Origin of the sequence: Carnobacterium sp. FSL E2-0243 (genome assembly GCF_038003605.1) — a bacterium.
GTDB classification, from domain to species: Bacteria; Bacillota; Bacilli; order Lactobacillales; family Carnobacteriaceae; genus Carnobacterium; species Carnobacterium maltaromaticum.
This window is the reverse complement of sequence record NZ_JBBOPM010000001.1, coordinates 2,249,188-2,364,530: the sequence shown is the minus strand read 5'-3', so window position 1 is coordinate 2,364,530 and position 115,343 is coordinate 2,249,188. Positions and strand designations below refer to the sequence as shown.

Genomic DNA, 115,343 nt, shown 5'->3' with positions numbered 1-115,343 from the left:
TCTCTAATTTCCAAATTCATCATTTAGAAGATTTAATGGCTCATACTAAAATTAAACCAATGATTAATCAAATTGAAACACACCCAGAGTTTCCACAAAACGAACTTCATGAATTTATGGAAAAACATGGTATCCTTCATGAAGCTTGGGGTCCATTAGGTCAAGGGAAACATGATTTATTAAGTCATCCAGTTTTAGTTAAAATTGGTGAAAAATACAATAAAACAGCTGCACAAATCGTATTACGGTGGCATGTAGAACGCGGAATTGTGGTTATTCCAAAATCAGTTACTCCACATCGAATTAAAGAAAATAGCCAAATTTTTGATTTTAGTTTATCAAAAGAAGATATGGCAGAGATTGCTACCTTAAATACAGGTACTCGTTATGCCAAAGATCCTGACGATGAAGAATTTTTAAAAACGAGTGCTATTAGACCTAAATAAGAGTAAAGCCAACAGCTTGAGGAAAAACCTCAAGCTGTTTTCATATTCTTAGATGGAAAATTTAGGAGAAGAGTAGTTAGTAAAAATAACTATTTAGAATGATTGAAAACTGAGGGATTTCCTTCAGTTTTTTTATTTTAACAAGGTGGGGAAAAAAGCTGATTTGCTTTGTAGTCAAATTAAAAAGTAATAGTTTGCTTAAAATTTAGGGAATTTTAGAGTTAATTTATTTTCATTTTAATAAGATTGTGTAATAATATATTTTGGAAAGAGGTGAGAGCGATTAGAAAAAAAAGGAATACCCCTGGATTTAAAAATTTTTTAACCAATACTGTTTTTGGAAACATTGAAGGCAATCAAGCGGAAAAACAAAAAGATGAAAAAAAGAATAGTTCTTCACCAATTTATATTCCTAAAAATAGTAATACGGATAAACATAAAAAAAAATAAGCTTTATAAAAAACAGATTAACTAGACGTTTCGAAGAATAAAAAAATAAGGCTAGGAAAAAATCCCGGCCTTATCTTTCTATTCTTCGTCTTTATTTTTTTCATTTACTTCGTGTGTTTCAGCTTTATTGTCTGAAAGAGTAATCTCTATCCATTCAATTGTACTTTTTCCTGCTTTTTTAACCGTAAATGTATAATTCTTGAAAACAATATGATCCCCTTCAACAAGATCATACTTTTCATTCATCATCCATCCACCAATTGTATCAACATTTTCTTCATCAATGTCTAGTCCGAATAGCTCGTTGATGTCGTCAATTAACATGCGTGCGCTAACTAAATAATGATGATCGTCTATTTTTGTCATTTCCGGCGCTTCAGTTGTGGCATAATCATCATTAATATCCCCAACGATTTCTTCAACGATATCTTCGATTGAAATCATACCGCTTGTACCACCATATTCATCAACTAAAATCGCCACTTGATTGCGTTCTTTTTGCATGCGAACTAAAATCTCTTTAATGGGTATCGTTTCAATAACAGAAATGACTGGTCGAACATACTTGGTGATCATAAATTCATCAGATAAGCCAGACTCGACATATGTTACATAAGCTGCAAAAATTTCTTTTGTATTAATGACTCCAACGATAGAATCTTTATCGCCATCTTGAATAACTGGGTAACGAGTATATCGTTCCGTTTGAACCAACTGGCTAATTTCTTTCAGGCTCATATCAGTTGAGACAGTCACCATTTCAGTACGAGGAACCATGATTTCGCGGCTCATACGATTATCAAAAGCGAAAACATTCTCGACAAATTGATACTCATCATGGTTAATTTCCCCACTTTTTAAACTTTCACTCATAATGATCCGCAGTTCTTCTTCTGAAACACTCTCATCAGATTCACCAACACTTTTCAATCCAAAAGAGCGGGAAATTCCATTTGCAATGCCATTGAGTAAATAGACGATTGGGAACATTAAAAGATACCAAATTTGTAAAGGTCGAGCAATTAATAAGCCGATTTTTTCTGTCTTATTAATGGCAAAGTTTTTAGGCACCAACTCCCCCACAATGACTTGGATAAAGGTAAGGACTGAAAATGAGATTACGATAGATAAAAGACTTGAAACTGAGCTTGGTAGGCTGAAATTTTCAAATAAATTATCAAACAAACGTTTAAAAGTCGGGTCACCCAACCAACCTAAAGCAAGAGAAGTAATAGTGACTCCTAGTTGTGTCGCAGATAGATAGGTATCTAAATGCTGTGTCATTTTTTTTAACAAAATAGCTTTCTTATTGCCATTTTCAATAAGAAAATCTAATCTTGAAGGGCGAATACGGACTAAGACAAATTCTGACATAACAAATAAGGCCGCAATACCTAAAATAATAAAAAATATAATCATACCGGTTCCGATTGACAAATGCACGCCTACGCCATAAGCGTAAGCCTCACCTCCATTTTAGTGAAACTTAGTTTAAATTTAAAAAACTCTTTACCTTTATTTTACTCTGTTCTTGTAGAATTATAAAGGAAAATGGATAAGACTACCAGTACTCTGAGTGGATTTAATCATATTTTAGAAGAAACAAGGGGAATAAGGGGCGGAATCACTAATGTGACGGAGTCAAAAGACTTTTATTTCAACATCCACCTTGAGATGTATTTCATATCGAGGAATTGTTTGGTAGAATTAAAGAAGCACTTATTTTATAAGAGAGTAAAATATATATATTGAAGGATTGAGCTATCAATGGAAGAAAAAACTTTTTTTGCAAAATTTAAAGCCCAAATGATTATTTTTTGGCAATGGCTACGTCCTTATCTAGGTAAAGTTCATCGTTGGCGCAAACGTATTTGGAAAAAATATCATATAAATAAAATTATTTTATTGGCTACTTTGCTAGTTGTATTAGTAACGAGTATTTATTTGCTTTATCTAGCTAAAACAGCAGATGTCGCTTCGCTAAAAGCTGGCCTCGAGCAGACGACAACAATTTATGATGAAAATGGGGCAGAAGCGGGAACGCTATATGATCAAAAAGGGACTTTTGTTAGTATTGATCAAATCGCTCCAGCATTACAGGATGCAGTTGTTTCAACTGAAGATAAACGTTTTTATGAACATGGAGGATTTGATGTTAAAGGCATCTTACGAGCAGCAGTTGGGTATGTAGTTAATCGCGGAAACATTGTTGGCGGCGGAAGTACCTTGACGCAACAATTAGCTAAAAATGCCTTTTTATCACAAAATCAAACACTTTCGAGAAAAGCTGAAGAATTATTTTTAGCTATTGAAATTGAAAAAAAATATAGTAAAGCTGACATATTGGAAATGTATTTAAATAATGCCTACTTCGGAAACGGAGTGTGGGGTGTTGAAGATGCAACACAAAAATACTACGGAAAACATGCTTCAGAACTAACCGTGACAGAGGCAGCTTCAATTGCTGCAATTTTAAAATCACCAAGTTATTATAATCCAATTGACCATATGGACAATTCGATTGAACGTCGTAATTTAATCTTGGATTTAATGGTAGACAATCAGAAATTAACTCCAGAAGAGGCCAATGTAGCCAAGTCTGAACCCTTATTATTAGAAGATACCTATCACGCAACTAGTGGTTATCAATACCCTTATTATTTTGATGCACTAATTGATGAAGCCATTAATGATTACGGTTTGAAAGAGGAAGATATCTTAAACAAAGGCTATAAGATTTATACGGCTTTAAATCAGGATTATCAAAAACAAATGCAAGAAACCATTAACAATGATGCTTTATTCCAGTATTCAGAAGATGGAACCCTGGTTCAAACCGGGTCTGTAGCAATGAATCCTAAAACTGGTGGAGTTTATGCCTTAGTTGGTGGTCGCGGAGAGCATGTTTTTAGAGGCTTTAACCGTGCAACACAAATTAGAGTCCAACCAGGTTCAATTATGAAACCATTAGCTGTTTATACGCCAGCACTAGAATCAGGTTATAAAATCGATTCATTATTGAAAGATGAACAAAAGGCCTATGGATCAGATAATTATACACCAGAAAATTATAATGGCATTTATTTAGGTGAAGTACCGATGTATCAAGCTGTAGAAGATAGTATCAATGCTCCCGCAGTTTGGTTACTAGATCAAATTGGTGTGGATAAAGGTTTTGAAAAAGTCAAAAAATTTGGTATTCCTTTAAAAGAAGATGATCGCTATTTAGGTTTGGCTTTAGGAGGACTAACAAAGGGGGTTTCGCCCTTACAGATGGCTAGTGCTTATACAGCCTTTGCAAACGAAGGGAAACGCTCAGAAGGTCATTTAATTACAAAGATAGTAGATGCTACTGGAGCAGTTATTGTCGATAATACTGAAACAAAAACGAAAAAAGTGACAACACCAGAAGTCGCAAAAGATATGACGAGTATGCTAATGGGGGTATTCGATAACGGTACAGGACAGAGTGCATTACCAGAAGGCTATAAAATAGCAGGTAAAACAGGAAGTACAGAATTAACATTTGGTGAAAAAAATGGAACAAAAGACCAATGGATTGTCGGGTATACACCGGATGTTGTTTTATCTACTTGGATTGGATATGATCAAACGGATGAAAATCATTACCTAAATGGTTTAAGTTCAGAAGGAGTTGCTCCTGTCTTTAGATCTCAAATGGCAAATATATTACCTGTTACTCCAATGACGCCTTTTACAACAGAAAGTGCTTCAGAAATTGTGACTGAAGAAAATAAGGGAACAATGGATAAATGGAAGGATAGTTTTGATGAAGGAGCTAAATATTGGGGAGATAAGTTTAAGGAAGGATCTTCCTATTTAAAAGATAAAACGGGTGAATTTTTCAATGGCTTGAAAGAAAAAATAAAATAAGTGTTTTTGTTTCTCACTATATGCAATGAAATTTACTTTTTTCATTAAAGGTATTGGATTAAATTAAGTAGAAATGTTATAGTTAATGAGTAAAACAACCAATTTAAATTAGAGGAGTGTTTCATTTTTATGAGTACAAATATTTATGATACAGCAAACCAACTTGAGAGAGATTTAAGAGAAACTGAAGCTTATGTTGCCTTGAAAGCAGCTTATGAAGCAGTTAAAGCAAATCCAGAATCAAATGATATGTTTAAAGAATTCCAAGGCATCCAAATTAAATTACAACAAAAACAAATGTCTGGTGAAGAGATTTTAGAAGAAGAAATTAAAGAAGCACAAGAAATGGCAATGAAAACTGGCGAAAATGAAACAATCAAAGTCTTGATGGAAGCTGAACAAAAATTAAGCCAACTGATTGATGATGTAAACCGTATCATTATGTCTCCAATTCAAGAGTTATACCAAGGTTAATTAAAAAATAATAAATGAGTTCACTATTGTAAAATAGGTAGTGAGCTCTTTTTTTTACTAGACAACGAACATATGTTTATTTTGATTGAATGAAGTGGGAGGAAAGTAAAATGGTTCAATTTATTCATGCGGCAGATTTACATTTAGATAGTCCTTTTATTGGATTAAAGAGTTTGCCACCTTTTTTATGGGAACAAATTTATCAATCAACCTTTAAGTCACTGGAAAAAATTGTTAATTTAGCAATTGATAAGCAAGTTGACTTTGTTTGCCTGGCGGGGGATATTTATGATAGTGATGATCGAAGTGTGAAAGCACAAGCTTACCTTCGTAATGAACTCATTCGATTAGAATCAGCTGAAATACCAGTGTTTATTTGTCATGGCAATCATGATTACATAGAGAACACAGGATTGCATTTAACGATGCCTAAAAATGTGACGATATTTAATGAGGAAGTGGAAACCCATTGGTTAACAACTAAAAAGAATGAACGCATTGCAATTACTAGTTTTAGTTACCCTAAGCGTTGGGTTCGTGAACGAATGATAGAAAGTTATCCTAAAAGGGAAGAAACAGCCGATTATCACATTGGCATGCTTCATGGTTCGGTTGATGGTGTGGAATCAGAGCACGGAACCTATGCTCCTTTTACACTAACAGAGCTTAAAAATAAAAATTATGATTACTGGGCATTGGGACATATTCATAAACGTCAAATTTTGTCTGAGAATCCATTGGTTATTTATTCTGGTAACACGCAAGGGCGCAGCAGTAAGGAATTAAATTCAAAGGGCTGTGAGTGGATCCAGCTAACGGCAGAAGCTAAAACGCACCAGTTTTATTCAACAGCAACTATTCAATGGGAAAAAGTTCAGTTGTCACTTAAAGGTATAGAGCGTTTAGGAGATGTGTATCAAACCATCCAAGAATTTATCCAAACTAAAAAAAATAATAAACAATCATTATTTATTGAGTTGCGTTTGACAGATAGCGAAAGTTTGGCATTAAATGTTCGCAAAAAAATTAATTCAGGTGAGTTATTAGAAGCGGTTCAGCAAGTTTCAGAAACAGATGATGTGATTATTTGGGTACATCGGATTGTTTTAGAAAAAGAGACGGTAGGAAATAACCAATTTAGTTTTATGACGAAAGAGTGGCAAGAAGCAATAAATCTTGTAGCAGAAGAAAGTTGGTTTAACGAAGCCACAAATTTTTTATTTGAAGAAGGTCAAATTGAAGACTATGTTGATTCTAGAGATCAGCGCTATCGAGAATTGATTATTACAGAGGCTAAAGAAAGAATTATTCAGCAACTAGGAATTGAAGGAAGTGAGAAGAATGAAAATTGAATCCATTGAAATTTATGGTTATGGAAAATGGGTAGATAAAAGTTTTACTGATATTCAAGATTTACAAGTTTTTTATGGAAAAAATGAAGCAGGTAAATCGACAGTTATGTCTTTTATTCATAGCATTCTTTTTGGATTTCCAACAAAACAAGGATCAGGCACGCGTTATGAACCTCGCAATAGTAGTCAGTATGGTGGTCGTTTGCGTATTTCAGAGACGGTTTATGGGAATGTTTTAATTGAACGTGTAAAGGGGAAAACTAGTGGGAACGTAACCGTTACTCTAGCAAACGGAGAAACAGGTTCAGAAGATTTATTAGAAAAAATTATTTTTGGTATTGATAAAAATACGTACCAAGCTTTGTTTTCATTTGATTTAGTTGGTTTACAAAAGGTTCAACAAATGAATCAAACAAAATTAAATCGTTATTTTCTTAGTGTTGGAACTTTAGGTAATGAGCGTTTATTGAGGATTGTCGATAAATTTCAACAAGAAGCAAATAAACTATACAAAGCCAGTGGGCGTGTTCCTGAAATTAATCAAAAAATAAGCCAATTAAAACAAAAAGAGCAACAATTAAAAAGTGTTAAAGCTCGAAACAATGAATACAATCAATTGCAAAATGAAAAATTAAAACTTTCAGAGCATTTAAAACAATTTGAAAGGCAACAAGAAGATTTAGAGCGAGAATTGGCGGGATTAAAACGACTGAGTTCCAATTGGGCTCATTTTAAAGAGGCTCAAGAAATCCAAAATCAAATTCAGAAAAAAGCCTTAATAAATTTACCTGAAGATGGGCTGTACCAGCTGAAACAATTGAACGACGAACTGGCAAGAATTGTGACAACCCAAATTAAAGAAAAAGAACAAATCTTACAATTAAGTCGTAAGGCAGGTCAAGATGAACGGTTTAGTTTTTATTTAGAACACAAAGATCGTTTTAAAGAGGCTAATTTAAAAATAGAACAGATAAAAGAGTTGATGAAGAAAAAAGAAATAGTTGAAGCTAAACAGCTTCAAGATCAACGCTATTTAGAACAGTTATTGCACCAAAATGGTTTACCTATTTATGGTGAAATTCCCCAAGTTTTATCTACTGAATTAAAAGCCGAAGTGAAGAATTTAATTGATTTACAGGCTAGTATTCAAGAGAAAGAAGCTAACTTACAGCAAGATAAACAACGATTGAATTTTCAAATAGAGGTTCTAAATCAACAAATCGATCAATTAGAAAATCAATTGTGGGAAGCAAAAGATTTTCAAGAGTATCAAAAACCTGAAGTTGTCCCGCAAAGACAAAAAAGAGCACGAAAAAAACAATCCAAAAGTTTCTATGCTGTTGCCTTTAGCAGTCTACTTAGTTTGGTTGCTGGTTATTTGATAGGAGCTACTTTAGGAGTAATACTGTTGATTGTCGGTGGACTAGGTTTATTAATTACAGGTTATCAAGCATTCGGAACCAAAAGAGAAAAAGCTACTACTAAAACGAATGAAAAATATTCTTATGAAGAGTATATTAAACAAGTAGAAATTCGGAAACAGTGGCGAGAGAAATTAGCAGAAGCAGATGATGTCACTGATGCGTTAAATTATTTTACGGATCAAGAAAACCAATTCAATCTAGAAAAACAACAATTTAATCGTCAACATCAACAGTTTAGTCAAAAAACAATGATCCCGAATGAGGTTTCTTTAGAAAAACTAGTAGTGGATGATCCTTTTTTTGAAATACGACAACAAATAAGTGTGACGGAAAGACAAGAATTAGAGATAGATGCTTTAACAAAACAAATAAGTGAATGGTTTAGTGGCGTTGAATTTAGCCAGCAGATTATTGGAATTGGCATGGAGAACTTAGCAACATTTCTTTTTTCATTCCAACAATTCTATTTACAACAGGTAGAAATTGAAAATGCTCAGCAACATATCAGTCAACGAGTAGCTGAAATTAGACAAGAACTGCTTTCAGGAGAAGAAAATCAGAAAGTCATTGAAAAAAATAAAGAAAGCTTATTTGCTAGCGTAGATGTTTCTAGCGAAGAAGAGTTCCGAAAAAAATATGTGCTTTATCAAGAATTGCAACAGAAAAAAGCACGATTAGATTTATTAGAGGATCAAATTGCGGAAGATTTAATTTTATTTACAAATTACCGTGATAAAGAAGAATTAATTGAAGCCTTACAAACTCAAGATGAAACATTGCAACTGTTAAAAAAGAAAATAAGCTCGCAGTTAAAACAAAAAGCTGAATGTGAAGTTGCCTTGAAAAACTTAGAAGAAGGTGGACAATATTCCGTCTTACTACAAGAATTTGCTAATTTAAAATCAGAGTTGCAAGAGCTAGTTCAATCATGGAGTAGTTTGCGAATTGCGGCAGAAATTATTGAAAAGATGTTAACTTTATCCCGTAAAGATCGTTTGCCAGAAATGATTGAAGATGCTTCTCATTATTTTAATCTTCTTACAAAAAAGAACTATCAGCGATTATTATTTAAAGATGAACGAATTCAAGTTCAGAGGCAAGATGGGTCTATATATGAAGTTAATGAGTTATCTCAGGGGACTGGCGAACAACTTTATGTGGCTTTACGATTTGCTTTCATAAAAAATGCAACGGATTTATTAAAATTACCTTTGTTGATTGATGATGGTTTTGTCAATTTTGATGCTGAACGAAGAAGTGAAATATTTCAGTTGTTAAATGAAATTAGCCAAACAAGTCAGATCATTTATTTTACTTGTAGTAGCGAAAGTCAAAAGGAATTTTCCAAAGAGCAAGTGAAAGTGTTACAATAGGAAAGAGTAAATAAAAATATATAAACGAGAGTGGGAGTTTGATGGATAAAAAGATTTTTGATTACAATGTAGATGATACATTTGATTTATTTCTATTGGTAAAAAATGCAGATGTACGGGTAGCCAAAAATGGGAAAAAATTTATCGCCTTTACTTTTCAAGATGTCAGTGGTCAAATAGACGGAAAGTACTGGGATGCATCTGATTCTGATATTGAGGCATTTTTAGCTGGAAAAGTGGTACGTGTATCAGGTAAACGTGAACTTTATCAAGGAAATCCTCAAGTTAAATTATTTAAAATTAGACTGGCAAATGATAATGAACCCAATTCACCAGAGTTATTTATGGAACGCGCGCCAATCAAAAAAGAAGAAATTGTTGAAGAAATTAATCAAACTATTTTTGAAATTACAAATGCGAATATGAATCGTGTTGTTCGTCATTTAATGACTAAATATCAAAAAGAATTTTTCCAATTTCCGGCAGCTAAAAAGCACCATCATGCATATATGGGTGGCTTGTCATACCATACTATTTCAATGTTGCGCTTAGCTAAATTTATTGCAGAGCAATATCCAGAAATCAATAAGCCTTTGTTGTACTCAGGTGTGATTCTGCATGACTTAGGAAAAGTAATGGAACTTTCAGGTGCAATGTCAACTGAATACACATTAGAAGGTAATTTAATTGGCCATATTGTAATTGTAGATGAAGAAATTACAAAAGCTTGTTTAGCGTTGAAAATAGATGATAAATCAGAAGATATTATTTTATTGAAGCATATGATTTTAGCTCATCATGGTCAGTTGGAATATGGTTCACCTGTTCGTCCACGTTTGCGTGAAGCAGAAGTATTGCACCAAATTGATAATATTGATGCGTCAATTAACATGCTAAATGTTGCGCTTAATCGCACAGAACCAGGAACCTTCACTGAACGAATATTTGGAATGGACAATCGTGCATTTTATAAACCAAATATGACTAAAGTAACGAGTGAAGAACAACTTGAATTACTAGAATAAAAAAATTCCTTCTTAGCTAATTTTGCTAAGAAGGAAATTTTTTTGGTTAGATTTAGCTAGATATTATTTTTTTGAAGAATCTGTTGCTTTTGAACTTTCTTTTGAAGAATCATCTTGTTTTAAGAAAGTATCCATAGCACCTTTCAAATCTTTATCTTTGATTTCAATTTTTGCATCTTGCATAATTTTAGAAAGAATAGATTGAACATAAGCATCATCCGTTAAGCGTGCTTTAATCATTGTCGTTTCTAAATCTTTTTTATGATCTTCCATTTTACCTTTACCAGGGTTTTTAATCATTTTGATAATATGGTAGCCGTTCGATCCGTTAACCGGTTCTTGTGTCACTTCACCATCTTTTAGTTTAGCAGCTGCTTCAATAAACAAAGGATCGTATGGAGTGTTGTGGTCAAACTCAGGTAACTTTCCACCATCTTCTTTTGATCCAGTATCTAAAGAGTTTTCTTTAGCAAGAGTACTAAAATCTTCCCCTGCATTAATTTTTGCAATTAAATCTTTAGCAGTTGCTTCATCAGCTACTAGAATATGTTGAACAGTTAGTTTAGGAACGAAACTTTCCCAAGCTGTTTTGTAGTCTTCATCTGTAAATTTAGTATTTGCTTTAACCGCTGCTTCAATGAGTAAATTCATACGGATAACTTCTTTGTAACTTTCTTCTGTATAGTTTGAATTTTTAAGCAACTCAGCAAATTGATCACCATACTGTTCTTTTTGGGCGTTAAAATCTTTATCTACTTGTTTATCTGTTACTTTATCGCCAAACTTTTCTGTTAAAACATCAGAAATAATTAGCTGTTGTAGGGAAGAAGGGCCAGCAGTGGTTTTCATTGCTTCATATAAATCCTCTTTAGTAATATTTCCAGCTTTTGTTGTAGCCACATCATTGTTAGTGGAACAACTTGCCAAAGTTAACGATGTTAAAATAATCGCACCAGCAGTTATTAATTTTTTCATTAAAACACATCCATTTCTTTTTTTATCGAACTTATAAGTATTAATATATCATATCTAGAGAAAGATTAAAATCTCTCTTTTTTTTTAGTCATAATAAAAGGAGGCTGAGGACTTTTGTCCCAGCCTCCTTAAGTGTGTTCTTATTTTTTAGATTCGCTAGAGCTAGAAGTTGCTGCTGGTTGTGTAAATGGTGCCATAGCATCTTTCAAGTCTTCATCTTTAATTTGAACGTTTGCTTTTTTGATTACTTTAGCTAAAATAGGTGTCAATTTAGCTTGATCATTTCTAATTTCAGTAACTAGAATTGTTTTCAACTCTTTTTTATGATCTTCCCATTTGCCTTTGCCAGGGTTTTTAACCATTTTAATGATGTGGTAACCACTTTGGCTTTGAACTGGTTCTTTGCTTACTTCGCCATCTTTCAATTTAGAAGCGGCTGTTGCAAATTCAGTTCCTAGAGAACTTGTATAGTCAAACTCAGGTAATTTTCCGCCATCTTCTTTAGTAGCAGTATCTGTTGAGTTTTCTTTTGCTAATTTATCAAAATCTTCACCAGCATTGATTTTAGCAATCAAATCTTTAGCAGTTGCTTCGTCAGCAACTAAGATATGTTGAGCTGTCATTTTTGGAGTCCAAGTTTCAAATGCACGTTTGTAGTCAGCATCTGTAAATTTAGAATTGTCAGCAATTGCAGCATCCATTAATAATTGTGAACGGATATTTTCTTTCAGTGCTTTAGAAGTTGTATTACTTTGTTTCAATACGTCTTCAAAGCTATCGCCATATTGTTCTTTAAGTGTATTGTACTCAGCTTCAACAGCTTTTTTATCAACTTTACTACCATATTGATCTTCTAATACATTTGATAAAAGCATTGTTTGTAAAACTGTTGTTCCGTATTGATCTTTCATCTTATCATATAATTGCTCTTGGGTAATTTTCCCAGAAGTAGTAGAGGCTACTGTTTTACCGCTGTTAGAACAACCAGCCATTGTTAACAATGCCGCTGCTACTGTAAATGATACTAAAAACTTTTTCATCATAACACGTCCATTTCTATTTTATTAAAACATTTTATCCACGTAAACAATATATCACAAAACAGATGTAAATAACTACTAAAATAGAATTTTTCATTATAAAGTCATAAAAAAATCATATTTTAGCAATAAGATAAACAGGTATATATTGAGTATTAAGAAGGAGTATTTTGTACTTGGATATTTTGATTCGATTCTTCAGCCATTTCAGGAAATATCTCTGCAATTTCTTCCAAATCTGTCGTTAGTTTTTGAGCTTTTTCTTCAATTCTGCGGAGACGAGGCTGATTTTGCATGGTAAATTCTTCCACAGTATCAGTCATGTCTTCGGAAAATTCATTAACTAATTCTAAACCTTCAGTGGTTAGTGTTTGGATTGCATCTTTTAAGGCGTTAACACTAGTTGACACATCATCAACTAGAACGGTGGTATCATCGACATAACTTAATAGAATATCCCGATTTTCTTTTCCAGAGCGAGGTGTTGTTAATAAAGCTGTTATTCCACCTACAATTGAGCCTATAAATAATCCTTTTAAAAATGAGTGTCCCATAATTAATCCTCCAATTCGTTTTTAATTGATTGTGCCACAGTACTGAGTTGATCAGGTGTATAATCGGCCATATGATTTCCAAAACGCATAGAAAAGTCATCTTTTGTATCATAACGCGGAATTAAGTGTACATGAGAATGGAAAACAGTTTGGTAGGCAACTTCACGATTATTATTAACAATGTTTAAGCCTTTAATTGCTGGATCCGATTTTTCAATCGCTCGAGCAACTTTTGGCAAACGAGAAAAAATAGTTGCTGCTAATTCTTGATTGTATTCAAAAATATCTGAGACATGAAGTTTTGGAATCAGAAGTGTATGACCTTTGGTGACTTGTGTGATGTCAAGGAAGGCTAGAACATCCTCATCTTCATAAACTACATGGCTAGGAATTTCTCGGTTAATAATTTTACAAAATATGCATTCTTCCATTTTTAAATTTACCTACTTTCGTTTATATTAATGAAATGACTAGGTTAAATGTATCATAAAAAGACCTGAAAGTGAAACGCTAACTAATGAAAAAAAGCATTCATTAAAAATTGTCTTTTTAATCAAAATGGCTTTCGTTTATTTCATTTCCAATATGTGCATAAAAGCAAGTTCGTCATTCTCACTTCATATGTTATACTATTAAAATAAAATGTATTTAAGGAGGCATAAAACACCATGAGTTTAAAAGTAACGAATTTAACAGGAGGCTATAGTCAAGTACCTGTTTTAAAAGATATCTCCTTTGAAGTTGAAAAAGGAAAATTAATTGGGTTAATTGGATTGAATGGTGCTGGTAAAAGTACAGCAATTAAACATATTATAGGGTTGATGAACCCGCAAAAAGGCTCAATTACAATTGATGAGTTAACATTGACAGCAGATACAGAAGGGTACCGCAAAAAATTTGCTTTTATCCCGGAAACTCCAGTTTTATATGAAGAATTAACGTTAAAAGAACATATTGAACTAACGGCAATGGCCTACGATGTGCCGCAAGATATTGCTTTTCAACGTGCTGAAAAATTATTAACCTCTTTTCGTCTAAGCAATAAACTAGACTGGTTTCCAGCTAACTTTTCAAAAGGAATGAAACAAAAAGTCATGATTTTATGTGCATTTTTAGTGGAGCCTAGTTTGTATATTATTGATGAACCTTTTTTAGGATTAGATCCATTGGGAATTAATGCGTTATTAGAATTGATGAATGAGATGAAAGAACAAGGGGCTTCAATTTTGATGTCTACTCATATTTTAGCGACGGCTGAGCGTCAGTGTGATGGATTTGTACTACTGCATAATGGCGAAATTAAAGCGCAAGGTACTTTGGAAGATTTACGGGCAAGCTTCCAAATGCCAGAAGCAACGTTAGATGAAATTTATATTCATTTAACTAAAGAAGAGGATCAATTAAATGATGATGCTTGAAATTTGGAAAAAAAGACTTAAGCTTCACGAGAAGAAAATGGCCCGCTATTTAAAATATGTTTTAAATGATCATTTTGTCATTGTTTGTTTCTTTATTTTTGGTGCATTAAGTTTAGGGTATTCAAATTTATTAAAAACATTAGATTCCAGTTTTATTTGGGGACGTTGGATTGCGCTACTTATTTTTGTTGCTTCTATTTTTATTGGCAAATTAGCGACCTTAATTGAGGCGCCCGATGCAGTTTTTTTACTACCTAAAGAAAAAGAGTTGCCTCGCTATTTAAAAGCAGCAAAAGCTTACAGTTTATTATTGCCAACTTTTTTAATTGTTTTATTAACGGCATTTGTTATGCCACTTTTAGTTGCAACAACAGAATTTGATTTTTTTGATATGACTTATTTTGCTTTAATTTTACTTTTATTAAAAAATTGGGATCTAGATATTCAACTTCTATCTTTAAAGCTAAGTGGAAAAGAAGAACGATTAAAATGGCAATTAATTAAATTAGGAATAGCTATTTTTATTGTGGCTTTAGCAGTCTTCTTTTCACCAATTCTCGCGACATGTTTAGCGATTATTTTACAATTTGTTAGCGGACCAATTTTCAAAAAAATAGAAAATGAGACGATTTATCAATGGGAAATGATGGTACAAGATGAAGAACAAAGGATGCATCGTATCTATCAGTTTATTAATTTATTTACTGATATTCCTTCATTAAAGGGGAAAGTAAAACGTCGCCGTTATTTAGATGTGTTATTGCAACGAATTCAACCCGTTCACCAAAATACATTTAGTTTTTTATATGCGCGAACATTTTTAAGAGGAACGGAATACAGTGGATTATATCTGCGTTTATCGGTTATTGTGGTTCTTTTAATCATTTTCAGTCATAGTTTTATAATGGCGATTTTGTTAAGTATTTTATTTATTTATTTAACAGGCTTCCAGTTATTACCTCTATATTTCCATTATGATAATATGGCTCTAACTAGATTGTATCCGGTTAATGAGTTAGCTAAAGGTAAAGCACTTAAAAAATTATTTTCAGTTGCGTTAGGTGGACAGGCTATTGCTATCTTTATAACGAGCTTATTCACGCTGACACTTGCAGAAAGTTTGTTAATTTTTATTGGCTGTTTGGCTTTTGTATTTATTTTCACTCAGGTGTATGTGCCAATTCGTCTTAAAAAAATGAAAAAATCACGAGCTTATTAATTCATATGAAGTTAGGTTCTCTACACTAAAGTAGAAAACCTAACTTTTTTAATGATTAAGATTTATTATAGATTTAGAATTTTCAGATAAATATAGTGCACCACTTAAAAAATTTTGATATGATAGCAACAGAAAAATAAAAAATTTAGAGGTTAAGAAATGAGGGGCTTAGAATGAAAGTAATTTGGAATGATAAAATCGTAGAACGATCAGACGTGGAAATTGATATGGAAGATCGTGGATACCAATTTGGGGATGGTTTATACGAAGTAATCCGTGCTTACAATGGAGTGTTTTTCACTGCAGATGAACATATTGACCGTTTATTTAAGGGAGCAGAAAAAATTGAACTCGTTCTACCTTTTACTAAAAATAAGTTAAAAGAATTATTAAATGAGCTGTTAGTTGCAAATGATATTGAAACAGGCAATGTTTATTTCCAAGTTACAAGAGGAATCGCTATTCCTAGAGACCATACTTACCCAGATCCAACTAAGGTGCCAGCGGTATTTACTGCTTCTGCAACTAAAGTGCCAAGAAACCAAGTTAAAATGGACACAGGTATTCCTGTGATTACGATACCAGACTGTCGTTGGTTACATTGTGATATTAAATCAATCAGTTTATTAGGAAATATTATGGCGAAACATGAAGCGCATAAAAAAGGTGCTGAAGAAGCAATCCAACATCGTGATGGAATCGTAACAGAGGGTTCTTCAACAAATATGTGGATAGTTAAAGATGGTACCATTTATACACATCCTGATGGGAATTTAATTCTAGCAGGGATTACAAAAATTGTTCTTTTAAAGGTCGCTAGAGAAGCGGGTATCCCAGTAAAAGAAGAAGCATTTACTTTAGAGCAGCTAAAAGCGGCAGATGAAGTGTTCTCATCAAGTACGACAATTGAGGCAATGCCTGTTGTAGAAATAGATGGAGTGAAGGTTGGGGACGGTAAACGTGGACCAATCGTCAAGCAGTTACAGGATTTGTATGTAGCAGCAGTGGAAGAAGTTTGTGGAATAATTCGCTAAAAAAACAAAATAATTGCTGAATGAATTAATTTATGATACGATTATTTAGTTGTGAAGACGCTGTCCCATTATGGGGGCCAGCGTCTTTTCACGTGAGTTACAAAAGATATAGGGGGAAAATTTATGGAAACAAAATATCAAAATTCCCACATAGTAACGATACTCGGTGTTATTATTATGGGAACCTTCGTTACAATTTTGAATCAAACGTTATTAAGCACGGCCTTACCTAGCATTATGAATGATTTTTCAATCACGGCAACAAGTGGTCAATGGTTGACGACTTCTTATATGTTAATAAACGGTATTATGATCCCTATTACAGCATACTTAGTTGAGCGTTTTACAACAAGGCAATTGTATCTATTTGCCATGATTACCTTTTTTATTGGAACAGCTATAGCAGCAACTGCAGATGTTTACTGGGTTTTAATCATAGGACGTATGGTTCAAGCTGTAGGGGCTGGAGTTGTTTTACCGCTCCAAACAATTGTCATTTTGTACATGTTTCCAATTGAAAAAAGAGGCGCAGCAATGGGATTAATTGGTTTAGGAATGAATTTCGCCCCAGCGATTGGCCCCACATTTTCTGGTTGGGTTGTCCAAAATTACCATTGGAGCATGTTGTTTTATTTTATTTTACCATTTGCTTTAATTGATATTATCATTGCCTTTTTTGTATTGAAAAATGTCAGTGAGGTTGGAAAACCTAAGCTAGATTGGTTAAGTGTTATCTATTCAACACTTGGATTTGGCGGTTTGTTATTTGGATTTAGCAATGCATCTTCTCATGATTTCCTTAGTATCAATGTTTTAGGTGCTATTTTAGTTGGGATTGTTTCCATGATTCTATTAGTTCTTCGTTGCAATCGTTCAGAACATCCATTACTGAATTTTAAGGTTTTTAAGATTCGCGGTTTCCGTTTAAATATGATTATTTCATTTATTATACTAGCTGGAATGTACGGAGGAATTATTTTATTTCCAATTTATTTTCAATCTATCCGCGGTTGGTCACCGATGAAATCCGGGATGATTTTATTACCAGGTTCGATTGTGATTGCTGTAATGAGTCCAATAACTGGGCGATTATTTGATAAATACGGTGGAAAAAAACTAGCTATTACTGGATTATTTTTAATTACAATTATGACTTTTTGTATTGGCTTTTTAGATTTGAATTCTAGTGTAACATTAATTGTTAGTATCCAGCTAATTCGTTCTTTAGGGATATCTTTAACTTTAATGCCACTTCAAACTGGAGCATTTAACGCAGTCCCTCTAGATATGGCCGCTCATGCTTCTGCCATGTTTAACACACAAAGACAATTATCTGGATCAATGGGGACAGCGCTTTTTGTTGTTATTATGACGATGGTTTCTAATAGCCAAAGCGCAGTTGCCTTAGGAAGTCCAATTCTAGCTTCTCTAAAAGGTTTTCAGTTTGTCTTTATGGTTGTTGGTTTATTTTCATTGGCAGGTTTTCTTTTGACCTTTTTAATCCGTGAAAAACGCAAAAATATTGAAGTTGATGTGTTAAGAAACTGAAAATTGCCTTGTTAGAATTAAATTGCAAACTATCAAGATAAGTTCTTTAGTTAAAATAAAATGAAAAACTGAATGAAAGTTTAAAACTTTTTGCAAAAAAAGACACTAAATAAAGCATTTTAAAAAAAAAATTACAAATCGAACGTATATACGCTTGACGTATTCAGTGAAGCAACCTAAAATAGGGAGTGAATAGATGATAGACATCTTATCGGTGTCTATCATTTTTGACTCTACAAGTTTTGTTTTTCGTCACACTAAAACGAAAAATCTTATTTAAAAAGTTAATCAGCAGAGAATAAAAATAAACATTTAGTTTTTCTAACTATATAACAGGGAATGATTGCAATGGATTTTGAGATTGATACAGGATGGAAATTACTTCCTGTAGGCGGAGACACAGGTCAAGCTTACATGGGGATCAAGGCTGAAGAAAAGCTTTTTTTGAAGCGGAATTCTTCTCCTTTTTTAGCTGCACTTTCAGTTGAAGGCATTACCCCTCGTCTTGTATGGACAAAGCGCATTGGGAACGGGGATGTTTTGACTGCTCAAGAATGGTTAAATGGTCGGACATTAAAAAGCTCAGAAATGACACTACCCAGTGTAGCTAAATTACTCTATAAAATACATCACTCAGATACATTGCGAAAAATGCTATCTAGAGTTGGTGGTGAAGAAGTTTCACCAGAAAAGTTAATTCAATCGTACCAAATGGAGCTGCCGCATGATTTGAAAATTCATCCGATGCTAAATGAAATTTTAGCTAAATTAAAAGCTGAAATTAAATCAATGGAGTCTGTTCAACCACGAGTTTGCCATGGCGACATTTATCGTAAAAATTGGTTGCTTTCTGATGAAAATCGCTTGTATTTAGTTGATTGGGATATGGCAGTATTAGCTGATCCAGCATTAGATTTAAGTATGTTGTTGTGCCAATATGTTGAGAAAAAACAATGGCGTGCGTGGTTAGAAAATTATGGTGTAGTTGTGACAGATGAATTAATCAAACGAATTGAATGGTATGCATTAATTAATTTCTTACAACAAACAAAACGTCATCACTATCAATCTCGTTTTCATGAAATGAATCAAGATATACTCACTTTACAAAGTATCTACAAAAATACAAATGAAACTTATAATTAGAATCCTCTTGGTGGTTTCATAAAGAGGATTCTTTTTTTCAAGTAGTAAAAAGAGAAAAAGGAGAATGTAATTCATGCGTTTACGAAATAAACCGGGAGCACCCGCTAAAATTGCCAGCTATCCACAGTACATTGTTGATACACCCGAAACTTGGAAAGGGAAGTGGCACGAACGCTTTGGGAACAAAAATCCAATTCATATTGAAGTTGGAACAGGGAAAGGGCGTTTTGTAACTGAAATGGCCAAACTGCATCCAGAAATCAACTATATCGGGATTGAATTACAAATGAGCGTTGTTGTTGTTGCTTTAGACAAATTAATTGCCGAAGATTTACCAAATTTACAACTTTTACATGTAAATGGTGGAGCTTTGTCACAATATTTTGAAAAAGGTGAAGTCAACCAAGTTTATTTGAATTTCTCAGATCCATGGCCTAAAACAAGACATGAAAAACGCCGTCTAACGTCTGCTGATTTTATTGCTAACTATGAATCCATTTTGATTCCAGAAGGCGAAATACACTTTAAGACAGATAATCAAGGGCTATTTGAATATTCACTTCATAGTTTTTCCAAATACGGCATGATTTTAGAACAAGTTTGGTTAAGTTTACATGAAAGTGATTTTGAAGGCAATGTAATGACTGAGTATGAAGAGAAATTTTCTAACCGTGGTCAACGAATTTATCGAGTGGTAGCGAAGTTCCGTAAAAAATAAAAAAACAGAGTGCGACTACGTATCTTAGGTACGCAGTCTCACTCTGTTTTTATGTTCAGTTAAATTCGATATAAATCCAAAATAGATCCAGTATGTGCATCTGCAATAAATTCATATTGCATTAGTTGGTCCTCTTCGATTCGGGAAACGCCACCATAATAAACTTCTGTTTTAAAAGCAAACTTACGTAAAGGGACACGTTTTAGTTCAATCCAAGAGCCTTCAATGGGTCCTTCTTCTAAGAATAAGTTTTTTACAGTGTCTAAAATTTCATCTCCATGGATAACTTTCTTTTTTTGTGCTAGTTTTGCAATTTGGTAACCACAAGTTAGGCCGGCGCCAAAAATAAAACCACCTACAAGTGCATAAGTGCTATAATTCGAATCTCTATCAGTCATGATTCTATTCCTCCAGTCAATTTCATTACTAGAAATAGTATAACAAATTTCTAATAAAAAAGACAATTGAAGCGTTGCCTGTTAAAATAAAAGTGAAAGTGCGATATACTAGAGAAGTTAAATGAATTTAAAGGAGGATAGATCACAGAATAGTTCTATTTTGATAAACTATTTGTGAGTATAAAATGAATGAAGAGACTTTTTCGTTAGTAAAAAAAATGACAGAGCTACAAGGTACTAGTGGTTTTGAACACCCGATTCGTGAGGTAATGCGTAAAGAAATCACACCACTTGTAGACGAAGTTGTCCAAGATGGATTAGGTGGTATATTTGGAATTCGCCGTAGCAAAGCTGAAAATGCTCCACGGATTATGTTAGCAGCTCATATGGATGAAGTTGGTTTTATGCTAGCAAGCATCACTGAACAAGGCTTATTTAGAGTTGTTCCCTTAGGTGGTTGGAATCCTTACGTTGTTTCAGCGCAACGATTTACACTTCAAACAGCCAAAGGCAATTATCCTTGTGTTTCTTCTTCCGTTCCACCTCATTTATTAAGAGGAACTAATGGTAAAGCAGGAGCTCCAGATATTGGTGATATCTTATTTGATGCTGGCTTTGATTCGAAAGAAGAAGCGATGGCATTTGGTGTTCGTCCTGGAGATTCGATCGTTCCAGATGTTGAAACGATTAAAACGGCTAATGGCAAAAAAATAATTAGTAAAGCTTGGGATAATCGTTATGGTTGTACAGTTGTCATTGAGGCTTTGAAAGAGCTTCAAGGAGAGGCTTTGCCTAATACTTTAATTGCTGGAGCAAATGTTCAAGAAGAAGTTGGTTTGCGCGGTACAAAAGGTGCTGTTCATCAATTTAAACCAGATTTATTTTTTGCCGTTGATTGTTCAGCAGCAGATGATTTGACTGGCGATAAATCAAAATATGGTCATTTAGGTGAAGGTTTCTTACTAAGAATATTTGACCCAGGCATGATTACCTTAAAAGGGATGCGTGAATTTTTATTAGATACAGCGGAAACAAATAACATACCTTATCAATATTTTGTGTCTAAGGGTGGTACAGACGCAGGTGCAGCTCATATTTCAAATAATGGTGTACCAAGTGCTGTGATCGGTGTTTGTGCTCGTTATATCCATACACATCAAACAATGTTCCATATGGATGATTATGCAGCAGCTAAAGAAATGGTTCTGCAAGTGGCTAGAACTATGGATCGTAGCACATATGAAACGATTATGAAAAATAATTAAGTCAATGCAGAAAAGAGGAGTTTCGAATGAGAGAATTAAAATCAATTGAAGAGTTTCAAGTAGAGAAAAATAAAGGAAAAACCATTTTTTTCTTTACAGCAGACTGGTGTGGAGATTGTGTTTATATTAAACCAGTTATGCCAGAAATTGAAGCAGCGCATCCCGACTTTACCTTTATTCAAGTTGATCGCGATGAATTTATTGACTTATGTAGTGAACTTTCAATTATGGGAATTCCGAGTTTTGTCGCTTTTGAAAATGGCAAAGAAACCGGTCGTTTTGTAAATAAAGATCGTAAAACACAAGCAGAGATAGAGTCGTTTATTAAAAATCTTGCGTAATTGACTAAATTTTTGAAGAAAGAGGAGCTGAAGGTCATGACTGTAGGAACACAACAATATAAACACGTAATGGTAGCAGTTGATGGTAGTGACGAATCGATTAGTGCGCTAAATAAAGCGATAGAAACAGCTAAAAGAAATGATGCAGATTTATTAATTGTTCATGTTGTTGATAACCGGGCGTATACAATGGGGGTTGCTAGTTTCGATATTGAGGCTAGTGAAGAAGAAACGAACGTCATGAATATTGCCTTAGAAACATATCAAAAACAAGCTGTTGATCAAGGTGTTAAAAAAGTGATGACGGAATTGGTCAGTGGTTCACCTAAAGAATTATTAGCTAAAACTTTGCCAGCAGACTATCAAATCGATTTGATTTTATGTGGTCAAAGTGGTATGAATAGAATGGAACGATTAATGATGGGAAGCGTGAGCCAATATATTATTCGCTTTGCCCCTTGCGATGTATTAATCATTCGCAGTCAAGAATCAGATATAAAAAATGACTAAATGAAGAAATGGAGAAATTAAATTGATGATTAGTTGCTACAATAAAGAAGGTATTGGTGATACATTAATTATTATGACTGGTAACAGTACATTTGCTGACCAAAAATTTGAAAGTAAAGGATCTGTTACGCGCATTTTTAAAAGTGAAACCAATGAAACAGTAGGCTTTAATTTTTTTAATGTATCAGACATTTTAAGTGTTACAGGGAACGGTCAAGTAAATCTAACGTCTAAAGAAGTTAGTCTTTTAAATGAAAAATTGAAAGAAGTTGGATTTGCAGATGTATTAGAAGCAAATGAAACGCCTAAATTTGTAGTTGGGCTGGTTAAAGAATGCGTGCCACATCCAGATTCAGATCATTTATCTATTACGCAAACTGAAATTGATAATGGCGAAATTGTTCAAATCGTATGTGGAGCACCTAACATTGATAAAGGGCAAAAGGTAGTCGTGGCAAAAGTTGGTGCTATGATGCCAAATGGATTGTTGATTTGGGATGGAGAATTACGTGGCGAACCTAGTCATGGTATGATTTGTTCTGGAAAAGAATTAAACTTACCGGACGCGCCGCTTGAAAAAGGCATTTTAGTTTTACCAACATCAGCTGTTGTTGGTGAAGCTTTTCCAGTTGGAGCCTAACCAATTTAGATGAATTAAAATAGAAACCCGTATGAAAATACCATTTAAAAAAATGGATTTCATACGGGTTTTATAGGCTTAAGAGCGAGGTGCACGGAATGGAAGCTCGGATACCTTAGTTATCTGTATAAAAGCTGTTAGCTATAACTACTGACTTTTCTGGATAATTTAAATACGAGTGTCGGTTTTTTCATTCTATTTCCATCTATAAAATAAGGTAGAACTGTGGTAAACTAGAGAAGAATTTAAGAGGAGAAAAGGAGGGTTATCATGTCAAATTATGATGGACCAAGCTATCAAAATGGACGCAATACTCCAAAAAAATTTAAGTTTCCTTTCTACTCTGATACGGATAAAGTTTCCCAGAAAGAAAAAAATGAGACCTTAAATGAAACCAAAAAAATAAAAGATAAACCAGTAAAACGTTCAAGAGAAGGTCATTATTCAGCACCAGAAGCCGTTTTTTCAGAGTTTCTAACTAGAAATGATGCCTACAGTAGAATGGAAACAAAAGCTGCTGAGAAAAAAGAACAAAGAGAATTTGAAGAACGAAAAAAAAGAATTGAACAGCGTATTCTTGATAAAGAAAATATCCGGAAATCAATTGAAAAGACACCGACTGCTTTAACTGATAGTCGCAGTTCAACACCTTTTAAAGTTCAAAAAGTACCTTCACCGGTTTATGGCTTTAAGCAAGAAAAAAAAGTTGATTCTTCAGGCATTGATTATCAAAAGATGGAAAAAGCGTTAAAAAAAGAATTTGATACCTTTATTTTATTGGCAACTGAAGCAGAAATTCAGGAGAATGAATTTGAAAAACAAGACAATACAGCATTATTAACCTTTGATACAGAAGGGGATTTAGTCGAAGAAGAAAGCATCGAACTAATAGAGACTGATTCGAAAGAGTTGGATGAAGTACTTATCAATGAAGCTATCTTAGAGGAAATTGTTGATGAAGAGATCAAACTACCAGAGGAAGAGCTTGTTGAAGTAAGTTCAGAGGAAAAAGAGGATAAACACAGCAAACGATTGCAACGTTCTTTACAAGGCATGATTGAGGAAGAACAAGATATCCACTTAAACAGAGGAACCAACGTTGCGCGTTACTTTGGCGAGGCTGCAGAAAATTTACCAGAGGAAACTAATGATGAAATAGAAGAGACTGTTGTTGAGCCGATTGAAGTAGACGAATCAGACTCTGATTTAGAAATTCAAGCAGCGTTAAGTCGTTTTAATTATTTAAGCCAACAGCTACAAGAAGTTTCAACACCAATGCATGATGAAGGTTCAGAGACTTTAGTTGAAGAAGAGCCTCCTCATGATGAAGAGTATTTGAAGAGTTTAGAAATAAGCGAAGAGGCATCAGATTCTGGTTGGGATGATGAGGAACTTGAAGAAGAGTTTATAATAGAGCCTCAACTGAATGAAGTAGAACTCAGTGAAGAAGAGTCTCTACCAAATAGTGAAGAAGAGCCTATTTCAGAAGAACAAGCTAGTGAGGTATCTGAAATACCCCAAGCTATTAACCCAACAAAAATAGAATTACCAAGTATGAACTCTATTTCTGAAAAAGAAGAGCAAGACTTAAGACAATACCATTTACCACCTTTAAATCTATTGAATCCACCTGTTGAGTTTGAAAATAGCAGTGTTGATGACTGGGTTTTAGAGCAAGCTGAATTGTTAAATGAAACATTAGATGCCTTTGGTGTTGATGCACAAGTTATTGGGTGGACAATTGGACCAGCTGTTACTCAATTTGAGTTACAGTTAGGCAGAGGAGTAAAGGTTAATAAAATCACAAACTTATCAGATGATTTGAAGTTGGCTTTAGCGGCGAAAGATATTCGTATTGAAGCGCCTATCCCTGGTAAAAGTTCAGTTGGAGTTGAAATTCCTAATTGTAATTCAAGACCTGTAATGCTTTCAGAAGTGATGAATAGTCAAGCTTTTAAAGAAAGTAAATCCCCATTAACAGTTGCTTTAGGTGTTAATTTGGCGGGAGAAGCGATGGTCACGACGATTGAGAAAATGCCTCATGGATTAATAGCAGGTGCAACAGGTTCTGGGAAAAGTGTCTTTATTAATTCACTCCTAATTAGTATTCTTTATAAAGCCAAACCTAGCGAAGTAAAATTAATTTTAATTGATCCAAAAGCAGTTGAATTGGCTCCATATAATGATATTCCGCATTTGCTATCCCCTGTTATATCAGAACCGAAAGCTGCGGCTGAAGCGTTGAAGTGGGCAGTAGATGAAATGGAAGAGCGGTATCAGAAATTAGCGGCAGCAGGTGTCCGTAATATTGAGCGATTTAATGAAAAAGCCGAAGAAACAGGCGAATTTGGTTTGAAAATTCCTTATATTGTGATTATTATTGACGAGTTAGCTGATTTAATGATGGTAGCCAGTAGTGAAGTTCAAGATTATATTGCAAGAATTACTCAAAAAGCGCGAGCCGCTGGAATTCACTTGTTAGTAGCAACACAACGTCCAAGTGTCGATGTTATTACAGGAACAATAAAAAATAATATTCCAACGCGAGTTGCCTTTATGGTTTCAAGTCAAATTGACTCCCGTACAATTTTAGATATTGGTGGTGCTGAAAAGTTACTTGGAAGAGGCGATATGCTCTTTATGGAAAACGGCTCTGGCAGACCTATCCGTATCCAGGGAACCTATGTAGAAAATGAAATCGACACAATAGTGAAACATGTAAAAGAGCAACGTGGCCCTAATTATTTATTCGAGCCAGAAACACTACTAGCGAAATTAGAGCTAGTTGAGGGACAAGATGAACTATTCGAAACAATTTTAGCTTTTATTGCGAACGAAGAAACTGTTTCAGTCTCATTATTGCAACGTAAATTTAAGATTGGCTTTAATCGAGCTTCAAACTTAATAGAAGCTTTAGAATCACAAAATTTAATTTCAGGAAATAAAGGTTCTAAGCCTAGAGATGTTTTTCTAACTCAAGCAGAGTATGAAAAAAATTATTTATAAAACAGGAACAAATGGAATGGTAGGTGAGACTATCGTTCCTTTTTCCGTTCATTTAGAAGCGAAAGGTCTGTTATTGAATGAAAGCAGTAGGCTAAAAAATAAAATCGTGGTATACTATATTCATTGCTTTTTATTAGGCTAGTTCTTATGAGCCAACTCTTTGGAAAAAAGATAAAATTTCGAGGTGTCAAAAAACGCCACATCAAATTTTCCTATTTTTCTGCCAGAGTTAACCAGCTCAACGAACTTTTTATTCAGGCTAGTTCTTATGAGCCAACTCTTCGGAAAAAAGATAAAATTTCGAGGTGGCAAAAAAACGCCACATCAAATTTCCTTATTTTTCTGCCAGAGTTAACCAGCTCAACGAACTTTTTATTCAGGCTAGTTCTTATGAGCCAACTCTTTGGAAAAAAGATAAAATTTTGAGGTGTCAAAAAACGCCACATCAAATTTCCCTATTTTTCTGTCAGAGTTAATCAGCTCAACGAACTTTTTATTCAGGCTAGAATGGGAACAATTTATTTGTTCTTAAATTAAACTTAAAAAAATGGTTTTTACTTTTAATTGTAAAAGAGCCATACTAACTAATTACTTAAACTAGATAAATTTTAAACAGTAGTCCTATTTAAGAAAAAACTTGGAGGCATTAAAATGAATAAACAAACAACGTATCATTTTGTCGGAATTAAAGGATCAGGTATGAGCGCACTAGCATTAGTTTTACATGACAAAGGATTTAAAGTCCAAGGGTCAGATGTAGACAATTACTATTTCACTCAAAAAGGAATAGAAGACGCGAAGATTACTATTTTACCTTTTTCAAAAGAAAACATTCACGATGGCTTAACAATCATAGCTGGAAATGCCTTTCCAGATACTCATGAAGAAATTAAAGCAGCACTAGATATGGGAATACCAGTTATTCGTTACCATAAGTTTATTGGAGATTTTTTAAATGACTATACAAGCGTTGCAATTACAGGTTCTCATGGTAAAACAAGTACAACAGGATTGCTTGCTCATGTTTTAAGTTCTATCGAGCCGACAAGTTACATCATTGGAGATGGTACAGGGCATGGAGTTCCTGATGCTGAATTTTTTGTTTTAGAAGCTTGCGAATACCGTCGTCATTTCTTAGCCTATTCACCAGACTATGCTATTATGACAAATATTGACTTTGATCATCCTGACTATTTCACTGGTATAGAAGATGTTTTTTCTGCGTTCCAAACAATGGCAAATCAAGTTAAAAAAGCTATTATTGCCTGTGGTGAAGATGAGGAATTAAAAAAATTAAAAGCAGATGTACCCGTTCTTTACTACGGTTTTTCTGATGATCATAATTACCAAGCAAAAAATATCGTTCGAACCACTAAAGGTTCTGGTTTTGATGTCTATGTAGAAAAAGAATTCTTTGGGCATTTCGAAATTCCAACATATGGCGCGCATAATGTTTTAAACGCCTTAGCTGTTATTGCTGTATGTCAATTAGAAGGTATTTCAGCTGAATTAATCGCCGAGAACCTAACTACTTTCCAAGGGGTAAAACGTCGTTTTAGTGAAAAATCAATGGCAGATATGATTATTATTGATGATTATGCACATCATCCTCAAGAAATTCGTGCTACTTTAGATGCTGCACGTCAAAAATATCCAGATAAAGAGTTGATTGCTGTTTTTCAACCCCATACATTTACACGGACAATTGCTTTACTAAGTGATTTTGCAGCAGCATTAAATTTAGCTGATCGTGTTTATTTATGTGATATTTTCGGTTCTGCTAGAGAAGAGCAAGGAAATGTAACGATTCAAGATTTAGCAGATAAAATTACCAATGGTGCATTAGTTTTACAAGAAGAAAATATGTCGCCATTATTAGATCATCATGATGCAGTTGTGATTTTCATGGGGGCAGGCGATGTTCAAAAATTTGAATATGCTTATGAAACTATTTTAAGTCGTACAATTTTACAAAATAATTAAACGGAAATAGACGAAACGACATTTTTTCTGTCGTTTTTTTTATAGGCTAGCTTTTATGAGCCAACTCCTCGAGAAAAAGATAAAAATTCGAGGTGGCAAAAAGCGCCACATCAATTTTTTCTATTTTCTTATCGGAGCTGAGCGGGCTCAACAAGCTTTTGATTAGGCTAGCTTTTATGAGCCAACTCCTCGAGAAAAAGATAAAAGTTCGAGGTGGAAAAAAGCGTCACATCAAATTTCACTATTCTTCAGTCGAGCCTGAACGAACTCAACGAGCTTTTTTATAGATTAGATAATAGGTATTATGGTAAAATGAAAGTGCGAATAAAATGAGAGTAGGTGCGGAAGTTTATGATTGGAAAACCAAGAAAAATTGGAAAATTAATTAGTGAAATTTCTGAAGGTGACAATTTGAGTGTTACTGAAAATATTGAAGATAAAGATATCTTGCTTTATTTAGGCTTAACAAATGATGCCAATCCACTATTTATTCAACATGACTATGCAAGTCAAACAGCTTATGAAAAGCCATTAGTACCAACGGTTATGCTGATAGGAATTATGACAAGTGCGATTTCGAAGCATTTACCAGGTCCAGGTTCTTTAATCGTTAATGTCTCTGTCAATTTATTAAATCCCGTTTTTCATTATGAAACAATTACGTTTGATTTTGAAGTCATTCGTGTTGATTTGATGAAAGAAGTTATTACAATCACAGTGGATGGGAAAAATATGAAGGATGAACGCGTAATAGATGCTGTCTTTATGGTTGAACCACCACGTTTGCTTGGTTTACCAGAAGAAATTGAGGAACAAAATGAAGTTGAAGAGACTACTAAATAAAGTTACTCTAAAAACCAGATGTTTGTCTGGTTTTTTTAGTGCCCTTTTTTATAAGAACTTTAAAATTTATTTTTCGCTATCTGTCTCTTTTTTTGGTAAACTGAATGAGGATACATTTATTAAAAAGGAGATACCAATGGAAACGTATCGTTTAAAAATTAGACCCTATCAAATGACTGACTTGGAAGCCGCCGTTACAATTTTTTCTGATACTGAAATGATGACGTATTACCCAGCCCCTTTTTCGAAACAAAAAACAATGGAATGGCTTGAGTGGTCAATAGAGCACTATCAGAGAAATGGAATGGGGCTTTGGGCGGTCTGTTTAAAAGAAACAGGTCAATTGATTGGCGATTGTGGAATAGTTCAGCAAGTGATTGATGGAGAGCAAAAGTATGAGCTAGGCTATCACATTGCGAGAGAATATTGGCGCAAAGGATATGGCAGCGAAGCGACGGAGTTTATGCTAGACTATGGAAAATCGACGTTAGGTTTACAGGAGTTAGTCAGCATTATTGATCCAATGAATACCGCTTCTCTTAAATTAGCTGAAAAAAATCACTTTCATAAATTGAAAAATACAGTTATTTTTGATAAAGAGCATGTGATTTATCAAAAGTTTTTATAAAATAAAGTAAGATTATAAAGGAGTTTTATTATGACAAAAAAAAATAAATTACTATTAATTGATGGTAGTAGTATTGCGTTTCGAGCGTTTTATGCAATTCCAGGTTCATTAGATCGTTTTATGAATAAAAATGGTTTACACACAAATGCGCTGTTTAGTTTTCATCGTATGTTAGACAATGAAATGAAAAAAGAGCAACCTACTCATGTTCTAGTTGCTTTTGATGCTGGGAAAACAACTTTTCGTAATGCTTTTTACGATGCCTATAAAGATGGTCGCCAAAAAACGCCAGGTGAATTTAAAGAACAAATGCCTTATTTGCGTGACTTGTTAGAAGGTTTTGGGATTCCTCATTATGAGTTAGATAATTATGAAGCGGATGATATTATTGGGACATTAGCTACTGTTGTTGATCCAAATGAATTTGATGTTGTTGTAGTTTCAGGTGACCGAGATTTAACTCAGTTAGCGAAAGAAAATGTGCGAGTGGATATTACAATTAAAGGTGTTAGTGAAATTGAAGAGAATACACCTGCCTATCTAATGGAAAAATATGGCATTGAACCTCATCAAATTATTGACATGAAAGGTTTAGCTGGAGATTCTTCTGATAATATTCCAGGTGTAACAAATATTGGAGAAAAAACAGCTTTAAAACTGTTACATGAATTTGGTTCTGTTGAAGGTGTTTATGAAAATATAGATGGCATGAAGCCAAGTAAACGTAAAGAAAATCTGATTAACGATAAAGAACAAGCTTTGTTAAGTAAAAAATTAGCAACGATTGAGGTCGATGCTCCACTTGAAATAAAAGTAGATGAATTGCTTTACACTGGCAAAGATGTTGGTAAGCTAATAGAGTTTTATAAAGAAATGGATTTCAAGTCATTCCTAAAAGATTTAGATACAACAGAGTATGATGAAGAAAATAAAATTGAAAAAGCCGAAATTATTTTTGAATTTGTTACAGAATTAAAAGCGGATATGTTTGGGCCAATGGGCGGATTATATGTCGAAATGCTAACGGATAATTATCACACTGCGGAGATTGTTGGTTTAAGTTGGAGTAATGGCGAGAAGATTTATGTTGCAGAACCTGACGTAGCTTTGGCATCTCCTATTTTTCAAGAGTGGGCCAAAGATCCAGCAAATAAAAAACAAGTTTTTGATGCAAAACGTACAGTTGTGGCTTTACAACGTTATGATACAACCTTAGAAGGGGTTGATTTTGACGTCCTACTAGCATCTTACATTCTAAATACAAATGATAATAGTAAAGATTTAGCCGAAGTAGCTATGGAACATGATTATTATGAAGTTGCTGCAGATGAAAGCATTTATGGAAAAGGGGCTAAGCTTGCCATACCAGAAGATGCATCTGTTTTGAATGAACATCTTGCTCGAAAAATTAAAGCAATAGAAGTCTTAAGTATCAAATTAAAGCAAGAGTTGATTGATAGCGAACAAACAGCTTTATTTTATGAGATGGAATTGCCTTTATCCATGGTGTTAGCTAAAATGGAAATGACTGGAATCAAAGTCAATGCGAATCGTTTACTAGAAATGAAAGCTGAGTTTGCCATTCGTTTAACAGATATTGAAAATCGCATTTACGAAGAAGCTGGAGAAACATTTAATATTAATTCTCCTAAGCAATTAGGTGTGATTTTATTTGAAAAAATGCAGTTACCAGTTATTAAGAAAACAAAAACGGGTTATTCAACGGCGGTTGATGTTTTAGAACAACTGCGCCCACAAGCACCGATTGTAGATGATATTTTACATTATCGTCAAATTGCTAAAATCCAATCAACCTATGTTGAAGGATTATTAAAAGTTATTAACGGGAATACAGGAAAAGTTCATACTAGATATGTTCAAACGTTAACTCAAACGGGCCGTCTAAGCTCTGTTGATCCTAATTTACAAAATATCCCGATTCGCTTAGAAGAAGGTCGCAAAATTCGTCAAGCTTTTGTACCAAGTCATGAGGGCTGGAAGATCTTTGCTAGTGATTATTCACAAATTGAATTGCGTGTTTTAGCGGATATTTCAAATGATCAGCATTTGAAAGAAGCCTTTTTAGAAGGTCAGGATATTCACTCAAGTACAGCAATGCGTGTTTTTGGCATTGAAAAAGCTGAAGATGTAACTGGGAATATGCGCCGTCAAGCAAAAGCCGTGAACTTTGGAATTGTCTATGGTATCAGTGATTATGGTTTATCGCAAAATCTTGGAATAACCAGAAAAGAAGCACAAACCTTCATAGATACTTATTTTGAAAAGTATCCTGGAGTAAAACAATATATGAGTGATATCGTTCGAGAAGCTAAGGATAAAGGCTATGTAGAAACTTTATTCCATCGACGTCGTTTCTTAAAAGATATTAATTCACGCAACTTTAATCTACGCTCATTTGCTGAAAGAACAGCGATGAATACACCGATTCAAGGTAGTGCTGCCGATATTATTAAAGTTGCCATGATTCAAATGGATCGTCGCTTAAAAGCCGAGAATTTAAAAACAAAGATGTTGCTACAAGTACATGATGAATTGATTTTTGAGGCACCTGAGGAAGAAATTGCTATTTTAGAAAAATTAGTTCCTGAGGTTATGGAATCAGCAGTTAAATTAAATGTACCTTTAAAAGTCGATAGCAGCTATGGTGATAGTTGGTACGATGCAAAATAATATCTAAGTAGATAATGATTTAAGCTATGGCTACTAAATGACCATAGCTTAAATTTAGTAGAAAGAGGTTGAAGAAATGCCAGAATTACCAGAAGTTGAAACTGTTCGAAAAGGTTTGACTAATCTAGTTGAAGGAGCAACAATACAAGACGTTGATGTTTATTGGGATCGTATTATTACTGCACCTTTTTCAAGTGAAGCTTTTCGAAATGATTTATTAGGACAAACTATTCATAAAATTGAACGTCGTGGCAAATATTTAATTTTTTTAATGGACGATTGGGCAATGATTTCACATTTAAGAATGGAAGGAAAGTATGAAGTTGAAAAAACGGGAACTCCATTAAAAAAACATACTCATGTTGTCTTTCATTTGACTGACGGGAGGGATTTACGTTATTTAGATGTGAGGAAATTTGGTCGAATGACATTAGTTCCAATTGGAACAGAGCATGAAGCACCAGGAATCAAAGGCTTAGGTCCAGAACCAATTCCAGAGTTATTCAAATTAGAGCCATTTAGTGTAGCGCTAGGAAGTAAATCAAGAGCGATAAAACCATTATTACTAGAACAAAAAATAGTTGTAGGATTAGGCAATATTTATGTTGATGAAGCTTTATTTGAAGCGAAAATTCATCCCTTAAGACCGGCTAATTCGTTAACGTCCATAGAGATTAAGAATTTGCATCACTCAATTATTGGTGTTCTTGGTAGAGCTGTTGAAGCTGGTGGAACGACGATTCGAACGTATCAAAATGCTTTAGGTGAGGCTGGAAGTTTCCAAGTGGATTTGTTGGTTTATGGAAAGACTGGGGAACCTTGTGTGAATTGTGGTCAACCAATTCAAAAAATAAAAGTGGCGCAACGAGGCACGCATTTCTGTAGTCATTGCCAAACTTTGACGGAAAGAAATAGTCGTCCACAGCACTAAATGGAATGAGGAATGAGTCATGACTTATATTCTAGGATTAACAGGCAGCATTGCGACAGGGAAATCAACAGTCAGTAATATATTTAAAGCTTTGGGATTCCCAGTGGTTGATGCAGATATTGGAGCACGTGAAGTTGTTGAGGTAGGTGCGCCAGGTTTACAAGCATTAGTGGATTATTTTGGTCAAGAGCTTTTAACACATGATGGACAATTAAACCGTGAAGCTTTAGGTGCGATTGTTTTTGCGAATGAAACCAAGCGGAAAAAGTTAAATGAGTTATTAAAGCCTTATATTCGTTCCTGGATTGACAGGGAAAAAAATAAAGTGATTGCTAGTGGTGCGCCATTGGTTATCATGGATATTCCTTTACTGTATGAAGCTGGAGGTTATCAGGAAATGATGGATTCAATTATGGTCGTCGCAATTCCTGATGATCTTCAGATTACACGCTTAATGGCACGAAACCAGTTAAGTAGATCAGAAGCATTACAAAGAATCAAGGCGCAGATTCCAATTGCTAAAAAAGTAGAGTGGGCAGATAGCGTCATTGATAATAGTGGGAGTTTAGTCGATACTCGCCAGCAAGTAGAAAAGTGGCTCCAAGAAAAAAACTTGTTTTCGGATCAATCATAATCCGAAAACAAGTTTTTTTCTTGGAGTAATCCTTAAAATGCAGGTGGGAAATTATAGATATTCGAATAAAGACATTTGCCATAAGCCTTTTCAGGGGGTAGACGGCTATGTTATAATGATGTGAAACTAGAAATTTAAGATAGAAGTAGTCTGTCTTTTTATGAATAAATAGAGTAAAACATACGAGTGAATTAAACCGATAAATAAATAGACCTATGAATGAAATGATAAAAAAAGGGTGATGAATATGCAATGTCCACGTTGTCAAAATAATGGTTCAAGAGTTGTAGATAGTCGTCCAGCAGATGACGGACGTGCTATTAGAAGAAGAAGAGAGTGTGAAGCCTGTAGCTTCCGCTTTACTACGTTTGAAAGAACAGAACAAACGCCATTGTTAGTTGTGAAAAAAAATGGTACAAGAGAAGAGTTCAACCGTGAAAAAATTCTTCGAGGGCTGATACGTTCTTGTGAGAAGCGTCCTGTTGCAATGGATCAAGTTGAACGAATGGTGGATGAAGTTGAAAATAAAATTCGTAGCCTAGGTGAAAATGAAGTTTCAACTACGCTAATTGGTGAATACATTATGGAACGTCTAGCAGAAGTGGATGAAGTTGCTTATATTCGATTTGCTAGTGTATACCGCGAATTTAAAGATATGGATTTCTTCCTAAAAGAATTACAAAAATTAAAAAATAAAGATAAATAAAAATGAGAAAGGTGTGAATCATTTTGAATTATCCTTTAAAGAATCTAAGTCCTAAAGATGGCTTTGAAGTGAGGCAAAATGCTTTGCTTTCAGATATGGATCAAAAAATTCTCACCTTTTTATACCAACCTTTAACGGGAGCGACAGCATACAGCTTGTATATGACCCTATGGTCTGAAATTGGTGAAGAAAGTTATTGGAGTGAGGGAATCTTACATTCTGAATTATTGACCATTTTAAATTGTGGTATTCCAGAATTGTATCGAGCGAGAGTTAAGTTAGAAGCTTTGGGGCTACTAAAAACCTATTTGAAGCAAGAGCCCGAAAAACAATTTATTTATGAATTGCAATCTCCCTTAACCGCAGCAGAATTTTTTAAAGATGATTTGTTGAGTTTGTTATTACTAGAAACGGTTGGAAAGCGCAAATACAAAAATTTACGCCAACGTTATAGCATTAACAAAATTGACACAGAAAAATATGTTGAAGTCACAAAAGGTTTTTTAGATGTATTTAGTTTTGATAAAAATAAATTCTCAGAAAATCAAGAATTATTTAAAGATTCAACAGCTTTAATTGGCAATGAACGTCCAGTAGAAACGACTCAACTAGATAATAAAACCTTTGAATTTAAATTTTTCTATGAAGGTTTAGCAACGCAATATATTAACCGCTCCTCAATTACTAAAGAAATTGAGAACAGTATTTTAGTTTTGCATACAATGTATGGCATTGACGAATTGGAAATGCAAAAATTTGTTTTACAAGCCTGTGATATTGACTCAGGTAAAGTGGATGAAAAAAAACTTAAACAAGTTGTTTACTCAAATTACCACCAAACCAATCAACAGCCTGTTGAACTAAAAGAACGAATTGTTGAAGATCCAACTAGCAATCAAAATAAACAAAAGTTCAGAAAAAATGATTTAAGCCATCAGGGTTTCTCTAAAGAAGATATTGTCTTAATTGAAATCAGTGAGGAGTTTACACCTTTTGATTTTATTGAAAATATAAAAAAACAAAAAGGTGGTTATGTAGCCAGAACAGAGGAGTGGGCTGTTGAAAATCTAATTAAACAATCCAATTTACCTAAGTCTGTGATTAATATTTTGATTCATTATGTATTAGTTATTCGCGGTAACCCAACTTTAACTCAAAATTTAGCTGATAGTATTGCTAATGATTGGAGCCAATCAAAAGTAAAATCACCAGAAGAGGCCATTCGAAAAGTGCAGGAACTTTACCGAGAAAATGAAATAAAAAAACAAAAAAGAGCCGAGCAACAAGCTTCATATTCAAAACCTCGTAATAATCAATACAATTCAGCGGCAGGGAATCAACGGAATCGCCAAGAGACATTGCCAGAATGGGCAAAAGAGAATCAGGCTGAAGTAGAAGAGAAACCGATGAGTGAGGCAGATCAAAAAGCCTTTATGGATCGAATCGCTCGTATTCAAAATTTAGGGAAAGAAGGTGACCAGTAATGGAAGATATGGGAAAAGGCCTAACGAAGATAATTAAAGATAGAAAACTTACTTCACAATATGAACAGCTGATTCAAGAAGTTTTAAAAGATCCAGATGTGGCTAAATTTATCGAAGAAAACCGTGAAAAATTAACGGATGAACGAATTGAAAAAAGCTATGCTAAACTATATGAATTTGTGCAAGAAAAGCGTAAGTTTGAGAAAAATCAAGGAATGTTAGCTCCTGGCTATCGCCCAACATTATTTATGAACTTTCATGTTATTGATGTTACCTATGTACCTACATCAGAATTAATTGCGAAACAAAAAGAATATGAAATTAGACGTCGTGTGAATTCAATGGATATGCCTAAAGATGTTCGAACAGCAACTCTCGATAAATTCCAATTAACGGATGATCGACGTGAAGCTTTATCAGAAGCGCTTGATTTTATTGATTCATTTTTAAAAGAACCAAAACAGTTCCACAAAGCCTTGTATTTACAAGGTTCATTCGGAGTCGGAAAAACCTATTTATTAGGTGCAATCGCTCATGATTTAGCTAAAAATGGCTATACAACAACATTGCTTCATTTTCCTTCATTTGCAGTGGAGATGAAACAATCCATTGGGAAAAATAATATGTCTGAAAAATTAGATACAATTAAAAAATCAGCTATTTTAATGTTGGACGATATTGGAGCTGATTCAATGTCAAGTTGGATTCGTGATGATGTTCTAGGTGTCATTTTACAATATCGGATGCAAGAACAATTACCGACCTTCTTCTCTTCTAATTTTGATATGAAACAGCTGGAAAATGAACATTTACGCACTAGTCAACGAGGCGAAGATGAGCCCTTAAAAGCGAAGCGAATTATGGAGAGAATTCGTTATTTAGCTAAGGAAATTAACATGACAGGTAAGAATCGACGCAACTATTAGTATCTCAGTTTTTTAGTAAAATTGAGAAGAACTTGATGATTTGATTGACTCTTACTTGAAATTTCCCTAAAAAAATGGTTTAATAGTATCAATAGATTAAATCAATGAGGAAGATAAAAAAATTAGAACTCTATTTTTAGAGAGGGATTGTTTGCTGAAAATATCCTAAGTAAGAGCTAGTTTTTACCACTTTCAAGTGCCACTGTGAACGAAGTAACTTTCTAACTAGCAGTTGGTCGTTTAGCTAGCGTTATTAAGCCTAAAGCAAGTTTAATCCTATTAAACTTGAAAGCTGGGTGGAACCACGAATTATTCGTCCCTTTTACAGGTTATTATTGACTTGTGAAAGGGACTTTTTTTTCGGAAAAATACCCCGCATTGATTAATCCGTAAATAATAACTACAAATGGAGGAATAAAACATGTCAGAAATAAAAATTACCTTTCCTGATGGAGCAGTAAAAGAGTATCCTGCTGGTTCTTCAACATTAGAAGTGGCAAAAGGCATTAGTAATAGCCTTGCTAAAAAAGCTTTAGCAGGTAAATTCAACGGAGAATTAGTTGATTTAGTTCGTCCTTTAGAAGTTGATGGTTCTCTAGAAATTATTACACCAGATCATGAAGATGCTTTGCAAATTTTACGTCATTCATCAGCACATTTGATGGCTAATGCGTTACGTCGTTTATACCCAGATATTCATTTTGGTGTAGGTCCAGCAATTGATAATGGCTTCTATTATGACACAGATACTGAGGCTCCAATTACAGAAGAAGACTTACCAAAAATAGAAGCTGAGATGATGAAAATCGTCAAAGAAAACAATCCGATTGTTCGAAAAGAAGTAACTCGTGAAGAAGCGTTAGAGTTATTTAAATCAGATCCTTATAAAGTAGAATTAATTACAGCCTTACCTGAAGACGAAGCGATTACCGTTTATGATCAAGGTGATTTTGTTGATTTATGTCGTGGCGTACATGTGCCAACAACTGGCCGTATTCAAGTCTTTAAATTACTATCTTTAGCTGGAGCCTATTGGCGTGGAAATTCAAATAATAAAATGATGCAAAGAATCTACGGAACAGCTTTCTTTGATAAAAAAGACTTAAAAGAATTTTTACAAATGCGAGAAGAAGCTAAATTACGTGACCATCGTAAACTAGGAAAAGAATTAGATTTATTTATGACTTCTTCAGATGTTGGATCAGGCTTACCTTTCTGGTTACCAAATGGAGCAACTATCCGTCGTGTGATTGAGCGCTATATTGTTGATCGTGAAGTTAGTTTAGGCTACCAACATGTGTACACACCAATTATGGCCAATGTTGAATTTTATAAAACTTCAGGACACTGGGATCATTATCATGAAGATATGTTCCCACCAATGGATATGGGAGACGGTGAAATGCTTGTCTTACGTCCAATGAATTGCCCACACCATATGATGGTTTATAAAAATGATATTCATAGTTACCGTGAATTACCAATTCGAATCGCTGAATTAGGTATGATGCATCGTTATGAAAAGAGTGGCGCACTATCGGGCTTGCAACGTGTACGTGAAATGACATTAAATGATGGACATACTTTTGTTCGTCCAGATCAAATTCTAGATGAATTTAAACGTACAATGGAATTAATGTTAGCTGTTTATGATGATTTCGATATTACTGATTATCGTTTCCGCTTAAGTTATCGTGATCCAGAAAATACAGATAAATATTTTGATGATGATGCAATGTGGGAAAAAGCTGAAGCTATGTTGAAATCAGCAATGGACGAACTAGGACTTGATTATTTTGAAGCAACTGGTGAAGCAGCCTTTTACGGACCTAAAGTCGATGTTCAAGTGAAAACAGCATTAGGAATTGAAGAAACTTTATCAACTATTCAATTGGATTTCTTATTGCCAGAACGTTTTGATTTAACTTATGTAGGTGAAGATGGTGAAAATACTCATCGCCCAGTTGTTATTCATCGTGGTATTGTTTCGACTATGGAACGTTTTGTTGCATACTTGACTGAAGAATACAAAGGTGCATTCCCAACCTGGTTAGCACCAATGCAAGCAACAATTATTCCTGTAAATATGGATTTACATGCAGACTATGCGTATCAATTGAAAGAGCGTATGACAGCTATGGGAATGCGTGTTGAAGTGGATGATCGCAATGAGAAAATGGGATATAAAATCCGTGCTTCTCAAATGCAAAAAATTCCTTATCAATTAGTTGTAGGGGATAATGAAGTTGAGGAAGCTTCTGTAACAATTCGTAAGTATGGTGAAAAAACAACAACAACAGAAGATTTTAGCATGTTCTTAGATTCAGTTGTTGCTGAAATTAAAAACTTTAGTAAATAAAATAAATAAGAAGAGCACTTGAGCATAAATAATTTGCTTGAGTGCTTCTTTGATTAAAATTATATAAAATCTTAATACTTTTATTAATAATTAGGTATATTAAAAAAGTTACATATATGTTACGATTATTTCTGTTGGGAGTCTATTATGAGTTGGAGTGGAACCATATGAAAATGAAAAATAGTTTAGCAAAGATAGCAGTTAGTTGTATTGTTGGAGGAGTTATTTTTTTAGGATTGATCAGTAATAGTACTGCAGTAGAAAAAAATAAATATAAAAAAATTACATACCCAGAAGTTGGGGCCTTTTTTTTGGAACCACAAACAACGGATACTACAGCTGAAAAACAACTAAATGATTATTTAAATAGACGATTAGTTGACTTGAAAAGTGAAACACGATTAAAAAATTATTTACCAAGAATGACTGCATTCTTATTGAATTATACAAAAGATACAACAAATACAGGAAGCATTACGTATAAAATCGAAGAAAAAAAGATTGTTAAGAGTTTAAAAGTCAATCAAGAACTTGAAACCGTACAACGAAAAGCAGATGTAACGACAATTTCTACCAAAACAGGAAATCCATTGATGCTTCATGAACTATTTAATGATGAAGAAACTGGATACCAAGAAATAAAAACGAAATTAACTAAAAAAGTAGAAGAATCTGTCGGATTATCTGATCAACAGAAGATGGAAATTATGAAACAAGTGAATGAGGTAGGATTTGAAAATACAACCCATTATGGATTATCAAATAATGAACTTATTTTTCAATTTCCAACTGAGCAAGGTATTGAAATAGTTGGTTTTGCTAAAAATCAATTGCGTCGACAATTAAAAGCTGAGTATATGACCGAGGCTTTAAATCAACAAGTAGCAGAAGAAGTCAAACAAGAAGAAGCCATTCGCGCTCAAAAAGAAGCTGAAAGAAAAGCAGCAGAAGAAAGACAAAGAATTATTGAGAGTCAACAAGCTAAACTTCCATCATCAGGAAAAGTCATCGCGCTGACTTTTGATGATGGTCCCGATCCTGCTGTAACGCCAAGAGTTTTAGATTTACTAGCAAAATATAATGCACGGGCAACCTTTTTTGTACTAGGGAAAAATGCAGCAGCTTATCCGAATTTGGTTGTACAAGAAATAAATGCAGGACACGAAATCGGAAATCATAGTTGGAGTCACCCTGATTTAACTGCATTACCTAAAGAGAAAGCATTAAATCAAGTCAATCAAACAAATCAAACGATTCAAGAGTTAACTGGTTATACGACAAACCTATTGCGTCCACCTTATGGAGCAATCACAAATGCTTTAGCCAGTGATGTTAAAATGCCAATTATTGAATGGTCAGTAGATACAATGGATTGGAAGAGTAAAAATGGTACGGCAGTTTATCAAGAAACAATGAAGAATGCCCAAAATGGCTCTATTGTTTTAATGCATGATATTCATCCAACGACAGCTGATGGACTTGAACGTATTTTGAAAGATTTAACGGCACAGGGATATAAATTTGTGACGATTAGTGAATTATTTGGAACCCCAATGCAACCAGGGTTACAGTATTATAGTCGCGGAAGTGTTCGTTAGAGAAAAATATAATAAAAAAGCATATGAAACAATTGACATGTTTACAAAATGATGGTATGATTTAAAAGTTGAGAAAACAAAGCAGAAGCACCCGCTTCTCGCCTAAGTTGACGTTAGAGTCGCTGGGCTAGATAATATAAACGAAGAATTCTTATGCTTTATGCATATGTTCGGATATTTATAGGCGGGTTCAGTCGAACTCGTCTATTTTTCTGCTGTACTTTCTCTCGAATTTAATGGAGGTGAATGACCATAGCAAAAGATATGATGGTAAATGACGGCATTCGTGCACGTGAGTTACGTTTAATTGGCAGCGATGGAGAACAACTTGGAGTGAAAACTAAAAGTGAAGCTCTACAAATTGCTGAAGCAGCTAACTTAGATTTAGTTTTAGTTGCACCAACTGCAAAACCACCAGTTGCTCGTGTCATGGATTACGGTAAATTCCGTTTTGAACAACAGAAAAAAGAACGCGAAGCCCGTAAAAACCAAAAGATCATTAATGTAAAAGAAGTACGTTTGAGTCCTACAATTGATGTAAATGACTTTAATACTAAATTACGTAATGCTCGTAAATTCCTTGAAAAGGGAGATAAAGTTAAAGCTTCGATCCGATTTAAAGGTCGTGCCATTACTCATAAAGAGATTGGACATAAAGTTTTAACTCGATTAGCTGATGAAACTGAAGATCTTGCAACAGTTGAATCAAAACCTAAAATGGATGGACGTAGTATGTTCATGCTTTTAGCACCAAAGAACGATAAGTAATATCGATGGATTTTTAAGGAGGAAATACAAATGCCAAAACAAAAAACACACCGTGGTTCTGCTAAACGTTTTAAAAGAACTGGTGGTGGCGGATTAAAACGTCATCATGCTTTCACAAGCCATATGTTTGCAAACAAATCACAAAAACAAAAACGTAAATTACGTAAAGCTGGTATGGTATCAAAAGGCGATTTCAAACGTATTCGTCAACAATTATCACAAATGAAATAAGCTATTATTGCTTAACTGAGCTAGATTAGGATTGGTTTCAATCAAACTAGCAACTAAAAAATTATTGGATAGACTTTCGATTAAATCGTTAGTTCTTATAAGGAGGAAATTACTATGCCACGTGTAAAAGGTGGAACAGTTACCCGCAAGCGCCGCAAGAAAGTTCTAAAATTATCGAAAGGTTATTATGGAGCTAAAAGTAAATTATTTAAAGTAGCAAATCAACAAGTGATGAAATCTTATCAATATGCTTACAGAGATCGTCGTCAAAAGAAACGTGATTTCCGTAAATTATGGATTGCACGTATCAACGCAGCAGCTCGTATGAATAACATGAGCTACAGTGTATTAATGCACGGTTTAAAATTAGCTGAGATTGATATCAACCGCAAAATGCTAGCTGATATCGCTGTTCATGATGCAGCTGCTTTCACAGCTCTTGCTGAACAAGCTAAAACAGCTTTAGGTAAATAATTTAGTATTACTAATCCCTACTCATTTTTGAGTAGGGATTTTTTTATTCAACTATTTACTTTTTTTTCAATTTTATATAGCCGATAAATACTAGTTGAATGAAGATAAATGATTCTAGCTAAGATGAAAATCGCTGAGTCTTTTTATTTTTTATAAAACAGCATAAATCATGCTACTTTATTATTAAATCTGAAAGAAAATGAAAACAAGCTATCTAAAGCTTTTCGTAGAAAAAGAGTATTGGTTACTTTGTGAAAAAATTAAAAAGCATTTAGAAGCGATTTAACATTTGTTTTTTAGTTTTAACGAGTTTTTACAGATCGAATGTAGAAACGAATAGGGCTCTTTATTTTAACGTAAATCAACAAAAAAAATTTATGAATAGAAAAAATCATACCATATGTAGTTGTCAATAGTGGATAAACAATAAAATATCACTATATATAGTTTGTAAAATAAATGGAAATAGGATAGAATAATTAAGAGATAAGATAAAGGAGTGGAGTTTTAATGGTTGAGTTGACTAGTGATAAATTGGTTAGTGATGAAGATGCTAGTAAAGTATTGAACTTGTTGGTTGTTAAAAGGGATGGACGTTCCGTTCGTTTTGATGATAAAAAAATTTATGAAGCCTTAATGAAAGCAGAAAAAGAAGTGAATGTAGATACGGCTATACAAACAGAAAATGAAATTAAAGAAATCATGGATAAAATTAACCAAGAAATTCTTGCTCGTTTTACAACAGATATCAAAATTTATGAAATTCAAAATATTGTCGAACATATTCTTTTAAGTGAAAAGAAAGTGGAGCTTGCAGATCGCTATATTAATTATCGAGCTACTCGCGATTTTGAACGCGCTCAGTCAACAGATATCAACTTCACAATTGAAAAATTAATTAATAAAGATCGCTCAGTTGTTAATGAAAATGCCAATAAAGATAGCGAAGTTTTTAATACTCAACGTGATTTGACAGCAGGAATTGTTGGGAAATCAATGGGGTTGAAAATGTTGCCTCCTCATGTTGCCAATGCACATCAAAAAGGTGAGATTCATTATCATGACTTAGATTATCAGCCCTATTCACCGATGACAAATTGTTGTTTAATTGATTTTAAAACGATGTTAACCGAAGGCTTTAAAATTGGAAATGCAGAAGTAGAAAGCCCTAAATCTATTCAAACAGCTGCCGCTCAAATGGCACAAATTATTGCCAATGTAGCTTCAAGCCAATATGGTGGTTGCAGTGCAGATCGAATTGATGAAGTTTTAGCGCCATTTGCAGAGTTAAATTATAAAAAACATTTAGCAACTGCAAAAGAATGGATTGACGGCGAAGAACGCCAATTGGCTTTTGCTAAAGAAAAAACAGATAAAGACATTTATGATGCGATGCAAAGTCTAGAGTATGAAATAAACACACTTTATTCTTCGCAAGGACAAACACCTTTTACATCATTAGGATTTGGTTTGGGAACGAGCTGGATTGAGCGTGAAATTCAACAAGCGATTTTAAAAGTACGCATAAAAGGAATTGGAAAAGAACAACGGACTGCTATTTTTCCTAAGCTTATTTTCACGTTGAAGCGTGGAGTGAATTTAAACGAAACAGATCCAAATTATGATTTGAAAAAATTAGCACTAGAATGTGCAACAAAAAGAATGTATCCAGATGTATTAATGTATGACAAACTTGTTGAGTTGACGGGAAGTTTTAAAACGCCGATGGGTTGCCGTTCATTTTTACAAGGATGGCAAGATGAAAATGGTGTTGATGTCAGTTCTGGTCGAATGAATTTAGGTGTTTTAACATTGAATTTACCTAGAATAGCTATGGAAGCTAATGGAGATAAAGAACGCTTTTGGAATCTCTTAAACGAGCGTTTAGACATCTGTAAAGATGGACTAGTTTATCGTGTAGAACGGGTTAAAGAAGCGACGCCAAGTAATGCCCCTATTTTATATATGCATGGTGCTTTTGGTAAACGATTGAATAAAACAGAGTCAGTTAATGAACTCTTTAAAAACCGCAGAGCGACCGTTTCATTAGGCTATATCGGTCTGTATGAAGTTGCAACAGCTTTTTACGGTGGTACATGGGAGCAGAATCAAGAAGCGAAAGAATTTACCTTAGCGATTCTCGAAACTATGAAAAAGAAAACAGATGCTTGGTCAAATAAATATGATTATCATTTTAGTGTCTATGGGACACCAAGTGAAAGTTTAACTGATCGCTTTTGTCGCTTAGATACAGAAAAATTTGGATTAGTTAAAGACATTACAGATAAAGAGTACTATACGAATAGTTACCATTATGATGTTCGAAAAAATCCGACACCTTTTGAGAAACTTGAATTTGAAAAAGACTACCCGCAATTTGCTAGTGGTGGATTTATTCATTACTGTGAGTATCCTAATATGCGTCAAAATCCAAAAGCTTTAGAAGCAGTTTGGGATTTCGCTTATGATAAAATTGGCTATTTAGGAACGAATACACCAATCGATCATTGTTATAAATGTGATTTTGATGGAGATTTCGAGCCTACAGAACGTGGCTTTGAGTGCCCTCAGTGTGGCAATCATGACCCTAAAACTTGTGACGTTGTAAAACGTACGTGCGGCTATTTAGGTAATCCACAAGCTAGACCAATGGTACATGGTCGTCATAAAGAAATATCGTCTCGTGTCAAACATATGAAATAGATAGGTGAGATCAGCTATGCGTAATCCAAAACCGCAAGAATGGCAGTCAGAAAAGCTTTCCAAACAAAAAATTGCCGATTACAAGCCATTTAATTTTGTTGATGGTGAAGGGGTGAGATGTAGTCTCTATGTTAGTGGCTGTTTGTTTGCTTGTGAGGGCTGCTACAATAAAGTCGCTCAGTCTTTTAACTATGGAATTGAGTATACAGTAGAATTAGAAAACCAGATTATTGAAGACTTAAGCCATTCTTATGTGCAAGGCCTAACTTTACTGGGTGGAGAACCTTTTTTAAATACAGAAGTCGCAATCGGTTTAGCCAAAAGAATTCGTCAAGAATATGGAAATACGAAAGATATTTGGTCATGGACAGGCTACCTTTGGGAAGAATTGATGGTAGAAACACCAGATAAATTGGAATTACTTGGGCTAATTGATATTGTTGTAGATGGGCGTTTTGAGCTTGCAAAGAAGGACTTAACTTTGCAATTTAGAGGAAGCTCTAATCAGAGAATTATTGATGTCCAAAAATCATTAGCAACTGAAAAAGTTGTTTTATGGAATCCTGCTCTTTAATAGCGATGTTTAAAAAAAAGATATGAAGCTAGATTTTACTCAGCTTCATATCTTTTTTTATTTATGGTTTAGTTGGAATAAATTGACTCTCTTCAGATTCATCATTGAAGTAAGTTAGAAATGGGAATAGAATTTTGAACGTTGTTCCTTCTCCAACAGTTGATTCAACAAAGAGACGATGACCTAATTTTTCACTTAAATTTTTAGCTAGATAAAGACCTAATCCAGTAGAATGATGGCTTGTATCAACCCGACCATTATAGCCAGTGAAACCTTTATCAAAAATTCTTCGTTGATCTTCCAAAGGAATTCCAATACCCGTATCGGTAATAGTTAACCAGGCACCCAAGTTGTTTTTAGAAAGACCAATTGTGATTGTTCCACCAACAGGGGTGTATTTAATACTATTTGAAAGAATTTGTTCAACGATAAAAATCAGCCATTTTTCATCGGTTAAGACTTTTTGATCTTCCGCATCAAATTCTAAGGTTAAATGGTTTTGAATGAAATATAAAGCATTATCACGAATAACGGTATTAATTATTTTTTCCAAACTATATTCTTGTAGCAAATAGTCGCGTGAAAAGCTATCAATTCGCGAAAAATAGAGTACTTGTTCAACGTAATGATTCATTTTTTTTAATTCATTTTCCAGTTGATACAATTTTCTTTCTGGAATATCGTCCTCTAAGCTTTCAATAATTAGTTTTGTTCCAGCTAGCGGAACCTTGATTTCATGAACCCAACTATCTACAAAATCTTTTTGATCTTGCTGGGCTTTAGTGAGACGGTTGATTTCTTTTTGATGTAGGACAAGAATATCATTAATATAATCTTGAATAAAATGCTGTTCCTCATTCATCGCTCCATCTAAGAATGAAAGTAATCCATCTTCTCCAGTGTCGCGTTTTTCTTCAATTTCACGGTACCATTTAGAATAATAAACATAGAGTCCAGCTAATAAAAATAAAAAGAAAACAGTTAATAGAAGTGAAACGTAAATAAGATTATCTATATTGAATGTTTGATTTGGATCCAGGATTAAAACTAAATTTAAAATACCTAAGCCGATAAACCAAAAGACAATTAAAATCCACTGATCCTTTAAAAACTTAAATCCATTCATTATGTTTCCCTCTCTTTGTATTAAAAGTTTGTGGAGCCGTTTAGGCCTGGCAGAAAAATAGGAAATGGGAGGAATGCCGCTTTTTGTCATTTTTACCATTTCCTATTTTTCCGAAGGACTAGCTTAATTAAGGAATGATATAGCCTTGGCCAATTTTTGTTTCTATATAACCAACTGCTCCAGCTTGATCAATTTTTTTACGCAATCGATTAATATTAACCGTTAACGTATTATCATCCACATAGCGTTCGTCATCCCATAAACCGCGTAAAAGCTTTTCACGACTAATAATTTTTCCATGATTTTTCATTAATAAGTGTAATAATTTATACTCATTTTTACTCAAGTCGATATGTGTATCGTTAACAGTTGCTGAGCCATCTTGTAAGTTTAAAATAACGTTGTTGTGTTGGATAGCATCTGTTGCTTGGTCAGCATAATTATACGTTCTACGCAAAACGGCATTGATTTTAGCAATCAAAACTTCGATTGAAAAGGGTTTATTAATAAAGTCATCGCCACCCATATTCATGGCCATAACCATATCCATATTTGTACTACGACTGGAAATAAATAAAATTGGTACATTTGAAATCTCTCTAATTTTTTGACACCAATAAAACCCATCAAAAACAGGTAAATTTATATCTAGTAGAACCAAATGGGGTTTTTCTTCGATGAAGTCAGTTAAAGTATTGGCAAAATTGGTCGTAGAAAAACAATCAAAATCCCATTTTAGCAAGCTATCAGAAACACTTTCGCGAATCGTTTCATCATCTTCCACAATCATTATTTTAAACATGTCTATTCCCCGTTTCTTTCTATCTCTATCTATCAAATAAGTTCTCTTACTACTATGTTAAACAAAGGAGCGAAAAGATGCAACTATCTCCTTTAAATTTTAGATAATCCTAATTAAGTTTTCTTTCATGACAAAAGTGTAAGAATTTTTAAAGAAATGTAAGGGAATTAACTTTTAGGATTTGAATTTTATTGGTACACTGATAGCATAAGACTCTTAAAGAAAAAGGAGTGAAATGATGAAAAAAATTGTCGAAGTGAACCAACTTAAAAAAACATATGGCAAAAAAGGAAATGTGTATATCGCTTTAGAAAATATTAGTTTTGATATTGAAAAAGGTGAATTTATAGGGATTATGGGCCCAAGTGGGGCAGGTAAATCGACTTTATTAAATATTATGTCGACAATTGATCGTCCAACAACGGGGCATGTGAAAATTGATGGGACAGATGTTACACTGATGAAAGAGAGTCGTTTGAGTCAGTTTAGACGTCATGAATTAGGCTTTATTTTCCAGGATTTTAATTTGATGGATTCCCTGACAGTTAAAGAAAATATCTTACTGCCACTGGCATTAGATAAACAAAAGGTCACTATTATGGAAGAACAAGTCGTGAAAGTTGCAAAAATTTTGGGGATTGAGGAATTGCTAGAGAAATATCCAGCGGAAATATCTATTGGGCAAAAACAACGGGTAGCAGCGGGAAGAGCAATTATTACACAACCTAAGTTAATTTTTGCTGATGAGCCTACAGGAGCACTAGATTCAAAAGCTGCCACAGAATTATTACAGTACTTATCAGAGATTAATCGTTTGGAAGAGACAACTATTTTAATGGTTACACACGATGCTTTTTCAGCAAGTTACTGTAGTCGGATTTTATTTATTAAGGATGGTCTTTTATTTGCTGAAATTGTCCGTAATGGAACTAGAAAGCAATTCTTCCAAAAAATAATTGAAATGCAGGCAACTATTGGTGGAGGCATTAGCCATGACCTTATCTAAGCTAGCTTTTAAAAATATGAAAACACAATTCCGAGATTATTTTGTGTACTTTGTCTCGATGTCTTTTTCAATAATGGTGTATTTTACATTTATTTTGATGGCTTACAGTCCAATTTTAAAAAAAGTTGCAGAGAATAGTATTAAAGTTGATACATTGTTACAAGTCAGCAGTGTGATGATTCTGATATTTGTGGTTTTATTTATGTTTTATTCCAATGCTTTTTTTATTAAAAAACGTAAAAAAGAGATTGGCTTGTATAATTTATTAGGTATGAGAAAGTGGCAAATAGCCCAACTATTTTTTTTAGAAAACCTAATTCTGGGTGCTGGAGCTTTATTGATAGGGATTTTATTAGGTAGTTTATTATCGAAACTATTTGCTATGATTCTATTAGCTGTGATGCGTTTAAAAATCGATTTTCATTTTAATTTCTCGTCTGCAGCCATTAGTCAAACCTGTCTTGTTTTTCTCTTTATTTTTGTTATTGTTGCAATTCAAAACGCTAGCTTGGTTTATCGCTATAAGATCATTGACTTGTTTAAAGCAAGCGGTGTTGGAAATCAAATTCCTAAAGCGACTGTTTTTACACTAATAAGAGGCTTATTAGGTATTTTTTTAATTGGTTTAGGTTATTGGACGGCACTAAATTTAATTTCAATACTAGGATTTTCTAGTTCGTATATTTTTTTAGGCATTGTTTTAAGTATTGTCATTAATACTGTAGTTGGAACTTATTTATTTTTTAATGCTTTTTTAGTTATTTTAATCAAATTTAGCCAACGACAAAAAAAGTTATACTATAGAGGTTTAAATTTATTAATGATTAGTAGCCTTTTGTTTCGCTTAAAAAGAAATGCTAACACACTTGCAACCATCGCTGTTCTAAGTGCTACAACCTTATGTGCAGTTGGCGGGGCAGCAGCTCTTTATACATTTACGGAAGGAACAATTGATTTAACGACATCCTTTGATATTCATTATGAAGCAAGTAATACAAAAGTAAAAAAAATAATAGAAGATACATTAAATGAGTTTCCGAAGTTTAAAATTAGTGAGGAAGCAACGGGTGAATTTAAAGTAATTAGTGGCAAATCTGACAATTCAAAAAAAGAAACTGCTAATTTTTATAGCGTTATTAGCGAATCTGACTATAATAAAATCGTTGGAGTCTCAAATTATGGAAAAAAAATCAACTTAAAGGATTCATCCTCGGGATTTTTAATTAGCCAATATTTTCTTTCAACTATTTTTGATAATCCTATTCAAAAAAAAATTCAGCTAAAGAATCAATCCATAGATGTGACGATTCAAGGTTTTGATGATCATATTCCTTTTGGTACTAGGGCTGTCAATGGAGACGTTCTGGTTGTTACAGATGAATTGTATAAAAAGATAAAAAATCCTGTTGCAACTTTTACTAGACGTGGCATAATGCTGAGCAATTATGCAGACAGCCAAGCTCTTAATAAAACACTTGCCGATAGATTAGAGTCCTACAATAAAAGTGTCTTTCTTGACTCGAAAGAGGAGGATGTTTTCTTTACCCCACGAAATCTTTTCGTTTTGAGACAGCCTTATGAAGCAACGGTCTATTCGTCAGTGGGTTCAATTATGTATGTTGCTATTTTCTTAGGATTGGTATTTATGTTTGCGACTGGCAGTATTATTATGTTAAAACAACTATCCGAAGCTGAAGAAGAGTTGCACCATTATCGTATCTTAAAGAAAATTGGAGTCAGTTCCAAAGAAATTCAAAAATCAATCTATCGACAAACGGCTTTTGTTTTTGCATTTCCAATTATAATAGGATCATTGCATACTTATGTGGCAATCCATGCAATGTCTAAAGTCTTACTCAATACAGATCTATGGTTAGGGTACGTTGCTAGTGCCTGTTTCATATTGATTTATAGTATATTTTATTTGTTTACAGCCAGAGCCTATATAAGAATTGTTAATCGCAAAGTGTAATGTTTGTAATAAAGGGAGCTTTTCCAAAAAAAGTTCCCTTTATTTTTTTGTATTTGTTAAATAATAGTGTTAAATTTTCTGGGATTATTTAATAAGTAGTTTAATTTTCTTCTTAGTTTATCATTTAATTTTATAATTGTGACAAAAAAAATAAAATTAGTAAATCGCTATTTAATAACATTTGCACCAAAAAGAACTACGGTATTTTATTATTCGTGTTAAAAAAAGATTAAAAAAATAAACTTATATGTTGAAATTATTAAAATTAGGTGATAATATGTTAAAAAGAAGTTGTGAAAAGGCAACTACTTAGTTTAAAAAAAAGTGAACCTTTTAAGAAGGTTATGAAGTCGGAGGAATGAAAATGAAAAAAGGTAAATTAGTTAGTTTATTAGGAATTGCTTTAACTTCAACGATAGTTCTTGCAGCTTGTGGAGGCGGTAGTGGCTCTGATAAGGCAAGTGACTCAGCTTCAAAAGACAGCTCAGGTAAAATGGCAAAAAAACAAGAGCTAAACTTAATTGAAAGTGCGGAAATTCCAACAATGGATTCAGTTATGAATACAGATACTGTTGGTTCAATTGTTATGAATAACGTTTTTGAAGGTTTATACCGTCAAGACTTAGATAACAATCCTGTTTTAGGAATGGCAGCAGAAGAGCCAAAAATTAGTGATGATAAATTAACTTATACTTTCAAAATCCGCGATGATGCAAAATGGTCAAACGGAGATCCTGTTACTGCCGGTGATTTTGTTTTCTCTTGGCGTCGTTTAGTAGACCCAACAACAGCAGCACCATATAGCTACATGATGGATGGTGTTATTGCAAATGCTTCTGCTGTAATTGCAGGAGAAAAACAACCTGATGAATTAGGTGTTAAAGCTGTTGATGATAAAACACTAGAAATTCAATTAGAACGTGCAGTTCCATACTTTAAAGGACTATTATCATTAGCAATGTATTACCCACAAAATGAAAAATTTGTAACTGAACAAGGCGAAAAATATGCATCAAATAGTGATGCATTGGTTTATAACGGACCATTTAAATTAGCTGCTTGGGACGGAACTGGTTTATCTTGGGAATATGATAAAAATGATACGTACTGGGATAAAGACACTGTAAAATTAGATAAAATCAATGTCGATGTAGTTAAAGAAACATCAACTGCATTAAACTTATATGATGATGGTCAAATTGACCGTATGGTTTTAACTGGTGAATATGTTCAAACAAGACAAGATGATCCAGATTTGAAAAAATTCCCAACTTCTTCAGTATTCTTCTTGAAATTTAACCAAGAGCGTAACGGAAAAGCAACACCATTAGCAAACGAAAATATTCGTAAAGCTCTTTCAATGGCGTTTGATAAGCAAGCATACGCAGATACTGTTTTACAAAACGGTTCTGTACCGGCTAATGGTTTAGTACCAGCTGGACTTGCAAAAGATCCTAAAAACGATAAAGACTTCCGTAAAGAAAATGGCGATTTATCAAAATATGATGCTAAAAAAGCACAAGAATTTTGGAAAAAAGGTCTGAAAGAACTAGGTGTAGATAAATTAGATTTAGAATTCCTTTCAGATGATACAGAAAATGCAAAACGTTCTTCTGAATTTATGCAAGGTCAATTAGAAGAAAACTTAGATGGACTGAAAATTACTCTTAGAAACGTACCATTTAAAGTTCGTATTGATAACAATGATAAACAAGATTACGATATTCAATTATCTGGTTGGGGTGCAGATTTCTCTGATCCAATTAACTTCTTAGAATTGTTTGAAACTGGAAATGGAAACAATAAATCAGGTTTCTCTAATGAGAAATATGATAGTTTATTAAAAGAAATTTCAACAACAAGCTTAACTGATCCAGAAAAACGTTGGGAACAAATGTTAGAAGCTGAAAAAGTTCTCTTTGATAACGGAGCAATTGCACCAATCTATCAACGTTATTGGGCAGTTTTAGAAAAACCAACTGTTAAAGATATCGGTTACCACTTAGTTGGAGCAGATTACTCTTACAAATGGACGTATTTAGAAGATAAATAAAGATCTAAACTAGGAAGGGCCTAACCGGCTTTTCCTAGTTTTTTTGTCATGTTTCTAGAAGCACAGTATACATCGACCGGAATAATCCCAAACTACTGGTCTATTATGATTCTTTTTGCTTTAGCAACTTAGAAAAAGAAACACATAGCTGTATTTCTTTTTTCTAACAGATTTTAACACTCAACGAACTTTTTTCTGTTTTAAAATAACTTAAATTCACAAAAAAGAGAATCCCATTAAAAAATTTAGAGACATATGAGACATAGATTAGAAAATGATAGAATCAAATTGATAGCTTTTAAATTCAATGATAAACTTCAATTAATTAGTTTGGTAAAAACTATTTAAAAAAGAGCATATAGAATCAACTATGGGAGGTTTTTTTTTGAAAAAAAGTAAAGTAATTGGATTAGCTAGTTTAGCATTGTTTTCAACGATTGTTTTAGCTGCTTGTGGAGGAAACAAAGATAACTCAAGCACAGATTCGGGCTCTAAAACAGCTAATAGTGGTGAGTTAGCAGAAAAACAAGAATTAAATTTAATTGAATCAGCTGAAATTCCAACAATGGACTCAGTTTTAAACACAGATGCGGTAGGTTCAATTGTTATGAATAATGTTTTTGAAGGTTTATACCGTAAAGGGTTAGACGGAGAAAATGTTTTAGGAATGGCGAAAGAAGAACCAACAGTTAGTGAAGATGGTTTAACTTATACATTTAAGCTTAGAGAAGATGCAACATGGTCAAATGGAGATGCTGTAACAGCCAACGATTTTGTGTTCGCTTGGCAAAGAGTAGTTAATCCAGAAACAGCAGCTCAATACTCATACATGATGTCTGGTATTATTGAAAATGCAAGTGAAATTTCAAAAGGGGAAAAACCTGTCACTGATTTAGGGATTAAAGCAATTGATGCTACGACCTTAGAAGTGAAATTAGCTGCAGCAGTTCCTTATTTTAAAGATTTATTAAGTTTAACAATGTATATGCCACAAAATGAAAAATATGTAACTGAAAAAGGCGAAGATTTTGCTAAAAATAGTGAGAACTTAGTTTATAATGGTCCATTTGAGTTAACAGACTGGGATGGAACAGGCTTAAGCTGGTCTTATAAAAAGAATGACAGTTACTGGGATAAAAAAGCAGTTAAGTTAGACCGAATTAATGTTGACGTTGTAAAAGAAACCGGAACAGCCTTAAACTTGTATGATTCAGGAGATATTGATCAAATGAAGCTTTCAGGAGAGTATGTTCAAACGCGTGATGGCGATCCAGATTTAATTAGTATTCCAACGTCATCTGTTTTCTACTTGAAATACAATCAAAAACGTGGCGACAAAGATACTGCTTTAGCAAATGAAAATATCCGTAAAGCTATCTCAATGGCATTTGATAAACAAGCTTATTCAGATACTGTTTTACAAAATGGCTCTATCCCAGCAGATGGGTTAGTACCAGAAGGCCTAGCTAAAGACCCAGAAAATGGGGAAGATTTCCGTAAAGAAAATGGAAACTTATTATCATATAATCAAAAAGAAGCGAAAAAACTTTGGGAAAAAGGTTTGAAAGAAATTGGTACCGACAAAGTTACTTTAGAGATGTTATCGGATGATACAGAAAATGCAAAACGTTCGTTAGAATTTATGCAAAATCAACTTCAAGAAAACTTACCTGGTTTAACGATTAAATTGAAAAATGTACCATTTAAAGTTCGTGTTCAATTAAATAACCAAATGGATTACGATATCCAAGTTGCTGGTTGGGGTGCAGATTATCCAGATCCAATTAATTATTTAGAATTATTTGGAACAGATAACAGTAATAATCGTTCACATTATTCTAATGCTGAATATGATCAATTATTAACTGAAATTGGAACGACTAGTTTAGCCGATCCAGAAAAACGTTGGGATCAAATGTTAGAAGCTGAAAAAATCTTGATGAAAACAGCTGGTATTGGTCCAATGTATCAACGCTACAATGCTGTGTTACAAAAACCGTATATTAAAGACCTTGCTCGCCAAATTGTTGGACCTGAGTATTCGTACAAATGGGCTTATGTTGAAAAACATTAAACTCTAAAATAAAAAAGCTTCAGGAAAATGAAACTCATTTTTCTGAAGCTTTTTCTTTTATTTCATTAATACGCTCATTAGGTAAATGGCTATAAATAAATTGTTTTAATTCCTCATAGTCAGTGTTGGATAAGTTCATTGAAGGACAGTAAAGTAAGTTAGCTTGACTATCATTGATAAAATATAAAATAAAATCAGGCTTAATAATCACTTTTTGAACCATTGACCATTGGACAGTTGTCGGTGGATTTGTACCCATACGTGTTTTAATTTGTTTATTTCCTAATTCGATTTTTCGTGTTAAAGTAAATAATTCTGGATGCATGTCTCCATTATTCTCTAACTTGCGTAAAGCCATTTTTTTAGTCATTTTCTTTAAGAAAAATAAACTGACGAAAAGAGCAAGAGCTAAAATCATTAAAAAAGTTGTAACCCAAGTCAATTGCCAACCTGATTTTGCAGTTAGCTGAAGTAAAAGGGCCAAGGTAATAAAAAAAATGCCAAGAATCAAATTTCGTTGCATCCGAAGCTGTTTTTTAAACTGTTTGGAGTAGTCAAGTATAAATTCTTGTGTAGCCAGATAATCGTTTTTAGAAAGTGTATAAGTTATTTTCATAAAATGCCTCTTTTCTTGTGTCAAAGTTAGTATACCAAAATTAAAAAAAAGAGGCAAAATAGATGTGGTTAAATGAATCTTTTCTGTTTTCATTTAAGCTATGTTGTATAATACTTATATAAACTAAAAAAGGACTGAGTGAGATGAAAGCCATAGAGAGAAGAGAAGCCATAGTGGTTTCTTTAACTAAAAGTAGTCAAGCAATAAGCGCGTCTCAATTAGCTAAAGAATTAAATGTGAGTCGTCAAATTATTGTTGGAGATGTCGCTTTGTTAAGGGCAGAAGGAATGGATATCCTTGCCACACCTCGTGGATATATTATTCCTAAAGCGAGTATTGAAGAGCGGTTTATCGGGCAAATTGCTTGCCAACATACTGAAAAAGAAATGAGAGAAGAACTTTATACGATTGTAGATTATGGTGGAGAGATTGTGAATGTTATTGTCGAGCATGCCTTATATGGTGAATTGATTGGACAATTAACAATCAGATCTCGAAGTGAAGTGGATGATTTTTTTGTTAAAATGTCAGAGAATCAAGCTTTACCACTATCTCATTTAACAAATGGAATTCATTTGCATACAATTGCTTGTAAAGACAAAAAAACATTTTTAAAAATAAAAGCAGAGTTGACTAAATTGGGTATTTTATATCAAAACGAATAAGGTGTCTTGACATCTGAATGGATAACGCTATAATGAATTTATATATGTGTCAAGACATGTGTAAATTCATTTATGTGGAGTGGTTATTTGAAGACAGGGAAAGTTCAGCGCCTGACGATTTCGGCGTTATTAATTGCAGTAGGGATTCTAATCCCGATGTTTAGTCCGGTGAGATTTATGATGGAGCCTGTTTCCTTTACACTAGGAAGTCATGTTGCTATTTTTATTGCCATGTTTATCTCACCTTCAGTTGCGGTGGCAGTTGCATTAGGAACTACTTTTGGATTTTTTATTGGTGGTTTTCCAATTATTATTGTAATGCGAGCGTTGTCTCATGTGCTATTTGCTTTAGTAGGTGCATTAATTTTAAAGAAATACCCAACTATTTTGAAATCGCCTGTTAAATCTCAAATTTTTTCACTTGGAATAGGTATTATTCATGGAGCAGCAGAAGTCGCTGTTGTAGCTGTATTTTATTTTACGGGAAATGCGGCCGGCACATTCTATAGTCAAGGGTTTATGCAATCGATAATCCTGCTTGTCGGAGTGGGTTCGGTTGTTCATAGCATGATTGATTTTGCTTTAAGTTACATTATTTGGCGAGGATTAACCGCAAGAAGAAGTCCATTAACAAATAAATAATTAAGAATTTACTAAATTAATGTATTTTTAAACAAGGATAGAAATAGAACTAAACTTAAAACAGACTATATAAACACTGCCATATAGGGAATAGTTAATTTATGGAATCAAAATATATTCACTTTTTTCAACTAACTAAGCAAAAATAAAAAATAATAAAGCTATCTCCTTACGATTAATTTGGTATAATAATTTTGTCAGTATGATTTTAATTTAAAGGGGTTTAGTTAGTTATGAGCAAAAAAATGAATGGGAAATCAAATTCTCGAGGATTTATAAGAGAGCTTTTTAGTACTCTGATAACTTTAGCTGTGGCATTAACAGTGGTTTTATTATTACGAACATTCATTTTTTCACCGGTTATTGTTAAAGGAGAGTCAATGAGTCCGACGTTAGCTAACAGTGACAGAATTTTGCTCTTGAAAATGGAAAAGGTCAAACGATTTTCGATTGTTACTTTCCCTGCTCCAGATGATCCGAGTCAGAATTATGTGAAACGGGTAATTGGTTTACCTGGAGACAGTATTTCTTATAAAAATGATGTCCTAGAAATCAACGGTAAAGCCTATGAAGAACCCTATCTTGATGAGTATAAAGCTCAGTTACCTGAAAGAACTCTTTTAACAAATGATTTTACTTTAGAACAAATCACGGGTGATGAAGTTATTCCTGAAGGAGAATACCTTGTGTTAGGTGATAACCGACAAAATTCAAAAGATAGCCGAATGATTGGCTACATTAAAGCTGATGACATTCAAGGTGTGGCTGATTATCGCATCTGGCCTATCAAAACATTTGGTCGAATTGATCAATAACTAAAAATTAGATTGTTATTCAAATAGAATAGCACTCTAATTTTTTTGATTTAAAAAAGAAAAAAACCAACTGAATAATCAAGCCGCTTTTCATCATACACAACTTGATTTGGAAATTTTATCGTAGACTACTGTAACTTATTCCATCTTTTTTCATTAAAAATAGTTTGACAAATCATAGGAAATAAATTAAATAGGTGAAATTTCCTTGAAAGTAGCGTATAATAAAGCGAATAAGAAAAGCGGTGGAGTGCTGATTGATTAGTGCTCCTATTTTAATGTTAAGGAGAGCTTATGTTTACTAAATTCAAACCAACGTGGATGGTCGAAGCCATTTATCAAATTACACCAGAACAATTAAAAAAACGCAATTTTAAAGCTGTATTAACAGATTTAGATAATACGCTAATTGCTTGGAACAACCCTGACGGTACAGAAGAATTGTTACTTTGGATTGAAGAAATGAAAAATGCTGGGATCCCAGTTGTCGTGATTTCAAATAACAAAGCAGTACGAATTGAGCGAGTTGTAAATCAATTAGGTTTAAAATATGTACAAAGAGCAATGAAGCCATTAACAAAAGGTTTTAAAGAAGCTCAAAAATTAGTTGATTTGCCTAAAGACCAAATTTTAATGGTTGGTGATCAAATTATGACAGATATTCGTGGGGCAAATGCAGCTGGAATTCAAAATGTTTTAGTCAAGCCAGTTGTAGAATCAGATGCTTGGAATACAAAATTTAATCGTGCAATGGAACGTCGTATTATGAAATATCTATGGAAAAAACATCCTGAAATGAGTTGGAGGAAAACAATCGATGACAACGAATGAAGTTGATTTAAATGAAGAAATCCGCTGTATCGGCTGTGGAGCAGTTATTCAAACAAATGCTCCAGGGGAACTAGGTTATACACCTGTTTCAGCACTTGAAAAAGGATTAGAAAATGGTGAAGTGTACTGTCAACGTTGCTTTAGATTGCGCCATTACAATGAGATTCAAGATGTACAACTAACCGATGATGATTTTTTGAGATTATTAAATGAAATCGGAGCAGAGGACGCGTTGATTGTAAATGTCATTGATATTTTTGATTTCAATGGAAGTTTGATTCCAGGTTTGCATCGCTTTGTTGGCAATAACCCTGTGTTGTTAGTCGGAAATAAAGTTGATTTGCTGCCACATTCATTAAAACGTGGCAAAATGACTCAATGGTTGCGAGAGCGTGCACATGAAGAAGGTTTACGACCTAAAGATGTTATTTTAACCAGTGCAATGAAACCTAAAGAAATGGATGATTTGCTAAAAACCATTGAAAAATATCGTGAAGGTCGTGATGTATTTGTTGTGGGTGTAACAAATGTTGGGAAATCAACATTAATCAACCAAATCATAAAAAATACAGCAGGAGTTGCAGATGTTATTACGACTTCTCAATTTCCAGGGACAACCTTAGATCGAATTGAAATCCCGTTAGATGATGGAAAAAGCTTGATTGATACACCAGGGATCATTCATCGCCATCAAATGGCGCATGTACTAGGTGATAAAGATTTGAAATTAATTGCTCCTAAAAAAGAGATTAAGCCAATGGTCTATCAATTAAACGAAGGTCAAACATTATTTTTTGGTGGTGTGGCTCGTTTTGATTATATTCAAGGTGGCAGACGTTCATTTACATGTTATACTTCTAATGACTTGAAAATTCACCGTACGAAGTTAGAAAAAGCGGATGAACTATACGCAAATCATGTTGGTGAAATGTTGCAACCACCTCGTAAAGATGAGGTTGATAATTTCCCAGAACTTGTCCGTTTTGAATTCTCAGTTAAAGAACGTAGCGATATTGTTTTTGCTGGTCTAGGGTGGGTAACAGTCAATGAACCAGGAGCTGTTGTAGCTGGATGGGCACCAAAAGGTGTGGACGTAGTCATTCGTAAATCATTAATTTAAAAGAAAATAACTACTTGGTTTGAGCTAAGTGGATGGAGTGAAGTATTAAATGAAGTTAACAGGAAAACAAAAAAGATTTTTACGTAGCCAAGCGCACCATTTAACCCCTATTTTTCAAGTTGGTAAAGGTGGATTAAATGACGATATGGTGAAACAAATTGGCGAAGCTGTTGAAAAAAGAGAGCTGATTAAAGTTAGTTTATTACAAAACACAGATGAAGAAGTAGATGATGTTGCCCTTGCTTTAGAAAAAGCCTTAAAAGTTAATGCTGTGCAAGTGATTGGTCGTGTTATTGTCTTATTCAAACCTTCATCACAAGAAAAATATCAACGAATTTCAACGGAATTGCCTCGAGCAAGCCGTTAAATAGTAGTAAAGAGGTTAGGTGATTAATGTGCAAAGTCAAACGAATGTGTTAACTGAAGTAGAATCATTACCAGAAGAGCGAATTCGAGTAGGCATTATTGGTGGAACATTTAACCCACCTCATATTGGTCATTTAGTGATTGCAGACCAAGTTTGCCAACAACTAGGCTTAGATAAAGTTTATTTTATGCCAGATGCTAATCCGCCTCACATTGATAAAAAAGAAGCTATTGCAGCTGAACATCGAGTTGCAATGGTCGAAAAAGCGATTGAAGACAATCCCTTATTTGGATTAGAAAGTTGTGAAATCCAACGTGGTGGTATTAGTTATACTTTTGATACAATGCTAGAATTAACAAAAGCTCATCCCGAAATTGACTATTATTTTATTATTGGTGGTGACATGGTTGATTATTTGCCAAAATGGTATCGAATTGACGAGTTGATTCAAATGGTACAATTTGTAGCAGTAAAAAGACCTAATTACGCCGATAGTAGTCCGTATCCACTTATCTGGGTAGATGTTCCAGCCATGGAAATCAGCTCAACAGGATTACGAAAAAAAATTAAAAATGGCTGTTCAGTTCAGTATTTAATTCCTGATAAAACCTTAGCTTATATTAAGGAAAAGGAGTTGTATCAAAATGACTAAGTCCGATATGGTTTATGGAAATCAGTACTTTCGTTTAGATCGAATTTCATTATTAGAACGTGTTCAGATGCAAATGAGTGAACGCCGTTTTAAACACGTTTTAGGTGTAGAAGAAATGGCCATTGCTTTAGCTGGTCGCTACGGAGCTAGTCTAGAAGCGGCGAGTATTGCTGCCTTGACTCACGACTATGCAAAAGAGCGTGATTCAGATGAGATGCGTGAAATTATTCAGCGTGAAGGGTTTCCTTTAGAGCTTCTAGAGTATGGCAATGAAATTTGGCATGGGCCAGTGGGAGCCTATCTTGTTCAGAAGGAACTTGGGATTGATGATGAAGATATTTTGAATGCCATTCGTCATCATACTGTAGGAGCAAGCGAGATGTCACTTTTAGAAAAAATTATTTATGTAGCAGATTACATTGAGCCAGGAAGAGATTTTCCAGGTGTTGCTGAAGCTAGAAAATTGGCTATCACTGATCTCGATGCTGCTGTTGCTTTTGAAACGAAGCATACGCTACTGTATCTAATTGAAAAAAATGCAAAGATTTGCCCATTAACCATTGCAACCTACAATAGCTGGGTTGTTAAATCATAGGAGGAACTAATTTGACATTATCAAGCGAAGAAGTATTAAAAATTGCCGTAAAGGCAGGAGACGACAAGCGTGCTGAGGATATTATGGCCTTAGATGTACGTACAATTTCAATCTTGGCAGACTATTTTGTCGTTATGCACGGAAATAGTGAAAAACAAGTTGAAGCAATTATGAATGAAGTGATTGACAATGCAGAAGCAGCTCATGTTGAAGTGAAACGAGTTGAAGGACGCGATTCAGCGAAATGGATTTTAATTGATTTAGGTGATGTAGTTGTTCATGTCTTCCATTATTCAGAACGTGCTTTTTACAACTTAGAAAAATTATGGAGTGACGCTCCACTAGTTGATATTAGTGAAATGGTCAGCTAATTATGAGTTATCAAACTTTTGCTCAAGTTTATGATGCAATTATGGATGATTCATTATATGAAGACTGGCTATCCTTCGTTCAACAAGAAATCAAGAACGAGGGACAAAGTCTTCTTGAATTAGCTTGCGGAACAGGTGCTTTAGCTGTGACATTGAAAGAAGCTGGATTTGATGTAACGGGTTTAGACTTATCAGAGAACATGTTAAGTTTAGCGAATGAACGCGCGCTGAAAAAAGGGCTAAAGCTACCTTTATTGGAAGGCAACATGCTTGATTTATCTGAGATAGGTCACTATAAAGTGGTGACTTGTTTTTCCGATTCAATTTGCTATATGCCAGATGACGAAGCTGTTTTAAAAGTTTTCCAAGAAGTTTTTTCAATTTTAGAAAATGGTGGAACATTCCTATTTGATGTCCATTCAACGTACCAAATTGACGAAATTTTTCCAGGTTATATGTATAATGACCAATCCGAAGAAATCAGTTTTTTATGGACGAGCTACGAAGGTGAAAACCCACATAGCATTGAACATGACTTAACCTTTTACGTTTTAAATGCAGAAACATCTTTGTATGAGCGCTTTGATGAACGCCATTACGAGCGAACATACCCAATTGAAGACTTTCTAACCATGTTAAAAGTAGCAGGTTTCAGTCGTGTAAAAGTAACCACAGATTTTGGGAGAGCAGCTGTTACAAAAGAAAGCACAAGATGGTTCTTCACCTGTGAAAAAGATTAAAGATAAAAAGCTCGTTGAGTCGTTTAGGCTCGGGAGAAAAATAGGGGAATTTGATGTGGCGCTTTTTGCCACCTCGAACTTCCATCTTTTTTTCGAAGGTTTGGTCCAAAGAAGCTGGATTAAAAAATTAAATGGTGTTAGTAAGGTTGAAATTAAAAGGCTATGGACTTTGTCCCAGCCTCTTTTTCTTCATTAAAAAATAATACGATTACATACATAAGAAGGAGGGACCTTTTTGGAAGAACAAGCAGTCAAGTTGTTAAATGAAATTTATGGATATTCTGATTTTAGAAATGGTCAAAAAGAAATTATTTCTAAAGTTTTACATGGTCAAGATGCATTAGCGATTATGCCAACAGGTGGAGGTAAATCAATTTGCTATCAAATTCCAGCACTGGTTTTTTCAGGCTTGACTATTGTGATTTCGCCATTGATTTCTTTAATGAAAGATCAAGTTGATGCTTTATTAGAATTAGGAATCCCAGCAGCATATGTCAACAGTACGCTGTCTACAAAAGAAATGAATCAACGTTTACGAGATGCAGCAGACGGAGCATATAAACTATTGTATGTAGCACCAGAACGTTTTCAAACGGAAGAGATTCATTATTTAATGCAATCTGTTCAAGTTGATTTGATTGCCATTGATGAAGCGCATTGTATTTCTCAGTGGGGACATGATTTTAGACCAAGCTACTTAGCTTTGTGCGAAACACTTGCGGGGATGGTTCAACGTCCAACCGTACTAGCATTAACTGCTACTGCAACACCAGTTGTTTCCGAAGATATTATCAAATTGCTTGGAATATCTGAAGAAAATTGTGTCAAAACAGGATTTTCAAGAAAAAATTTAGCTTTTCAAGTTGTCAAAGGTCAAGATCGAAATCGATATCTCTTAGATTATTTAAAGCTAAATGATGGACAATCTGGAATTGTTTATGCAAGTACGAGAAAAGAAGTTGAACGAATTCATCAATTGCTCCTGTCTAAAGGAATCCAATCAGGCATGTATCACGGTGGTATGGGTGAGCAAGTTCGTAATGTAGCCCAAGAAGCTTTTCTATACGATAAAACGACTGTGATGGTGGCGACAAATGCATTTGGGATGGGGATTGATAAAAGTAATGTGCGCTTTGTTATTCACTATCAGATTCCAAAAAATATAGAAGCCTATTATCAAGAAGCCGGTCGTGCGGGTCGGGATGGACTAGATAGTGATGCTATTCTGCTATTTTCTCCCCAAGATATGATGATTCAACAATTTTTTATTGATCAGTCAGAAATGAATGAAGAATTAAAGAAATATGAATATGCCAAATTACGTGAAATGGCTCAGTATGGTTCGACTCAAATGTGTTTACAACGATTTATTGTACGTTATTTTGGGGAAGATTGTCCTGATTGTGGAAGATGTAGCAACTGCTTAGACGATCGTGAAGCAGCAATTATTACTTTAGAAGCTCAAAAAGTGTTATCTTGTGTTAAACGTATGGGAGAAACATTTGGAAAATCGATGATAATGAAGGTTTTAACTGGTTCAAAAGACCAAAAAATTAAGCAGTGGAACTTTGAAGAACTTTCAACTTATGGTTTAATGAAAGGTGTGCCTCAAAAAGAGGTCACACAATTAATTGATTATTTGACAGCTGAAAAATATTTGAGCCCTACAGATGGACAATTCCCCATTTTGAAAGTAACAACTAAAGGCGTTGCAGTTTTAAAAGGTGAAGAAGAAGTAACAAGAAAGCAAGCGAAAGTTGCTGAAAAAGTTGCGGTTGATGATGTTTTATTTGATCAATTACGTGAAGTTCGAAGTCAGTTGGCTAGTGAACACAAAGTTCCCCCTTATATTATTTTTTCAGATGAAACGTTGCGTGAAATGTGCCAAAAATTACCAACAAATGATGAAGAAATGTTAACAGTTAAGGGGATTGGTGAAAATAAGCTTGAAAAATATGGCAATTATTTCTTAGAAATATTGTTGACAGCCAAAACAGTTAAATAAATAGTATGGCTGGGATAAAAAGTTCAAATAGATGGGAGGGTGTATAATTATGAAGAGTTGTGGAGTTATTGTTGAATACAATCCTTTTCATAATGGCCATCGTTACCACATTCAACAGGCGCGTTTAAAAAGTGGAGCTGATGTTGTCATTGCTGTGATGAGTGGCAATTTTTTGCAACGAGGAGAACCCGCATTGCTAGATAAATGGGCAAGAGCTGAAATGGCTTTAGCAGCTGGAATAGATATTGTAGTTGAATTACCAGTTTATTCAAGTGTGCAAGCGGCTGATTACTTTGCAGAAGGGGGAATCGCCTTACTTCATGCTCTTCAGTGTGATAGTTTCTGCTTTGGTTCTGAAAATGGGAAAGAAAAAGATTTTCAACAAGTGGCTAAATGGTTGATTGATGAAAAAGAAGCCTTTGATCTAGCATTCCAAATGGTTAAGAATTCAGGTTCTTCCTATGCGGCTCAAGTTGAAGCTTTATTAAAAGAAGTGTATCCTACTTTAAGTTTAAATCTTAGTGAACCAAATAATGCGTTGGGTTTAAGTTATGCTAAAGCCAATTTAGCCTACCCAAAACCAATGGAGATGTATACAATTAAGCGCGAAAAAGCCGGTTATCATGAGACAACTATCCAAGATCTAGAATTCGCTAGCGCAACCGCTATTCGTAAAAGTTTAATTAAAAAAGAGAGTACGGTTGAATCGGTTATGCCGGCCAGTAGCTTGGAGTTAGTTAATCAGGAAAAATTTGTTAGTTGGGAAAATTATTGGCAGCTGTTACGGTATCAAATTATGGTTAGTACGGTTGATGATTTGCAGCAAATTTACCAAATGAATGAAGGTATTGAATTTCGCTTGAAAGAAAAAGTGAAAGAAGCTGAGACTTTTACTGAATTCATTGGGTTAGTTAAAAATAAGCGTTATACCTGGACAAGGATTCAGAGACTGTGTATCTATATTTTGTTACAATTGAAAAAAACGGATGTTGAAGCTTCTGTAGAGGGGTTAAAAGCTATTCGAGTCTTAGGGTTCACGGAACAAGGTAGAAGCTATTTAAAAGCCAAAAAAACAAAGGTTGAGTTGCCAATTGTAACGAACTTGAATGCAGCCAATAAAAACTTTTTTGACTTAGATATTCGTGCAGGATTTATCTATCAATTAGGAAATCCACACATTTCCCCACAAGATTATCGCAGAAAACCTATTTATCAAATAAAAAGTTAAATTAGATAGGTAACTGAGTAATTAAAAAGATAACGTTTGATTTAAATATAGTAGATAGAAAATTTATAGAAAAAAAGAAACATTCTATAAATAAGTTTTTTTTAATAATTCGCAAGAATGGTGAAAAAGTCTATGAAAGCCATAGATGACTGAGTTTCCCTGTAAGGTAAAATACATTGACAAAGGGGCTTACAACTAGTATAATTACCATTGTTGCTTTAGGAGTGATGGAAAATGAAATGGTCATTAATAGAATTGCAAAAATATCGCAATGAACCGCTACTTTTTTCTGAGACTGTTGAGTTGAAAAAATCATTAATGGAACGTGATTCTGAAATTTTAGACGTTAGCCCTATCAAAATTGATGGAACACTAATCGTTGAAAAAGAAGAAGTTATCGCCCACTTGGTTATTTCACTTGGTTTAACTATGCCCTCAGCAAGATCGTTAAAACCGGTGTTGGTTCCGATGTTAATTGAAGCAAATGAAATTTATGTTCCAAAAAACGTAACAGACTTTGCCGCTAATGAAAGAGAAGAAACGGTTATTTATTTAGATAAAGACCTGATTGACTTGACAGAAGCAGTTGAAGATACGATTCTTTTAAACCTTCCTTTACAGGTTTTTACACCTGAAGAAGAAGCTGAAGATGATATGCCAAGTGGAAACGGTTGGGAAGTTGTTTCAGAAGAAGAATACGTTATGCGTTTGGAAGAGCAAAAATCACAAAGTGTGGATCCTCGTTTTGCTGGTCTAGCTGATTTGTTTTCGGACAACACTGACAACGACCAATAGCAAAATTGGAATAAATCGCTTCTACTCTAACCCTAGGCATAAAGAGAAGCAATTATTATAAGGAGGTGTAGATCATGGCAGTACCAGCTAGAAGAACATCAAAAGCGAAAAAAAATAGACGTCGTACGCATTATAAATTGGAAGTTCCAGGCATGAACCCATGTCCTAACTGTGGCGAACTGAAAAAGAGCCACCACGTATGTCCAGCATGTGGACAATATGACGGTAAAGAAGTAATAAGTAAAGAAGCTTAATACTTAGGAAAAACACCTTTTGAGACCATGGCTCAAAGGTGTTTTTTTGTTCTTTGTTTTGATTGAATAATATCGTTAGTGTTTTCTTATTTTTCATTTCATAGTACAATAAGAGTCGAATATGCAAAAAATAATGTTAGAAAGGGTGGTAGTTGTTGAAAATTCCATTTACAATTGCGGAAATCGCTTTTTATATTGCTCCAGTTTTATTCTTACTTATACTTAAAAGCTTAATTCGTAAACGGTTAATTATCCGACATGTTGCTATTAAGCCACCAGATGTTTTAGTGCCATTTTTATTGATTGGTATTCATATTTTAAGCGAGATGACACTCAAGTTTAGTTTGCTGCCTTATTTTGCTATTTTTATGCTAAGTTTAGGGATTGTGATTGTCTGTTTAATGGCGTATAAAAAAGGCGAAATTTTATTTAGCCGCTTTTTTAAAACATTTTGGCGTTTCTTGTTCTTATTTTCTTTCTTAATGTATTATATTTTAGTCGGATTAAATATTGCGCATCACTTTATTTAGGTAAAAATGAATTAAATAACGGAATTTCAAATAGATTTAGCTAAAAAATGTACTATTTTTAGCTAAATCTATTTTTTTTTGGAATTTTATCTCATTTATAAATATGTATCAAGTTTAAAAAGGGAGCATTGGTATTCTTTTTCATGCTGTATTTGGGAAAATCCCCCACTTTTATTTATCAAATTTTCTTAATGAAATCCTTGGTTTTAATAGAGTTTCTAAGAATTTTATTATTTTTGTCTAAATTTTAGGTTTATAGTGGTGGAAAGTGGGGGGATGTGGTAGACTAAAAATAGTTCTTATAATATGGGGGTGAGTGTAGACATGTTGATGGGTGAATTTAAACATAACATCGATGCTAAAGGTCGATTGATTATGCCAGCAAAATTCCGAGAGGATTTAGGCGAGAAATTTATCATTACTAGAGGGATGGATGGTTGTTTGTTTGGTTACCCACAAAACGAATGGTCTGCACTGGAAGAAAAACTGAAACAACTACCCTTAGCTAAGAAAGACGCTCGTGCTTTTACACGTTTTTTTTACTCAGCTGCTACAGAATGTGAACTTGATAAACAAGGAAGAATAAATATTCCACAAACACTCAGAGAACACGCTGACTTAGAAAAGGTTTGTCATGTTATTGGTGTTTCAGATCGTATCGAGATTTGGAGCCAAGAGCGTTGGACGAAATTTTCTGATGAAGCTGAAGAAAGCTTTGATGATATTGCTGAAAATATGATTGATTTTGGATTTTAAAAAAGGTGGAAATAATATGACAACATTTAATCACGAAACCGTATTGTTACATGAAACAGTTGACGGTTTAGCTCTAAAACCAGATGGCGTATATGTAGATTGTACTCTTGGTGGAGCAGGACATAGTGAATATTTACTTTCACAACTAAGCGAAGAGGGTCATCTTTATGCCTTTGATCAAGATGAACGAGCTTTAGAAAATGCTAAAATACGTTTGGCACCTTTTGTTGAAAAAGGTATGGTTACATTTATCAAATCAAATTTTAGATTTATTAAAGAAGAATTAAATCAAATCGGTATCTTTGAAGTAGACGGTATTCTTTATGATTTAGGTGTTTCTTCCCCACAACTAGACGAGGCTGAACGTGGCTTTAGTTACCATCAAGACGCTCCTTTAGATATGCGAATGGATACACAGGCACCGTTGACAGCCAAAGAAATTGTGAACACATGGAGTTACCATGAGTTGATTCGGATTTTTTATCGGTATGGAGAAGAAAAATTTTCCAAACAAATTGCTCGAAAAATAGAAGCAGCTCGTGAAGTTGCACCAATCGAAACAACTGGTGAACTAGTTGAATTGATTAAAGAGGGAATTCCAGCCCCAGCTAGAAGAAAAGGCGGACACCCTGCTAAGCGTGTTTTCCAAGCAATCCGAATTGCGGTCAATGATGAGTTGTCAGCCGTAGAAGACTCGTTAGAAGCGGCTATTTCATTAATTAAAGTCGGAGGACGAGTGAGTGTGATAACTTTTCATTCATTAGAAGATCGAATTGTAAAATCAATATTTAAAGAACATTCTGCGTTGCCAGAATTGCCACCAGGTTTGCCTGTGATGCCAACTGAATTTCAACCAGAATTGAAATTAGTTAATCGTAAACCAATTATACCGACTGAAGAAGAGTTAGAACAAAACAATCGAGCGCGTAGTGCAAAACTAAGAATTGCAGAAAAACAAAAGGAAAAATAAGGACAAAAATCAAACTGTCAATGAAAGGATGTAAAATATATGGTATTAACAAATAATTTAGCTAGAGAACTTGAAATAGATGTCCCTTTGCGTTCCCCAGAAATCCCAAAAGAGTCGCCGGTACATATGCCAGCACCTCGAAAAGCTGGCGTAACCAAACTTGAGAAGTTAATGCTGATTGTAGTCGGTGTGACTGCATTCATGTTAATGGCAGTCTGTATCTCTCAAGAAATCAGTATCTCATCTAAAAATAGAGGGATCCAAGATACGACAGTTGCTATTTCAGATACAAAAAATGTCAACGACAATTTAGCTCAAGAAATTCAAGAGTTGTCACGTTATGACCGTGTTTATGATATTGCGTTAAAAGCTGATTTAAAAATGAATCAAAACAATGTTAGGAATGTAACAAAATGAAAAAAAATAAAAGCCCTCAAAAAAATAGAAAACAAATAGCTATGATATTATTCTTTTTGACCATTTTTCTATTTGTTGTATTTATTAGCCGTTTTTCCTATGTGATGGTTAAGGGGCAAATTAATGGGGAAGACTTAGCTGAAAAAGTTAATAATCTCTATACAAGAAGTAGTGTACTCAAAGCAAATAGAGGAACCATCTATGATATAGATGGAAAACCCATTGCGATGGATGCTGCTTCTTATTCTTTAGTTGCCGTTTTGACGGATAAGTGGTCGACAAAAGAGAATCCTAACTATGTTAAAGATAAAGAAAAAACGGCGGAAGTGATTTCTCAGAACATCCCTTTAAGTAAAGAAGCCGTACTAGAGATTCTGAATCGAAAAGGTGAAGATGGGAAACCTCTGGCTCAAGTAGAATTTGGTAATGAAGGTAAAGATTTAAGCTATGAAACGAAAGTAACGATTGAAAAAACAAAATTACCAGGCTTAGTATTTACAGAAACGCCTAAACGTTTGTATCCTAATGGTGTTTTTGCTTCTAATTTAGTTGGAATTGCGTCACTTCCTACTAAAACAGATGAAGATACTGCTGATTTTGTACCTGGAACAGAACTTGTAGGTGAAATGGGAATTGAACAAGCTTACAATAAATTGTTAACAGGAACACCAGGTAAATATGAATTCAAAACAGATAATTTTGGTTATGCTTTGCCAAATTCAAAAGTTAAAGAAGTCAAAGCGAAAGACGGATCTGACATGTATTTAACATTGAATAATCGTCTCCAAGTTTATATGGAAAGCAAAGTAGCTGAAATTGCAGCTAAGTATCAACCCGAAACCATGACAGCAACATTGATGAATGCTAAAACAGGTGCTATTATTGCAACGACCCAAAGCCCGACTTTTAATGCAACTACGAAAGAAAATATTGATAAAAGTTGGCGTAATATGCTTGTTGAAGATAGTTTTGAGCCAGGTTCAACAATGAAAGTCTTGACTTTAGGGGCAGCAATTAATGAAGGTGTCTTTAATCCAAATGAAACGTTTCTTTCTGGAACAAAAACGATTGAAGGAGGCCAAATTCGCGACCATAATGGTGGAGTTGGTTGGGGTCATATTTCTTATTTAGAAGGATTACAACGTTCTAGTAACGTGGCTTTCTCTAATTTAGTTGAAAAGATGGGGAATGATACGTGGAAAAAATATATGACGGACTTTGGTCTTGAAAAATCAACAGATTCTGGCTTACCTAATGAAGCTATTGGGAAAATAGGTTTTGATTATCCTTTAGAAAAAGCCAATACTGCCTTTGGACAAGGGTTAACAGTAACTGATTTCCAAATGCTTCAAGCCTTTTCAGCAGTGGCAAACAAAGGCAAGATGATGAAACCTTATTTTGTCGATCGAACTGTGAATCCGAATACTGGTGAAGAAAAAGTAACCCAGCCAACAGTTGTGGGACAACCGATTACAGCTGAAACGGCACAAAAAGAGTTGGAATATCTACAAGAAGTCGTTTATGGAGAAAATGGTACTGGACAAGCCTACAAAATTGATGGTTATAAAATTGCTGCTAAAACAGGAACAGCAGAAATTGTTGACCCTACAACTGGTTTGTATGCAACTGGAGATAACAATTATGTCTTTTCAGTAGTAGGAATGGCACCCGCTGAAGACCCAGAATTAATTATGTACATTACGATGAAGCAACCACAAGTCTATGATGGAACGATAACTGGTGGTGGCATGATTGCAGAAGTCTTTAACCCTGTAATGAAGCGTGCTTTACAATATCAAGAATTAGGAAAACAAGCTGAAATAGAAGAAAATAATCAAGTTGTGATGCCTCGTGTGATGGGGAGTTTGAAAGAAGAAGCCCGCCAAAAATTAGAAGAAAACAAATTGAATGTGACGATTATTGGAAATGGTGATACAATAGTACAGCAAATGCCTTTACCAGATGAACCTGTTTTAGAAGGACAAAGAGCAATGCTGTTAACCAACGGTGCAATGACAATGCCAAATATGACCGGTTGGTCTAAGAATGATGTGTTAAAAGTGTCTGAAATGACCGGACAAAAATTTAAAATTGTGGGAGACGGATTTGTAACAACTCAAAGCTTAGCTGAAAATTCTAGCATGGAAGGCGTTGCAGAGATTGAAGTTACATTAGTTGCCCCATAAGAATAAGAAAAGGTGAAATCAATGAAAGCCAGTAATTTGATTGCAAGTATTCAGTTTAAACGATTATCAAAAGAATTACCAAAAGACTTGGAGATTAATAGCATCACACAAGATACAAGAGAGATTACGGAAGGTTCGTTATTTGTTTGTATTACAGGAGCCTTGTTTGATGGCCATCAATTTGCGCAAGATGCTGTTGAAAAAGGTGCCGTTTTATTAATAGCAGAAAAACCAATAGATGTTTCTGTTCCAGTTATTTATGTGGCCAATGCCAACCGTGCAATGGCTATAGTGGCTGATGCCTTTTATGACCACCCAAGTCAGGATTTTAGAATTATAGGCGTTACAGGTACAAATGGGAAGACAACGATTACTCATTTGATTGATCAAATATTTAGAGATCATCAAGAAGTAACTGGTGTGATTGGTACAATGTATCGTCGTATTGGAAATACAACTTTTGAAACCAAAAATACAACACCAGATAGTTTAACGTTGCAAAAAACATTTGCAGAGATGCGACAAAAAAATGTAACGACATGCGCTATGGAGGTTTCTTCCCATTCATTAGTCCAAGGACGTGTTTGGGGAACAGATTTCGACATCGCTGTATTTACAAATTTAAGTCAAGACCATTTAGAATATCATCATACAATGGAAGAGTACGCTCATGCCAAGAGTTTATTGTTTTCTCAACTAGGGAATATTTACAATCCTGAAAAACCTAAATATGCTATCTTGAATATGGATGATCCAGTGGGGCGTGATTTTAGAAAAATGACTGCTGCCGAAGTTTTAACTTATGGAATAGAAGAAGCTGCTGATTTTAGAGCTAACTCAATTGAAATAACCAATCATGGAACTCGTTTTTTACTAGAATTTAATGGGAAAGAATACCCTGTTCATTTACAATTAGCAGGAAAGTTCAATATTTTGAATGCTTTAGGAGCAATTGGTGCAGCTTATGCAGCTGGGCTTGAATTAGAAACGATCATTTCTTCATTAGAAGGGATTAGTGGTGTTCGTGGCCGTTTTGAACTAGTCAAAGGACCACAAGATTTTGCTGTAGTAGTAGACTATGCTCATACACCAGATGGTTTGTTAAATGTACTAACGACAATCAATGAGTTTAAAACTGGCGATGTATACTGTGTAGTTGGTTGTGGCGGAGATAGAGATAAGACCAAACGTCCAAAAATGGCTCGAATTGCGATGGATTATGCGGATCATGTTATTTTTACTTCCGATAATCCTAGAACTGAAGACCCTAATGAAATTTTAAAAGATGTTGTAGCTGAGCTAGGTAGCGATGAAAGCTATCTACTTGAAGTCGACCGTCGTAAGGCAATTGAGTTAGCGGTGAAAAAAGCGCAGGCAAATGATATTATTTTGATTGCCGGAAAAGGTCACGAGGATTACCAAATTATCGGTACAACAAAACATCATTTTGATGACGTTGAAGAAGCTAAAAAAGCTATTGAAACATTTTATAAGTAAAATTAAAATCAATTAATTTATTTTTAAGAAATCCTTCATAAGAGGAGAACGGCTTAATAAGTATGATATAATTTTTAATTAGGACAAAAAGTTTAATACGTTTATAAAAGCTTAGAAAACCTAGTTATTCAGTATAAAAAGCTAGCAATTTTGTTGCTAGCTTTATTAAAACAATAGGAGCGGTTAAAATGCACTGGACAGAAATGTTAATGCCATTTGTAAGTAGTTTTGCACTTACAATTATGGTTATGCCAATGTTTATTGGCTATTTTAGGATGAAACAAATTGGACAAGTGACTAGAGATGAAGGGCCAAAATGGCATGAAGTGAAAACAGGTACACCAACAATGGGTGGAGTTGTTTTTATTATTGCCACATTGATTACTGCAGTTTGGGTTGGTATTTGGCAAGGAGCATTGACCTTATCTTTAGGATTACTTCTATTTATTCTGGCTTTATACGGAGTGCTAGGCTTTTTAGATGATTTTATCAAAGTATTTAAAAAAAGAAATTTAGGTTTGACATCTAAACAAAAACTAATCGGTCAAATCATAGGTGGTATTATCTTTTTTATTGTTTTTAAATATGAAGGTTTAGCCACTAAAATTGCTTTCCCGTTTATTGGTTCAATTGATATTGGCTGGTTATATGGTATATTTGTTATTTTTTGGTTAGTCGGATTTTCTAATGCAGTTAATTTAACAGATGGTTTAGATGGATTAGTTGCTGGGACGGCAAGCATTGCGTATGGTACTTATGCAGTAATAGCATGGCATCAACAACAAACAGATATCTTAATTTTTTGTGTAACAATTGTTGGTGGTTTAGTTGGATTCTTTTTCTTCAATAAAAAGCCAGCTAAAATATTTATGGGAGATGTTGGTTCTTTAGCTTTAGGCGGTGGTTTAGCGGCCGTTTCTATTTTATTGCACCAAGAATGGTCTCTACTTTTAATTGGTTTAATTTTTGTGATTGAAACCGCCAGTGTGATGATTCAAGTAACATCATTTAAATTGACGGGTAAACGAGTCTTTAAAATGAGCCCTATTCACCATCACTTTGAAATGAGTGGTTGGAGCGAATGGCGCGTTGTTTTAACATTCTGGTCAGTTGGTTTACTTGCAGCAATTGTTGCATTACTAGTCATTCTTTAAGAAGAGGGGTAGAGACGTTGAAAAAAATTACTACGTATGAAAATAAAAAAGTTTTAGTTGTTGGTTTAGCTTTAAGTGGGGTAAATGCAGCAAAATTATTACACGAATTAGGTGCATTGGTTACAGTAAATGATTATAAAAGTTTTGAAGAAAATCCTGAAGCACAAGAATTGTTGGAATCAGGAATTCGCGTTGTAACAGGAGGTCATCCCGTTGAATTACTGGATGAAGACTTTGAATTGGTTGTGAAGAATCCAGGAATTATGTACAACAATCCAATTGTCCAAAGAGCGGTTGAAAAAGGAATTCCAGTCATTACTGAGGTAGAGTTAGCCTATGAAGTTTCTGAAAGCCAAATGATTGGAATTACTGGTACAAATGGAAAAACAACGACAACAACAATGATTGCTGAAATTTTAAATTTTAATCGTAAAAAAGGTCATGCTTATGTTGCTGGAAATATAGGAATGCCAGCTAGTTTAGTGGCGCAAACAACAACACCAGAAGATGAAATCATTATTGAACTTTCAAGCTTTCAACTAATGGGTATTACAAAAATGAAGCCAAGTATTGCGGTGATTACAAATATTTTTGAAGCGCATATTGACTACCATGGAACGCGTGAAGAATACGTGGCTGCTAAATGGCGGATCACTGAAAATCAAACTGAAGAAGACTATTTAATTTTAAATTGGGATCAAGAAGAGTTAAGAGAGTTGGCAAAAACTAGTAAAGCGAAAATTATTCCATTTTCTAGAAAAGAAGTCTTAGCTAATGGTGCCTATTTAAAAGGCGATATGATTTATTATCAGGATGAAGAAATTATGGATAAAAAAGCGATTCTGATTCCTGGTGAGCATAATGTTGAGAATGCTCTTGCAGCAATTGCAGTAGCAAAACTACTAGGTCAAAGTAATGAGAATATCGTTGGTCTATTGACTACATTTGCTGGAGTAAAACATAGAACTCAATTCGTAACAGAGTACAAAACACGAAAATTCTATAATGATTCTAAAGCAACAAATATTTTAGCTACAGAAAATGCGTTAAAAGGTTTTACAGACCCAGTCATTTTATTAGCAGGCGGATTGGACCGTGGAAATGGATTTGATGAGTTGATTCCTGCCTTACGTAACGTTCAAGCGTTAATTGTATTTGGTGAGACAGCGGCTAAATTAGAAGAAGCTGGAAAAGCTGCAGGCGCAAAAGAAATTCATGTCGTACAAAATGTTGAAGCAGCAGTTCCGGTTGCTTATGAGTTGAGTACAGAAAAATCTGTTATTTTACTTTCACCTGCTTGTGCAAGTTGGGATCAATACCGTAGCTTTGAAGTTCGTGGAGATGTATATATCAAAGCAATTGAGCAATTGATTAGTGATTTAAAAGAACAGGAGGAGTAGTTTTTTTATAAAAACTACGGCTAAATTATGAAAATTATTTTATCAGGTGGTGGAACTGGTGGACACATTTATCCAGCACTTGCCTTAATTAGACGATTAAAAGAAGTCAATCCTAGTGTTGAAATTATGTACATTGGAACTGAAAAAGGCTTAGAAAAAAAATTGGTTGAAAAAGCTGGTATTGCATTTAAATCAGTTGAAATTCAAGGTTTTAAACGTTCGCTTTCATGGTCAAATGTTAAAACGATTCAACTTTTTTTCAAAAGTGTCGCTGATTCAAAAAAACTTGTAAAAGAGTTTAAACCAGATGTTGTAATTGGTACAGGTGGCTATGTTTGTGGTCCAGTAGTTTATGCAGCAGCTAAACTAGGTGTTCCAACTATTATCCATGAGCAAAACAGTGTTGCAGGAGTAACCAATAAATTTTTAAGTAAATTTGTGTCAAAAATCGCACTATGTTTTGAAGAAGCGCGTGGAGAATTTCCTAAAGTACCAGAAAAAGTTGTTTTGACAGGGAATCCTAGAGGCCAAGAAATGTTGGCTGTCGTTAAGTCTGACATTTTAGCTGAATACGATTTAAATCCTGAGCTACCTACATTGTTGATTTTTGGTGGAAGCCGAGGTGCGCGACGAATTAATGAAGCTTTTATTGAAGCCTTGCCACAACTAGTTGGAAAAGATTTTCAGATTCTATTTGCAACTGGTGAAGTTCACTATCAAAAAATTAGTAATGAACTGACTATATTAGATGTTAAAAATAACAATATATCTGTGGTGCCGTATATTTATAATATGCCTGAAGTTTTTGCCAATGTGTCATTAGTGATGGCCCGTAGCGGAGCGACTAGTTTAGCCGAATTAACTGCGCTAGGATTACCAAGTATCTTGATCCCTAGTCCGTATGTTACAAATGATCACCAAACTAGAAATGCAGAAAGTTTAACTCATAATGGAGCAGCTGTTATGGTACCAGATGCTGAGTTAACAGGAGATCGATTGATTAAAGAAGTCGATCGACTGATGACAGATACTCTTGCTAGAAATAAAATGGCAGAAGCGGCTAAAAAAATGGGTATAACAGATGCAAGTGACCGAATAATTGCGTTGATTAGCGAAGTAGTATAAACTATAAAAATAACATTGATTGGAGTGAGGCTGAATGGCAAATTGGAATAAAAGACGTCCGTATCAAAAAGAGTCAAAACAGTCTCCTCAGTCGATGACACCTTGGGAAAAAATGCAACAAGCGTCAAACGGGAATAGTGTGGAGCAAGAAGTTCAACCCAAAAATCAACCTAAAAAGAAAAAACGTGAGAAAAAAGTTGTTTCGATGGAAGATAAACTGCCTCGTTTAAAAGAGTTAAGACGAAAAAAAATGTATCGACGTTTATACACGTTAATTTTTTTATTTTCTTTTGCAATTTTTTTGATTGTGTATTTTATTTCTCCCTTCAGCCGAATTGAAACAATCTCGGTTGTTGGAGCAAATGAAGTCACAGATCAAGCCGTTATTGATGCGAGTCGATTGAAGTCAGGCGATTCATTATGGTCCAATTTTTTTGAGCGAAAAAAAATTGCTCAAAAAATTGAAAATCAGTTGGAGCAAGTCAAATCAGCAACCCTCCAATTTGATGGATTAAATAGTTTTAAAATTGCCGTTAAGGAATACAAAACGGTGGCTTATTTAGCTAAAGATAATGAGTATCATAATATTTTAGAAAATGGCAAAATTGTAAAGGAAAGTCGAAAAGTATCAATTGGAAATCCACCGATTTTTGTCGACTTTAAAGAAGGTCCAGCATTGGATGAAATGATTTTACAATATAGTCAATTAAGTACAAATATCAAAAATAGCATTTCAGAAATTCAATTTACCCAAAGTGATTCAGATGATTATTTAATTACATTGAATATGAATGATGGAAATCAAGTTGTTGCAAGTATTCCAAGTTTTGCAGAACAAATGGCCTATTACCCAGATGCTGTTAAAAAAACTGATGGACAGAAGGGTATTATTAACATGGAAGTTGGAATTTTTTTCAAGGCTTTTGAAGAAAAAGCGAAATAAAATCGTTGTAAATGAAAAAACAAGGGGAACAAAGAAAAAAAACGGTTAAATGCTTCGTAAAATAGCCGTAGATATGGTAAAATTAAAATTATCTATAAAGAATTTATAACTTAAACATTTAAATACGTGAATGGAGGTTTCAATGAATGGGAAATACAGGGATTTATGTGAGTCTAGATATTGGAACCACTTCAATAAAAGTAGTTGTAGCTGAATTTGTGAATGGTCAAATGAATATTATTGGTGTTGGAAATGAAAAATCTGAAGGCTTAAGCCGCGGGATTATTGTTGATATTGATCAAACAGTTGATTCAATCAAAAAAGCGATTAAACAGGCGGAAGAAAAAGCCAATATTGATATCAGAAATGTCATCGTAGGTATTCCAGCAAATAATGTCAAAATTGAGCCTTGTCACGGTATGATTGCTGTATCTGGTGATAATCGTGAAATTACTGAAATTGATGTGGAAAATGTTATGGCTGCAGCGATGGTTAAATCTGTTCCACCTGAAAGAGAAATTATTGCTGTTATTCCAGAAGAATTTGTCGTAGATGGTTTTTCTGAAATACGTGACCCAAGAGGCATGATTGGTGTGCGACTAGAAATGCATGCAACGATGATAACTGGACCTAAAACTATTTTACATAACACTAAACGTTGTGTCGAAAAAGCAGGTTTACAAATCGAAGAAGTTGTTTTACAACCGCTAGCAATTAGCAGTGCAGCAATGACGAAGGAAGAAGCAAAATTTGGTACTATTTTAATCGATCTAGGTGGTGGTCAATCGACTGCCGCAGTTATGCATGATAATCAATTGAAATTTACCTTTGTTGATCCTGAAGGTGGCGAGTATGTATCAAAAGATATTTCAGTTATTTTGAATACATCATTCGATAGTGCTGAACGAATTAAACGCGAGTATGGTTTTGCTTTACCAGAAGAAACTTCGCCAGACGAATATTTCCCAGTAGATGTTATTGGTAAAAATGAACCAGTGCGCATTGATGAGCAATATTTATCTGAGATTATTGAAGCTCGTCAACTGCAAATATTTGATAAAATTAAAGCTGAATTAGATGCAGTTGGAGCAAGAGAATTACCAGGCGGTATTGTGATAACCGGTGGGGCAGCAGCTTTACCAGGTTTAATAGAATTAGCAAAAGATGTTTTTGAAATCAATGTTAATTTATACGTACCTGATCAAATGGGAATGAGGTTTCCAACATTTTCAACTGGGATTGGTTTGATTGAGTATGTAGCCAATCTAGATGAAATTCATGCGATTGCTAAAGGTCGTGGGAAAGGAAGCACATACACCTCGGCTCAACCGCAAAAGCAAACTAGTCATGTTGAATATGAAACAGAAGAGGTAGTAAAAGAAAAACCTGTTAAGAAGCCTAAGAATGAAGAAGATAAATTTACAAATAAAGCAAAAAATTTCTTTACAAACTTTTTTGATTAATTTAAAAAAATAAATAATTTAAATAAAAAAGCAGGACTTGCCCCGTTAGAAATAAACGGCCAATGAGCTTTTAAATTAAGCTAGTTCTGAGGAGCTAGCTTCTAGGAGGAAATAGGATGGAATTAGAATTTGATTCAAACTTAAATGGAGCTGTAATTAAAGTTATTGGTGTCGGTGGAGCTGGTAATAATGCAGTTAACCGTATGATTGATGAAGGCGTTAAAGGGGTAGAATTTATCGTAGCCAACACAGATATTCAAGCTCTACAAAGCTCAAATGCAGAAATTAAAATTCAATTAGGACCTAAATTAACAAGAGGATTAGGTGCTGGTTCAAATCCTGATATTGGTCGTAAAGCCGCTGAAGAAAGTGAAGAGCAAATTGCAGAAGCGTTACGTGGAGCAGATATGATCTTTGTTACAGCTGGTATGGGTGGTGGAACGGGTACTGGAGCTGCTCCAGTAGTTGCTCGAATTGCTAAAGAACAAAGTGCTTTAACAGTTGGAGTTATTACACGTCCATTTACCTTTGAAGGACCTAAACGTGGTCGTTTTGCTGCAGAGGGTGTTTCTGAAATGAAGGATCATGTTGATACATTAGTGATTATTTCAAACAATCGTTTGTTAGAAATCGTTGATAAGAAAACACCAATGCTAGAAGCATTCCATGAAGCTGATAATGTTTTACGTCAAGGGGTTCAAGGAATCTCAGATTTAATTACAGCACCAGGCTATGTAAACTTAGATTTTGCAGATGTTAAAACAGTAATGGAAAATCAAGGTTCAGCTCTAATGGGTATTGGGATGGCAAGTGGTGAAAATCGTACGGCTGAAGCAACTAAAAAAGCTATTTCTTCTCCATTATTAGAAGTATCAATTGATGGCGCAGAACAAGTCTTGTTAAATATCACAGGTGGACCAGATTTAACTTTATTCGAAGCACAAGATGCATCTGATATTGTTTCAGCTGCTTCAACAACTGAAGTAAATATTATTTTTGGAACATCTATCAACGAAAATCTTGGCGATGAAGTGATTGTAACAGTTATTGCAACAGGTATTGATGCTCGTAAAGGTCAACAAGCGCAAGGTGGAACGAATCGTAGTCGTGGCTTTGCTAATAGCGAAGATACAGCTTTTAGTCGTCAAACAGAAGCTCCAGCAACGAATCAACAACCACCACAAGCTAAAACAGAAAAAGATCCATTTGGCGATTGGGATATTCGTAGAGAACCTAATGTACGTGAAAATTCGAACTTCCAGCGTGAAGATACATCATCTGAAAAAGCTGAATTTGATGTTTTCAAACGTGACTCAGCAGCAGAAAAAGGGCATAGCAATGATGAGGACAGTTTGGATACACCGCCATTCTTTAGAAGACGCCGTAAATAAATGACGATTAAAGAAAACTTACAACAAGTTGAAGAAACGCTTAATCTTTCTTTAACTCATGCCCAACGTCAACCAGAAGCGGCAACATTAATTGCTGTTACTAAAGCTGTAAGTAATGAAGAAACAGCTGAAATCTATCATTTAGGGATAAAGAATTTAGCTGAGAATCGGCCAGAAGGTTTGATTGCGAAACAAGATTTTTTACATGAAAAAGATATTATTTGGCATTATATTGGTAATTTACAATCTAGAAAAGTCAAGCAAGTGATTAATCGAATTGACTATTTTCATAGCTTAGATCGTCTGACTTTAGCTAGTGAGATTGAAAAGCGAGCAGATCATCAAATTGCGTGTTTTGTGCAAGTTAATGTTAGTAAAGAAGAGTCAAAGCATGGGATTTCGCCAGCAGAATTAACAGAATTTATTGCTGAACTAGCGAATTACTCAAAGATTCAAGTGATTGGATTAATGACGATGGCGCCATTAGGAGCCAATGAAGCTGAAATCAGACATTATTTTTCAGAGTTGCGCATTTTACAAGCAGAAATAGCCAGTAAAAAAATTCCCTATGCTCCTTGTACTGAGTTGAGTATGGGAATGAGTAACGATTATCAATTGGCAGTAGAAGAAGGGGCCACTTTTATCCGAGTCGGTTCACTATTGTTTAAATAAAAATTTGAAGGAGGGTTATTATGAGTATGTTAAGTAATGTATCCAAGTTTTTTGGATTAGATGAAGAAGATGATTACGATTATGAAGAATACGAAGTTCCTGAGGAAGCTCCCAAAGCAGTAAATACTCAGCCTAAAGCTCAAGTGAAAACATTTAACGAAGCAAGGCAAGCAGCGCCAACAACTAATCGTGTTCCGAATCAAAAAAATAGTAAGGTGGTTGCTATGAATCAATCTACTATTCCGCAACAATCAAAAATCGTTGTTTTTGAACCTAGAGTCTATTCAGAAGTACAAGAAGTCGCTGATTTGTTAATTAGTAACCAATCGGTTGTTTTAAACTTTAATAGAATTGAAGAAGATCAAGCTAAACGTATCGTTGATTTCTTAACGGGCACGATTTATGCGATTAATGGGGATATTCAACGAATCGGTGACGAAATTTTCCTATGTACTCCAAACAATGTAGAAATTGATGGTATGCTAACAGAAATGATGCGCGACAAAGAGTTTTATTAGAAACGAGGTGTTTGGATTACATGTTTGAATTATATCTTATATTGGCACGTTTAATTAATATCTATCAAGGTGTCATGGTTGTCTATATTTTATTATCTTGGTTACCAGGAGCTTATGATTCCAAATTAGGTGTAGTGCTAGCTAAAATTTGTGAACCATATTTATCAGTGTTCCGTAGAATCATTCCTTCTTTAGGAGGAATTGATTTTTCACCTATCTTAGCATTTTTCGTATTAGGTCTTGCACAACAAGGATTAAGAGTTATTTTATTAGGAATGTAGTCCAATAAGTAAAAAAAATAAGTTAGTAAAGGGGTAAGCAGGATGATTGAAAATGTCTATCAACATTTTAGAAAAGAAGAGCGCCCCTTTATTGACGCTTTGAGCGAATGGATTACAGAGGTTGAGGATCAGTATACTCCCTATCTAACTGATTTTTTAGATCCAAGACAGATGTATATTGTTGAATCATTAGTAGGAAAACGTGATTTAAAACTTTATTATTTTGGTGGGTATGAAGCAGCAGAGAGGAAACGTGTTTTCATCTGTCCCGATTACTATACACCAACCCAAGAAGAGTTTAAAATTGATATTTGTGAAATACGATATCCTACGAAGTTTGCCAAATTATCTCATAGTAAAATTCTAGGGACGTTGATGTCTGTTGGAGTGAAGCGTGAATACTTTGGTGATATTGTCTTTGATGGAGAGCGTTGGCAATTTTTTGTGGATGTAGGAATGAAAAATTATGTTGAAAACCAAGTCGACAAAATCGGAAATGTCAGTGTTCGAATTGAAACAAGAGATTATACAGAAATTATCACACCAATTGATGATTGGACATTGGTTCAAGATACGGTTTCATCAATGAGATTAGATGCAATTATTGCAAGTATTTTTAAAATTTCAAGACAGCGTGCAAAACAGTTGATTGAAGCTGGAAAAGTTAAGTTGAATTGGGCAGAACAATTGCGTCCTGATTTTGAATTAGGACTACTAGATATAGTGTCTGTTCGAGGATATGGTCGAATTCAGATTAAAGAAATAGAAGGCAAGACAAAAAAAGATAAATGGCGAATTCAATTTGGTGTGCTCTTCAAATAAAATTAAAGGACTTTCCTTGTAGAATTCGGCTTAGTGCTTTATAATAAAGGAACAAACAACAAAAAATTGATGTGTGGAGGTGTCTTATATGGTATTAACTCCGTTAGATATACATAACAAGGAGTTCCCTGTCAAGATGCGCGGTTATGATCAAGACGAAGTCAATGATTATTTAGATCAAATCATTAAAGACTACGAAATGGTTTTAAAAGATAAACGTGAATTGGAAAAGAAATTGAAGTTCAGTGAAGAGAAGGTTGAGCATTTTAACAATTTACAAGATGCTTTAAACAAATCAATCATTGTAGCTCAAGAAGCAGCGGACCGTGTTAGAGAAAATGCAAACAAAGAGTCACGTATGATTATTATGGAAGCTGAGAAAAATGCTGATCGTTTACTTGACGAAGCAGTAACCAAAGCCCGTAAAATTACATTAGAAACAGATACATTGAAAAAAGAAAGTCGCGTCTTCAAACAAAGATTGCAACTTTTAATTGAATCTCAGTTAGAAATGGTAAAAAATAAAGAGTGGGATGAGTTATTACAAGCTACTTCTTTAGAAACCATTGAAATTCCAACATTAAAAGATGTCTTATCAGGTTTACCAAGTAACACTGAAGATGATTTAGTGATTGAAGATGAGATCAATGAATTATCAAGTATCGACAGTTATGATGATGAAAAAGAAGAAGAAGACGATAAATTTCATTTAGAAGGTACATTAGCAGCAATAGAATTACCTGAAGATAAAGACTAAAAAAATAACTTAAAGCAATGATTAGAACAGAAAAACGATTAAATACTATCAAGCGAGCCGGCACCTAGTGAAAGACCGGTTAGTCCCTTTAATTTGTTAGATCCTCTATGAGTGTTGAATTGAAAGCAGTAAATTCAACCGTTTGATTGGCGTTAACAATTACTTGAGAAAAAGAAGCAATTCTTTTGAAACTTGGGTGGTACCACGAAGACTTCGTCCCTATACTTATAGGGGCGGAGTCTTTTTGCCATGGCTCTCAGCGCTTCAGCGCATAGAGCCATGGTATGCATCGGTCTGTAAAGACCGATGAAATCCTATAATTGTTCTTAAACTTTTTAGGCTAGCACAGTATGTCTGAAAGGCCTAAATGAGTGTTAAATTAGAAATAAAAGCTTTTGAGACAAGGTCGGTACAAAGGATCAAAATCGTCCTGATGGCCGCTTTGTACCATTTCGCTAAAGGGTGAAACCCTTAAGCTCAGTGGCAAGCTCAATGGCACTGGCAAGATTTAAAAACTATAATAAAAACAAGACATTTGATATAAGGGTGGGAACAAATGAATCAAAGTCGCCTTAGCAGTCGCTTTGTACAAATTCGCTAAAGGGTAAACCCTTAACCTCATTAGCAACAAAGGAGTTTTATCCCTATGAAAATGAAAGAAACGTTACAATTGGGTCAAACAGAGTTCCCAATGCGTGGTAATTTACCAGTTAGAGAAGAACAATGGCAAGCAGATTGGAAGACGGTTGATATGTATGGTCAACGTCAAAAATTAAATGAAGGCAAACCAACTTTTGTTTTACATGATGGACCTCCGTTTGCAAATGGAAATATCCACATGGGTCATGCCCTGAATAAAATTAGTAAAGATATCATCGTTCGTTATAAATCAATGTCAGGCTACCGTTCTCCTTATGTACCAGGATGGGATACTCACGGACTACCAATTGAACAGGTTTTAACGAATAAAGGAATTAAACGTAAGGAAATGTCTTTAGCTGATTATCGTCGTTTATGTGAAGAATATGCACTTGAGCAAGTAAATATTCAACGTGAAGACTTTAAACGCTTAGGCGTTGCTGGAGAGTGGGATAATCCTTATATTACTCTTAATCCAGATTATGAAGCAGCACAAATTCGTGTTTTTGGAAAAATGGCAGAAAAAGGGTATATTTATAAAGGCTTAAAACCTATCTATTGGTCTCCATCTAGTGAATCATCATTAGCTGAAGCTGAAATTGAATACAAAGATGTAAAATCTGCTTCTATTTATGTAGCATTTAAAGTTGTTGATGGCAAAGGCTTATTAGATAATGATACGTCATTCGTGATTTGGACAACGACACCTTGGACGATTCCAGCTAACTTAGGTATCACGGTCAATGCAGATTACAGTTATGTTGTTATTGAAGCAGACGGTGCCAAATTCGTAGTAGCTAAAGATTTGTTAGAAAAGGTTTCAAGTGAAATCGGTTGGGAAAATGTGACTGTTTTAAATGAATTAAAAGGGTCTGAATTAGAATATATGACTGCACAACATCCTCTTTATGAACGCACATCATTACTAATGGTTGGCGATCATGTAACCTTGGATGCCGGAACTGGACTTGTTCATACGGCTCCTGGACATGGGGACGATGATTTTATTGTTGGACAAAAATATAAATTAAATGTATTGTCTCCAGTTGATTCAAAAGGGGTCTTTACAGATGAAGCACCAGGATTTGAAGGTGTATTTTATGATAAAGGGAACAAATTAATTACAGAAGCTTTAAATGAAAAAGGCGCATTGTTAAAACTTGATTTCTTTACTCATAGCTATCCACATGACTGGCGTTCTAAAAAACCTGTTATTTTCCGTGCGACTCCACAATGGTTTGCTTCGATTCAAGATTTCCGTGGTGAAATTTTAGAAGCTGTTGAAGGCGTTGAATGGGTTCAAAAATGGGGGAAAACACGTCTTTATAACATGGTTCGTGATCGCGGAGATTGGGTCATTTCAAGACAAAGAGCTTGGGGAGTTCCATTGCCAATTTTTTATGGTGAAAATGGCGAGCCAATTATTACACCAGAAACAATTGAACATGTAGCTAATTTATTTGCTGAATTTGGTTCAACAGTTTGGTTTGAAAGAGAAGCTAAGGATTTATTACCAGAAGGCTTCACTCATGAGTTTAGCCCAAATGGAATCTTTACAAAAGAAATGGATATTATGGATGTCTGGTTTGATTCAGGATCTTCTCATCAAGCTGTATTAGCTGCTAGAGAAAACCTAACTTACCCAGCTGATATGTATTTAGAAGGTTCTGACCAATATCGTGGCTGGTTTAACTCAAGTATTACAACAAGTGTTGCGATTAATGGGATTGCACCATACAAAACAGTTCTGTCACAAGGAATGGTTTTAGATGGTGAAGGACGTAAAATGAGTAAATCATTAGGTAACACTATTTTGCCAAGTAAAGTAATTAAGCAAATGGGTGCAGATATTATTCGCCTTTGGGTATCAAGCGTTGATGCTCAATCAGATGTCCGTGTCAGTGATGAAATTTTGAAACAAGTTTCAGAAGTTTATCGTAAAATTCGTAATACGATGCGTTTCTTATTAGCAAACACGTCAGACTTTAAACCAGCAGAACATGGAATTAAATATGATGACTTACGTTCTGTCGATAAATATTTATTGATCCGTTTAAACCAGCTTGTTGGTGCTGTTGAAGAAAATTATGAAAACTATGATTTCTCTTCAAACTATCAATTAATCAATAATTTCTGTACAGTTGACCTGTCTCAATTTTATCTAGATTTTGCTAAGGATGTTGTTTATATTGAAGCTGAGAATGCTTATGAACGTCGTGCTATGCAAACTGTATTCTATGAAGTTTTAGAAAAAATGACGAAATTATTAACACCAATCTTACCGCACACAGCTGAGGAAATCTGGAACTTCTTAGATGAAGAAGAAGATTATGTTCAGTTAGCTGAAATGCCAGCAGCAATTGAGTATCCAAATCAAGGCGAATTATTAGACATGTGGGATGCCTTTATGACTTTCCGCGACCATGTTCAAAAAGCCTTAGAAGAAGCTCGTAATGAGAAGAAAATTGGTAAATCGTTTGAAGCTAAATTAATACTTTATCCAACTGAACAAACAAAAGTATTATTTACTGCTTTAGACAGCAATTTAGCACAATTATTAATTGTCTCAGACTTAGAAATTGCTGGCGATAAAGCAGCAGCGCCAAGCGAAGCCTTACAATTTGATGATGTGGCAATTGTTGTTGAAAAAGCACATGGTGAAACATGTGAAAGATGTCGTGGCGTCAAAGAAGATGTTGGAAGCCATGCAGATGCTCCAACTTTATGTGATCGTTGTGCAACAATTGTAGAAGAATTTTATCCTGCAGCTTTGGAAGTAGAAGCAGAGTAATGCATTGAGGTTGCCATTTCGCTTAAGGGTTTTACCCTTTAGCGAAATGGTACGAAGCGGCTGCAAAGCCGACTTTGATCCATTGTTCATTTCTCACCTTTAGCAAATCAGTATATAAAAGTCACTAATTTCTCATGAGTGGGAATCAATCTAATAATAAACAGTATGAAATCAACATTTATAAAAATGGATTTCATGCTGTTTTTTGTTGTTTTAAAAAATTTTACTCATTTTATTGCGAAGTGCTACAAAAATAGTTTGATTTTTGGTTGTAAGTTATGTTACTGATTTTGTAACTTATAGTTAATCGACTGTTTTTTTATTAAAAGTATCCTATACTGTAAATATGGAGGTGTTAAAATGCGAATTAGAATTGAAGAGGATGTAAGCAATGATGAGGAACTAGAGGTTACCATTCATTGCCAATCTATAAACGAAGAAGTAGAAGCACTTATTCAGTTATTAGAAACGCAAGAAGAATCAATTCCAGTTTTTAAAGAGAAAAAAATAAAGCAATTATCTTTAAAGGATATCTTCTATTTTGAAACAGTTGATAATAAAACGTTTGTTTATTCTGCAACTGAGGTTTACCAAACAAATTTAAAATTATATGAACTTGAAGTGCGTTTAACCAATAGCTATTTTATTCGAACATCAAAATCTCTGATTTTAAATATACTTAAAATTGAGCATGTAACGCCAGCGTTTAATAGCCGCTTTGAAGCAAAATTAGAAAATAATGAGACGATTATTATTTCAAGAAAATTTGCTCCGTTGCTCAAAAAAAAATTAGGAATCTAAGGATAGGAGGAAAAAAAGTGGAAAATGCTAGAGATAAATTTTTAGGTTTTATTCAAAGATATTGTATTATTTTTACAGGAAGTACCTTGTCTATGTTGGCATATTTAAGTATTTACAAAGAACCATTTGTTTCTATAGACGTGCTGCTTGTTCTTATGTTCATTTCAGCAATTATTAGTTTTTTTCAACAACTATTATTTAGTAGTGAAGAAAACTATAGTAAAAAAGCTGTACTTATTCGTTCTTTTCTACATTTTTTAATCATAATGACGAGTGTATTGCTAAGTGCTATCCTCTTCAATTGGGTTGAAACTACACAACAATTTTGGGTTCTGACTTTGCTTATCATCGGCACATACAGCATACTATGGCTTGTATTTTATTTTAAAGATCATTTAACTTCTCAGAAAATTAATCAGAATTTAAATCTATATAAAGAAAGGATGAAGAAACATGACGAATCTAATTAACATTCAAGGATTAACTAAAAAATATCAGCAAAAAGAAGTTGTTAGTTCTCTTGATTTGAAGGTTGAAAAAGGCAGTTTATTTGCGTTCTTAGGACCTAACGGAGCAGGGAAATCTACGGCAATTAATATGATTTCAACGGCAATTAAGCCCACATCTGGTTCTATTTTCGTGGATGGTTTAGAAGTCGGGAAAGAAAATACTGGAATTCGACAAAAAATTGGGATTGTTTTTCAAGATAATGTGCTAGATGATTTATTAACAGTTGAAGAGAATTTATTATTTTGGGGTAAAATTTATAGCTTATCCAAAAATGAGTTAAACAAACAACTTGATTTTTTAGAGAATTTACTTCACTTAACAGATATTTTAAAGCAACGCTTTGGAACTTTATCTGGTGGACAAAAGCGTCGTGCAGAAATTGCTAGAGCAATTATTCATCGTCCGTCACTCTTGATTTTAGACGAGCCCACAACAGGGCTTGATCCTAAAACACGAGTTCAAGTTTGGCAAACAATTACTTATTTAAGAGAAAAACTAGGTATGACTGTTTTTTTAACAACACATTACATGGAAGAAGCGGCGGAAGCAGATAAAATTGCGGTTATTAATCATGGAGAATTAATTGCTTTAGGAACTCCCAATCAGCTACGAAATAAGTATTCTAGAGATTCATTAACCTTGTATCAGACCTCTTTAGAAGATTTGAAAATAGAATGTGAAAAACGAAAGCTAGGTTACACTGAAGGAATTGATTTCATTCGAATCCAAGTTAGAGATACAGATGAAGCTTTGCATTTATTAAATGAACTAAATAATCTGTATCAATCTTTTGAAGTCCGTAAAGGCAATTTAGATGATGTCTTTTTAGCATTAATCAAAGGAGGGACAAATAATGATTAGACGTGGGATGAAAATTTATTTTCGAGATCCAATTGGCGTACTAACATCCATGTTAACTGTGATTATAATTATTGTTCTGTATGCTGTTTTTTTGGGAAATAACTTAACTAAAGCCATTGAAGCAGAAACAGCAGGAATCGAAAAAATCGATTTATTTGTAAAAGCATGGGTGTTAGCTGGAATCATAACGGTTATGCCAGTTACACTCTCTATGGGAATTTTTAGTATCAAAATTGATGATGATTTAACTGGGACCACAAAAGGTTTGATGGTCGCACCTATTTCACGGTTTAAAATTGTTTTAAGCTATTTAATGACCGCTTTAATTATCACGATTAGTTTCACTATTCTAGCTTTTATTATTGGTTATTTTTACTTGGCTCATTTAGGATTGAAAATAGCTAGTTGGGAAATGGTAGTGCCAATTTTAGGTGTGATTGTAGTGAATGCTTTTTGTTCAATTGCGATGATGTTTTTTGTCATCAGTTTTATAAAATCAAGAACGAGTTATAGTTCAATTTCTGCAATTGTTGGGACCTTAGTTGGTTTTTTAGCTGGAATTTATTTGCCAATCGGACAATTACCTGGAATTGTTCAAACAGTTATGAAATTTTTCCCGATGACGTATAGTGCCGCGCTATTAAGAAATAATATATTAGATAGTAGCTTTAAGACTATTTTTGCTGATGCTCCAAGTAGTATGGTTGACTCTTTAAAAGAAAATTTAGGTGTGAACTTATTTATTGGGAATCAGTTGGTAACAAGCCGTTTAGCTTTTATTATTTTAATTAGTACGGGCTGTTTATTTCTGTTATTGACTGTATTAAGAAAGAAGAAAAGTTCCTGATGCTTTGCCATTGCCATTGAGCTTAAGGGTTGTACCCTTTAGCGAAATGGTACAAAGCGGCCATCAGGACGACTTTGATCCTTACAATTACTTAAGTCTTACAGACATACTGTGCTAGCCTAAAAATTTTAATACCAATTATAGGATTCCATCGGTCTTTCCAGACCGATGGATACCATGCCTCTAAGGTGCTACGCACCAAGAGGCATGGCAAATAGAAAAATCCCCTGATTTATGCTATGATAGGTAGGAGAAAATAGTAAAGGGGCTACGATATACGATGCAAATACAGCTAACAAAGGTTCATGGTTCAGAAAACGATTTTTTTATTTTAGATGAAACACTTTTAGATCGTACTTTAACTGAAAAAGAGTTGGTCCAATTAACTAAAATCGTAACGAATCGTCAAACTGGATTGTTACATGGCGCAGATGGTGTCCTTTTAGTTAGTGAATCCAGTCATCATCACTCGGATGTTCGAGCTAAGATGCGGGTTATTAATAATGATGGAAGCGAAGCTAGTATGTGTGGCAATGGTCTAAGAACGGTTGCTCGCTATGTAGCTGAAAAGGAACAAATGGATTATTTTAAAATTGAAACCCTACATGCTGATTTACTCGTTCAAAAAGCTAAAGAAATTGGCAAGGATGTAGCTACGTATCAAGTCGAGATTTCACCAGTTTCATTCCATACGTCAACTTTACCATTAAATACTGAGGAAGACACGTTTATTAATCAACCATTCCCTGAGCTAGCAGAGGGCTTATTATTTTCGGCAGTCGCAGTGCCTAATCCACATTTGATTGCTTTTGTTGATCACGAAACGTTAAATGGACCCTTGTTAGAAAAAATAGCGACCTATGTAAATGGCGCTAATCCTTATTTTCCTGACGGAGTTAATGTCAGCTTTGTAGAAGTTTTAGGTAAAAATCAGATTTTTGTTAAAACCTATGAAAGAGGAGTAGGTTTTACAAATGCTTGTGGAACAGCTATGTCGGCTAGTAGTTTAATGTATGTACTCTTAAAATCTGGAGAATTTAATGAAAAAATTTCTGTTTATAATCCTGGCGGTATGGTTCAAACCTTAGTTCACCAGGATCAAGAGGATGATTATTGGATGGAATTAATTGGCAATGCTACATTTGTTCAAAAAATTGAACTGTCGTTAGAGGATTTATTAAACCAACGTTTTGATAATGTTGATATCAAGATGTTAAATGAAAATGATGCCTATCAAGAATTTGTAAAAGAGGCTCAAATGAAACTTGTAAATAAATGATTTTATCATGAAAGACTGCTATAGAGGTATAGGAACCCCTTGCATAACAATTTTAGTTAGGCTATAATATAGGCGTAATAGTTTCATATAACCTAAATTTGGTTATTGAATCTCTTATAAAAAGAATTATTGGAGGTAGACAGCAATATGGAAAAAGGTACAGTAAAATGGTTTAATGGTGAAAAAGGCTTTGGCTTTATTGAAGTTGAAGGCGGAGAAGATGTATTCGTACACTTTAGCGCAATCCAAGGTGACGGATTTAAAACATTAGACGAAGGTCAACCTGTTGAATTCGAAATCGTTGAAGGCAATCGTGGTGCTCAAGCAGCTAACGTTGTAAAACTATAATTAACTAAAATACGATTTTCCAGGAGCAGTCATTTATGGCTGTTCTTTTTTGCTGTGGTTCTTGTTGCTTTAGCAACTTAGAAACACAGTATGCATCGACCAAAAGGGGACGATGTAATCCGAAAATTTTGGTTTGCTGAAAAATACAAAATTGTATAGAAAAATAAAGTTAAAATGAGGAAATTTTAATATTACTAGAAAAGTACTACAAACTAAAAATGAGACAGGTTAAATAAGAAAGCGTTCTACTTTATATCCTTGTTAATTTATCTGTTTTTTCACATTCTTTCTAAATTTTAATGTAAGTTGTAAATACTTGTTATGATTATAAATTATGGTATCATTAGTTTTGTGTAATAAACGAAATAGGTGGGAAACGAATGAAATCAGAAAAGAAGTATGGCGCAGATGCCGTTGTAGAAAGTTTAGAAAATCTGGAAGTCGAGTACGTTTTTGGTATTCCAGGTGCTAAAATTGATCGTGTATTTGATCGTTTAGTGGATGGAGGACCGGAATTAATTGTTGCGAGACATGAACAGAATGCCGCTTTTATGGCAGCTGGAATTGGTCGAATTACAGGAAAACCAGGAGTAGTGATTGCAACAAGTGGGCCAGGTGCTAGTAACTTAGCAACAGGTTTAGTCACTGCTACGGCAGAGGGCGATCCTGTTTTAGCAATTGGAGGTCAAGTTAAGCGTGCCGATTTATTAAAATTGACTCATCAAAGTATGGATAATGCGGCTTTATTTGAGCCGATTACAAAATATAGTGCTGAAATACAAGAACCAGAGAATATTTCTGAAGTTTTAGCTAATGCCTATCGCGCTGCAGAAGGAGCAAAACAGGGCGCTAGTTTTGTCAGTATTCCGCAAGATGTGATTGATTCTCCAATTAAAAATAAAGTGATAGCACCTTTACAGATACCTAAGTTGGGTCCAGCAAGCCCAGTTGAGATTACATTATTGTCGCAAAGAATTAAAGCCGCGAAGTTGCCTGTCTTTTTATTAGGCATGCGTGCTTCTAGCCCAGAAATCACAGAAGCTATCCGCAACATTGTTCGTGTATCCGATATTCCGGTAGTAGAAACCTTTCAAGGGGCGGGAATTATTTCTAGAGAATTGGAAAAAAGTTTCTTTGGTCGAGTGGGTTTATTCCGTAATCAACCAGGTGATATGTTATTGAAACGCAGTGATTTAGTGATTACAATTGGTTATGATCCGATTGAATACGAAGCACGTAATTGGAATGCTGAATCAGATGCAGATATTATCGTCATTGATAGTACACCTGCTGAGATTGACCAGTATTTTCAACCAGAAAAAGAATTAGTTGGGGATATTGCCCAAACGTTAGACTTTTTATTGCCTTATTTAAAAGGGTACAAGTTAGACGATGATTCTACTCTTTATTTAAACAGTCTCCAAGAAAAATTAGCTCAAAGAGATATTCCGCCGGTTGATGAAAATGCACTTTATACTCATCCACTTGCTGTTATTTCAACGCTACAAAAATTAGTGACTGACGAGATGACTGTTACAGTTGATATTGGGAGTCATTATATTTGGATGGCACGTCACTTTAGAAGTTATGAACCGCGTCATTTGCTTTTTAGTAATGGGATGCAAACACTTGGTGTCGCATTGCCGTGGGCGATAGCTGCAGCTTTGGTTCGACCAACAACACAAATTATTTCAGTATCTGGAGATGGAGGATTTTTATTTTCTGCTCAAGAGTTGGAAACAGCAGTTAGACGTAAGCTTAATATTGTGCATTTAATTTGGAATGATGGGCGCTATAATATGGTTGAATTTCAAGAAGAAATGAAGTATGGTCGTTCTTCAGGAGTTGATTTTGGTCCAGTTGATTTTGTTAAATACGCAGATGCCTTTGGTGCAAAAGGGTTAAGAGTGACAAAACCAAGTGAATTGGAAAAGGTATTAAAAGAGGCATTTGCAACAAAAGGACCTGTTATTGTTGATATTCCAATTGACTATAAAGACAATCAAGCGCTGGGTAAAACCATTTTACCAGATCAGTTTTATTAATCTTTTGGGTATCGAAATAGGAAAGGAAGACGAAAAAATGTCAGAAAATAAAACGTTATTTCAACAGGGAACTCTAGGAGCTTTGATGGCAGGCTTGTACGATGGAACCTTAACCATTCGTGAGCTTCTAGAGCATGGAAATACCGGAATCGGCACAATGGATGCTTTAGATGGGGAATTAATTATTATTGATGGAGAAGCTTACCAAGCGAAATCTGATGGCTCCTTTAAAAAATTAAGCGGTCTTGAAAAAGTACCTTATGCGGCTGTTACGTATTTTGATGCTGAAAGGGATTATGAAATAAATAAAACAATGACTGCCAGTCAAGTTAAAGAATTGATTGAGTTTGAACTAAGTAGTCTTAATTCGTTTTCGGCTGTTAAAATAAAAGGGCATTTTAAACAGATTCATGTCCGAAATGTACCAAAACAAAATAAGCCTTATCCGCGACTAATTGATGTATCTAAAAATCAACCTGAGTACCAAGAAACAGAAATGGACGGAACCATTATTGGCTTTTATACACCAGCACTTTTTCAAGGAGCTGCAGCAGCAGGTTTTCATTTACATTTTATCAATGACCAAAAAACATTTGGTGGCCATGTTTTAGATTTTGTTATCGAAAGAGGTCAAGTTGAAATTGAAACGATTGAGACGTTAGAGCAACACTTTCAAATTCATGATGCAACTTTTATGGAAACTGAATTTGATGATTCCAATCTTCATAAAGAAATTGAGCTTGCTGAAAGCTGATTTTTCAACTAAATAGAATATTAAAGCTTTTGAATATGGCGTACTCTAAACGAGTACCATGTTCAAAAGCTTTTTTGACTAAAATTCTACAAAAGCAGATTAAATTTTTCTAAAAGCTTTAATTTGCTTGCCAATAGTCAAAATCTTATATAAACTGATAAAGACTAGCGTTACGCTAGATATGAATTTTAGTTCTTTAAATAGAAAAAATAGGCATATTTTTAAGTAGGAGGTACAAGTTAGACGATGAAGAAAAAAATTATTATTGGATTATCAAGCTTAGCTACTATTACCGTTTTAGGTTTAGCTGGGGCTGGTTTATATTTCTATGACGTTGCTGTAGCTATTAATAAGAAAGATTTTTTAGAAAGTAACGACAAAAAAGTTGATAAAAAAGATCCTTGGGCAGCTGAAAAAAAATGGTACACGGAGGCAGACCGTGAAGAAATTAAGTTAACCTCAAATGATGATTTAGTCCTGTCGAGCATCTACATTGCTGCTGAAAAGCCAAGTAATAAGGTTGTGATCTTAGCTCATGGATACAGTGGGAATTTGGAAGAGATGGCACCGTATGCTAAATTGTATCATGATATGGGCTTTAATATTTTAGCTCCAGATGCACGCGGTCACGGCTCAAGCGAAGGCAATTATATTGGTTTTGGTTGGCCAGAGCGTAAAGATTACCAACAATGGATTCAATTGATGATTGATAAAGTTGGGTCTGATACTGAAATTGCTTTGCATGGCGTTAGTATGGGTGCTGCAACTGTTATGATGACAAGTGGAGAAAAGCTACCTAAGAATGTTAAAGTCATTGTTGAGGACTGTGGGTATAGTTCTGTTACCGATGAATTAAATGTTCAATTAAAAGAGCTATATAATTTACCAAGTTTTCCTTTAGTCCCAATTACAAGTGTGGTTACGAAGATCCGTGCTGGTTATAGTTTTGAAGAGGCTAGTGCTGTAGAACAAGTCAAAAAAAATAAAGTGCCAATGCTCTTTATTCATGGGGATCAAGATTCTTTTGTGCCAACTGAAATGGTTTATAAAGTTTACGAAGCAAATGCTTCAGAAAAAGAGTTATATATTGCGCCCAATTCTGAACATGCTAAAGCCTATGAAAAAAATAAAGTCGAATATAGTCAAAAAATTCAAGACTTTGTTGGGAAGTATATATCAAATTAAAAAAACGGCTGGTGTGTACCGACCCCCAAAAGTTAGACCTAAAAATCTAATTTTTTGGGGGTCTTTTTGTATGACAAAATATAGTGTAGAATTTAAAATGAACATTGTACAAGATTATTTAAACGGTGAGGGAGGAACCCCCTATCTAGCTAAAAAATATGGATTTAAGGGGGATTCCCAGGTGCGTAACTGGATAAATGCGTATAAAGAATTTGGTAAGGAAGGCCTACTTCATAGTCGTCGAAATAAAACTTATTCTGTTCAATTCAAGCTAGATGCGATAGAGTTATATTTAACAACAGAGATGTCCTATCGAGAAGTTGCCAATCAGTTTGGAGTAAGCACTTTTTCGACAATTGCCAATTGGTATATAACCTACCAGAAAAATGGCGTAGATGGACTCTCACAACCGAAAGGACGTCCATCTAAAATGCCTAAAAAAAAGAATAAATTACCAGTTAGTGATTCTTCAAAAACAGAGTTAACCTATTTAGAAGAGCTTGAAAAAGAAAATCGACGATTAAAAATTGAACTCGCCTATTTAAAAGAATTAAGGAGGTTGCGTTTGAAGGAACAACAGAACAACAAGCGCTAATCATTCATAACCTCCGAGAAAAATTCAGACTAATCGATATTCTTGAAACCCTTGGGTTTCCTAAGTCAACCTATATGTATTGGCAACAGCGTTTTAATCGTAAAAATCCAGATAAACAAATTGAAGAAGAGATGATAAAGATTCATCAAGAACATAAGGATTATGGGTATCGTCGGATGAACCAAGAACTTAGACATCGTGGAATCCTTGTGAATAAAAAGAAGGTTCAACGTTTAATGAAAAAAATAGGAATACTAGTACGCTCATTTACACGGAAATCCCGTAAATACAATTCCTACAAAGGGACTGTTGGAAGAGTGGCAAAAAATCGGATTCACCGACGTTTTTATACAAGTATTGTTCATCAAAAAATGACAACAGATACAACTGAATTTAAGTATTATGAAAAAGATCACTCGGGTAGTTTACGTATTAAGAAACTCTATCTAAACCCGTTTATGGACATGTATAATAGTGAGATCATCTCTTATACAATTTCAGAGAAGCCAACAGCTCATGCGATTATGAGTGCATTGAAAGAAGCGATTGAGAAAACAAGCGATTGCACTTATCGTCGAACGTTCCATTCAGATCAAGGATGGGGATACCAAATGAAGGCCTATAACCATGAATTAAAAAAGCATCAGATTTACCAAAGCATGTCTCGCAAAGGAAACTGCTTGGACAATTCTCCTATGGAGAATTTCTTTAGTATCCTCAAACAAGAACTTTACCATGGCGTTATCTACAAAAGCTACCAAGAATTAAAACAAGCGATTGAACATTATATAAAGTACTATAATCATTCTCGAATAAAAGAAAAATTAGGCTGGCAAAGTCCAGTTCAATTTAGAAAGAAGATGAGTTTCACTGCGTAAAAAAACAGAGTAGAAAAATCTACTCTGTAAAAAGTCTAACTTTTGGGGGTCACTACAGTGTGTAAATCACCAGTCGTTTTTTGTTTATAGGCTAGCTCTTATCGTAGCTGAACGGGCTCAACGAGCTTTTTATTTGTCAAGCGCAGAAGCGGCTTCTTGATCTAAAATAACGGTTAAATTAGGATGTAATTTTAAAATGGAAGACGGAATATTTGGGTCAACAGGTCCTTCTAAGGCTTTTTTTAGAATGTCGGCTTTATGTTTTCCATTGGCAATCAGAACTAAATGCTTCACTTTCATAATACTAGCTGCTCCCATTGTATAAAAAGCATCTGGCATTTTGTCACCAGCATCTGCTTTAAGGCCGTCATACCAAGGATATTCTGGTAAAATATCAACTTTATGAGTCATGGCATCGAAGCGAGTTGAACCTGGCATGTTGGCACAAAAATGACCATCCCCACCAATTCCGATGAGCATCACATCAAGTCCACCAGCGTTGGCAATTTCAGCATCGAACTCTTGGTAGTTATCGGGTGATAATAAATGAATGTTGCTTTCAGCGATTTCTGCAGGTCCAAAATATTCAGCTCGTAACAAGCCTTCAGTCATACCGACAGCTTCACCTTTAAATGGAACTTCATCAAAACTATAGTAGTGAACATTTGCTAAATGTGTTTTATTTTTTACTAGTGGGGTGATGATTTCATAAAAACGTTTTGGGCTATTTCCAGCAGTCACTGAAACATTAACCCGTTTGTCTTGGTGCATATGACCTAATAAAATTTGAGCAGTGGTTTGACTTAATTGTTCATAGTTTTCTTCAATAATTATTTTCATAAAAAAACCTCCAATTTTCTGATTTGTATTAAAACGTTTACAATTTTAGTATAGCAGATGTAATGCATTACATAGCAAGAATTATTTTTAGTTTTCTGATTCATTTAAAAGAAGAGCAAGTTTGTTTAAGGTTTCTTGGCTCCAAGAGGTTTTTAAGGAAGTTAAGGCAGGTTTAAAAAGTAGACCTGTTTTACCGCTTAATTTGACTTCAATAGCTAAGGTCAAATTTGTTGTCGTTGTTGTTGGTGCATCGGCTTTTAAAAAACCATATCCTGTTACTTTTCCAGTTGTTGAATGAAAAGTAAAATCAACAGAATGAGTTTGTTTATTTAGTTGGATATTAAATTCAAGTTGAACTTCGCGATCAATAGGTCCTAGCTTAAGATAAAGAAAGACGTGATAAGTTGTTAGACTTAGTTGGTTAAGACGGATGAAATCTGGTAATAAGGGTAACCAGTTTTCTGGAATTGAAATAAAATCCCAGACTGTCATGAGAGGGGTGTTTAATTGAAGTTTGTATTGTTCGATGGCCATTGAAATTCCTTCTTTCTTTAGTCGTGCTATCTTAATAAGTATAACAAAGGTGAAAGTGAGAAGAAAGTTTTTAAGCAAATAAAAAAGGCTGAGACTATTAATCTCAGCCTAATTATTGACTATCTTTTATTGCGGTTTCCAACAATAAGAGAGTAGATGAAAATCAGAATGATTGCACCAATCAGAGCTGGTAAAATAGCAAAACCACCTATTACAGGACCCCAAGTACCGAATAAACTAGATCCAATCCAAGAGCCTAGGAAACCAACGATAATATTGCCAATCATTCCACCAGGAACGTCTTTTCCAAGAATCATCCCACCGATTGCGCCTAAAACGCCACCTACGATTAATGACCAAATAAAACCTAACATATTATCTTCCTCCATTTCTTTACACTATTTATTATAAACAACATTTAGTTGCAAATCAAAAGATATGACTTATAAAATGTTATATTAAAAAATGTAGAGTGAGTATTTTTTTAAATTTTTATTCAAATAAAAGAACCTAGGAGAATTAAAAACCCTAGGTTCTTTCTTATTTTTTAGTAGCGTTTTCCGCTATTATCATCAGTTGTTAGCGCTAAAAGCTTGTCACGTAAATCTGTTTCCATAACAGCAAGTTCTTTTTCTGCATCTTTACGTTTGATTCGACCTTCTTGTTGTATTTTTAAAGTTTCTTGTAATGTTTCAACTAAATCATTTTGAGTTTGTTGAAGTGTTTCGATATCAATTACACCTCGTTCATTTTCTTTAGCTGTTTCAATTGCTGAAATTTTCAACATAGCTGAATTTTTCTTCAACAAGTCATTCGTGGTTTCAGAAACTTGGCGTTGAGCAGTAACAGCATCTTTTTGACGTAAAAGTGTTAAAGCAATCGCAATCTGATTTTTCCAAAGAGGGATGGCTGTATTGATTGATGATTGAATCTTTTCAGCTAACGCTTGATTGGTATTTTGAATTAAACGAATTTGCGGAGCTTGTTGAATCGTCATTTGTCTAGCTAAACGTAAATCATGAGTCCGTTTTTCTAAACGATCTAAAAATTGATTTAAATCATTGACAATTTGAACATCCATTTGATCGTTAGAAGCTTCAGCTTTTTTTACAGCTTCCGGAATTAAAGTCGTTTGTAATTCTTCCATTTTTAATTCGCCAGCAGCAATATAAATATTTAATGCATCGAAATAATCTTTATTTTTTTGATAGAGTTGCTCAAGCATCATATTATCATTTAATAGTCCGCTTTTTTCTTTATCCAGTTTTATGGCGATTTTATCAATTTGCGCACCAATTTTTTGGTACTTAGACGTCATTTCATAAACAGAACGTTTTACTTTACCAAATATTTTCTTAAAGACATTGTTGTCTTCTGCACGTAGTTCATCAGGATTTGCTTCGTTTAAGCGATACATTAAATCATTTAAAGAATCCCCGATTTCACCGGTATCTTGATTTTGAACATGGTTTAGCATACTATGCGAAAATTCACCTAATTTTTGTTGCGCAGCAGCCCCGTAACTCATAATTGCTTGGGCATTTCCAACATCAATTTGTTCTGCTAAAGCCTGAGCTTGGACTTGACGCTCTTTGGGTAAACGATCAACTAATCTTGGTGCTACAGCTTCTTTACTGCTTTCTTGTAAAGGAGCTTGCGGTGTAGAACTCAACGGTGCTGTAGCGTCAGAAAAAGGATTCGCTAATAAATCTTCTAACTCGCTATTAACTTCCTTCACGCTGGATTCTGGTATATTTTTATCAAATTCAGTCATACGATTCTCTCCTTAGTGGTTCTTTTGTGTAGTAGAAACTCATTGTTCTTCTTGTTCTTCATTATCTCGTTCAATGGCCTGTTTGGCAAGCTCAATCTCTAAATCCATTTCTGCTAAGTCATCTGCTTTAAAAGCTGCGTAATCAACAGCAATCAGCTGACACATTTCATCAATAGTACTGGCACTTTTTTCTAATGTTTCGAAAGTTGTTTTATTTTTAATCTCATGGTTGTTGATTTCATTGTATTTTTCAGTTAAATCAACTAGAGAAGGCAAATGTACGTATAAAAATTTATCCACTTCATGTAAACGGCGCGGTTCATTAGTAATATCTTTAAATAGAGCCTGAGTTAAGTGAATCGTATTATTACGTGCTTCAATTGCTTTTAGTTTTGAGACTTGTTTAAGATTTTGTTCTAAAACTAGAATTTGATTTTTAGCAGTATTCATTGTTTCACGGAAAAACTGAGTTTCCTCTTTCGACATGCCTGCTTCTTTATAAAAGGTTTCTTTGTCTTCTGTTAAGCGATGAAGAGACTCATCAATTGTAGCTTTTTTGTCAGTAGATTTACTTTGTTTTTTAAGGCCTGTAACACTAAATAAAAGACCGCCTAGAATAAAAGTGGCTAAAACAGCCGGTCCAAAACTAACCTTGAAAAACAAGATAAAGACAAGGAACGCCAAAACACAAAAGACGCTAGTCAACGTATAACGGAGAATACCAAAGATATTCTTGAATAAATGGTTCATTTTAATCACTCCAATTGTTAAATTTTATACAGTAGTCAATTTTTTATGGGTCATTTGCTGTACCCTTATTCTAGCATAAAATAGCCCGAAACTCATATGAGACTAAAGAAGGATTTATTTCTACAACTATTGGGAGAAAGATGATGAACTTCTAATGCAAATTTGCTTGAAATATGGGATAATGAATAGAAAAAGTTGGATTGTTTAGTAAAACTACTAACTTAAGAAGAGGCGGGATAAAATGGATTTTGAAGAAAAAACAATCAAACGTGAACATATTTATCAAGGAGCGATTATTAATCTTTTTTTAGATGACGTTTTGTTACCCAATGGAAAAGAAGCAAAACGTGAGATTATTAAACATCCTGGCGCAGTCGCAATTGCAGCTTTTACCAACGATGATAAAATGATTTTTGTTAAACAATACCGCAAAGCACTAGAAAAAGTCATTATGGAGATTCCTGCCGGTAAAATTGATGGGACAGATACAGAACCTATGGATGCTGCAAAGCGTGAATTGGAAGAAGAAACAGGCTATCGAGCACAAAGTTTTTCTCATGAAACGTCTTTCTACACAGCGCCAGGGTTTGCTGACGAAATCATCCATCTTTATCGTGCAGAAGGATTAACCCAAGTCGAGAATCCATTGCCACAAGATGAGGATGAATTTTTAGAATTAGTGGAATTAAGTTTTGAAGAAGCTTGGGCAGCCTATGAAAATCAAGAAATGTGTGATGCTAAAACAACTTGTGCATTACTGTTGTGGAAATTACGACATGTTGCTGAAAGTGGGGCCAATAACTAGTGTCAAAACCAGAAATGACGCGTACGGAACTTAAACGTGCGAAAGAACAAGAAGAAAAAGAACGTAAAAAACGGGATAAAGAACGTTTAAGAGTAGAAAAAGAGTATCAAAAGCAGTTAGAAAAAGAAGGACATATCACGAAAAGTCGTATGATTGAAAATGAGAAAAGCCGTGAAACAGGTCGCTTTTTAACCAAAGCAATTGTGATTGTGACACTTTTATTAGCTGTTGTCTTAGCGATTGTCTTTTTAATTTAATCCTATTGGATTAGTTCATATGAAATAAACTAGCTGAATGGAGTCGAACGAACATGAAAATTGGAATTATTGGAGCAATGGAGGAAGAAATTCTATTGCTGAAAAGTAAAATGAGCAACAAAAAAGAATGGACTGAAGCAAAGGCCGATTTTATTGAGGGACAGATTGGCGAGATAGAGGTTGTTTTAGTTCGTTGTGGGATTGGTAAAGTCAATGCGGCATTAACAACAACTTTACTATTAGCGAAACATGATATTGATTTAATTGTAAATACTGGATCAGCCGGTGGTATTGGAGCGGGATTGCATGTTGGAGATGTCGTGATTGCCTCAGAAATGGCTTATCATGACGTTGATGCTACTGTTTTTGGATATAGCATTGGACAAGTGCCACAAATGCCAGCTCGTTACATTGCTAATCGAGGTATAATTGAAAAAACAATAACGGCAGCTAAAAAAACGGGTTTAACACCAGTCAAAGGATTAATTGTAACTAGTGATTCATTTATTGCTAGTCAGGCTCAAACCGATGTAATTCTAAGTAATTTTCCAGATGCACTAGCTTCTGAAATGGAAGGAGCGGCAATTGCTCAAGTTTGTTATCAATTTGATGTACCTTTTGTGATTATCCGTGCGATGTCAGATGTTGCGGATGAAGAAGCGGGAGTAAGTTTTGATGAATTCATCATTGAAGCAGGGAAAAAATCAGCTGAAATGGTTTTAGAGCTAGTTGCGAGTTTAGCTTAATCTGAATAAATTATTTTAGATAGGGGGAGTTTTTAAATGAAGGCATTACTTTCGATTGATTACACCAATGATTTTGTGGCAACCGATGGGGCACTAACAACAGGAGTTGCTGGTCAGAACATTGAATCTGATTTAGTTTCTTTAACAGAAAAATTTATTGAGGCTGGAGATCTTGTTGTTTTTGCAATTGATGCACATGATAGCAAAGATAACTATCATCCTGAAAATAAATTATTCCCACCACACAATTTAATTGGTACAACAGGCCGATTGTTATATGGAGAATTGGCTTCTTTATATGAAAGAAAACAACGAGAAAAGAATGTCTATTGGATTGACAAGCGTCATTATTCAGCTTTTAGCGGGACTGATTTAGATATTCGTCTTCGTGAACGTGGAATCACAGAACTTTATTTAAGTGGTGTCTGTACAGATATTTGTGTCCTCCACACGGCAGTTGATGCCTATAATTTAGGTTACAGTATTGTGATTTCAGAAAAGACAGTGGCTAGTTTTGATGAAGTTGGACATAAATGGGCACTAAACCATTTTAAAAATACATTAGGTGCAACAATCATATAATAGAAAAATAGATTTCTAGTGTAAACGAGTTATGAAGATTAAAAACTACCAGATAGATAATTAGTTGAAAAACTATCTATTGGTAGTTTTTTTATTTTTTATCAAATTTTAATTAATCTAGTTTCTACTTTCATATTTATTAATTTCATATGAAGTACATCCTGTTTTTTTATTTATTAAAAAACAACAAAATTTCTTGAAACATATTATTCTCTAGTTGTATTTATCGAATAATAACATCAATATAAAAATGAAATAATTGATAGAATTATATGGTTATTTCGACCTGAAATGCAAGACTTTTTTTTAGACGTTTTTGAATAAAAAAAGAACGATGTTTTTATTCTATTTGAAAACACGCTTAAATAAAGGTTTTAAAAGTTTTTTGAAGTTATATATAAAGTTTGAATAAATTTTATTAACATTATTTAGTTAATATAGTGTATAATTATAATTGATAGTTACTGATGTTGTGTAATTGACGTTATTAACTAATTATTTATAAAAGAAAGAAGGAATAGTAAAATGGTACAAATTAAATTAACTCCAGATGAGTTAGAAGCATCAGCAACAAAATACACAGCAGGGGCATCAGATGTACGTGAAGTTTTAGGTCGATTGACTGCAGAACAAGATAACATCAGCCAAAATTGGGATGGTACAGCTTTCGAGAAATTTGAGCAACAGTTTATTGAATTAAGTGGTAAAGTGAACGAATTTGCTGACTTATTAGATCAAATCAATACTCAGTTAAATCAAGTTGCTACAACAATCAGAGATACAGATGCTGAGATTGCAAGCAAATTAGGTTTCCAAGGGTAATACTCCCTTATAAAAGGCGAAGGAGTTTCAACTCTTTCGCCTGTTTTTTTCATCAAGGTATGAAAAAAATTGTTCTGCTTAGTAGATGAAAGATTAAAGATAGATGTAACCGATAAGGATGCTGCTATGGAGCTGGGCACCTTGTTGTGGAAGCGAAATAGAAAAGCATTTAAATAGGAGATCAGAATATGAGGAAAAAATTAATAATTGGAACACTTTTTTTTGTGTTAGTTATTGCCCTAGGTTTTTCACTAACGTATATGGGATTGTTTACAAATTCTAAAGCAGATAAAGAGTATGAAGAGCAAGTTGCTAAAATGCGGATTGCTTTAGTCAATGAGGATGTCGGAACTGAATTTGAAGGAATGACTTATTCATTAGGCGAAAATTATGTGAAAAAAATAGAAAAAGACGCGAATCAAAATTGGTATGTTGTCAGCCGTAGTATAGCTGAAAGTGGTTTAGCCAATGATACTTATAATTTGATGATTGTCGTTCCGAGCAATTTTTCTAGTAATACCTTTAGCTTAAATGAGACCGCACCGGAAAAAGCAGAGATTAGCTATAAGATTAATGCGAACGGTAACAAAGATGTTGAAAATGAAGCGGTCAAAGTAGCTAAAAATACAATTGCGGAGCTAAATAAATCTTTAGTAGACGTTTACGTGTCATCAATTTTAGAAAATTTATACACAGCACAAAAAAATGTTGGAACAGTGATTGGCAACCAAATTGAAAAAATTGATATTTATGGAAATACAGTCTATACGCCATTAGAAGGCTATACGAGTCAGTTTTCAACGATTCAAAGTGCTGGAGATCAATCGATTAAAGGCATTGATCAGCACAAATCTGTTTTAACTAATTATTTAGAGTCAGTAGTCGCTTATGGCACAAATCAAAGTGACTTCGATAAAAATTTACAAGCCTTGATTACAGACCAAGAAAAAAATCAAATTGATTATTTACATTTTACTGAGTCGGTAGCAAAACACAACACTGAGCTTGGTAGTGAAGAAACACAAGCTTTATATGACCAATTGGTCTTGCAAAATTCACTTATAGGTGCCGAATTTGTTAAAAGTGAAGATACTTTAGTGAGCCAAATTAATGGTGCTGAAAGCTATATATATGATGTGAAATCCAATATATTAGCCCAAAAAGCTGAGGTGGAACGTCAATTTGCAGAAGATAAATTAGTCTTAACAAGAAAAATTGAAAGACAGTTAAAAGACCAATTTGGCATTGGTAATGACAAGATAAGTATTCAGCAATTATTGGACCTTGATCCAGAAGGTCAAGATTTAGAAGTGAATTTAGATGCGATAAGAAAACAGGAATTTGAGCGAATCAATAAGTTATCGACTAAAATTTCTAGCTTACTTTATTTAAAGGAAAATATTATAAACGCAAGCCCTTATTTAGATGAAGATAGTAAAACTAAAATTAAAGAGAATTTAGCCCTAATTCAAAAATATATTGGTAGGAACAATTTAGTAAGAATTTTAGAAGCTGGGGAAGAGTTGGATAATCCTCCTCCGTATCCAGAAAAAAATGAGGATAAAGAACAAAACTATAAAACTATCGGATCAATGGCTATTAAGGATAGCATTGAAGCGATAGAACTTGATGCTAAATATGAACAAATTATCTATGATACAAGTGGAGTGATTCCTGACTATACCGTATTGTCAGGTTTAAAGGCTCATTTAGAAGTTCCTACGGGGATTAAAGTAACGAGTGCGACACTTCAAACAACGAATGGTGATGTTCCACTAGAAATCGAGAATTTGATAAATTCTAGCAAGACGTTAAATCTTGAAGAAGTAATTGGATTAGAGCAACTAGGAAAAATGGTTTCAATAAAATTGACTTATGAATCTGATTTTAGCTCGGTAGAGGGTACTGATTTATCATTAAATTTAGTCAAGGTAGCAAATGAATCACTAAATTTAATCTTAACACCAGTAATTGGAATTTCAATTACGCCGCCAATTATTGATCCACCAGGTGCAGAACTTCCTCCTCCAACACTAGTCGACGGCGAACCGATAAAAAATGGGATTAAAGTTGGATTGCCGACTAACTCGGAATTTGATAAGGAAGCCTATATAAAACTGATCAATCAATACAGCGATAGTCGCTATCAAAATGGTCTCTTGACAGGGGAGTACATGGAAGAGTACGTGGCTGTTTTAGCGGAATTAGAAGATTTATTTGGTCCTTTAAATGGCGAAGGGAATTTACCGAACCTAGATAAACCTCGTCAAGCTTCACGTTTATATAATGAGTTAATCAATGATACAAATAGCTTTAATGTTTTTGATATTTTAGTTCGCTTAATGATTGTTGAGCCGATTGAAATCTATGAAAGCTATTTAACAGACTTCACAGAATATGAAGCTTCTGCTGATGACATGGAATTAAAAGTGGCTACATTAGATGAAAAAATTGTGACGACAACTGAAACAGCTGGCAAGCTCAATGAAGAAGTTGAAAATCAATTGAAAAATCTAAGCGCTTGGCAAAAAACAATGAATGAATTGGAACGCGAAGAGGGAACGACAGATAGTCTGACCAAAGGCGAACACTCAACTACGAAGCAAATTCAATCTGAACTACAAAGTTTAATGACAATTAGTGAGGGATTGAAGAAAAATTCAGAGTCTAATATTGAAGATTTGAAATCAGTTAATGCTGTTTTTGATGCGTTTAATGAGGACGCTTTGGCAATTCAAAATAGTGGCTTGAAAGTGACTAAAAATACCAAAGACTTAATGAATGATTTTCAAACGCAGGTTGATGATACCGACAATTTCTCTAAGACATTTAACCAAGTCTTAAAGAACGGTCAACAAAATGGCGTGATTAATAATCAGTTTGTCGACTTTTTAGCGGCTCCAGTCAAGGAGAAGGACAATGGGCGTATTTCAAGTGGTGATGCGTATTATCCGTACTTGATTATTGTAGCGTTGTTTATCACCGCCGTCTTTACAGCCTATGTTCTAGATTTAAAAGTCTGGCAAGCAAAACAAGTCAATAATTTTGAGACAGAGGACAATCTCTTTATTCGAAATTTACCAATTGTATTATTTGGTTTAATAGCCGCAATAATTGAAGGCATTGTGATTGCACTGATTAGTTTCAATATGCAGCAAATGAGTCCTGATGTGCAATTAAATTGGATTTTAGTTGTAGTTCTTGTGCAAATTGTCTTTGTGCTATTGGCGAGTTATTTATTGCGCCAATTTAAGATGCTGGGCATGTTTGCGAACTTATTCTTGTTTGCAGCTTATCTACTGTTAACCGAAGCAGTCGGGAAAGCCTTAGATACTGAAGCTGCGCTTTATCAAATTCGGAACTACTCTCCACTAAACTCAGCAGAATCATTGCTAGGCAATATTGCCAACCAAGTACCGAATACTTTTTCAAATTTATTTGGCTTTATTATTTTGATACCAATTGTACTGATTTTAAACTTAGTTGTTTGGTTTCCCAAAAAAGCCGAAGTGACAGAGGAAATACCACCAGATGAAAATTAGTTTAGGAAAAGAGGAAAAATGATGCTAAAAAAATCAATCAGATTTTTTATTCTAGGAAGTTTTTTCCTAGTACCAAGCTGTTTCGTTTTTGCTGAAACAAAACTTGAACCAAATGGCTTAGAGATTAAAGCTGATCGTTTGGAACAAGAAAATACGAGTAATAATACAGAATCAACTGCAACAGATGCATTTTTTAATGAAGCGACAATGGAGCGTTACAACGAGATTAAAACACGTAAAGAAGAGAAAATAAAGCAAGAAAAAGAGGAATTCTTTCTAACGCCCTCTAAAAAAGTTGAGCTGTATTCAGCAACTGATTTTTTTACTGAGCCAGAAGAAGAAAGTTTGATGCAGCATGAATCAACTGCAGTCGCAAAAAATGAAACAAGTACAACAAATGAAACGAAATCGGCATTACTGCTTTCAGGTAGTGGTTTAGGCATCTTATTAACAGGTGCGGCTGTTTCGGTTTCAAATTATCGTAAAGGGGTCTAGTGAGAAATGGATCAAAAATACCATATTAATATTACTGTTAGTTACCAAGATTTGCCTGGGAAAGACCTCGATTTGAGAGTATCTACCCATCAAACAGTCAAAAGCTTTATTATGGATTTGGATCAGACACTCCATATTCAGCGAGCACAAGCCGATATTTATCAGCTGAAAGTGGTCAATAAAGGACTATTATTAGCTGACAATCAAAAACTTTACCGTTATCCAGTTACGACTGGCGATCATATTATTATCTATTAAAAGAGACGAGGGAATCCAGTGAGTGAGATTAGCATAATTAAATTTGATGATAAAACCTATACAATTACGAAAGAAAAGACCGATTGGACGCTGCATTTAAAAAAATCAGACGCACAGTTGCGCAATGAAGAAGAAATTACTTTACTATTAGAAGCGAAAAAAGAGTTTTTGCCTTTAAGTGTTCAAGTTGAAGAAGATGCTTTTATTTTCCATTTTGAACCATTAGCCTTAGGGTTAGATTACAGCCAAGTTCTATTGAAGAGCCAAGCTGAAAAAATTCGCGCGGCTTTAAATTTAGCTGTTTTTGAGAAATATGTTGGGAGCTATTATACCTTCTTCTTAGATCCAGACAACCTACAGTTTGATGTGAATTTAGTGCCTTATATTGCCTATCGTGGCTTGAAAAGTGGTTTGCCACCAGCTGAATTAACGGCAGAAAATTTTCTACGTCAGTATAAATCAATTGTGATTGCTTTATTTTCTAAAAAGCAAACCTTTAGTAGTTTATATGGTGGCAATTTAGAACGTGCAAAGGAATCTAATTTTATTAAAACAATTGCGAATGCAAAATCAGTCAAAGAAATTACGGACTATCTAGAAAAAGAATATCAAGGAACGATTGCAGCAGACGAGAAAAATTTGCGCGTGGTTTCAAAGCGTAAATTTATGACATACAAACAACTAACTATTTGGTTTAGTGTGGCGATTATTATTTTGCTGATTCCATTAGTTTATTTAGTTGGATTTAATAATCCACATCAAGCAAAACTTTTAAAGGCAGATACGGCTTTCTTGAAAAATGATTATGAACAAGTGATTCAAACGTTACAACCGATTGCGACAGATAAAATTGATGCGACTCAAAAATATGAATTAGCTTATTCTTATGTGCAAGGAAAAGATTTATCAGACAAGCAAAAAGCCATCATTATGAAGAGCATCAGTTTGAAGTCAGCGCCAACGTATTTAGATTATTGGATTGAAAATGGTCGTGGAAATCTAGATAAAGCGTTAGAGCACGGGAAAAGATTAGAAGATAATACCTTGATTTTATATGGCTTACAACAAAAAATTGAGCAAATTAAAAACAATCCAGATTTAAGTGGAGCAGAACGTGAGAAACAACTAGGGGATGCGGAAGCAGACTATCAAAAATATCAAGAAGCGGTTCAAAAAGCCGATGAAGAGTTACAAAAAGAAGATGCTGAAAAAGCCAATGAATTTTTAGACTCATCTGCAACCGATGAAGTGGCAGCAGAACCTACAAAAACAGGTGATAAGTAAGGAGGAATCAGCAAATGAACAAAGTGAAATTAATCATTAGCAATCGCCAATTCTTACATCAGCTTTTGTTAGATTCAAAAGAACAATACAAAATTGGGAGTAATCCTCACGATGATCTTTATTTCAAAGATGCTGGTGATTTTGAATTAGAGTTAGCATTTGACGCAGAAAAAGCCAAATGGATTTTAATACAAGGCACAGAAGAAGTGATTTTAGAGGTAAACCAGCCGCAAAAAATTAAAGTGGGTGAAGAAGAGTTAAGCTATAATCTGATTGAAGCTAGACTACCAGTGGCGTATCAATTAGCTATTGAGAAAAATTGGCATATTGGATCAGATCAAGATGCAGTAGTGCAATTACCAAAAGCTTTTTCAGATAAAATCAGCTTGACTAAAACAGCAGAAGGCTGGGAACTACAACCTTTAGGCTGTGCTTTATTTGTAAACTATCGCTTTACAGCAGAGAAAGTCTTAGTAAAAGCTGGCGATGTGCTGTATTTAGCCGGCAGCTTTGTCACTATTTTCCAAGATGAGTTACATGTTGAAGGCGATGGGGCTTTAGAAGTTCATTTACCTAAATTAGCCACCTCAAGCTATGGATTTTATGATGAATATCCAGACTATCATCGTTCACCGCGAATTATTTATCGTGATCCAGAAGAAAAAGTTTCGATTGGGACGCCCGATAGTGAACCAACTAAACCAAATGAACAGTTATTAAAATTAATTGTACCGCCATTGATGATGTTAGGTGCGACAATTGCGATGAGTTTCTTAATGCCACGTGGTCCGTATGTCTTAATCACCGCTGGAACGACAATTGTTACAACTATTTTCTCCATTTCTTCATACATTAAAAGTCGTAAGCAATACAAGATTGACAGTGCGGAGCGGGTTCACATTTACAATCAGTATTTAGTGACAAAAAGTGAAGAATTGTATCGTTTAAATCAAGAACAACGTGTCGGTAAATTGTATCATTATCCAGATATTTTGACGTTAACTCAACAAGTAGCGCAATACAATCATCGGATTTATGAAAAAACACCGTTGCATTTTGATTTCTTAACCTATCGTTTAGGCTTAGGTCGGGTGCCGTCAAGTAGTGATATTAGCTACAAAGGCAGTGATGGACAAAAGAAATTAAATGACTTAGAACAAGAAGGACGGAACTTATGGACGGAGAGCCGCCATGTTGAAGGCGTTCCTGTGACAACGGAGTTAACCTTAGGACCGATTGGCTATATTGGACCGCGTCCATTAGTTTTAGAACAATTGCAATTACTCGTCAATCAATTGGCCTTTTTCCATAGTTACCATGATTTACAGTTTATTACGATTTTCCCAGAAGAGGAATTAGAGCAGTGGAACTGGTTGCGTTGGTTGCCTCATGCGACATTGCAAGATATGAATGTTCGTGGGTTTGTTTATCATCAACGAAGTCGCGATCAAGTCTTAAATAGCTTGACGCAAATTCTGAAAAACCGCCAAAATGCTAAGTCAGAAGGCGGACGTGATGCGGATAGTACGATTTTTACGCCTCATTACGTAGTTTTAATTACGGATGTGAAGTTAATCCTGGATCATACAATTATGGAATTCTTTAATGAAGATCCAACAGAATTAGGCTGTAGTATTATTTTTGTGCAAGATGTTATGAGTAGTTTGTCAGAGAACGTTAAGACGGTTATTGATATTCGTGACCGAAATACTGGTGTGATGGTGCTTGAAAATGGCGATTTAAAAAATACAAGCTTCGCCTTAGATCATTTCCCAGTAGACTTTGACAAAGAACGTTTGCCTAGAACCTTGGCGCCGTTAAATCATTTACAAAACTTGAAAAACAGTATTCCTGAAAGTGTGACGTTTTTAGAAATGTACGAAGTCGAGCGCTTTGAAGAATTAAATGTCCAAGATCGTTGGGCTGCGCATTCGCCACATAAGAGTTTAGCTGTACCACTTGGCTTACGAGGCAAAGAAGATGTTGTGATGCTGAACCTTCATGAAAAAGCACATGGACCTCATGGTTTAGTAGCGGGAACAACGGGTTCAGGTAAATCAGAAATTGTCCAAAGTTATATTTTAAGTTTAGCGGTGAATTTCCATCCTTACGATGTAGCGTTCTTACTAATCGATTATAAAGGTGGGGGAATGGCGAACTTATTCCGTAACTTGCCGCATTTACTAGGAAGTATTACCAACTTAGATGGCGCACAAAGTATGCGCGCACTGATTTCCATTAATGCCGAGTTAAAACGCCGTCAACGGTTGTTTTCTGAGAATAATGTCAACCATATTAATCAATACCAAAAGCTCTATAAAGATGGCGATGTCAGTGATCCAATGCCGCATTTATTCTTAATTAGTGATGAGTTTGCGGAATTAAAAGCGGAACAACCTGAGTTTATGTCCGAGTTGGTTTCTACAGCGCGGATTGGGCGTTCGTTAGGGATTCATTTAATTCTAGCTACCCAAAAACCATCGGGTGTCGTGAATGATCAAATTTGGAGTAACTCGAAATTTAAATTGGCCTTAAAAGTAGCGGATCGTGCCGATTCAATGGAAATGTTGAAAACGCCAGATGCGGCAGAGATTACGCAAGCAGGTCGAGCTTATTTACAAGTTGGGAATAATGAAATTTATGAATTGTTCCAAAGTGCTTGGAGTGGTGCGGATTATCAACCAGATAAAGACGAATCCACAGCCGAAGATTTAACCGTTTATGCGATTAATGATTTAGGTCAGTATGATATTTTAAGTGAAGATTTAAGTGGCTTGGAAAATGCGGATGAAGTGAAGACTGTGCCGACGGAATTAGATGCGATTATTGATGGAATCCAAGCGATTACTGAAAAAGCCGGCATTGAAGCTTTACCAAGACCGTGGTTGCCACCATTGGCTGCCCGGAATTACTTGCCATTATTAGACCCAGTCAGCTATCAAGAAGCTTGGGCAACGGAAAATAAAGGTGAATTAGTACCTGTGATTGGAATTGCCGATATTCCAACGATGCAAGCGCAAGAAACCTTAAGCTTGAACTTATCAAAAGAAGGGCATATGGCTGTTTATTCAAGTCCTGCCTTTGGAAAATCGACCTTCTTACAAACCATTATGATGGGCTTAGCTCGAAAACACAATCCAGAAAGACTTCATGCGTACCTGTTAGACTTTGGGACGAATGGACTTTTGCCGTTACGGAGCTTGCCACATATTGCGGATACCATGAATAGTGATGAAGATGAGAAGATTGGCAAATTCATTCGTCGGATGGCGACAGAGATTAAACGTCGTAAGAAGATGTTAAGTCAATATGCCGTAGCTAATTTAGCGATGTACGAGAAGGCAAGTGGCAATGAAGAGCCAAGTATTCTGATTTTAGTAGATGGCTATGAAGGGTTTAAGGGCATGAAATATGAAGATCCATTGGAAAAAATATTAACACAAATTTCTCGTGAAGGTGCGGGAATTGGGTTACATTTGATTATTTCAGCAGGTCGAACAGCCAGCATGCGCGCGAATCTGCAAAGTAACATTAAGTTGCAGTTAGCCTTGAAGATGATTGATGATGCGGAACCGAGAAATATTGTGGGACGTACAAGTTTAGCGATTGATGATTTACCAGGCCGTGGCTTGATTAAGTTAGAAGATCCAGCCTTGTTCCAAGCGGCATTGCCGACTGAAGGAGAAGAGACACTGGATATCATTGACGCGATTCAAGCAGAAGCTAAAGAAATGGACGCTTATTGGACAGGGGAAAGACCAGAGGAAATTCCGATGATTCCAGAAGAGTTAAGTTTTGTTGATTTTAGTAAGAATAGACATCTAGCAATTTCTAGAAAAACTACAAATTTAATTCCTTTAGGTCTTGACTATGAAAACGTTCAGCCATTTTATTGGGATATTGATTCTGCGGAACATATGTTAATAGTTGGAGGTAATTCGAGCGGAAAAGCTAACATTTCTAAAGTAATGATTGAATCAATAAAACTAAAAGAATTAAATCAAAACAAAGTATTTATTCATATAATAGACAATTCACGTGGTAAATTTGAGCAGTATAAAGAAGAGCAATTTGTATTAAATTATATTAGAGATAAAGAGAATTATGAAGCATTCTTTGTTGGTCTAAAAGAGGAAATAGATAGTCGTATATCAAATAAAGAAAAAATTAATGAGCTGGATAAGCATTTAATTTTTATCTACGATATTGAAAGTCTATTAGGTATTACCAATTCAGATTTACAGAAGCTAATAGTGTTGATTTTAGATAGTGCACTTGCAGTAGGCATTCAATTTATTTTTGCGGGAAAAGAAAATCAGTTATCTAGCTATACAGATATAGCTAAAAGGATAAAGCAAATTCCAACAGCAATTGTATTTGCAAATTATGGAGAACAAAATATTGTTAAAATAGATGGTTTAACAACGCGATCCACAAAATTAGCTCTTGGAGCGGCACATTATGTTGAAAGTGGAGCCAGCTCAACAATTAAAATATCTTTGGTTTAGGGAGGGGAAATAGATGGCAGGAAGCAGTCAAGAATCAATGGCAGAAGTAAATAAGCAACGAGAGAAAGATATGGCAAAAAAAAGGCTGAGTGCTAGAAAAGAACAAAAAAAAGAGCTAGAAAGAAAAAAAGGTGAAAAAGAGAAAAAATTAGAAACTGCAGAAAATAATTTAGCTACGCTTGAAAAGGATATTAGTACGATGGAAGACAAACGGGATGAGTTGAAAGCAGATAATCAAAGTTGGAGTGATAAAAAAAGTGCAGTTTCTAGTTTTATGAAAACTTATTATTCAAATGATTTACAAGGTAAGTATGCTGAAAATAGCGAAGTATTAATTTTAACTCTTGTACAAAAGTATGATAATTTTTTTTCGTATTATTATGATGCGATGCAAGAGATTATACGTAATATAAATTTATTAGAGAATAAACGAGAGGCTGATAAAGCTAAAATATTGACATTAGAGAGCCAAATTGGTTCCTTAGTATATCAAATAAATTCAATTACTGATAAAATAAATTCAGATACTGCACTGTCTAATATGGTATAAGGAGAATCTTATGAGTGAGAAAATAACAATTAGTTTGGAAGAAATTGAAAAACAAAGAGAAGATTTGAAAGTGATATATTATGATGTGAAACGTGCTTTACAAAATATTGAAAAGGTTTTTGTTTCAATGGACGACACAGATATAAAAGGAAAATTAAATGATAACATGCAAAATTTTGTATCAATAATTGTTTCAGATACAATAAAACCTGCATATGATTATAATATTAAAACAGTAGCTATATTAAATGCTGTTACAGAAACATTTAAAACAGAAGCAGTACAAACTTTATAAAGCAAGGATGTGAGTTGTTATGGCAGATAAGCTAAATGGATTTGGATCAGCCTTACCTAAATCTAACTACGATTCGGATATTGGCGCAAATTTAGCTAATGGGTTTGGTAATCCAAATGAATTGAAAAAAGAGCAAGCTGATAGAAATGAAAAAAAATCTTTTAATACATCATTTGATAGTAAAATGGTTTTTATTGATGCTGAGGAAGTAAATATTAAAATGTATAAAAATGTTGGTATTGGGTATCGCCAACTTGAATTAGCAATTACTAAAATTAACAAATTAAAAGATTCTGTGAATAATGAAATATGGGAAGGGCAGTCTCAGATAGCCTATAAAACTTATTTAGAAAACTATGCTAAGTACTTGGAGC

The 115,343-nt window shown here is 34.5% G+C and carries 105 protein-coding genes, 1 pseudogene and 2 other annotated features (2 of these 108 only partly in view); of the genes and pseudogenes, 92 read left to right on the top strand and 14 right to left on the bottom strand.

Going from position 1 to position 115,343, the window contains the following annotated elements; all coding sequences use genetic code 11:
- Nucleotides 1–446: the 3' portion of an aldo/keto reductase gene (locus MHI00_RS11090; protein WP_187957704.1), read on the top strand. Its footprint begins 415 nt before the window's first position; the window shows 446 of its 861 coding nt (coding positions 416–861); its start codon lies off the left edge, out of view; it ends in the stop codon at nt 444–446.
- A gap of 528 nt (nt 447–974) precedes the next feature.
- On the opposite strand, the gene MHI00_RS11085 is transcribed toward MHI00_RS11090, so the two are convergent.
- Nucleotides 975–2,339 carry a hemolysin family protein gene (locus MHI00_RS11085; RefSeq protein WP_332480652.1) on the bottom strand — a complete coding sequence of 455 codons (1,365 nt, stop codon included), beginning with the start codon at nt 2,337–2,339 and terminating at the stop codon, nt 975–977.
- A gap of 324 nt (nt 2,340–2,663) precedes the next feature.
- Between MHI00_RS11085 and MHI00_RS11080 the strand changes: the two genes are divergently transcribed.
- The 5 genes from MHI00_RS11080 (at nt 2,664) to MHI00_RS11060 (ending at nt 10,438) form a co-directional block, all read left to right on the top strand.
- Nucleotides 2,664–4,790: a PBP1A family penicillin-binding protein gene (locus MHI00_RS11080; RefSeq protein ID WP_332629398.1), complete on the top strand. Its 2,127-nt coding sequence runs from the start codon at nt 2,664–2,666 to the stop codon at nt 4,788–4,790.
- Nucleotides 4,791–4,919: 129 nt separating this feature from the next.
- Complete coding sequence (locus MHI00_RS11075; RefSeq protein ID WP_010051820.1) at nt 4,920–5,264, top strand: YlbF family regulator; 345 nt, start codon at nt 4,920–4,922, stop codon at nt 5,262–5,264.
- 110 nt (nt 5,265–5,374) lie between these two features.
- A complete protein-coding gene (locus MHI00_RS11070; protein WP_332629396.1) occupies nt 5,375–6,616 on the top strand; it encodes a metallophosphoesterase family protein in 1,242 nt (413 codons plus the stop codon).
- A complete protein-coding gene (locus tag MHI00_RS11065) occupies nt 6,606–9,413 on the top strand; it encodes an ATP-binding protein (RefSeq protein ID WP_341113650.1) in 2,808 nt (935 codons plus the stop codon). Before MHI00_RS11070 ends, MHI00_RS11065 begins: the two co-directional genes overlap by 11 nt.
- 41 nt (nt 9,414–9,454) lie before the next feature.
- The gene (locus MHI00_RS11060; protein ID WP_015075929.1) at nt 9,455–10,438 is read left to right on the top strand and encodes a 3'-5' exoribonuclease YhaM family protein; all 984 of its coding nucleotides are present in this window, start codon (nt 9,455–9,457) and stop codon (nt 10,436–10,438) included.
- A gap of 63 nt (nt 10,439–10,501) precedes the next feature.
- Here the strand turns inward: MHI00_RS11060 and MHI00_RS11055 are convergent, their stop codons facing one another.
- From MHI00_RS11055 to MHI00_RS11040, 4 genes are all read right to left on the bottom strand, one after another.
- Nucleotides 10,502–11,413, bottom strand: coding sequence for a peptidylprolyl isomerase (locus MHI00_RS11055; protein ID WP_035064159.1), 912 nt, complete (start codon nt 11,411–11,413; stop codon nt 10,502–10,504).
- A 140-nt stretch (nt 11,414–11,553) separates the two neighbouring features.
- On the bottom strand, nt 11,554–12,453 hold the full coding sequence (locus MHI00_RS11050) for a peptidylprolyl isomerase (RefSeq protein ID WP_051120421.1): 900 nt from the start codon (nt 12,451–12,453) through the stop codon (nt 11,554–11,556).
- A 155-nt stretch (nt 12,454–12,608) separates the two neighbouring features.
- On the bottom strand, nt 12,609–13,007 hold the full coding sequence (locus MHI00_RS11045; protein ID WP_010053577.1) for a YtxH domain-containing protein: 399 nt from the start codon (nt 13,005–13,007) through the stop codon (nt 12,609–12,611).
- 2 nt (nt 13,008–13,009) lie between these two features.
- Nucleotides 13,010–13,438: an HIT family protein gene (locus MHI00_RS11040; protein WP_010053578.1), complete on the bottom strand. Its 429-nt coding sequence runs from the start codon at nt 13,436–13,438 to the stop codon at nt 13,010–13,012.
- 237 nt (nt 13,439–13,675) lie between these two features.
- On the opposite strand from MHI00_RS11040, the gene MHI00_RS11035 reads away from it, so the two are divergent.
- The 6 genes from MHI00_RS11035 (at nt 13,676) to trmB (ending at nt 20,090) form a co-directional block, all read left to right on the top strand.
- Nucleotides 13,676–14,425, top strand: a complete 750-nt coding sequence (locus MHI00_RS11035) for an ABC transporter ATP-binding protein (protein WP_015075932.1) — start codon at nt 13,676–13,678, stop codon at nt 14,423–14,425.
- A complete protein-coding gene (locus tag MHI00_RS11030; RefSeq protein ID WP_229251757.1) occupies nt 14,412–15,644 on the top strand; it encodes an ABC transporter permease in 1,233 nt (410 codons plus the stop codon). The genes MHI00_RS11035 and MHI00_RS11030 overlap by 14 nt, the downstream gene beginning before the upstream one ends.
- A gap of 173 nt (nt 15,645–15,817) precedes the next feature.
- Complete coding sequence (gene dat, locus MHI00_RS11025) at nt 15,818–16,678, top strand: D-amino-acid transaminase (RefSeq protein ID WP_056999940.1); 861 nt, start codon at nt 15,818–15,820, stop codon at nt 16,676–16,678.
- Nucleotides 16,679–16,801: 123 nt separating this feature from the next.
- The gene (locus tag MHI00_RS11020) at nt 16,802–18,226 is read left to right on the top strand and encodes an MDR family MFS transporter (protein ID WP_010053583.1); all 1,425 of its coding nucleotides are present in this window, start codon (nt 16,802–16,804) and stop codon (nt 18,224–18,226) included.
- A 348-nt stretch (nt 18,227–18,574) separates the two neighbouring features.
- Entirely contained in the window at nt 18,575–19,372 is a 798-nt protein-coding gene (locus MHI00_RS11015) for a phosphotransferase family protein (protein ID WP_010053584.1), read from the top strand.
- 73 nt (nt 19,373–19,445) lie between these two features.
- Nucleotides 19,446–20,090, top strand: coding sequence for a tRNA (guanosine(46)-N7)-methyltransferase TrmB (gene trmB / locus MHI00_RS11010; RefSeq protein WP_341113637.1), 645 nt, complete (start codon nt 19,446–19,448; stop codon nt 20,088–20,090).
- Between the two features lie 59 nt (nt 20,091–20,149).
- On the opposite strand, the gene MHI00_RS11005 is transcribed toward trmB, so the two are convergent.
- A complete protein-coding gene (locus tag MHI00_RS11005; RefSeq protein ID WP_341113636.1) occupies nt 20,150–20,488 on the bottom strand; it encodes a hypothetical protein in 339 nt (112 codons plus the stop codon).
- Between the two features lie 185 nt (nt 20,489–20,673).
- On the opposite strand from MHI00_RS11005, the gene pepA reads away from it, so the two are divergent.
- The 21 genes from pepA to nrdG all read left to right on the top strand — a co-directional run bounded on the left by pepA (nt 20,674) and on the right by nrdG (nt 45,783).
- A complete protein-coding gene (pepA, locus tag MHI00_RS11000; protein ID WP_010053588.1) occupies nt 20,674–21,753 on the top strand; it encodes a glutamyl aminopeptidase in 1,080 nt (359 codons plus the stop codon).
- 26 nt (nt 21,754–21,779) lie between these two features.
- On the top strand, nt 21,780–22,094 hold the full coding sequence (locus MHI00_RS10995) for a thioredoxin family protein (RefSeq protein ID WP_135054600.1): 315 nt from the start codon (nt 21,780–21,782) through the stop codon (nt 22,092–22,094).
- Nucleotides 22,095–22,130: 36 nt separating this feature from the next.
- Nucleotides 22,131–22,604, top strand: coding sequence for a universal stress protein (locus MHI00_RS10990; RefSeq protein WP_057001485.1), 474 nt, complete (start codon nt 22,131–22,133; stop codon nt 22,602–22,604).
- Between the two features lie 25 nt (nt 22,605–22,629).
- Nucleotides 22,630–23,244: a YtpR family tRNA-binding protein gene (gene ytpR, locus MHI00_RS10985; RefSeq protein ID WP_341113629.1), complete on the top strand. Its 615-nt coding sequence runs from the start codon at nt 22,630–22,632 to the stop codon at nt 23,242–23,244.
- A 270-nt stretch (nt 23,245–23,514) separates the two neighbouring features.
- Complete coding sequence (locus MHI00_RS10980) at nt 23,515–26,250, top strand: DNA translocase FtsK (RefSeq protein WP_341113627.1); 2,736 nt, start codon at nt 23,515–23,517, stop codon at nt 26,248–26,250.
- Between the two features lie 651 nt (nt 26,251–26,901).
- Nucleotides 26,902–28,233 (top strand): UDP-N-acetylmuramate--L-alanine ligase, encoded by a 1,332-nt coding sequence (gene murC, locus MHI00_RS10975; RefSeq protein WP_010053594.1) that lies wholly within the window; start codon nt 26,902–26,904, stop codon nt 28,231–28,233.
- A gap of 351 nt (nt 28,234–28,584) precedes the next feature.
- Entirely contained in the window at nt 28,585–29,076 is a 492-nt protein-coding gene (locus MHI00_RS10970; protein ID WP_341113624.1) for a MaoC/PaaZ C-terminal domain-containing protein, read from the top strand.
- A gap of 136 nt (nt 29,077–29,212) precedes the next feature.
- A complete protein-coding gene (locus MHI00_RS10965; RefSeq protein ID WP_010053599.1) occupies nt 29,213–29,704 on the top strand; it encodes a GNAT family N-acetyltransferase in 492 nt (163 codons plus the stop codon).
- A 30-nt stretch (nt 29,705–29,734) separates the two neighbouring features.
- On the top strand, nt 29,735–32,395 hold the full coding sequence (gene polA, locus MHI00_RS10960; protein ID WP_341113620.1) for a DNA polymerase I: 2,661 nt from the start codon (nt 29,735–29,737) through the stop codon (nt 32,393–32,395).
- A 76-nt stretch (nt 32,396–32,471) separates the two neighbouring features.
- The gene (gene mutM / locus MHI00_RS10955) at nt 32,472–33,326 is read left to right on the top strand and encodes a DNA-formamidopyrimidine glycosylase (RefSeq protein ID WP_056999946.1); all 855 of its coding nucleotides are present in this window, start codon (nt 32,472–32,474) and stop codon (nt 33,324–33,326) included.
- 19 nt (nt 33,327–33,345) lie between these two features.
- Nucleotides 33,346–33,960 carry a dephospho-CoA kinase gene (gene coaE / locus MHI00_RS10950; protein ID WP_341113619.1) on the top strand — a complete coding sequence of 205 codons (615 nt, stop codon included), beginning with the start codon at nt 33,346–33,348 and terminating at the stop codon, nt 33,958–33,960.
- A 247-nt stretch (nt 33,961–34,207) separates the two neighbouring features.
- Complete coding sequence (gene nrdR / locus MHI00_RS10945) at nt 34,208–34,666, top strand: transcriptional regulator NrdR (RefSeq protein WP_010051851.1); 459 nt, start codon at nt 34,208–34,210, stop codon at nt 34,664–34,666.
- 23 nt (nt 34,667–34,689) lie between these two features.
- Nucleotides 34,690–36,150: a replication initiation and membrane attachment family protein gene (locus tag MHI00_RS10940; protein ID WP_341113616.1), complete on the top strand. Its 1,461-nt coding sequence runs from the start codon at nt 34,690–34,692 to the stop codon at nt 36,148–36,150.
- Nucleotides 36,150–37,076: a primosomal protein DnaI gene (gene dnaI / locus MHI00_RS10935; protein WP_015075951.1), complete on the top strand. Its 927-nt coding sequence runs from the start codon at nt 36,150–36,152 to the stop codon at nt 37,074–37,076. Before MHI00_RS10940 ends, dnaI begins: the two co-directional genes overlap by 1 nt.
- A gap of 95 nt (nt 37,077–37,171) precedes the next feature.
- Nucleotides 37,172–37,400: a binding site (T-box leader), on the top strand.
- Between the two features lie 97 nt (nt 37,401–37,497).
- Nucleotides 37,498–39,435, top strand: a complete 1,938-nt coding sequence (gene thrS / locus MHI00_RS10930; protein WP_015075952.1) for a threonine--tRNA ligase — start codon at nt 37,498–37,500, stop codon at nt 39,433–39,435.
- A gap of 167 nt (nt 39,436–39,602) precedes the next feature.
- A complete protein-coding gene (locus MHI00_RS10925) occupies nt 39,603–41,033 on the top strand; it encodes a polysaccharide deacetylase family protein (protein ID WP_016356375.1) in 1,431 nt (476 codons plus the stop codon).
- 246 nt (nt 41,034–41,279) lie between these two features.
- The gene (gene infC, locus MHI00_RS10920) at nt 41,280–41,801 is read left to right on the top strand and encodes a translation initiation factor IF-3 (protein ID WP_029451331.1); all 522 of its coding nucleotides are present in this window, start codon (nt 41,280–41,282) and stop codon (nt 41,799–41,801) included.
- 30 nt (nt 41,802–41,831) lie between these two features.
- On the top strand, nt 41,832–42,032 hold the full coding sequence (gene rpmI / locus MHI00_RS10915) for a 50S ribosomal protein L35 (protein ID WP_010051858.1): 201 nt from the start codon (nt 41,832–41,834) through the stop codon (nt 42,030–42,032).
- 114 nt (nt 42,033–42,146) lie between these two features.
- The gene (rplT, locus tag MHI00_RS10910) at nt 42,147–42,506 is read left to right on the top strand and encodes a 50S ribosomal protein L20 (protein WP_010051859.1); all 360 of its coding nucleotides are present in this window, start codon (nt 42,147–42,149) and stop codon (nt 42,504–42,506) included.
- A gap of 510 nt (nt 42,507–43,016) precedes the next feature.
- On the top strand, nt 43,017–45,209 hold the full coding sequence (gene nrdD, locus MHI00_RS10905) for an anaerobic ribonucleoside-triphosphate reductase (RefSeq protein ID WP_341113604.1): 2,193 nt from the start codon (nt 43,017–43,019) through the stop codon (nt 45,207–45,209).
- Nucleotides 45,210–45,225: 16 nt separating this feature from the next.
- Nucleotides 45,226–45,783: an anaerobic ribonucleoside-triphosphate reductase activating protein gene (nrdG, locus tag MHI00_RS10900; protein ID WP_341113603.1), complete on the top strand. Its 558-nt coding sequence runs from the start codon at nt 45,226–45,228 to the stop codon at nt 45,781–45,783.
- Nucleotides 45,784–45,844: 61 nt separating this feature from the next.
- On the opposite strand, the gene MHI00_RS10895 is transcribed toward nrdG, so the two are convergent.
- The gene (locus MHI00_RS10895) at nt 45,845–46,909 is read right to left on the bottom strand and encodes a sensor histidine kinase (protein ID WP_010051862.1); all 1,065 of its coding nucleotides are present in this window, start codon (nt 46,907–46,909) and stop codon (nt 45,845–45,847) included.
- A gap of 127 nt (nt 46,910–47,036) precedes the next feature.
- Entirely contained in the window at nt 47,037–47,711 is a 675-nt protein-coding gene (locus tag MHI00_RS10890) for a response regulator transcription factor (RefSeq protein WP_015075972.1), read from the bottom strand.
- A gap of 238 nt (nt 47,712–47,949) precedes the next feature.
- Between MHI00_RS10890 and MHI00_RS10885 the strand changes: the two genes are divergently transcribed.
- The 4 genes from MHI00_RS10885 to MHI00_RS10870 all read left to right on the top strand — a co-directional run bounded on the left by MHI00_RS10885 (nt 47,950) and on the right by MHI00_RS10870 (nt 54,816).
- The gene (locus MHI00_RS10885) at nt 47,950–48,717 is read left to right on the top strand and encodes an ABC transporter ATP-binding protein (RefSeq protein ID WP_010051865.1); all 768 of its coding nucleotides are present in this window, start codon (nt 47,950–47,952) and stop codon (nt 48,715–48,717) included.
- Nucleotides 48,704–50,689: an ABC transporter permease gene (locus tag MHI00_RS10880; RefSeq protein WP_341113600.1), complete on the top strand. Its 1,986-nt coding sequence runs from the start codon at nt 48,704–48,706 to the stop codon at nt 50,687–50,689. The genes MHI00_RS10885 and MHI00_RS10880 overlap by 14 nt, the downstream gene beginning before the upstream one ends.
- Nucleotides 50,690–51,053: 364 nt before the next feature.
- Nucleotides 51,054–52,742 carry a peptide ABC transporter substrate-binding protein gene (locus tag MHI00_RS10875; RefSeq protein WP_010051868.1) on the top strand — a complete coding sequence of 563 codons (1,689 nt, stop codon included), beginning with the start codon at nt 51,054–51,056 and terminating at the stop codon, nt 52,740–52,742.
- 385 nt (nt 52,743–53,127) lie between these two features.
- Complete coding sequence (locus MHI00_RS10870; protein WP_010051870.1) at nt 53,128–54,816, top strand: peptide ABC transporter substrate-binding protein; 1,689 nt, start codon at nt 53,128–53,130, stop codon at nt 54,814–54,816.
- 34 nt (nt 54,817–54,850) lie between these two features.
- Here the strand turns inward: MHI00_RS10870 and MHI00_RS10865 are convergent, their stop codons facing one another.
- The gene (locus MHI00_RS10865; RefSeq protein ID WP_057001475.1) at nt 54,851–55,432 is read right to left on the bottom strand and encodes a YcxB family protein; all 582 of its coding nucleotides are present in this window, start codon (nt 55,430–55,432) and stop codon (nt 54,851–54,853) included.
- Between the two features lie 143 nt (nt 55,433–55,575).
- Between MHI00_RS10865 and MHI00_RS10860 the strand changes: the two genes are divergently transcribed.
- The 42 genes and pseudogenes from MHI00_RS10860 (at nt 55,576) to MHI00_RS10655 (ending at nt 96,927) form a co-directional block, all read left to right on the top strand.
- The gene (locus MHI00_RS10860) at nt 55,576–56,097 is read left to right on the top strand and encodes a transcription repressor NadR (RefSeq protein ID WP_015075977.1); all 522 of its coding nucleotides are present in this window, start codon (nt 55,576–55,578) and stop codon (nt 56,095–56,097) included.
- A gap of 87 nt (nt 56,098–56,184) precedes the next feature.
- Nucleotides 56,185–56,739 carry a hypothetical protein gene (locus tag MHI00_RS10855; protein WP_010053386.1) on the top strand — a complete coding sequence of 185 codons (555 nt, stop codon included), beginning with the start codon at nt 56,185–56,187 and terminating at the stop codon, nt 56,737–56,739.
- 233 nt (nt 56,740–56,972) lie between these two features.
- Entirely contained in the window at nt 56,973–57,554 is a 582-nt protein-coding gene (gene lepB, locus MHI00_RS10850; RefSeq protein ID WP_056999953.1) for a signal peptidase I, read from the top strand.
- Nucleotides 57,555–57,848: 294 nt separating this feature from the next.
- Nucleotides 57,849–58,385 carry a YqeG family HAD IIIA-type phosphatase gene (locus MHI00_RS10845; RefSeq protein ID WP_010053390.1) on the top strand — a complete coding sequence of 179 codons (537 nt, stop codon included), beginning with the start codon at nt 57,849–57,851 and terminating at the stop codon, nt 58,383–58,385.
- Nucleotides 58,372–59,505, top strand: a complete 1,134-nt coding sequence (yqeH, locus tag MHI00_RS10840; protein WP_015075979.1) for a ribosome biogenesis GTPase YqeH — start codon at nt 58,372–58,374, stop codon at nt 59,503–59,505. The genes MHI00_RS10845 and yqeH overlap by 14 nt, the downstream gene beginning before the upstream one ends.
- A 49-nt stretch (nt 59,506–59,554) precedes the next feature.
- Nucleotides 59,555–59,872: a ribosome assembly RNA-binding protein YhbY gene (gene yhbY / locus MHI00_RS10835; protein WP_010053393.1), complete on the top strand. Its 318-nt coding sequence runs from the start codon at nt 59,555–59,557 to the stop codon at nt 59,870–59,872.
- A gap of 19 nt (nt 59,873–59,891) precedes the next feature.
- Nucleotides 59,892–60,524, top strand: coding sequence for a nicotinate-nucleotide adenylyltransferase (locus MHI00_RS10830; protein WP_016356382.1), 633 nt, complete (start codon nt 59,892–59,894; stop codon nt 60,522–60,524).
- Between the two features lie 7 nt (nt 60,525–60,531).
- A complete protein-coding gene (gene yqeK / locus MHI00_RS10825; protein WP_445662562.1) occupies nt 60,532–61,119 on the top strand; it encodes a bis(5'-nucleosyl)-tetraphosphatase (symmetrical) YqeK in 588 nt (195 codons plus the stop codon).
- Between the two features lie 11 nt (nt 61,120–61,130).
- Nucleotides 61,131–61,490 carry a ribosome silencing factor gene (gene rsfS / locus MHI00_RS10820; RefSeq protein WP_015075982.1) on the top strand — a complete coding sequence of 120 codons (360 nt, stop codon included), beginning with the start codon at nt 61,131–61,133 and terminating at the stop codon, nt 61,488–61,490.
- A 2-nt stretch (nt 61,491–61,492) separates the two neighbouring features.
- On the top strand, nt 61,493–62,230 hold the full coding sequence (locus MHI00_RS10815) for a class I SAM-dependent DNA methyltransferase (protein ID WP_010053400.1): 738 nt from the start codon (nt 61,493–61,495) through the stop codon (nt 62,228–62,230).
- A gap of 235 nt (nt 62,231–62,465) precedes the next feature.
- On the top strand, nt 62,466–64,235 hold the full coding sequence (gene recQ, locus MHI00_RS10810; RefSeq protein ID WP_341113583.1) for a DNA helicase RecQ: 1,770 nt from the start codon (nt 62,466–62,468) through the stop codon (nt 64,233–64,235).
- A 49-nt stretch (nt 64,236–64,284) separates the two neighbouring features.
- Complete coding sequence (locus MHI00_RS10805; RefSeq protein ID WP_341113580.1) at nt 64,285–65,463, top strand: nucleotidyltransferase; 1,179 nt, start codon at nt 64,285–64,287, stop codon at nt 65,461–65,463.
- A gap of 234 nt (nt 65,464–65,697) precedes the next feature.
- A complete protein-coding gene (locus tag MHI00_RS10800) occupies nt 65,698–66,258 on the top strand; it encodes a YceD family protein (RefSeq protein ID WP_010053404.1) in 561 nt (186 codons plus the stop codon).
- Nucleotides 66,259–66,332: 74 nt separating this feature from the next.
- On the top strand, nt 66,333–66,512 hold the full coding sequence (gene rpmF, locus MHI00_RS10795) for a 50S ribosomal protein L32 (RefSeq protein ID WP_010053406.1): 180 nt from the start codon (nt 66,333–66,335) through the stop codon (nt 66,510–66,512).
- A 155-nt stretch (nt 66,513–66,667) separates the two neighbouring features.
- A complete protein-coding gene (locus tag MHI00_RS10790) occupies nt 66,668–67,042 on the top strand; it encodes a DUF3397 domain-containing protein (RefSeq protein ID WP_010053407.1) in 375 nt (124 codons plus the stop codon).
- 324 nt (nt 67,043–67,366) lie between these two features.
- The gene (mraZ, locus tag MHI00_RS10785) at nt 67,367–67,798 is read left to right on the top strand and encodes a division/cell wall cluster transcriptional repressor MraZ (protein ID WP_010053408.1); all 432 of its coding nucleotides are present in this window, start codon (nt 67,367–67,369) and stop codon (nt 67,796–67,798) included.
- 16 nt (nt 67,799–67,814) lie between these two features.
- Entirely contained in the window at nt 67,815–68,768 is a 954-nt protein-coding gene (rsmH, locus tag MHI00_RS10780; protein WP_010053409.1) for a 16S rRNA (cytosine(1402)-N(4))-methyltransferase RsmH, read from the top strand.
- A gap of 39 nt (nt 68,769–68,807) precedes the next feature.
- The gene (gene ftsL2, locus MHI00_RS10775) at nt 68,808–69,185 is read left to right on the top strand and encodes a cell division protein FtsL (RefSeq protein ID WP_015075985.1); all 378 of its coding nucleotides are present in this window, start codon (nt 68,808–68,810) and stop codon (nt 69,183–69,185) included.
- Complete coding sequence (locus tag MHI00_RS10770; RefSeq protein WP_341113574.1) at nt 69,182–71,371, top strand: penicillin-binding transpeptidase domain-containing protein; 2,190 nt, start codon at nt 69,182–69,184, stop codon at nt 71,369–71,371. Before ftsL2 ends, MHI00_RS10770 begins: the two co-directional genes overlap by 4 nt.
- Before the next feature lie 21 nt (nt 71,372–71,392).
- Complete coding sequence (locus MHI00_RS10765; RefSeq protein WP_015075987.1) at nt 71,393–72,868, top strand: UDP-N-acetylmuramoyl-L-alanyl-D-glutamate--2,6-diaminopimelate ligase; 1,476 nt, start codon at nt 71,393–71,395, stop codon at nt 72,866–72,868.
- 188 nt (nt 72,869–73,056) lie between these two features.
- Nucleotides 73,057–74,022, top strand: coding sequence for a phospho-N-acetylmuramoyl-pentapeptide-transferase (mraY, locus tag MHI00_RS10760; protein WP_010053414.1), 966 nt, complete (start codon nt 73,057–73,059; stop codon nt 74,020–74,022).
- A gap of 17 nt (nt 74,023–74,039) precedes the next feature.
- Entirely contained in the window at nt 74,040–75,422 is a 1,383-nt protein-coding gene (gene murD / locus MHI00_RS10755; protein WP_341113569.1) for a UDP-N-acetylmuramoyl-L-alanine--D-glutamate ligase, read from the top strand.
- Between the two features lie 27 nt (nt 75,423–75,449).
- On the top strand, nt 75,450–76,547 hold the full coding sequence (murG, locus tag MHI00_RS10750) for an undecaprenyldiphospho-muramoylpentapeptide beta-N-acetylglucosaminyltransferase (protein ID WP_341113567.1): 1,098 nt from the start codon (nt 75,450–75,452) through the stop codon (nt 76,545–76,547).
- A gap of 34 nt (nt 76,548–76,581) precedes the next feature.
- Nucleotides 76,582–77,490 (top strand): cell division protein FtsQ/DivIB, encoded by a 909-nt coding sequence (locus MHI00_RS10745; protein ID WP_016356385.1) that lies wholly within the window; start codon nt 76,582–76,584, stop codon nt 77,488–77,490.
- Between the two features lie 146 nt (nt 77,491–77,636).
- Nucleotides 77,637–78,953: a cell division protein FtsA gene (gene ftsA, locus MHI00_RS10740; protein WP_015075992.1), complete on the top strand. Its 1,317-nt coding sequence runs from the start codon at nt 77,637–77,639 to the stop codon at nt 78,951–78,953.
- 116 nt (nt 78,954–79,069) lie between these two features.
- Nucleotides 79,070–80,344, top strand: coding sequence for a cell division protein FtsZ (ftsZ, locus tag MHI00_RS10735; RefSeq protein ID WP_341113562.1), 1,275 nt, complete (start codon nt 79,070–79,072; stop codon nt 80,342–80,344).
- Nucleotides 80,345–81,016, top strand: a complete 672-nt coding sequence (locus MHI00_RS10730) for a YggS family pyridoxal phosphate-dependent enzyme (protein WP_341113559.1) — start codon at nt 80,345–80,347, stop codon at nt 81,014–81,016. It begins immediately after the preceding gene.
- 20 nt (nt 81,017–81,036) lie between these two features.
- On the top strand, nt 81,037–81,534 hold the full coding sequence (locus tag MHI00_RS10725; RefSeq protein WP_010053425.1) for a cell division protein SepF: 498 nt from the start codon (nt 81,037–81,039) through the stop codon (nt 81,532–81,534).
- A gap of 20 nt (nt 81,535–81,554) precedes the next feature.
- Complete coding sequence (locus MHI00_RS10720; RefSeq protein ID WP_010053427.1) at nt 81,555–81,815, top strand: YggT family protein; 261 nt, start codon at nt 81,555–81,557, stop codon at nt 81,813–81,815.
- 42 nt (nt 81,816–81,857) lie between these two features.
- Nucleotides 81,858–82,637: a YlmH family RNA-binding protein gene (locus MHI00_RS10715; RefSeq protein ID WP_015075994.1), complete on the top strand. Its 780-nt coding sequence runs from the start codon at nt 81,858–81,860 to the stop codon at nt 82,635–82,637.
- 136 nt (nt 82,638–82,773) lie between these two features.
- Nucleotides 82,774–83,394 (top strand): DivIVA domain-containing protein, encoded by a 621-nt coding sequence (locus MHI00_RS10710; protein WP_010053429.1) that lies wholly within the window; start codon nt 82,774–82,776, stop codon nt 83,392–83,394.
- Between the two features lie 8 nt (nt 83,395–83,402).
- Nucleotides 83,403–83,618 (top strand) — a binding site (T-box leader).
- 422 nt (nt 83,619–84,040) lie between these two features.
- On the top strand, nt 84,041–86,824 hold the full coding sequence (gene ileS, locus MHI00_RS10705) for an isoleucine--tRNA ligase (RefSeq protein WP_341113550.1): 2,784 nt from the start codon (nt 84,041–84,043) through the stop codon (nt 86,822–86,824).
- 360 nt (nt 86,825–87,184) lie between these two features.
- A complete protein-coding gene (locus tag MHI00_RS10700; RefSeq protein WP_010053432.1) occupies nt 87,185–87,625 on the top strand; it encodes a LytTR family DNA-binding domain-containing protein in 441 nt (146 codons plus the stop codon).
- A 17-nt stretch (nt 87,626–87,642) separates the two neighbouring features.
- A complete protein-coding gene (locus MHI00_RS10695; RefSeq protein WP_015076000.1) occupies nt 87,643–88,095 on the top strand; it encodes a DUF3021 family protein in 453 nt (150 codons plus the stop codon).
- Nucleotides 88,079–88,996: an ABC transporter ATP-binding protein gene (locus tag MHI00_RS10690; protein WP_341113545.1), complete on the top strand. Its 918-nt coding sequence runs from the start codon at nt 88,079–88,081 to the stop codon at nt 88,994–88,996. Before MHI00_RS10695 ends, MHI00_RS10690 begins: the two co-directional genes overlap by 17 nt.
- Nucleotides 88,989–89,843 carry an ABC transporter permease gene (locus tag MHI00_RS10685; protein WP_341113542.1) on the top strand — a complete coding sequence of 285 codons (855 nt, stop codon included), beginning with the start codon at nt 88,989–88,991 and terminating at the stop codon, nt 89,841–89,843. Before MHI00_RS10690 ends, MHI00_RS10685 begins: the two co-directional genes overlap by 8 nt.
- 280 nt (nt 89,844–90,123) lie before the next feature.
- Nucleotides 90,124–91,122, top strand: coding sequence for a diaminopimelate epimerase (dapF, locus tag MHI00_RS10680; RefSeq protein WP_010050332.1), 999 nt, complete (start codon nt 90,124–90,126; stop codon nt 91,120–91,122).
- A gap of 147 nt (nt 91,123–91,269) precedes the next feature.
- Nucleotides 91,270–91,470 (top strand): cold-shock protein, encoded by a 201-nt coding sequence (locus tag MHI00_RS10675; protein ID WP_010050334.1) that lies wholly within the window; start codon nt 91,270–91,272, stop codon nt 91,468–91,470.
- Nucleotides 91,471–91,850: 380 nt separating this feature from the next.
- Nucleotides 91,851–93,515: an acetolactate synthase AlsS gene (gene alsS / locus MHI00_RS10670; RefSeq protein WP_056999968.1), complete on the top strand. Its 1,665-nt coding sequence runs from the start codon at nt 91,851–91,853 to the stop codon at nt 93,513–93,515.
- 37 nt (nt 93,516–93,552) lie between these two features.
- A complete protein-coding gene (gene budA, locus MHI00_RS10665) occupies nt 93,553–94,269 on the top strand; it encodes an acetolactate decarboxylase (protein ID WP_015076005.1) in 717 nt (238 codons plus the stop codon).
- 246 nt (nt 94,270–94,515) lie between these two features.
- Complete coding sequence (locus MHI00_RS10660; RefSeq protein ID WP_015076007.1) at nt 94,516–95,454, top strand: alpha/beta hydrolase; 939 nt, start codon at nt 94,516–94,518, stop codon at nt 95,452–95,454.
- A 70-nt stretch (nt 95,455–95,524) separates the two neighbouring features.
- Nucleotides 95,525–96,927: pseudogene (locus MHI00_RS10655) on the top strand (IS3 family transposase).
- A 129-nt stretch (nt 96,928–97,056) separates the two neighbouring features.
- Here MHI00_RS10655 and MHI00_RS10650 read toward each other — a convergent pair.
- From MHI00_RS10650 to MHI00_RS10630, 5 genes are all read right to left on the bottom strand, one after another.
- The gene (locus tag MHI00_RS10650) at nt 97,057–97,767 is read right to left on the bottom strand and encodes a glucosamine-6-phosphate deaminase (RefSeq protein WP_157455117.1); all 711 of its coding nucleotides are present in this window, start codon (nt 97,765–97,767) and stop codon (nt 97,057–97,059) included.
- An 87-nt stretch (nt 97,768–97,854) separates the two neighbouring features.
- Nucleotides 97,855–98,301: a hypothetical protein gene (locus MHI00_RS10645; RefSeq protein ID WP_010050347.1), complete on the bottom strand. Its 447-nt coding sequence runs from the start codon at nt 98,299–98,301 to the stop codon at nt 97,855–97,857.
- A 119-nt stretch (nt 98,302–98,420) separates the two neighbouring features.
- Nucleotides 98,421–98,675: a GlsB/YeaQ/YmgE family stress response membrane protein gene (locus MHI00_RS10640; RefSeq protein WP_010050349.1), complete on the bottom strand. Its 255-nt coding sequence runs from the start codon at nt 98,673–98,675 to the stop codon at nt 98,421–98,423.
- A 173-nt stretch (nt 98,676–98,848) separates the two neighbouring features.
- Nucleotides 98,849–100,075 carry a toxic anion resistance protein gene (locus MHI00_RS10635; protein ID WP_010050351.1) on the bottom strand — a complete coding sequence of 409 codons (1,227 nt, stop codon included), beginning with the start codon at nt 100,073–100,075 and terminating at the stop codon, nt 98,849–98,851.
- 39 nt (nt 100,076–100,114) lie between these two features.
- Entirely contained in the window at nt 100,115–100,825 is a 711-nt protein-coding gene (locus MHI00_RS10630; protein WP_010050353.1) for a 5-bromo-4-chloroindolyl phosphate hydrolysis family protein, read from the bottom strand.
- Between the two features lie 241 nt (nt 100,826–101,066).
- On the opposite strand from MHI00_RS10630, the gene MHI00_RS10625 reads away from it, so the two are divergent.
- The 13 genes from MHI00_RS10625 to MHI00_RS10565 all read left to right on the top strand — a co-directional run.
- Complete coding sequence (locus tag MHI00_RS10625; protein WP_341113521.1) at nt 101,067–101,630, top strand: NUDIX hydrolase; 564 nt, start codon at nt 101,067–101,069, stop codon at nt 101,628–101,630.
- Nucleotides 101,631–101,644: 14 nt separating this feature from the next.
- The gene (gene macP, locus MHI00_RS10620) at nt 101,645–101,887 is read left to right on the top strand and encodes a cell wall synthase accessory phosphoprotein MacP (protein WP_202883511.1); all 243 of its coding nucleotides are present in this window, start codon (nt 101,645–101,647) and stop codon (nt 101,885–101,887) included.
- A gap of 53 nt (nt 101,888–101,940) precedes the next feature.
- A complete protein-coding gene (locus tag MHI00_RS10615; RefSeq protein ID WP_010050359.1) occupies nt 101,941–102,633 on the top strand; it encodes a 5'-methylthioadenosine/adenosylhomocysteine nucleosidase in 693 nt (230 codons plus the stop codon).
- 36 nt (nt 102,634–102,669) lie between these two features.
- Nucleotides 102,670–103,215, top strand: a complete 546-nt coding sequence (locus tag MHI00_RS10610; protein WP_010050360.1) for a cysteine hydrolase family protein — start codon at nt 102,670–102,672, stop codon at nt 103,213–103,215.
- A gap of 525 nt (nt 103,216–103,740) precedes the next feature.
- The gene (locus MHI00_RS10605; protein WP_015076013.1) at nt 103,741–104,037 is read left to right on the top strand and encodes a WXG100 family type VII secretion target; all 297 of its coding nucleotides are present in this window, start codon (nt 103,741–103,743) and stop codon (nt 104,035–104,037) included.
- Between the two features lie 188 nt (nt 104,038–104,225).
- On the top strand, nt 104,226–107,579 hold the full coding sequence (gene esaA, locus MHI00_RS10600; RefSeq protein ID WP_229251782.1) for a type VII secretion protein EsaA: 3,354 nt from the start codon (nt 104,226–104,228) through the stop codon (nt 107,577–107,579).
- Nucleotides 107,580–107,600: 21 nt separating this feature from the next.
- Nucleotides 107,601–108,074 (top strand): secretion protein EssA, encoded by a 474-nt coding sequence (locus MHI00_RS10595; RefSeq protein ID WP_229251783.1) that lies wholly within the window; start codon nt 107,601–107,603, stop codon nt 108,072–108,074.
- A gap of 6 nt (nt 108,075–108,080) precedes the next feature.
- Complete coding sequence (locus MHI00_RS10590) at nt 108,081–108,332, top strand: EsaB/YukD family protein (protein ID WP_015076016.1); 252 nt, start codon at nt 108,081–108,083, stop codon at nt 108,330–108,332.
- Between the two features lie 18 nt (nt 108,333–108,350).
- A complete protein-coding gene (essB, locus tag MHI00_RS10585; RefSeq protein WP_056998619.1) occupies nt 108,351–109,616 on the top strand; it encodes a type VII secretion protein EssB in 1,266 nt (421 codons plus the stop codon).
- A 14-nt stretch (nt 109,617–109,630) separates the two neighbouring features.
- Nucleotides 109,631–114,124 (top strand): type VII secretion protein EssC, encoded by a 4,494-nt coding sequence (gene essC / locus MHI00_RS10580; protein WP_341113501.1) that lies wholly within the window; start codon nt 109,631–109,633, stop codon nt 114,122–114,124.
- Between the two features lie 13 nt (nt 114,125–114,137).
- The gene (locus tag MHI00_RS10575) at nt 114,138–114,674 is read left to right on the top strand and encodes a hypothetical protein (protein WP_341113499.1); all 537 of its coding nucleotides are present in this window, start codon (nt 114,138–114,140) and stop codon (nt 114,672–114,674) included.
- 10 nt (nt 114,675–114,684) lie between these two features.
- Complete coding sequence (locus MHI00_RS10570) at nt 114,685–114,969, top strand: hypothetical protein (RefSeq protein ID WP_341113495.1); 285 nt, start codon at nt 114,685–114,687, stop codon at nt 114,967–114,969.
- A gap of 19 nt (nt 114,970–114,988) precedes the next feature.
- Nucleotides 114,989–115,343: the 5' portion of a WXG100 family type VII secretion target gene (locus tag MHI00_RS10565; protein ID WP_341113493.1), read on the top strand. Its footprint extends 134 nt past the window's final position; the window shows 355 of its 489 coding nt (coding positions 1–355); its start codon is at nt 114,989–114,991; its stop codon lies beyond the right edge, outside the window.

What these genes read in the sequence shown, in the direction of transcription:
- mutM (WP_056999946.1), top strand. Translation starts at nt 32,472, where the DNA reads ATGCCAGAATTACCAGAAGTTGAAACTGTTCGAAAAGGTTTGACTAAT.
- MHI00_RS10630 (WP_010050353.1), bottom strand. Translation starts at nt 100,825, where the DNA reads ATGAACCATTTATTCAAGAATATCTTTGGTATTCTCCGTTATACGTTG.
- mraY (WP_010053414.1), top strand. Translation starts at nt 73,057, where the DNA reads ATGCACTGGACAGAAATGTTAATGCCATTTGTAAGTAGTTTTGCACTT.
- MHI00_RS10845 (WP_010053390.1), top strand. Translation starts at nt 57,849, where the DNA reads ATGTTTACTAAATTCAAACCAACGTGGATGGTCGAAGCCATTTATCAA.
- MHI00_RS10745 (WP_016356385.1), top strand. Translation starts at nt 76,582, where the DNA reads ATGGCAAATTGGAATAAAAGACGTCCGTATCAAAAAGAGTCAAAACAG.
- MHI00_RS11045 (WP_010053577.1), bottom strand. Translation starts at nt 13,007, where the DNA reads ATGGGACACTCATTTTTAAAAGGATTATTTATAGGCTCAATTGTAGGT.
- MHI00_RS10875 (WP_010051868.1), top strand. Translation starts at nt 51,054, where the DNA reads ATGAAAAAAGGTAAATTAGTTAGTTTATTAGGAATTGCTTTAACTTCA.
- dapF (WP_010050332.1), top strand. Translation starts at nt 90,124, where the DNA reads ATGCAAATACAGCTAACAAAGGTTCATGGTTCAGAAAACGATTTTTTT.
- macP (WP_202883511.1), top strand. Translation starts at nt 101,645, where the DNA reads ATGACGCGTACGGAACTTAAACGTGCGAAAGAACAAGAAGAAAAAGAA.
- MHI00_RS10590 (WP_015076016.1), top strand. Translation starts at nt 108,081, where the DNA reads ATGGATCAAAAATACCATATTAATATTACTGTTAGTTACCAAGATTTG.
- MHI00_RS10570 (WP_341113495.1), top strand. Translation starts at nt 114,685, where the DNA reads ATGAGTGAGAAAATAACAATTAGTTTGGAAGAAATTGAAAAACAAAGA.
- yhbY (WP_010053393.1), top strand. Translation starts at nt 59,555, where the DNA reads ATGAAGTTAACAGGAAAACAAAAAAGATTTTTACGTAGCCAAGCGCAC.
- MHI00_RS10710 (WP_010053429.1), top strand. Translation starts at nt 82,774, where the DNA reads ATGCGCGGTTATGATCAAGACGAAGTCAATGATTATTTAGATCAAATC.
- MHI00_RS10615 (WP_010050359.1), top strand. Translation starts at nt 101,941, where the DNA reads ATGAAAATTGGAATTATTGGAGCAATGGAGGAAGAAATTCTATTGCTG.
- MHI00_RS10715 (WP_015075994.1), top strand. Translation starts at nt 81,858, where the DNA reads ATGATTGAAAATGTCTATCAACATTTTAGAAAAGAAGAGCGCCCCTTT.
- nrdG (WP_341113603.1), top strand. Translation starts at nt 45,226, where the DNA reads ATGCGTAATCCAAAACCGCAAGAATGGCAGTCAGAAAAGCTTTCCAAA.
- MHI00_RS10805 (WP_341113580.1), top strand. Translation starts at nt 64,285, where the DNA reads ATGAAGAGTTGTGGAGTTATTGTTGAATACAATCCTTTTCATAATGGC.
- MHI00_RS10720 (WP_010053427.1), top strand. Translation starts at nt 81,555, where the DNA reads ATGTTTGAATTATATCTTATATTGGCACGTTTAATTAATATCTATCAA.
- murC (WP_010053594.1), top strand. Translation starts at nt 26,902, where the DNA reads ATGAATAAACAAACAACGTATCATTTTGTCGGAATTAAAGGATCAGGT.
- rplT (WP_010051859.1), top strand. Translation starts at nt 42,147, where the DNA reads ATGCCACGTGTAAAAGGTGGAACAGTTACCCGCAAGCGCCGCAAGAAA.
- ileS (WP_341113550.1), top strand. Translation starts at nt 84,041, where the DNA reads ATGAAAATGAAAGAAACGTTACAATTGGGTCAAACAGAGTTCCCAATG.
- MHI00_RS10605 (WP_015076013.1), top strand. Translation starts at nt 103,741, where the DNA reads ATGGTACAAATTAAATTAACTCCAGATGAGTTAGAAGCATCAGCAACA.
- essC (WP_341113501.1), top strand. Translation starts at nt 109,631, where the DNA reads ATGAACAAAGTGAAATTAATCATTAGCAATCGCCAATTCTTACATCAG.
- dat (WP_056999940.1), top strand. Translation starts at nt 15,818, where the DNA reads ATGAAAGTAATTTGGAATGATAAAATCGTAGAACGATCAGACGTGGAA.
- rpmI (WP_010051858.1), top strand. Translation starts at nt 41,832, where the DNA reads ATGCCAAAACAAAAAACACACCGTGGTTCTGCTAAACGTTTTAAAAGA.
- MHI00_RS10770 (WP_341113574.1), top strand. Translation starts at nt 69,182, where the DNA reads ATGAAAAAAAATAAAAGCCCTCAAAAAAATAGAAAACAAATAGCTATG.
- MHI00_RS10640 (WP_010050349.1), bottom strand. Translation starts at nt 98,675, where the DNA reads ATGTTAGGTTTTATTTGGTCATTAATCGTAGGTGGCGTTTTAGGCGCA.
- nrdD (WP_341113604.1), top strand. Translation starts at nt 43,017, where the DNA reads ATGGTTGAGTTGACTAGTGATAAATTGGTTAGTGATGAAGATGCTAGT.
- rpmF (WP_010053406.1), top strand. Translation starts at nt 66,333, where the DNA reads ATGGCAGTACCAGCTAGAAGAACATCAAAAGCGAAAAAAAATAGACGT.
- MHI00_RS10890 (WP_015075972.1), bottom strand. Translation starts at nt 47,711, where the DNA reads ATGTTTAAAATAATGATTGTGGAAGATGATGAAACGATTCGCGAAAGT.
- rsmH (WP_010053409.1), top strand. Translation starts at nt 67,815, where the DNA reads ATGACAACATTTAATCACGAAACCGTATTGTTACATGAAACAGTTGAC.
- MHI00_RS10880 (WP_341113600.1), top strand. Translation starts at nt 48,704, where the DNA reads ATGACCTTATCTAAGCTAGCTTTTAAAAATATGAAAACACAATTCCGA.
- MHI00_RS10800 (WP_010053404.1), top strand. Translation starts at nt 65,698, where the DNA reads ATGAAATGGTCATTAATAGAATTGCAAAAATATCGCAATGAACCGCTA.
- ftsA (WP_015075992.1), top strand. Translation starts at nt 77,637, where the DNA reads ATGGGAAATACAGGGATTTATGTGAGTCTAGATATTGGAACCACTTCA.
- MHI00_RS10650 (WP_157455117.1), bottom strand. Translation starts at nt 97,767, where the DNA reads ATGAAAATAATTATTGAAGAAAACTATGAACAATTAAGTCAAACCACT.
- MHI00_RS10725 (WP_010053425.1), top strand. Translation starts at nt 81,037, where the DNA reads ATGAGTATGTTAAGTAATGTATCCAAGTTTTTTGGATTAGATGAAGAA.
- MHI00_RS11040 (WP_010053578.1), bottom strand. Translation starts at nt 13,438, where the DNA reads ATGGAAGAATGCATATTTTGTAAAATTATTAACCGAGAAATTCCTAGC.
- coaE (WP_341113619.1), top strand. Translation starts at nt 33,346, where the DNA reads ATGACTTATATTCTAGGATTAACAGGCAGCATTGCGACAGGGAAATCA.
- trmB (WP_341113637.1), top strand. Translation starts at nt 19,446, where the DNA reads ATGCGTTTACGAAATAAACCGGGAGCACCCGCTAAAATTGCCAGCTAT.
- MHI00_RS11080 (WP_332629398.1), top strand. Translation starts at nt 2,664, where the DNA reads ATGGAAGAAAAAACTTTTTTTGCAAAATTTAAAGCCCAAATGATTATT.
- MHI00_RS10860 (WP_015075977.1), top strand. Translation starts at nt 55,576, where the DNA reads ATGAAAGCCATAGAGAGAAGAGAAGCCATAGTGGTTTCTTTAACTAAA.
- ytpR (WP_341113629.1), top strand. Translation starts at nt 22,630, where the DNA reads ATGATTAGTTGCTACAATAAAGAAGGTATTGGTGATACATTAATTATT.
- MHI00_RS11050 (WP_051120421.1), bottom strand. Translation starts at nt 12,453, where the DNA reads ATGAAAAAGTTTTTAGTATCATTTACAGTAGCAGCGGCATTGTTAACA.
- polA (WP_341113620.1), top strand. Translation starts at nt 29,735, where the DNA reads ATGACAAAAAAAAATAAATTACTATTAATTGATGGTAGTAGTATTGCG.
- MHI00_RS10925 (WP_016356375.1), top strand. Translation starts at nt 39,603, where the DNA reads ATGAAAATGAAAAATAGTTTAGCAAAGATAGCAGTTAGTTGTATTGTT.
- MHI00_RS10660 (WP_015076007.1), top strand. Translation starts at nt 94,516, where the DNA reads ATGAAGAAAAAAATTATTATTGGATTATCAAGCTTAGCTACTATTACC.
- mraZ (WP_010053408.1), top strand. Translation starts at nt 67,367, where the DNA reads ATGTTGATGGGTGAATTTAAACATAACATCGATGCTAAAGGTCGATTG.
- MHI00_RS11020 (WP_010053583.1), top strand. Translation starts at nt 16,802, where the DNA reads ATGGAAACAAAATATCAAAATTCCCACATAGTAACGATACTCGGTGTT.
- budA (WP_015076005.1), top strand. Translation starts at nt 93,553, where the DNA reads ATGTCAGAAAATAAAACGTTATTTCAACAGGGAACTCTAGGAGCTTTG.
- MHI00_RS10645 (WP_010050347.1), bottom strand. Translation starts at nt 98,301, where the DNA reads ATGGCCATCGAACAATACAAACTTCAATTAAACACCCCTCTCATGACA.
- MHI00_RS10980 (WP_341113627.1), top strand. Translation starts at nt 23,515, where the DNA reads ATGTCAAATTATGATGGACCAAGCTATCAAAATGGACGCAATACTCCA.
- thrS (WP_015075952.1), top strand. Translation starts at nt 37,498, where the DNA reads ATGTCAGAAATAAAAATTACCTTTCCTGATGGAGCAGTAAAAGAGTAT.
- MHI00_RS10575 (WP_341113499.1), top strand. Translation starts at nt 114,138, where the DNA reads ATGGCAGGAAGCAGTCAAGAATCAATGGCAGAAGTAAATAAGCAACGA.
- MHI00_RS10965 (WP_010053599.1), top strand. Translation starts at nt 29,213, where the DNA reads ATGGAAACGTATCGTTTAAAAATTAGACCCTATCAAATGACTGACTTG.
- MHI00_RS10995 (WP_135054600.1), top strand. Translation starts at nt 21,780, where the DNA reads ATGAGAGAATTAAAATCAATTGAAGAGTTTCAAGTAGAGAAAAATAAA.
- MHI00_RS11005 (WP_341113636.1), bottom strand. Translation starts at nt 20,488, where the DNA reads ATGACTGATAGAGATTCGAATTATAGCACTTATGCACTTGTAGGTGGT.
- MHI00_RS10815 (WP_010053400.1), top strand. Translation starts at nt 61,493, where the DNA reads ATGAGTTATCAAACTTTTGCTCAAGTTTATGATGCAATTATGGATGAT.
- ftsL2 (WP_015075985.1), top strand. Translation starts at nt 68,808, where the DNA reads ATGGTATTAACAAATAATTTAGCTAGAGAACTTGAAATAGATGTCCCT.
- MHI00_RS10595 (WP_229251783.1), top strand. Translation starts at nt 107,601, where the DNA reads ATGCTAAAAAAATCAATCAGATTTTTTATTCTAGGAAGTTTTTTCCTA.
- murG (WP_341113567.1), top strand. Translation starts at nt 75,450, where the DNA reads ATGAAAATTATTTTATCAGGTGGTGGAACTGGTGGACACATTTATCCA.
- MHI00_RS11070 (WP_332629396.1), top strand. Translation starts at nt 5,375, where the DNA reads ATGGTTCAATTTATTCATGCGGCAGATTTACATTTAGATAGTCCTTTT.
- MHI00_RS10625 (WP_341113521.1), top strand. Translation starts at nt 101,067, where the DNA reads ATGGATTTTGAAGAAAAAACAATCAAACGTGAACATATTTATCAAGGA.
- lepB (WP_056999953.1), top strand. Translation starts at nt 56,973, where the DNA reads ATGAGCAAAAAAATGAATGGGAAATCAAATTCTCGAGGATTTATAAGA.
- MHI00_RS10765 (WP_015075987.1), top strand. Translation starts at nt 71,393, where the DNA reads ATGAAAGCCAGTAATTTGATTGCAAGTATTCAGTTTAAACGATTATCA.
- MHI00_RS10700 (WP_010053432.1), top strand. Translation starts at nt 87,185, where the DNA reads ATGCGAATTAGAATTGAAGAGGATGTAAGCAATGATGAGGAACTAGAG.
- MHI00_RS10865 (WP_057001475.1), bottom strand. Translation starts at nt 55,432, where the DNA reads ATGAAAATAACTTATACACTTTCTAAAAACGATTATCTGGCTACACAA.
- esaA (WP_229251782.1), top strand. Translation starts at nt 104,226, where the DNA reads ATGAGGAAAAAATTAATAATTGGAACACTTTTTTTTGTGTTAGTTATT.
- yqeH (WP_015075979.1), top strand. Translation starts at nt 58,372, where the DNA reads ATGACAACGAATGAAGTTGATTTAAATGAAGAAATCCGCTGTATCGGC.
- alsS (WP_056999968.1), top strand. Translation starts at nt 91,851, where the DNA reads ATGAAATCAGAAAAGAAGTATGGCGCAGATGCCGTTGTAGAAAGTTTA.
- MHI00_RS11065 (WP_341113650.1), top strand. Translation starts at nt 6,606, where the DNA reads ATGAAAATTGAATCCATTGAAATTTATGGTTATGGAAAATGGGTAGAT.
- MHI00_RS10685 (WP_341113542.1), top strand. Translation starts at nt 88,989, where the DNA reads ATGATTAGACGTGGGATGAAAATTTATTTTCGAGATCCAATTGGCGTA.
- MHI00_RS10885 (WP_010051865.1), top strand. Translation starts at nt 47,950, where the DNA reads ATGAAAAAAATTGTCGAAGTGAACCAACTTAAAAAAACATATGGCAAA.
- MHI00_RS10690 (WP_341113545.1), top strand. Translation starts at nt 88,079, where the DNA reads ATGACGAATCTAATTAACATTCAAGGATTAACTAAAAAATATCAGCAA.
- MHI00_RS10970 (WP_341113624.1), top strand. Translation starts at nt 28,585, where the DNA reads ATGATTGGAAAACCAAGAAAAATTGGAAAATTAATTAGTGAAATTTCT.
- MHI00_RS10895 (WP_010051862.1), bottom strand. Translation starts at nt 46,909, where the DNA reads ATGAATGGATTTAAGTTTTTAAAGGATCAGTGGATTTTAATTGTCTTT.
- MHI00_RS11060 (WP_015075929.1), top strand. Translation starts at nt 9,455, where the DNA reads ATGGATAAAAAGATTTTTGATTACAATGTAGATGATACATTTGATTTA.
- MHI00_RS11015 (WP_010053584.1), top strand. Translation starts at nt 18,575, where the DNA reads ATGGATTTTGAGATTGATACAGGATGGAAATTACTTCCTGTAGGCGGA.
- yqeK (WP_445662562.1), top strand. Translation starts at nt 60,532, where the DNA reads ATGGTTTATGGAAATCAGTACTTTCGTTTAGATCGAATTTCATTATTA.
- MHI00_RS10635 (WP_010050351.1), bottom strand. Translation starts at nt 100,075, where the DNA reads ATGACTGAATTTGATAAAAATATACCAGAATCCAGCGTGAAGGAAGTT.
- MHI00_RS10675 (WP_010050334.1), top strand. Translation starts at nt 91,270, where the DNA reads ATGGAAAAAGGTACAGTAAAATGGTTTAATGGTGAAAAAGGCTTTGGC.
- pepA (WP_010053588.1), top strand. Translation starts at nt 20,674, where the DNA reads ATGAATGAAGAGACTTTTTCGTTAGTAAAAAAAATGACAGAGCTACAA.
- MHI00_RS10730 (WP_341113559.1), top strand. Translation starts at nt 80,345, where the DNA reads ATGACGATTAAAGAAAACTTACAACAAGTTGAAGAAACGCTTAATCTT.
- nrdR (WP_010051851.1), top strand. Translation starts at nt 34,208, where the DNA reads ATGCAATGTCCACGTTGTCAAAATAATGGTTCAAGAGTTGTAGATAGT.
- dnaI (WP_015075951.1), top strand. Translation starts at nt 36,150, where the DNA reads ATGGAAGATATGGGAAAAGGCCTAACGAAGATAATTAAAGATAGAAAA.
- MHI00_RS11055 (WP_035064159.1), bottom strand. Translation starts at nt 11,413, where the DNA reads ATGAAAAAATTAATAACTGCTGGTGCGATTATTTTAACATCGTTAACT.
- MHI00_RS10990 (WP_057001485.1), top strand. Translation starts at nt 22,131, where the DNA reads ATGACTGTAGGAACACAACAATATAAACACGTAATGGTAGCAGTTGAT.
- MHI00_RS11075 (WP_010051820.1), top strand. Translation starts at nt 4,920, where the DNA reads ATGAGTACAAATATTTATGATACAGCAAACCAACTTGAGAGAGATTTA.
- MHI00_RS11035 (WP_015075932.1), top strand. Translation starts at nt 13,676, where the DNA reads ATGAGTTTAAAAGTAACGAATTTAACAGGAGGCTATAGTCAAGTACCT.
- MHI00_RS10610 (WP_010050360.1), top strand. Translation starts at nt 102,670, where the DNA reads ATGAAGGCATTACTTTCGATTGATTACACCAATGATTTTGTGGCAACC.
- infC (WP_029451331.1), top strand. Translation starts at nt 41,280, where the DNA reads ATGACCATAGCAAAAGATATGATGGTAAATGACGGCATTCGTGCACGT.
- MHI00_RS11030 (WP_229251757.1), top strand. Translation starts at nt 14,412, where the DNA reads ATGATGATGCTTGAAATTTGGAAAAAAAGACTTAAGCTTCACGAGAAG.
- ftsZ (WP_341113562.1), top strand. Translation starts at nt 79,070, where the DNA reads ATGGAATTAGAATTTGATTCAAACTTAAATGGAGCTGTAATTAAAGTT.